Consider the following 113241-nt stretch of genomic DNA (forward strand, 5'->3'; position numbering starts at 1 on the left):
TGCGGCAGCCTTGGAGCCCCGCGCTATAACGCTGAACGCGGCCAGATTAGCCCTGCTCAACGACCGCTACGCCCCACAGCCACTGAGCCACGGCGCCCAGGTCGCGCAACGCTACGGCGCGCGCGGTGCCCGTGAAGAAGCGCAGCTTGGCTTCCCCTCGGTGATGCAGCGCGGCCTGCCGCAACTGCACAAAAGTCGCCGCCAAAACGCCGGCGAACAGAACGCACGCCTGGACGCCTTGCTCGCGATCATGACCGATCTGGCCGACACCTGCGTGCTCTATCGCGCCGGCCTGGAAGGCCTGCATGCCATGCAGCGCGGCGCTCAGGCCGTGCTCGATGCTGGCGGCAGCGCTAGCCTCGCCGGGCGCCGCCAACTGCATGAGCTGGACCACCAACTGCTGGCCCTGAATGCCTCCCCCGGTGGCGCCGCCGACCTGTTGGCCGCCTGCCTGTTTATCGACCGCCTCGACGGAGCGTTGTGATGGAAACCTTATCCTTTGAATTCCCCGCCGGGCAGCCGCCAAAAGGCCGTGCGCTGGTGGGTTGCGTCGGCTCGGGCGACCTGGAAGTGCTGCTGGAACCGGGTACGGCCGGCACGTTGACCATTCAGGTACAGACCTCGGTGAATGGCGCCGAACAACGCTGGCAGCACCTGTTCGAACGCATCTTCCAAGAACAGACACCACCCGCCCTGAACATTGATATCCACGACTTCGGCGCCACCCCCGGCGTGGTGCGTTTGCGCCTGGAGCAGGGTTTCGAGGAGATCGGCCATGACTGACTTGCTCGCTAAACACAGCTTCGTGGAACTGGGTGCGCGGCAGCGGGCCAAGGCCTTGTTGGATGCCGGCACCTTTCGCGAACTGATCGACCCGTTCCAGCGGGTCATGTCGCCCTGGCTCAGCCGTCAAGGTGTGGTACCCCAGGCCGATGACGGGGTGGTGATCGCCAAGGGCAGCATCGGCGACTTGCCTGTGGTGATTGCGGCCATTGAGGGCAACTTCCAGGGCGGCAGCCTCGGTGAAGTGGGCGGTGCGAAAATCGCTGGCGCCCTGGAGTTGGCAGCTGAGGACAACCGCAAGGGCATCCCGACCCGCGCGGTGCTGCTCTTGGAAACCGGCGGCGTGCGCTTGCAGGAAGCCAACCTCGGCCTGGCCGCAATTGCCGATATACACGCGGCGATTGTCGACCTGCGCCAGTACCAGCCGGTGATCGGCGTGGTGGCGGGCAGCGTTGGCTGTTTCGGCGGCATGTCCATCGCGGCCGGGCTGTGCAGCTACCTCGTCGTGACCCGCGAAGCGCGCCTGGGCCTCAATGGCCCGCAGGTGATCGAACAGGAAGCCGGGTTGGAAGAATACGACTCCCGCGACCGTCCCTTTATCTGGAGCCTCACGGGTGGCGAGCAGCGCTTTAACAGTGGCCTGGCCGACCGTTACGTGGCCGACGATGTGGCGCAGATCCAACAGACGGTCAGCGCGTTGCTGCAGCAAGGCGTGCCCGCCCAACAACGCAGTCGCCAGGCTGATTATTACCTCACACGCTTGGCCGAGCTGGACGCCGTACCGCAAATCGACCCGGAGACGGTGCGCGAGCTGTATCAAGGAGAACGCTCATGAGAGGTTTGCAGTGGTTCAACGCATTGAGCGCCGGCGCTCCACCTGTAGACGGTTTGCCCGCGTCGCTGAGGGTTGCCGACGGTGTATTGGGTGAGCAAAAGGTGCGCTTTGTCGCCGTGGTGACTGACGCGCAAAACCGCTTCCCTCGGGCGCGCAATGGCGAAGTCGGCCTGCTCGAAGGCTGGGGCCTGGCCAAGGCCGTCGATGAAGCCATCGCCCGCGGCGACAAGCGCCCGATCATCGCCATCGTCGATGTGCCCAGCCAAGCCTACGGCCGTCGCGAAGAGGCCCTCGGCATCCATCAGGCCCTGGCCGCTGCCGCCGACAGCTATGCCCGCGCTCGCCTCGCCGGCCACCCGGTGATTGCGCTGCTGGTGGGCAAGGCCATGTCCGGTGCGTTCCTGGCCCACGGTTACCAAGCCAACCGCCTGATCGCCTTGCGCGATCCCGGTGTGATGGTGCACGCCATGGGCAAGGCCTCGGCTGCGCGGGTGACCCTGCGCAGTGTCGAAGAGCTGGAAGCCCTGGCCGCCAGCGTGCCGCCCATGGCCTATGACATTGACAGCTATGCCAGCCTCGGATTGCTGTGGGAGACCTTGTCGGTGAGCCAGATTGAACAACCGACAGCGGACGATGTGGTGCGGGTCAGTGAATGTCTGGTGAGTGCAATCAAGGACATTGGCACACCCGATTTGAGCGGACGCCTCGGCGCCACTAATCGCTCCGCTTCCAGCCACGTGCGCGAGTTGTTGCGGGAGCAATGGTGAACGCGCACGACCTGCTCTGGGGCATGACCCCGGCGCATCTGCCCGTTGACGCACCGGCCTGGGCGGTGGACGCGATCAGCGCCGGTCACCCGGTAGTGGTGCGTCGCGCGCTCGCCGAGCCGGGCCAGGTGGCGGTCGGCGTGCGTGGACGTTTGCGCGAACAGCGTTTTGCCGCCGTGATGCCGATTGCAGCGGTGCGTCGGCGTGTGGTGCCGGAGGCGTTGCGCGCCGTGATCTCGACGCGGGATTTACCTGCGTTGCACGCATTGCAGCAGTTGCGCCCGGTGCTGGCCCAGACAAGCTGGGGCGTCAGCGGCAGTGCGGGTTTTGAGTTGGCGACCGGCATTGAGGCGCTGCATGCTGAGAGTGATCTGGATTTGATCCTGCGCGCGCCTGAGCCGCTGGATCGCAATGACGCTCGGGCTCTTCTGGAACGACTGGATAAGGCGGTGTGCAGCGTAGACCTGCAATTACAAACCCCGTTCGGCGCCGTCGCCTTGCGCGAGTGGGCCGGGCCATCCCGCCGCGTATTACTCAAAACCACCAGCGGTGCGCACCTTGTAATCGACCCCTGGCAGGATGTGGCATGAGCAGCCTGCTGGTGTTTCCGGGGCAGGGCGCCCAGCGCACGGGCATGCTCCAGGCGCTGCCTGCCGACATCCTGGCCGAAGCCAGCGATGCCCTGGGCGAAGACGCGCGCCTGCTCGATTCCGCGCAAGCCCTGGCCAGTACCCGCGCCGTGCAGCTGTGTCTGTTGATTGCCGGCGTAGCCCACGCCCGTCTGTTGGATCGCACCCCGCATTACGTGGCGGGCCTGTCCATCGGTGCCTATCCGGCTGCGGTCATCGCTGGTGCGCTGGATTTTCCCGATGCGGTAAAGCTTGTGAGCCTGCGCGGCCAACTGATGCAAAGCGCTTATCCACACGGCTACGGCATGACCGCGATCATCGGCGTGGAGTTATCCACCGTCGAAAACATCCTCGCCGACATCCACAGCCCCGAAACCCCGGTATACCTGGCCAATATCAACGCCGATAACCAGAGCGTGATCGCCGGCAGCGACGAGGCCATGAAGCGTGTTGCCGCGCGCATCAAGGGCAACGGCATCGCCAAACGCCTGGCCGTCAGTGTGCCGTCCCATTGCGCGCTGCTGGAGCAACCGGCCGAGGCCCTGGCCCAGGCTTTTGTCCCGCTCAATGCGCCGCGCATCACCTACCTGAGCAGCACCCGCGCGCGGCCGATCCACAACCCCGAACACCTTTGCGACGACCTGGCCTTCAACATGTGCCGCGTTGTCGACTGGCGCGGCACCGTGCAAAGCGCCTATGAGCGCGGCGTGCGCCTGCAAATCGAACTGCCCCCGGGCGCCGTGCTCACCGGCCTGTCACGCCGCGTGTTCGAACAAGGCACGGTGATCGCCTGTGAAGGCGCACGCCTGGATACCTTGCAGGCCCTGCTGGAAGAGGAGGAGCGCCGCCACCGATAAAGCACTACCCAAGGCTGTCGAATCACAAAAACAACAATTTCGATCGAGCACTTCGAGGACAACAACAATGATTATTTACGGTGTGGCATTGCTGGCGATCTGCACGCTTGCAGGTGTGATCATGGGCGACATGCTCGGCGTGTTGCTTGGCGTCAAATCCAACGTGGGCGGGGTGGGCATCGCCATGATCCTGCTGATCTGCGCCCGCCTGTGGATGCAAAAACGCGGCGGCATGACCAAGGAATGCGAGATGGGCGTCGGCTTTTGGGGCGCGATGTATATCCCCGTGGTGGTGGCGATGGCCGCGCAACAAAACGTCGTGACCGCCTTGCACGGCGGCCCGGTCGCGGTGCTGGCGGCCATTGGTTCGGTGGTGGTCTGTGGTTGCACCATTGCCTTGATCAGCCGTACCCACAAGGGCGAGCCTCTGCCCGCCGAAGAGCCGTTGATCGTGCCTGCGGGAGGTCGCTGATATGTGGGACCTCATCGAAAAAGGTTTGGAACATAACGGCCTGATCACCGCGTTTGCCTTTGTTGGCGTGGTGATGTGGATTTCTGTGGTGCTGTCCAAGCGCCTGACGTTCGGGCGTATCCATGGCTCGGCGATTGCCATCGTCATCGGCCTGATCCTGGCCTGGGTCGGCGGCACCATTACCGGCGGGCAAAAAGGCCTGGCGGACCTGGCGCTGTTCTCCGGTATCGGCCTCATGGGCGGCGCGATGCTGCGCGACTTCGCCATCGTTGCCACGGCGTTTGAGGTGCAAGCCACCGAAGCGCGCAAAGCCGGGATGATCGGTGTGATTGCGCTGCTGCTGGGCACGATCCTGCCGTTTATCGTCGGCGCCAGCATGGCCTGGGTGTTTGGCTATCGCGACGCGATCAGCATGACCACCATCGGCGCGGGTGCCGTGACCTACATCGTCGGCCCGGTGACCGGTGCAGCGATTGGCGCGACCTCGGATGTGATGGCGCTGTCCATCGCGACCGGGTTGATCAAGGCGATCCTGGTGATGGTCGGTACACCGGTGGCGGCGCGTTGGATGGGCTTGGATAACCCGCGTTCGGCGATGGTGTTTGGTGGCTTGGCCGGCACCGTCAGCGGCGTGACGGCTGGGCTGGCGGCAACGGACCGACGGTTGGTGCCTTATGGTGCATTGACGGCCACGTTCCACACCGGGCTTGGGTGTTTGCTTGGGCCTTCGCTGCTGTACTTCATTGTGCGTGGGTTGGTTGGCTAGCTTTGGAAGTTGTGTTGTCTGGTTTGGCCTCATCGGGGGCAAGCCCCCTCCCACATTTTGATTTGTGAATACATTCAAGTGTGGGAGGGGGCTTGCCCCCGATGGCTATCTCAAGCCTGCCGATTGGCATACATCCGACACTCCGCCAACAACGCCAGCAAATTTGGGTCACGTTCCTTGGCTTTCAGAAACACCACGCCGATCTGCTGCTGCAATCGATACCTGGCTTGCAGCGGTATCAGCTTCACGCGGTTTTCATACACCGCCGCAATCCGTCCCGGCAACAACGCATAGCCCACGCCTGAGCTGACCATACTCAACAGCGTGAAGATGTCATTGACCTGCATCGCCACCTTCGGCTCGAACCCCGCTTGCTTGAACACTCGGTTGCCATCCTGGTGGGTGGCGAAGCCTTGGGTGAGGGTGATGAAGGTCGCGTCGCGCACGTCGGCCAGGTCGATTTCGTGATCACGGTCGAAGGGTGAATCCGCCGGAGTGGCGAGGAAGATGTCGTCGGAGAACAGCGCGATCTGCTCGCAGTCGGGGTCGTTGGCCTGTTCATCGAGGGAGATCAGGATCGCGTCCACTTCCATGTTCTTGAGCTTGTAGAGCAGGTCGAAGTTGGAACCCAGGATCAGGTCGATATTGAGCTCGCTGCGACGAATCTTCAGGCCCATGATCAGTTGCGGCACGGTCTTGACCGTCAGCGAATACAGCGAGCCCAACTTGAAGCGCTCGGCCGAGAAGCCGGCGGCTTCGCGGGTCAGGCGCACGCTGTCGACCACATCGGCCACCAGTTTCTGTGCGCGTTCTTCGAGGACGTAGGCGCTTTCCAGCGGGGTGAGGTTGCGGCCCTCGTGTTTGAACAGCGGGCAGCGCAGTGCATTTTCCAGCGAGTGGATGGCGCGGTGCACGCTGACATTGCTGGTTTGCAGTTCGGCAGCGGCGCGGGCCAGGTTGCCGGTACGCATGAATGCCAGGAAGATTTCCAGCTTTTTGAGGGTGAACTCTTCGTCGATCAGCATGGCCGTGGGCTCTTGTTCGAATGCCGTCGATTGTGCCCGCAAAACCGCGCGGCGTCGCCGGAACGTCATGCGACGCTTGCACTCTTATGCCCAAGGCGGGAGGCTTGCCGCCAGCTGTTAACGGTTACAGGAGGTCGGTGACACATGTACCACGGGGAACGATTCAACGCCTGGAGCCATTTGCTCGGTGCAGTCGCGGCGTGTATTGGCGCTGTGTGGATGTTGGTGGTGGCGAGCCTGGACGGCAGCCCCTGGAAGATCGTCAGCGTGGCGATTTACGGCTTTACGTTGATGGTGCTGTACAGCGCGTCGACCGTGTACCACAGCGTGCAAGGTCGGCGAAAAGAGATCATGCAGAAGGTCGATCACTTTTCGATCTACCTGTTGATCGCCGGCAGCTACACGCCGTTTTGCCTGGTGACCCTGCGCGGCCCGTGGGGCTGGACGCTGTTCGGCATCGTGTGGGGGCTGGCGGTGATTGGCATCCTGCAAGAGATCAAGCCGCGCTCTGAGGCGCGCATCCTGTCCATTGTGATTTATGCGGTGATGGGTTGGATCGTGCTGGTGGCAGTCAAGCCGCTGATCGCCGCGCTGGGGACGGCGGGGTTTACCTGGCTGGCGGCGGGCGGGGTGTTGTACACCGTGGGCATCATTTTCTTTGCCCTGGAGGACCGCCTGCGGCATTCCCATGGGATCTGGCATCTGTTTGTGATCGGCGGCAGCCTGCTGCACTTTGTGGCGATCATGCATTACGTGCTTTGAATGAGAGGGGCGATGTCCTTAGAGGCGTCCCAACAACTCGCATGACCGCTTGCCCAAGATCTCCAGCAGATTGGCCAGCATATGCGGCGGCGGTCCGTCGGCGCGCGTCAGGGCATACAGGGTGATCGGCAGCGGCGGGGTGAGCGTGCGGATGCAAGTGGTGTCCGTCGAGGCGCCCAGCGCGGTGAACGGGTCGATCACCGTTAACCCCGCGCCGGACTCCACCATCGCGCGCGCCAGCGAATAGGTTTGCACCGAGATCGTCACCCGGGGCGCAGGGTCGACATTCTCCAGGTAGCTGTCGAGTTTTGCCGCCAGCGGGTCGGCGCTGGACAGGCCAATCAGCGGCGCGCCCGCCAAGTCGGCCAATGGCAGGGGCTGATGCAGCTCAGTCTCCGGCCAATAGCCTTTGGATGCCAACGCCACCAGCACACCGTTGGCCAACACCTGGGTGGTCAACCCTGGATGGCCGGAGAAGTTGAGCGTCAGCGCCAGATCAATCTCGCGCATCAACAACTTTTGCACCAGTTCGCGGCTGTGGTCGCTGGACAGTTCACAGGCCATGTCCGGGTAGTCTCGCTTCCATTCCAGAATCGCCGGCGGCAGCAGCGACAGCGCCAGCGCGGGGGTTGCGCCGATGCGCACACTTTGCCCCGGCGCACGACGCAAGCTCTTGGCCAGACGCCGCACCCCTTGCAGGCTCGCGGTGACTTTCTCCACTTCACTCTCCAGCGCCAGTGCTTCCGGCGTGGGCTGCAACTTGCCGCGTACGCGCAGGAACAGTGGGAAGCCCAGCTGCAGCTCTGCGTGCTGCAACACTTTGGTTACCGCCGGCTGCGACACGTGCAGCAATTGCGCGGCGGCGCTGACGGAGCCGGTCTGGCGGATTGCCTGGAAGATTTCGATATGACGCAGGCGCATGGCAAGTCCATAACCTTTGTTTATAGGTGAGCCATCTTTATTCATTGTCGGCGGCCTGTCACCTGCCCCTACGCTTGAGCCTACTTAATCGACGGCGAGGGGGCGGGGATGGCCAGGCAGGTTTGCATCATTGGCGGTGGAGTCATTGGCTTGGCGAGTGCGTATGCGCTGGTGCGTGCCGGCCATGAAGTGACGGTGATCGACGCTCGCGACCGACTGGGCAGCGAAACCAGTTTCGCCAACGGCGGGCAACTGTCCTACCGCTATGTCGCGCCGTTGGCTGATGCCGGAGTGCCGCTGCAAGCGCTTGGCTGGCTGGTGCGCGGTGACTCTCCGTTGAAATTGCGCCCACGCCTCGATCCCCAGCAATGGCGTTGGATGGCGGCGTTTATCGGCGCATGCCGAGGTTCGGTGAATAAGCGTAATGCGGAGCACCTGCTGCGCCTGGCCTCCTTGAGCCAACGCACGTTGCAGCAATGGCGCGAGGATGACCACCTGGACGGTTTCGACTGGCGGCGCAATGGCAAGCTGGTGACTTTCCGCGATAGCCGTTCATTCGCGCATGCGCGCAGCAAGGTCACGGATATTTTGCAGCAGCAGGTATGGTCCGCCGCCGATTGCGCGCGGCTGGAGCCTGCGCTGGCGGGCGATGGGTTTGTCGGCGGCATCTACACGCCGAACGAGGAAGTCGCGGACTGTCACGCGTTCTGCCAACGATTGGCGGCGCGGCTTGAGGCCTCTGGGCGCTGCCGATTTTTGCTGGGGCGCAAGGTGACCGGGATTCGTCACGCGGACGGCGCGGTACAAGCCATCGAATTGGCGGATGAAGTGATGCCGGTCCAGCACCTGGTATTGGCCGCGGGGTATCGCAGCGCCGAGTTGGGATTGCCGGGGCTTTCGCTGCCGCTGTATCCGCTGAAGGGCTACAGCCTGAGCGTACCGATTGGCCCGCAGCACCAGGCGCCGAATGTGAGCATCACCGACTACGACCGCAAGATCGTCTACGCGCGCATCGGTGAACAACTGCGGGTGGCGGCGATGGTGGATATCGTCGGTTTCGACGCGGGCCTGGAGCCCAAGCGTTTGGCCCTGATCAAGCGCCAGGCGGTCGAGACGTTCCCTCTGGGCGGCGACTATGCCCGTGCGGTCGAGTGGGCCGGCATGCGCCCGGCCACGCCTACCGGTGTGCCGCTGATTGGCGCCAGCGTTTATCGCAACCTGTGGCTGAACCTGGGCCACGGCGCCCTGGGGTTTACCCTGGCATGCGGCAGCGGCCAACTGTTGGCCGAGCTGATCGGTCGGCACGCCCTTTCCATTGATATGCAGGGCCTGACGCCCCGCGCCGCTTGAGGATGTAACCATGACCATCAATCGAATCAGCAGCAACGAGCGTCTTTCTGGTGCCGTGACTTTCAAGGACTTGGTGTTCTTGTCGGGTCAGGTACCGGGTGACGGTCAGGATGTCGCGACACAAACCCGCGAAGTGCTGGCCAAAATCGACGGGTTGCTGGCCCAGGCGGGCAGCGACAAGGACCATCTGCTCAATGCGACCATTTACCTCAAAGACATCGGCACCGGTTTTGCGCCGATGAACGAGGTGTGGTCGGCGTGGCTGTCGCCGGGGATGGCGCCCACGCGAACCACCCTGCAGGCGGAGCTGGCGCGACCGAGTGTGTTGGTGGAAATCAGTGTCATCGCTGTACGTAAATAACCAACGGAGTAGAACAATGAAAAAAATCCTGTTGACCGGTTGTACCGTGGGGCTGTTGTTTGGGGCTCAGGTTCAGGCAAATGAACCGGCGCTGAACGGCACGTTGAGCAAGATCGCCAACGCCAAGTCCATCACCCTGGGCTATCGCGATGCGTCGGTGCCGTTTTCCTATGTGGGGGATCACAGCGGCAAACCCATGGGTTATTCGGTGGACCTGTCGAGCAAGATTGTCGAGCGCATCCAGCAGAAAACCGGAGTGGCCGACCTCAAGGTGAAGTACAACCTCGTGACGTCCCAGACGCGAATTCCGCTGGTGCAGAACGGCACCGTTGACTTGGAATGCGGTTCCACCGGAGTGACCGCCGAGCGCCAGAAGCAGGTGGCATTTTCCTATGGGTTTATTTATGTGAAAGGCCAGTTGCTGACGGCTAAAGACAGCGGCATCAAAGGCTTCACCGACCTTGCCGGCAAGAACGTGGTGACCACCGCCGGCACCACCAACGAACGTTTTCTCAAGAGCTACAACGCCGAGCACAAAACCAATATGTTCGTGATCAGCGCAAAGGATCATGGCGAAGCGTTCAAGATGCTGGAGACGGGCCGCGCCGTGGCGTTTTATATGGACGACGCGCTCCTCTACGGCGAACGCGCCAAAGCCAAGGACCCGCACAAATGGGTGGTGGTGGGCGAGGAGCAGTCGCGGGAGATCTACAGCTGCATGGTGCGCAAGGACGATCCGCAGTTTCTTGCGGTGGTCAACGAGACCCTCGGCGACCTGTACCGCTCGGGGGAGATCAACGGGATTTACCAGCGCTGGTTTGAACAGCCGATTCCGCCCAAGGGCTTGAACCTGGAATTCCCGATGACCAGCGAGTTGAAGGCGATTATTGCCAAGCCGGTGAGTGATCCGGTGGAGTAAGAAGGGGTAACCGAATCTAAATGTGGGAGGGAGCAAGTCCCTCCCGCATTACGATCGTTTTTGCAGCTGTGGGCTAGAAGTCGCCCCAGAGTTGTTGGGCGACGGCCAGCGCTACCACTGGCGCGGTCTCGGTACGTAGCACCCGTGGGCCGAGACGGGCGGCATGGAAGCTGGCGGCTTGGGCGGTGTCGACTTCATTGTCAGTCAACCCGCCTTCCGGCCCGATCAGAAACGCCAGGCTCGCAGGCTTGGCATGGCTGACCATCGGCTCTGCCACCGGGTGCAGCACCAGCTTCAGATCCGCCTCGACCTGCTTCAGCCAGTCCGCCAGCAACAGCGGTGGGTGAATCACCGGCACCGTCGAACGCCCGCATTGCTCGCACGCACTGATCGCCACCTGGCGCCAGTGCAGCAGGCGTTTGTCAGCGCGCTCGTCCTTGAGTCGCACTTCGCAGCGGTCGCTGAAAATCGGGGTGATTTCGTTGACCCCCAGTTCAGTGGCTTTCTGGATTGCCCAATCCATGCGCTCGCCCCGGGAAAGGCCCTGGCCAAGGTGGATGTGCAGTGGCGATTCGGTCTGGCCCGTGAAGCTTTCGGTGAGTTGTACGGTGACGCGTTTTTTCCCGACCTCCAGCAATGTGCCGCGAAACTCCAGGCCGGAGCCGTCGAACAATTGCACGGCGTCGCCCTCGACCATGCGTAGCACGCGGCTGATGTAATGCGCCTGGGCTTCTGGCAGTTCATGGTCACCGAGGCTCAGCGGGGTGTCGGTGAAAAAGCGGGACAGTCTCATGTCTGTTCTCTGAAGAATTTAGGTAGGAACCATCAGCCCGGGTCGCGAAAGCCTGGGTGGAAGTCTTTTGGCACGGCGACGCTGACCTTGCTATTGGTCGCGATATCGATGCCTTCGCTGGCAACGGTGGCGAGGAAGTCGATCTGCTCCGGCGTAATCACATACGGCGGCAGGAAATACACCACGCTGCCCAATGGCCGCAGCAGCGCACCACGTTCCAGGGCATGCTCGAACACCTTCAAACCACGGCGCTCCTGCCACGGATAGGCGGTTTTGGTGGCCTTGTCCTGGACCATTTCGATGGCCAATACCATGCCGGTCTGGCGCACTTCCGACACATGGGGATGATCGACCAGGTGGGCAGTGGCGGTTGCCATACGCTGGGCCAGGGCCTTGTTGTTTTCGATGACGTTGTCTTCTTCGAATATATCCAGGGTCGCCAGGGCCGCCGCGCACGCCAGCGGGTTGCCGGTGTAGCTGTGGGAGTGCAGGAACGCGCGCAGGGTCGGGTAGTCGTCGTAGAAGGCGTCGTAGACATCATCTGTGGTGACCACCGCCGCCAACGGCAGGTAACCGCCGGTGAGGGCCTTGGACAAGCACAGGAAGTCCGGACGGATGCCGGCCTGTTCACAGGCGAACATCGTGCCGGTACGGCCGAAGCCCACGGCGATTTCGTCGTGGATCAGGTGCACGCCGTAGCGGTCGCAGGCTTCGCGCAGCAGCTTCAGATACACCGGGTGGTACATGCGCATGCCGCCTGCGCCCTGGATCAGTGGCTCGACGATCACGGCGGCGACGGTGTCATGGTTGTCGGCCAGGGTCTGTTCCATGGCCAGGAACATAGTGCGCGAGTGTTCTTCCCAGCTCATGCCCTCGGGGCGCAGGTAGCAGTCCGGGCTTGGCACCTTGATGGTGTCGAGCAGCAGCGCCTTGTAGGTTTCGGTAAACAGCGGCACGTCGCCCACTGACATCGCGGCGATGGTTTCGCCGTGGTAACTGTTGGTCAGGGTGACGAAGCGCTTTTTGTTCGGCAAACCGCGGTTGAGCCAATAGTGGAAGCTCATCTTCAGCGCGACTTCGATGCATGACGAACCGTTATCGGCATAGAAGCATCGGGTCAGGCCTTCAGGGGTCATCGCGACCAGGCGTTCGGACAGTTCGATCACCGGCTGGTGGCTGAAGCCGGCGAGGATCACGTGTTCCAGTTGGTCGACCTGGTCCTTGATGCGTTGGTTGATGCGTGGGTTGGCGTGGCCGAACACGTTGACCCACCAGGAGCTGACAGCGTCGAGGTAGCGCTTGCCTTCGAAGTCTTCCAGCCAGACGCCTTCCCCGCGCTTGATCGGGATCAGCGGCAGCTGCTGGTGGTCTTTCATCTGGGTGCAGGGATGCCACAGCACGGCGAGGTCGCGTTGCATCCACTGGTTGTTCAAGCCCATCGGTGATCTCCTCGAAGCGGTCCTGCGAACGGCGCAGGCGAAACAATCGCGCAAGCCTATGCAATGGAGGCCTGGGTCACAAGCCATTGTGGGGAATTCGGAGTAAACGCGGGACGGACTGTCACGTTTGTTAGGGATAGTCCTTAATCCTTGGTTAACTTATTGTGCATACGCTCTAGATCGTATTTCTCGATATTTCAAAGCAAAATTTTCCGCTTTAATTCGATAGGTAAATCGCTAGTCTTGGGCGCAGCTCTTACGGGATTAAGTACATGCAGCTACGTAACTCACCGGCCCGTTATGGCTGGGTCAGTATGATTTTGCACTGGGGTGTGGCCCTGGTTGTGTTCGGTCTGTTCGCCCTGGGTTTGTGGATGGTTGGGCTCGACTACTACAGCGCCTGGCGCAAAGACGCGCCGGACCTGCACAAGAGCATTGGCATCACGCTGTTCGCCATCATGCTGGTGCGTATCGTCTGGCGCCTGATCAGCCCGCCACCACCGCCGTTGGCCAGTTACAGCCGCTTGACCCGCATCGGTGCCGCGTTCGGCCACGCGTTCCTTTATCTCGGGCTGTTTGCCGTGATGATTGCCGGATACCTAATTTCCACCGCCGATGGTGTCGGTATCCCGGTGTTTGGCCTGTTTGAAATTCCTGCCGTGGTTTCCGGTCTACCGGACCAGGCAGACAACGCGGGCTTGGTGCATTTGTACCTGGCCTGGGTGCTCGTGGTTTTCGCCGGCTTGCACGGCGTGGCTGCGTTGAAACACCACTTTATCGATCGTGATGCGACCCTCACGCGAATGCTGGGGCGCAAAGCCTGATGTTCAACCTCGACTCACAAGGAATATAAAGCATGTTGAAGAAGACCCTCGCCGCTCTGGCAATCGGTACAGCGCTGCTGTCTGCAGGTCAGGTGATGGCCGCTGACTACAAAATCGACAAGGAAGGCCAACACGCCTTCATCGACTGGAAAATCAGCCACCTGGGCTACAGCTTCATCCACGGTACCTTCAAGGACTGGGATGGTACGTTCAGCTGGGATTCCGCCAAGCCTGAAGCCAGCAAAATCGCCGTCGACGTGAAAACCGCCAGCCTGTGGTCCAACCACGCTGAGCGTGACAAGCACATCGGCAGCAAGGACTTCCTGGACGTTGCCAAGTTTGCTGACGCCAAGTTTGTATCTACCGCTGTTAAATCCACCGGCGAAAAAACTGCTGACGTGACCGGCGACCTGACGTTCCACGGCGTGACCAAGCCTGTGACCTTCAAGGCTACCTTCAACGGTGAAGGCAAGGATCCATGGGGCGGCGAGCGTGCGGGCTTCAACGCCACCACTACGCTGGACCTGAACGACTTTGGCATCAAAGGCCCGGGCCCGTCTTCGCAGACTGTTAACCTGGACATCTCGCTGGAAGGTGTTAAGCAGAAGTAATTTCTGCCCACAGCAGGGCTCATTCTTTTTTGTTGAGTCCAAAAAAATGCCCCGTCTCGAAAGAGGCGGGGCATTTTTTATGGAGCTTTGAAACTCAGCGGTTGCGAGTCAGCAGCGCTGGTTTTTCACCACGAGGGCGGCCTGGCAGTTGATCCAACTGCTCAGGTGTCGGGAAGCGGTCAGCTTTCGACTCCTTGTGGATGATCTTCGGCGCTGGGCCACCGCGCGGGTTTTGCACGGCTGGCTCGGACGAACGAGGCTGGTCGTCACGGGCTGGGCGGCGGTTGTTGCTGCGCGAATCTTCGCGGCGGGCCTGGCCGTCACGCGGTGCACCGCTACGCGGGCCGCTGCGTTTGGCAGGCGGGGTGCCGGTGGTGCCGCCGCTGCTGTTGCGCGGACCGTTCTGGCGTGCGCCCTGTGGCTGGCCGCCGCGGGGTGCGCCAGTGCCTGCGCCGGCGCCCTGTGCTGGGGCACCTGGACGACGGCCACGGCCTTGGGCCGGTTTGGCCTGTGGCACGTAGTCGACGCGGTTACCGAAGTTATCCACGTCGTCGTCGAGGAATTCGTCCGGGGCACGGTCGGCTGCAGCGCGCGGCGGTTGGCTCGGCTGACGCTGTTCACGGGCCGGGGTACCTTCACGAGGCTTCTGCTCGCGGGCTGGGCGTTCGCCACGGCCGTTGGTTGGCGCTTTTTCCTTGCCGCCTTTGTCTTTGCCTTTGTCGCGACGACCACCGCCACCACCGCCGCCGTTCGGGCCATCGCCCTTCGGACCGCGTGGGTTGCGTGGGTTACGCACGTCAGGACGCTCGCGCACTTCAGGCTTTTCGGCCTCTACAGCGCTGGCATCAAAGCCCATCAGGTCGCCGTCGGCGATTTTCTGCTTGGTCATGCGTTCGATGCTTTTCAGCAGTTTTTCTTCGTCCGGTGCTACCAGGGAAATGGCTTCACCCGAACGACCGGCACGGCCAGTACGGCCGATACGGTGCACATAGTCTTCATCGACGTTTGGCAGCTCGAAGTTGACCACGTGTGGCAACTGGTCGATATCCAGTCCGCGTGCAGCGATATCGGTCGCTACCAGGATGCGTACGCTGCCGGCCTTGAAGTCAGCCAGGGCTTTGGTGCGCGCGTTCTGGCTCTTGTTCCCGTGGATGGCGACGGCGGTGAGGCCGTGCTTGTCCAGGTATTCAGCCAGGCGGTTGGCGCCGTGTTTGGTACGGGTGAACACCAGCACCTGCTCCCACGCACCGTGGGTGATCAGGTGGGCCAGCAGCGAGCGCTTGTGGCTGGCGGCCAAGCGGAAGACTCGTTGCTCGATACGCTCGACCGTGGTGTTCGGCGGCGTGACTTCGATGCGCTCCGGGTTGTGCAGCAGCTTGCCGGCCAGGGCGGTGATGTCTTGGGAGAACGTTGCCGAGAACAGCAGGTTCTGACGTTTGGCCGGTAGGCGGGCGAGGACTTTTTTCACGTCATGGACAAAGCCCATGTCGAGCATGCGGTCGGCTTCGTCCAGCACGAGGATTTCCACGTGGGACAAATCGACGCTGCCTTGGCCGCACAGGTCGAGCAAGCGACCAGGGCATGCCACCAGCACGTCAACACCACGGGACATGGCCTGAACCTGTGGGTTCATGCCGACGCCGCCGAAGATGCAGGCGCTGACGAACTTCAAGTCGCGGGCATACAGCTTGAAGCTGTCGTGCACTTGGGCGGCGAGTTCGCGGGTAGGGGTCAGAACCAGTACGCGTGGTTGGCGCGGGCCGTGACGCTGGGATTTGTCCGGGTGACCGTTGGGGAACAACCGCTCCAGAATCGGGAGGGCGAAGCCGCCGGTTTTACCAGTACCTGTCTGAGCCGCAACCATCAGGTCGCGACCTTGCAACACGGCGGGAATGGCCCGCTGTTGCACCGGAGTAGGCTCGGTATAGCCCGCTGCCTCGATGGCGCGGACTAAAGCCTCGGAGAGACCGAGGGAAGCAAAGGACATGAGTAATCCTGTTTTAGTTAGGGCTTGGCCCAAAGGGATAATCTTGCCGGGCGTGAATGGCGCTTAGGGGAGCGCAATCCCGTCCGGTCCTGCTGCGTCTGGCGGGCACTCCACCGGCTCGCGCGGGCTGAAAGCTGCGCAGTAGCGGGGTTGGGTGCCTTTTTCAAGACCTCAGCGGCCGGGCGTAAGCCTGGCGGGAAGGCCGGAGTATAGCAGAGCAATCACGGTGCGCCGCTTTCCTGCTGCTCAACGGTGTGTCCGGACGCCGTAATCGCTTCGAATCCACCATATTTGGCGCTCAATGCCGTGTAGGCCGGCTCCTGTTTGAAGCGTTTGAGCTCGGCGGCAAAGCGTTGCACCAGCAGGTCCATGCCTGCGCCACGACGTACGGCGAGGTACTGCTGCTGGCGGCTGACGACAACGGGGGCCTGGCTGACCTTGCCTTCCAGGCCCAGTGTCTTGATCACGTGCTGGCCAACCCGGCGGTCGGTGATCACAAGGTCGATGCGCCCCAGCAGTAATTTGCCGAAGTTGGCTTCATGGCTGGGGGCCGGCTCGCGGTTGAATAAGGTGGAGTCGCTGAAGGGTAATCCGTACAGGTAGCCTGGCGACGTGCCGACTGTGAGGCCACGCAAGTCGTCGAGGCTTTGGACCGGATGCGGACGGTCGTTGGCGTAGAACATTACGAACTCCACTTCCGACAGCGGTTCGCTGGGGTACAGCAGCAGGGCGTCGCGGTCGTGGCTGTGGAAAATATCCAGCGCGCCATCGGCATGGCCTTGATCAAGCATGGCCAGACAGCGCTTCCAGGGCAGGAACTGCCATTGCACTTCGACCCCCAGGCGCTGGAATACGATCACCGTCGTTTCGTAATCCAGCCCGTGCATGGCGCCGTCTTCTTCATACACATAAGGCGCCCAGGGCTCGGTGACAATGCGCAGTTTCTCGCCGTAAGCGGCCAGGCTCAGGCAAGTGAAAAACGCGGCGATCAACAGCTTCAGAATGACAGGCATGCCCTGAGGTTACGACGCCCGTGCGTTAAAGAGAAGCTCTGGCTTAAGCTTCTGCGGGCCGCCCTATTTTGTGGGCGAGGTCATCAGGTGTTCATAGATGGCTGCGCGTCGCTCCCCCAGAATCAGGCGCACCACGGGGTTGGCGAACCAGTGTTCGAGTTGGTGTGCGTCCACCGGGCATTTCTGGCGTTCTTCCTGGTTTTGAAGGGCTTTTTCCCACCAAACTGGGCCGCAGGCCTTGTCGAATTCATTTTCGTGCTCGTAGCAGCCGTAGAGAATCTCACGGATGAACTGCTGCTTGCGCTTGGGCAGCGCCAGGGTGATCAGTTTGTACATCAGGCGCTGCAAGCGTGGTGGGCGGGGCAGGTGGGCGGAGACCTTGCGTGTATCGGCCAGGGCCTGGGTGCAGAGAGGGTCGGCGGCATGCTTGGTTACCCACGCCTTGACCTTGGCCCGGAACAACTGCTTGCGGCTCCAATAGTGATGGATCAGGTCCGGGCACTGGCGCACGTTGAGCGTGCGGTACGCGGCTACTGACAGGCAGAACTCTTCGAGGGTGTAGGCGCCGTGGGCCATGGGGAACAGCTCATCCATCAACTCGATCGAACGGTCCAGAATGTGCGCGTCTTGCCGGGTCAAGCCCATCACGCCTGAGTTGAGCAGCCACATATCATCGTCGGCGAGGCCTTTGTCGGCCAGGTACTTGGCCAGGGCTTCATACAGTACGCTTTCGCGGTTGTCGCCATACTTGGCCTGGAAGGCGTTGCACAGCACGGTGCCCGGTGTTACGCGCTCGAACAATGCCATGGGCGAGTCGTGGAAAAATGTATCGGTGTCGATCAGCAGCGCCAGTTCCGCCGTTTCCAGCACCTGACGCAACAGCACATGTTTGGTACGGAAATGGTAGCCGTGGGGTTCGCTCCAGCGTTGTCGCGTGGCGCTGTCCAATGTGTGGACCTGTACTGGCAAGCCACGGTACGGGGCCGGGTTGTCGCTGAACACTTGGATGTCTAACGGCATGTCCTGAGGCCCGCCCAGTTGGGCAACGGCACTGGCGATGCTGAATACGGCTTCCTGATGGTAGGTCTCGGCGCCGAATACCAGGTAAATCAGCTGGGGGCGAGGAGTCGGGGACGCTGTATTCATTTACTGCTGGCTTCCTTTCCGGGGACATGTAGACGAAAAAAGCCCCCGTGATAACGAGGGCCGGGAACTGCTATTAAACCGGCTTAGCGTGGCAGTTTAAGGTTGTTCCAGATAGCGAGGCTCGGCTCAGCCTGGTTCAGGGTATAGAAGTGCAACCCTGGCGCGCCACCTTGTAACAAACGTTCACACATTTCGCTGATGACCTGTTCGCCGAACGCCTGAATGCTCTTGACGTCGTCGCCATAGGCTTCCAGTTGCTTGCGCACCCAGCGTGGGATTTCGGCACCGCAGGCGTCCGAGAAACGTGCCAGCTTGCTGTAGTTGGTGATCGGCATGATGCCCGGCACGATCGGGATGTTCACACCCATGGCCCGTACGCGCTCGACGAAATAGAAGTAGCTGTCGGCGTTGAAGAAGTACTGAGTGATCGCGCTGTCGGCGCCCGCGTTTGCCTTGCGTACGAAGTTCTGCAGATCGTCTTCGAAATTGCGCGCCTGAGGATGCATCTCCGGATAAGCCGCCACTTCGATATGGAAGTGATCGCCGCTTTCTTCACGGATGAAGCTCACCAGGTCATTGGCGTAGCGCAGCTCACCGCTGGCCATGCCCATGCCGGAGGGCAAGTCGCCGCGCAGGGCGACGATGCGCTGAATGCCGGCTTGTTTGTATTGGGTCAGCAGGCCGCGCAGGTCGTCCTTGCTGTCGCCCACGCACGACAAGTGCGGCGCGGCGGGAACTTTGACTTCGCTTTCCAGCTGCAACACGGTGTTGATCGTGCGATCACGGGTCGAGCCGCCAGCGCCGTAGGTGCAGGAGAAGAAGTCGGGGTTGTAGCTTGCCAACTGTTTGGCAGTCGCCATCAGTTTTTCATGCCCAGCATCGGTCTTGGTGGGAAAGAACTCGAAGCTGTAGCGACGGTCTTGGGACATGGTCATACCCTTTAAAACTCAGAAGCCGGAGTGTGTACACCGCCAATGTGGGAGCGGGCTTGCTCGCGAATGCGGTATGTCAGTGAAGAATAAGTTGACTGAAACACCGCATTCGCGAGCAAGCCCGCTCCCACATAAAGCCCGCTCCCCTTAAGATAGAGAGCGGGCACAGGCAAATCAGTAGCGGTAAGCGTGCGGCTTGAACGGGCCTTCGACGGTCACGCCGATGTAGTCGGCCTGGGTCTTGGTCAGTTGAGTCACTACGCCGCCGAAGCCGCGGACCATTTCCAGGGCCACTTCTTCGTCGAGTTTCTTCGGCAGTACTTCCACGGTCAGGCGCTCGGCTTTCTGGGCTGGCGACAGGTCGGCGTACTTCTGGCCGAACAGGAAGATCTGGGCCAGTACCTGGTTGGCGAATGAACCATCCATGATGCGGCTCGGGTGGCCGGTTGCGTTGCCCAGGTTAACCAGACGGCCTTCGGCCAGCAGGATCAGGTAGTCATCGTTCTGCGGGTCGAAATCGCCAGCGCCGGTACGGTGAACCTTGTGTACCTGCGGCTTCACTTCTTCCCATGCCCAGTTCTTGCGCATGAAAGCGGTGTCGATCTCGTTGTCGAAGTGACCGATGTTGCAGACAACGGCGCGCTTCTTCAGGGCTTTGAGCATGTTCGCGTCGCAAACATTCACGTTACCGGTGGTGGTCACGATCAGGTCGATCTTGCCCAGCAGGGCTTTGTCGATGCTCGCTTCGGTGCCGTCATTGACGCCGTCGATGAACGGCGAAACCACTTCGAAACCGTCCATGCAGGCTTGCATGGCGCAGATCGGGTCGACTTCGGAGACCTTAACGATCATGCCTTCCTGGCGCAGGGACTGGGACGAACCCTTACCCACGTCACCGTAGCCGATCACCAGGGCTTGCTTGCCCGACAGCAGGTGGTCGGTGCCGCGCTTGATGGCGTCGTTCAGGCTGTGACGGCAGCCGTACTTGTTGTCGTTCTTGCTCTTGGTCACCGAGTCGTTGACGTTGATGGCCGGGATCTTCAGCTCGCCCTTGGCCAGCATGTCCAGCAGGCGGTGTACGCCGGTGGTGGTTTCTTCGGTGACGCCGTGGACACGGTCCAGGATCGCCGGGTATTTCTTGTGCAGCAGCTCGGTCAGGTCGCCGCCGTCGTCGAGGATCATGTTGGCGTCCCAAGGCGCGCCATCTTTGAGGATGGTTTGTTCCAGGCACCACTCGTACTCTTCTTCGGTCTCGCCTTTCCAGGCATAAACCGCGATACCGGCAGCGGCGATAGCTGCGGCGGCCTGGTCTTGAGTCGAGAAGATATTGCAGGACGACCAGCGTACTTCGGCACCCAGGGCAACCAGGGTTTCGATCAGCACGGCAGTCTGGATGGTCATGTGGATGCAGCCGAGGATCTTCGCGCCTTTGAGTGGTTGCTCAGCGGCGTACTTGCGGCGCAGACCCATCAGGGCTGGCATTTCGGATTCGGCGATAAAGGTTTCGCGACGGCCCCAGGCAGCGAGGGACATGTCGGCGACTTTGTAGTCGGTGAAATCTGCAGGCGTGTTGACAGCGCTCATGAAGAGCCTCCATTCGTAGTGTGCGAATGGGCGCCGTTGTGCGTTTAGTATCAGGCCAGGGGAATCAGGCCGGACAACGCCCCATCCGAGCCTGACAGGCCTAGCCTGCTGCAGCGCCCCTCGGACAGGTGGCGGGAGAACGGTATCAATCGAAGATGACCGTTTTGAAACGGGGGCGATTATAGCCGTGTGCGCCAGACTTCCCAAGCCTTTCTGTCGGCGGCATGAAGATCGTTCATGGGCTTGATAGGCAATGGCTCATAGAGCTTGGGCCTGGGCTCTGCCATGATGTCGCCCATCATTCGGCAAGACGCTTTGGAGTGACCATGAACTTCCACACCCGCAAATGGGTAAAACCTGAAGACCTCAACCCCAACGGCACCCTGTTCGGTGGCAGCCTGCTGCGCTGGATCGACGAAGAAGCAGCCATCTACGCCATTGTTCAACTGGGCAACCAACGGGTGGTGACCAAGTACATCTCCGAAATCAACTTCGTCAGTGCCTCGCGCCAGGGCGACATCATCGAACTGGGCATCACCGCCACCGAGTTCGGCCGCACCTCCATCACCTTGACCTGTGAAGTGCGCAACAAGATCACCCGCAAGAGCATCCTCACGGTTGAGAAAATGGTCTTCGTCAACCTCGGCGAAGACGGATTGCCGGCGCCTCACGGGCGTACCGAGATCAAGTACGTCAAAGACCAGTTCCAGGACGACGGCGTCAGCGAATAATCCTGCGTCGGACCAGTGAACGCTATTGATCGGCCATAGGTCGTACCTGAACACCGCCCCCCCGTTCAGGTATCGCCATGGCCACGCAACAAGACGGCAAGACCCCCAACTTATCCCAGGAAGAGCAACAGGACGTTGACGACAACCAGCCGCCCCGCGCGGCGGTCCTGCATGAAATTATCCGCACCCAGGGAGATCAGGAGCTGGAGCGCAGTGTTGCCGCTTTGTGGTGGTCGGCACTGGCGGCCGGACTGACCATGGGCCTGTCGCTGATGGCCATGGGATTGCTCAATTCACGTCTTCCCGAGGGTGAAGCCTTCAAGGTGATTGCCAGCTTCGGTTACTGCGCGGGATTCCTCGCGGTAATCCTTGCGCGGCAGCAACTGTTCACCGAAAACACCCTGACCGCGGTGCTGCCGGTGATGAGCAAGCCGACCTTTGGTAATGCCGGGCGCCTGTTGCGGCTGTGGTCGGTGGTGCTGGTGGGTAATCTTTGCGGCACCCTGTTGGTGGCGTATGTGATGCTGCACTTGCCGATCTTCGACACAAAGACCGACCAGGCCTTCCTGGAAATCGGGCGCAAGATCATGGAGAACGACACCGGCCAGATGTTTGCCAAAGGCATCGTCTCCGGCTGGATGATCGCCACCATGGTGTGGATGATCCCGTCGATGGAAAGCGCCAAGATGTGGATCATTATCCTGATCACCTATCTGATGGCGCTGGGGGATTTCACCCATATCGTGGTGGGGTCTGCGGAAGTGTCTTATCTGGTATTCGCCGGCGAGTTGCCGTGGAAGGATTTCTGGCTGGTGTTTGCCGGCCCGACTCTGGCCGGCAATATCATCGGTGGCAGCTTTATCTTTGCCTTGATCAGCCATGCGCAGATTCGCAGTGAAGGCAGCTTGCCGGGTAAGAAGGCTGCGGACCCAAGGCATCCGCAACCTATCGACAAGGATCAGTGAGCGTCAGGCGTGGCCTGGGGGTCGTCCCGGGTCACGCGTTTGACCAGTTTGCCGATGCTCAAACCCTGCAGCAGGATCGACGACAGTACCACGATGTAGGTGATGCTCAGCAGCAGATCGCGCTCCGGCCCCAGTGGCAGGGCCAGAGCCAGTGCCACCGAAACCCCGCCGCGCAAGCCGCCCCAGGTGAGGATGCGGATGGTGCCGCGCGGCACGGTACGCCAGCGGCGCAGCAGCAGGATCGCCGGGGCCACAGTTAGCAGGCGTGAGAGCAGGATCGCCACTGCCAGCAAACTGGCCGCGAATACGTGCAGCCAATTGAACGGCAAGAGCAGCAATTCCATGCCGATCAGCGCAAACAGCAGAGCGTTGAGCATGTCGTCGAGCAATTCCCAGAAACCGTCCAGGTAGCGACGGGTCATGTCGTTCATCGCCAGCTTGCGCCCGAGGTTACCGATGATCAGCCCGGCCACCACCATCGCAATCGGGGCGGAGACGTGCAGCTCGGTGGCCATCGCTGAGCCGCCGATCACCAGGGCGAGGGTCAGCATGACTTCGATCTGGTGCTGTTCGATGCTCTTGATCATCAGGTAGACCAGATAACCGATCAGCCCCCCGAACGCCACGCCGCCAACGGCTTCATGGACAAACAACATGGCTGTGGCGCCCACGGTAGGCGTCTCGCCCAATTGTGCGATGCCCAGCAGCACGGTAAATACCACCACCGCTGTACCGTCGTTGAACAGCGACTCGCCGACGATGGTGGTTTTCAGCGGTTTCGACGCATTGGCGGTTCGCAATACACCGAGTACCGCAATCGGGTCCGTGGGCGAGATGAGTGCGCCGAACAGCAAGCAGTAGAGGAAGCTCACGTGCCAGCCGAACAGGGCAAAAATGTAGTACGCCAGACTGCCGATCACTACGGTAGCGATCAACACGCCGAAGGTTGCCAGCAGGCCGATGGGCCAGCGGTAGCTGCGCAGATCGTTGAGGTTGACGTGCAAAGCGCCGGCGAACAGCAGGAATGACAGCATCCAGTTCATCAGCAAGTCGCCGAAGTCGATCTGGCCGATCAGTTGCTGGATACGCTCCTCAAGGCCTGGGTAGCCGAGCACGCTCAAGCCTTGCAGGATCAGGGAAAACAGCAGGGCCGTGACCATCACACCGATGGTGGGCGGCAGTCCGATAAAACGGAAGTTCACATAGGTGAGCAGGGTGGTGAGGCAAATGAAGGCGGCGACAAGTTCAAGCATCCGGGGTCCTTGGAGTGGGAAAGATCAGTCATGAGTGGGTGGATGGACCGCCGCAGCGGCCTGAGGTTGCAGGCAGGGCGCAAAACACCGGTAGAACCTTTTGGCGTGTGGCGGCTCATAGCGGTGGGTGCGGCTTGCCAGAATTGGTGCTAAAACTCTAATTTCTGTTTCAAATTAAAAATAGAAAACTAAAAGGGAATCAGTGATGACGGTAGCTTTCTGGTGTGTGTTGATCGCAATTTTCTTGCCTTACCTGTGCACAGGGTTGGCCAAGTTCAGTCAGGGCAAGTTCGGGCCTCGGCAGAACCATGACCCTCGCGCTTTTCTGGAGACTCTCGATGGGTTCGCTCGGCGCGCCCACAACGCCCAGCTCAACAGCTTTGAAGTCACCCCGGCATTTGCGGCGGCGGTGATTATCGCGCACCTGGCGGGTACGGCCGAACTGGTGACCATCAATGTACTGGCCGTGCTGTTTATCACCAGCCGCCTCTTGTACATCATTTGCTACGTGGCCGACTGGGCGATCCTGCGTTCACTGGTGTGGTTCGTGGGCATGGCGTTGATTGCGAGTTTCTTCTTTGTCTCGATCTGAGCCGTGACGCAGATCCACTTGTGAGGGGCGGCAAGTCCAACCGCCCCCACAGTTGATCTAGAGTATCTCCGGCACCTGCGGCAACGCTGCGCCCTTGGGCCATAGCATCCAGATTTGCCCTTGCTGCTTCATGTTCCCCGCCAGCTCACCTGCCGCATCGCCGGTGCCCCAGAACAAATCCGCACGCACCTCACCGGTAATTGCACCGCCGGTGTCCTGGGCCGCGACCGGTCGAACGATCGGCGAACCATCGGGCTTTGTCGTCGACAGCCACAGCAGGCTGCCCAGCGGGATGACTTTGCGATCCACCGCCACGCTGTAGCCAGCGGTCAACGGCACGTTCAGCGAGCCACGTGGGCCTTCGTTGCTGTCGGGGCGAGCACTGAAGAACACGTAGCTGGGGTTGCTCGCCAGCAGTTCCGGGATTCGCTCCGGGTGCGCCTTCGCCCAGGCGCTGATGGCGCCCATGGTCACGTCTTCTTTTTTCAACTCGCCTTGCTCCACCAGCCAGCGGCCGATAGGGCGGTAGGGATAGCCGTTCTGGTCGCCGTAACCGACGCGCAGTTGGCGCCCGTCTTTCAATTGAATGCGGCCTGAACCCTGGATTTGCAGAAATTGCAGGTCCATCGGGTTGGTCAGCCAGGCGATCGGCTTAGCTGTGGAGCCTTGGCCGTTGATGGCGCTGGCATCGTCATAAGGCTTGAGCACGCGACCTTCAAGACGACCGCGCAGGCGCTTGCCTTTCAGTTCAGGATAAATGCTTTCCAGGTTGACGATGATCAGGTCATCCGGCACGCCATACACCGGCACGTGGGCGGTGGCAGTCTTGGTCAGGCTGCCGGGGTAGACCGGTTCGTAGTAGCCGGTGATCAAACCGTTAGGGGTGTTCTCGGACGAGCGCAAGCCGAACACATCCAGACGCTCCTTGAGAAAGCCTCGCACCGCCACAGCATTGCCCGGCACACTGGCCGCTGCCGCGCAGGTCGCGCCCCATACAGGGTCGGCCTTCAGGCGTTGGCAAGCACTGCGCCAGGACTCAAAGCCGGCCAGCAGGTCGCTGTCGGACACCGCCGGCAGTGCTTCCCAAGGTGCGTTTACATAGGTGGCGACGGCGTGGGGTTTGGCAACTTCATCTTTGGCCGTGTCTTTGCCGGTGTCCTTGCCCGCGTCGCAGCCGGCCAGCAGCGCAATCATCGGCAGAGCCCATGCCAGGCGGCGGCTCCAGGGTTTCAATGTGAGACTCATACATGTAATTCCTGAAACGGTTGCCCGCGCCGTAGCGCCGTTGGGCAACCCTTATTATTAATAGGGCTATTGGTCTTTGCGGGTGGGGCGAGGATACTGGCCGCCGTTTCCCGTGACCCTGAGCCACCATGACTTTTAAAAAATTGACGGTTGTATTGTTGGCCTGCCTGGCAGTGTCTGCCTGCGGCGGTGTTGATCCGAATTCGCCCTTGGGCCAGCGCAAGGCGATCTTCAAGCAGATGCTCAAGACCGGCGAAGACCTGGGCGGCATGTTGCGCGGACGCATTGCGTTCGACGGCGCGAAATTCGCTGAGGGCGCGGTCAAGCTCGATGCGTTGTCCCATGAACCTTGGAAACACTTTCCGAGCGTGCGCGAGGAAGATCACACCAGCGCCAAGGATGACGTGTGGCAAAAACAAGCGCAATTCCAGCAGTTGGCCCGCGACCTGGAGGCGGCCACCGGTGAATTGGTGATCGCCAGCCAAGTGCAGCCCTACAAGGCCAGTAACCTTTCCCCTGCCGTACAGAAAGTCGAAGATGCCTGCAGTGCCTGCCATAAACAGTTTCGGGACCACTGACCGGTTTTACTGGTCAAGTTCTTCCACGGCGTCCTGCAGTTCCTTGCGGGACTCGGCAAGTTTGTCCTTACGCTTGTTGATCTTCTCCGCGTCGCCCTTTTTCATTGCCTTGTCGAGGTCCGCCTGACGGCGGCTGACGTCGTGCTTGGCGTCGAGCACCTTGTTTTCCCGCTCCTTCCTCAGCGAGGCGTCGGTGCAATTGGCGGTGACTTCGCTCAGGGCTTTTTCCAGGCCGGCTTGTTGGTCGCTGTTGCCATGGGCCTTGGCTTGTTCGATCTGGGTGCTGATGGCTTGGCGCTTAGCGGCGCAGCCAGTGAGTTGGGGGGCTTCTTCGGCGGCCAGCAGCGGCGTGGCCATAAAGCTTGCGACGGTCAGCAGGGCAAAAGGGGCGAGGAATTTCATGTGGAGCTCCAGATTCGCAAAGGGCAGGGTGAATTCTGCGGTGGTTTAAAGGTGGCTGGGGGCGCGTTCAAAACCCGTCTATTCCGGCCACACGTAATGTTTCAGCTAAGGACTGTACCTGCGGGTCGCGAAAAAAAGCGCTCAGTTGCGCTGCACGAGCCGGACCTATGCCATCGATCTCCAACCAGGCCTGGGTGTCTCTGGCAACCAGTGTCTGCCAGTTTCCTTCCAGGTTGCTGCGGGCCGCAGGCGGCACACCCAAGGCTTTTAGCCATTGTGCAAAGGGTCGTTGCCGAGCGCTGTGAAGGCTGTCGAGCAGTCGGGTGCGGCTGCGCTCACCCAAGCCATCAATGTTAGCAAGCTCTGCCGCATCCAGGGTTAACCAATCGAGAAAGCATGCGATTAGACCGGCCTGGATCAATACGTTCCACGTCTCGCGCCCCATGTGCGGTAACGCCAGGCCCTGGTTGCTGCTCAGCCAGGTCAGGCGTGCGAGCAACTGTTCTTCGCAGCCTGGGTCCAGTTGCCAGCAACTCAGGGCGTGAAAGTCTCGCGGGTCGGGCACTGGCAGGTCGATCCGCGTGGGATTGCGCAGGATCACGTGGTCCAACCGAGGGATCACCTGGCCCGCCAGGCTGATGGATACTTGGTCGCCAGGGCGAATATCCAGCGCTTGCCAGTGTTTCAAGGAGCCGACGCTGACCCGGCGGATCTGCCGATCGTCCAGCCGCACCGGCTCCAACTCCAGAATGGGGGTGATGCGCCCCGTGCGGCCGATCTTGAACTGCACCTTGCGTACCAGAGCCAGCGCCTTGGAAGTCGGGTACTTCCAGGCGACCGCCCAATAGGGGGCGCTGACTTGCCAGCGCTTGCCGGGCGCTCGTGATGCTTGGTGCAGCACCACTCCATCACTGGCGAAGGGCAGTGAGTGGTTGTACCAATACATGCGCCAGTGCGCGGCTTCGGTGAGAGTTCGGATGGGCTGGCTGTAACGCAGGCTGTCGATGAAACCCCATCGTGCCAGGGTTGCCAGGCGCTCGGTAAATACGCTTGGGCCGTCCGGCCAGGCCCAGACAAACAGGCCTATACCAGCGGCGTCGGCGTCACTCAGCTGTCGACGGTTCATCAGGCCGGCCACCTTGCTGCGGGCATTGAGCCCACCAGTGGTCGATTGCACGTGGTCGTCCAAGCGCCAATAGAGCTCGCCTTGCAGTACCACGTCGATGGGCTCCGGCAACTGCTGGACAATGCCAGGGATCCTGCGGGCGGAAGCTGACCAGTCCTGACCAAGTGCGCCATCGCCGCGGCTGATCACTTGCTCCAACCGGCCCTGACGGTACACCAGCGTCACTGCAACCCCGTCGACCTTGGGTTGAATCCACACGTCTTGTCGGCTATCGAGCCAGGCACCGACGGCCTGTTCATCCAGCAGTTTTTCCAGGCCGGTATGAGCAACGGGATGCCGGAAGGTGCCCCGAGCGCCGGCCAGCGGGTTTTCAGGTTTTGCGAGGGTTTGAGGGAAGCACTGGCGCCAATGGGCCAGGCGCTGGCGGGCTTGGTCGTAGAGTTCATCGTGGACGGGTGATTGGCCGAGGCGGTGGTAGCTGTCGTCCCACAGACGGACCTGTTCGGCCAGGGTGTCGACCTGGGTTCTGGCCTCATCGGTACAGGCTTCGGCCCATGCCAAAAAGGGCAACGCGCTGAGTGACAGGGCAATCAGTAAACGCATCATGAGCATCCTTGCTCGGAAAGGGTGCCCAGCCTAAATGAACCTCCCGGCCACAAAAAAGCCCCGACAGTGCGGGGCTTTTTACCGGGTGTTTCTGCTTACTTGAACAGACCGCCCAAGGCTTTCACGGCATCCGGCTTGTCAGCCTTGGCTTCCTGGGTTTGCTGCTTGGCATCGGCTTTGGCCTGGGCTTCAGACAGTTTGTCACAACCTTTGTTGATCTGGTCTTGCGCCGCTTTGAAGGCCTTCACTTTGAAGGTGTCTTTGCTGGCTTCGGCCGCATCGATTTTGGTTTGCAGGTCTGCGGCTTGCTTCTGGCAGTCGCCGGAGTTACCGCCACCCAACTGGGAGCTCAGGGCGCCACTCAGTGCGCTCAGGTCGGCGGCGTGGGCCGGCAGGGCGAACAGGCTGAGCAGAAGGGCAGCAGGGGCGAGCGTGGAGATGCGCATGAAAAACCTCAATGTTCGATTGCCTGCGCGCGTGTCTATCCCGGGCTGACGCAGGGCAATATCCAAATAAGGTAGAGGGCCCGAGAGGGCGCGGATTCTAGAGGGCCATCATTGGGCCTGCAAGGTTTGGATCCAAAAAATGTGAAGGTGATCGCGCAGGCAATAAAAAACCCTGCCGGGCGAACCCGGCAGGGCTTTTGGGTGCAACGCGTACTTACAGGCCGGCGGCGGTGCGCAGGTCGTTGGCGCGGTCGGTTTTTTCCCACGTGAAGGTGGTGAAGGTGTCGTCGCCGACGGTCTTCTGCTCCGGGGTGCGGCCGAAGTGGCCGTAGGCTGCGGTTTCCTGGTACATCGGGTGCAGCAGGTCGAGCATGGTGGTGATCGCGTAAGGGCGCAGGTCGAAGATCTCACGCACCAGCTTAACGATCTTGTCGTCGCTGATCTTGCCGGTACCGAAGGTATTCAGCGAGATCGACGTAGGCTGGGCCACACCAATGGCGTAGGACACCTGGATCTCGCAACGCTCGGCCAAGCCGGCAGCAACGATGTTCTTGGCCACATAACGACCTGCGTAAGCGGCCGAACGGTCAACCTTGGACGGATCTTTACCGGAGAACGCGCCGCCGCCGTGACGAGCCATGCCGCCGTAGCTGTCGACGATGATCTTGCGACCGGTCAGGCCACAGTCGCCCACCGGGCCACCGATGATGAACTGGCCAGTCGGGTTGATGTGGAACTGGGTGTCTTTGCTCAGCAGCTCGGCCGGCAGTACGTGCTTGACGATCAGCTCCATCACGCCTTCACGCAGGTCGGCGTAGGACACGTCCGGGTTGTGCTGGGTCGACAATACAACAGCGTCGATACCGACGACTTTGCCGCCTTCATAGCGGCAGGTCACCTGGGACTTGGCATCCGGGCGCAGCCATGGCAGCAGGCCGGATTTGCGGGCTTCGGCCTGGCGCTGTACCAACTGGTGCGAGAAAGTGATCGGTGCAGGCATCAGCACGTCGGTTTCGTTGCTGGCATAGCCGAACATCAGGCCCTGGTCGCCGGCACCCTGGTCTTCCGGCTTGGCACGGTCGACACCCTGGTTGATGTCCGGGGACTGCTTGCCGATGATGTTCATCACGCCGCAGGTCGCGCCGTCGAAGCCGACGTCGGAGCTGGTGTAGCCGATGTCGGTGATCACGTCACGTACGATCTGCTCCAGGTCAACCCAGGCGGTGGTGGTCACTTCGCCAGCGATGATCGCTACACCGGTTTTCACCAGAGTCTCGCACGCCACACGGGCGAACTTGTCTTCAGCAATGATGGCGTCCAGCACCGCATCAGAAATCTGGTCGGCGATTTTGTCCGGATGCCCTTCAGACACGGACTCGGAGGTGAAAAGGGAGTATTCGCTCATCTCGATGTTTTCCTGATATTACCGATGGTGAGTGTCGCCAGCCGGTCGCTGAAAATGGCGAACCTGGATCTGGAAACCATTACGTAAGCCTACATAGAGGCTTTCCCCGGGAACGAGCCCCGCAGCGGTGGCCCAACGGGCCAGATCGTCCTGTTCAAAACCCAACCAGAGATCACCGCAGGCCTCCCTGGCCCAATTCTGGTTGTGGCTGCATAAATCCGTAACCAACAGGCTACCGCCGGGGTGCAGCAACCCGGCCATTTGCTTTAACGCGTCGGCGGGGGCGGCGAAATGGTGCAAGACCATGTTCAGCACCACGCAGTCGGCTTTGATCTGTGTGCCGCTCAAGGCGTCAGCCAGTTGCAGGGTCACATTGCGCAGCGATTCACGCTCGCACAACTGGCGCGCCAGTTCGAGCATCGCCGGGCTGTTGTCCAGCGCGGTTACCTGATGAAAGCGGCGCGCCAACTCCGGCAGAAAACCGCCGTCCCCAGGCCCGACTTCCAACGCGGTCGCCTCATCACTGAAGCTCAGCTTGTCCAATAGCGCCAGCACGCTGTCGCGGTACTGCGGCAGGCCGGCGATCAAGTCTTGCTGCGCGCGAAACTTCTCAGCCACCCGTGCGAAAAAATCCTGACTCGCCGCTGCGCGTTGCCCGTGAACCTGGCCGATACGCGACTGTACGTCGGTTGGCAGGCTCAGGTTGTCGACTTCTTCGAGCAGGGCGGCGTGCAGCTTGCCGCCGAGCAGGTCGGTGTGGGGCAGGGCGCGGCGGTAAAAAATTGCATTGCCTTCGCGGCGTGTGGCCACTAGGTCGGCCTGGGACAGCACCTTCAAATGGTGGCTCATGCCGGACTGGCCGATGGCGAAGATCTGCGCCAGTTCCAGTACGCCGAAGGAATCGTTTGCCAGTGCGCGCAAGACGTTCAGACGCAACGGGTCGCCAGCGGCCTTGCACAAGGCTGCCAGTTCATCGCCGTCGTCGGGACGCAGTGAGGGCACGGGTAGATTCATAAGGGCAGCAGTCTAGTGACGGGTGGATATCCTCGCAAGGTCAATATCAAAAAGTTTTGATATTGATCGATAAGTGGCGGTTATAAGCAGCCGCTATAACTTTTAGACGAACAAGTAGGCGGTCAATGCAGGCGATTGCCGCGCAAAGCACAGGAAAAACAGCCACAAGTGACTATCTGTCATTGCCCGCAGGCGGTGGCTGAGGGAAAATGCCGGTCCTTTTTTCCGTTTCTTTTAATCATTCACTCTTCAAAATCCTCAGGAGAACAGCGATGCCCAGCCGTCGTGAGCGTGCCAACGCCATTCGTGCCCTCAGCATGGATGCCGTGCAAAAAGCCAACAGCGGCCATCCCGGTGCCCCGATGGGCATGGCGGATATCGCCGAGGTACTTTGGCGTGATTACCTGAAACACAACCCGAGCAACCCGTCCTTCGCCGACCGTGACCGCTTCGTGCTGTCCAACGGCCACGGCTCGATGCTGATCTACTCGCTGCTGCACCTGACCGGCTACGACGTCACCATTGATGACCTCAAGAGCTTCCGCCAGCTGCATAGCCGCACTCCGGGTCACCCTGAGTTCGGCTACACCCCAGGCGTCGAGACCACCACCGGTCCCCTGGGCCAAGGCCTGGCCAACGCCGTAGGTTTCGCACTGGCTGAAAAAGTCCTGGGCGCGCAATTCAACCGCCCTGGCCACGACATCGTCGATCACCACACCTACGTGTTCCTGGGTGATGGCTGCATGATGGAAGGCATTTCCCACGAAGTCGCTTCGCTGGCCGGCACGCTGGGTCTGGGCAAGCTGATCGCCTTCTACGATGACAACGGCATCTCCATCGACGGCGAAGTCGAAGGCTGGTTCACCGACGACACCCCTAAGCGTTTCGAAGCCTACAACTGGCAGGTGATCCGCAATGTCGACGGCCACGATCCGGAAGAGATCAAGACTGCCATCGACACCGCTCGCAAGAGCGCGCAGCCGACCCTGATCTGCTGCAAGACCACCATCGGCTTCGGTTCGCCGAACAAGCAAGGTAAAGAAGACTGCCACGGCGCCCCACTGGGTGACGCGGAAATCGCCTTGACCCGTGAAGCGCTGAAGTGGAACCACGGCCCGTTCGAAATTCCGGCCGACATCTACGCCGAATGGAACGCCAAGGAAAAAGGCCTGGCGGCCGAAGCCGAGTGGGACCAGCGTTTTGCTGCCTACTCCGCCGAATTCCCAGAGCTGGCCAATGAGCTGGTTCGCCGCCTCGCTGGCGACCTGCCTGCCGACTTCTCGGAAAAAGCCTCGGCCTACATCGCCGAAGTCGCGGCCAAGGGCGAGACCATCGCCAGCCGTAAAGCCAGCCAGAACACCCTGAACGCCTTTGGCCCACTGCTGCCTGAGTTCCTCGGCGGTTCGGCTGACCTGGCCGGTTCCAACCTGACCCTGTGGAAAGGTTGCAAAGGTGTCTCGGCCGAAGACGCCAGCGGCAACTACATGTACTACGGCGTGCGCGAGTTCGGCATGAGCGCCATCATGAACGGCGTGTCCCTGCACGGCGGCCTGGTGCCTTACGGCGCGACCTTCCTGATGTTCATGGAATACGCGCGCAACGCGGTACGTATGGCTGCGCTGATGAAGAAGCGTGTGATCCATGTCTACACCCACGACTCCATCGGTCTGGGCGAAGACGGCCCGACGCACCAGCCGGTCGAGCAACTGACCAGCCTGCGCACCACGCCGAACCTGGATTGCTGGCGCCCAGCCGACGCGGTGGAATCCGCCGTGGCATGGAAGCACGCCATCGAGCGTAAAGACGGCCCTTCGGCGCTGATCTTCTCCCGTCAGAACCTGCAGCACCAAGTGCGTACCGACGCACAGATCGCCGACATCAGCCGTGGCGGCTACGTGCTCAAAGACTGCGTGGGTGAGCCGGAGCTGATCCTGATCTCCACCGGTTCCGAAGTGGGCCTGACCGTTCAGGCCTACGACAAGCTGACTGCCCAAGGCCGTAACGTGCGCGTTGTGTCCATGCCGTGCACCAGCGTGTTCGAAGCCCAGGATGCTGGCTACAAGCAATCGGTCCTGCCGTTGCAGGTCAGCGCGCGTATCGCCATCGAAGCGGCTCACGCCGACTACTGGTACAAGTACGTGGGCCTGGAAGGCCGCGTGATCGGCATGACCACCTACGGTGAGTCGGCGCCGGCTCCAGCCTTGTTCGAAGAGTTCGGTTTCACCCTGGAAAACATCCTGGGTCAGGCTGAAGAGCTGCTGGAAGACTAAGTCAGTCTGCGTTGTCTGAACTGGCGCTATCGCGGGCAAGCCCGCTCCCACATTTGGATCGCGGTCTAATGTGGGAGCGGGCTTGCCCGCGATGGCGATAGTGCATTCAGCACCGAACTAACCTTGATCGAGAACCCCATGCCCCAACCGCGTCCCTACAAAGTTGCACTCAACGGCTACGGCCGCATTGGTCGTTGCGTCTTGCGTGCTCTGTTCGAGCGAGGGGCGGCAGCCGGGTTTGAAATTGTCGCGATCAACGATTTGGCCGACATGGCCAGCATCGAATACCTGACACGCTTTGACTCCACCCACGGCCGCTTCCCCGGCGAAGTGCGGGTTGAGGGCGATTGTCTGCATATCAAAGGCGACTGCGTAAAAGTACTGCGCAGTGCCACCCCCGAGGGCATCGACTGGGCGGCGCTGGGCGTCGACCTGGTGTTGGAATGCTCCGGTGCCTATAACACCCGCGCCGATGGCCAGCGTTTTCTCGACGCCGGCGCGCCGCGTGTGCTGTTTTCCCAGCCAATGGCCAGCGAGGCGGATGTTGACGCCACCATCGTCTATGGCATCAACCAGGATTGCCTGACCGGCCACGAGCTGCTGGTGTCCAACGCCTCTTGCACCACCAACTGCAGCGTGCCGCTGTTACGCCTGTTGGATCAGGCGATTGGCATCGATTACGTATCGATCACCACCATCCACTCGGCGATGAACGACCAGCCAGTGATCGACGCCTATCACCACGAAGACCTGCGCCGTACGCGTTCGGCGTTCCAGTCAGTAATTCCGGTGTCCACCGGCCTGGCCCGTGGCATCGAACGCCTGCTGCCGGAACTTGCCGGGCGAATTCAGGCCAAAGCCGTACGGGTGCCGACGGTAAACGTGTCTTGTCTGGACATCACCATGCAAACCGTCAGCGACACCGATGCGGTGGAGGTCAACCGGATTCTGCGCGATGCCGCCACCAGCGGCCCGCTCAAAGGCTTACTGGCCTACACCGAGTTGCCCCACGCCAGTTGTGACTTCAACCATGACCCGCATTCGGCAATTGTCGATGCCAGCCAGACCCGCGTTTCCGGCCCGAGGCTGGTGAATATCCTGGCCTGGTTCGATAACGAATGGGGTTTTGCCAACCGCATGCTGGATGTTGCAGAACACTATCTGCACGTTGCCTCATCAAAACCTGCCCTTTAAATAAGTCAATTCAGGAACTGCGACCCATGACCGTGTTGAAGATGACCGACCTCGATCTGCAAGGTAAGCGCGTACTGATTCGCGAAGACCTCAACGTCCCAGTCAAGGACGGTGTTGTCACCAGCGATGCGCGAATCCGGGCTTCGCTGCCGACCATCAAGCTGGCCCTGGAAAAAGGCGCGGCCGTAATGGTCTGCTCCCACCTGGGTCGTCCGACCGAAGGTGAGTTCTCGGAAGAAAACAGCCTCAAGCCTGTGGCCGATTACCTGAGTGAGACCCTGGGCCGCACAGTGCCGTTGGTGTCTGACTACTTGGGTGGCGTTGACGTCAAGGCTGGCGACATCGTGCTGTTCGAAAACGTGCGCTTCAACAAAGGCGAGAAAAAGAACAGTGACGAACTGGCCCAGCAATACGCAGCCCTGTGCGACGTATTTGTGATGGATGCGTTCGGTACGGCTCACCGTGCTGAGGGTTCCACCCACGGCGTGGCCAAGTTCGCCAAGGTTGCGGCTGCTGGCCCGCTGCTGGCTGCTGAGCTGGATGCACTGGGCAAGGCCCTCGGCGCACCGGCACAGCCGATGGCTGCCATCGTGGCTGGCTCCAAGGTGTCCACCAAGCTGGACGTGCTCAACAGCCTCAGCCAGATCTGCAACCAATTGATCGTCGGTGGTGGCATCGCCAACACCTTCCTGGCCGCAGCCGGCCACCCGGTGGGCAAGTCCCTGTATGAACCGGACCTGCTGGATACCGCTCGCGCCATCGCTGCCAAGGTCAGTGTGCCGTTGCCGGTAGACGTGGTGGTTGCCAAGGAATTCGCTGAAAGCGCCGCCGCCACCGTCAAGCTCATCGCTGACGTGGCTGCCGACGACATGATCCTGGACATCGGGCCGCAAACCGCAGCCAACTTCGCCGAACTGCTGAAAGCTTCCCAGACCATTCTGTGGAACGGCCCGGTCGGCGTGTTCGAGTTTGACCAGTTCGGCAACGGCACCAAAGTGCTGGCCAATGCCATCGCTGAAAGCTCGGCGTTCTCCATCGCCGGCGGTGGCGACACCCTGGCGGCCATCGATAAATATGGTGTGGCTGACCGTATCTCCTACATTTCTACTGGTGGCGGCGCGTTCCTTGAATTCGTCGAAGGCAAAGTGCTGCCCGCCGTTGAAGTGTTGGAAGCCCGAGCCAAAGGCTAAGGCCCGTGATCAGGAAAAGGAGCATTCCCATGATCAAGTCGTTGGCACTGTTGATCGCAGCGGGCCTTCTGGCCGGCTGCGGCAGCACGCCAAGCGCGGCACAGGAGGCTGGAAAGCCGTTGCCTGTGCAGAAAAAGAGCTGCTACCAGGCTGACTGGCAAGCCGAGACCATGCCGGTGATCAACAAGCGCATCGGCAACGAACGGCTGGAGAAATACGACTCCGCGCCCAACGGTCAGGAACAGGGTTGCCCTTGACGGGTCTGATCAACTAACCGACAGCATCGGCGGCCTCTGGCGCCGCTGCGAGGATTGGCAATGAAAGGCGTTTTCGCCCTGGCAGCCCTGGCCCTACTGGCCGGTTGCAGCAGCATGAACATGTTCAACAAGGCAGAGCCTGCCGATAAGTGGACCACTTGGACCTGCGACAGCAAGGCCGAGGTCAACTGGCGATTTGCCAACCAGGCCCGTAGCGAGGTGGATGTACGCCTCGGCGGTTCGGACCAGGTTTACCGCCTTAAACAGGACGTTGCCGCTTCGGGCGTGCTGTACAGCAACGACCAGTTGGCGTTTCACACCAAGGGTGAGGAAGGCCTGGTTTACTGGGTTGCCACCGACGATTTGATCGGGCGGGGCTGCAAGGCCCAGTAAACAGAACACGGTCTCGAATGTATTGAGATCCAAATGTGGGAGGGGGCTTGCTCCCGATTGCGGTGGGTCAGTCACCGAAGTCAGCGACTGATAGATCGCTATCGGGAGCAAGCCCCCTCCCACATTGATTCGGTTCCAAATGGCGAGCCGGACACTGCAATAACGATTCAGCAGGCCAGGCATGCAAAACCTGACCGGCAATAACTTGAATAGCAGCCGCCGCTACGGCAGGCTTGCACGATTAACGACCCTCGACCGGGAGAGACAACACAATGGCACTTATCAGCATGCGTCAAATGCTGGACCACGCAGCCGAGTTCGGCTACGGCGTCCCAGCCTTTAACGTCAACAACCTTGAGCAGATGCGCGCCATCATGGAAGCCGCTGACAAGACCGACTCCCCAGTGATCGTCCAGGCTTCGGCCGGTGCCCGCAAATACGCCGGTGCTCCATTCCTGCGTCACCTGATCCTCGCCGCAATCGAAGAATTTCCGCACATCCCGGTGTGCATGCACCAGGACCACGGCACCAGCCCTGACGTGTGCCAGCGCTCCATCCAACTGGGCTTCAGCTCGGTGATGATGGACGGCTCCCTCGGCGAAGACGGCAAGACCCCAACCGACTACGAATACAACGTGCGCGTAACCCAGCAAACCGTAGCCCTGGCTCACGCCTGCGGCGTCTCGGTTGAAGGCGAACTGGGCTGCCTGGGTTCCCTGGAAACCGGCATGGCCGGCGAAGAAGACGGCATCGGCGCCGAAGGCGTGCTTGATCACAGCCAAATGCTGACCGATCCGGAAGAAGCCGCTGACTTCGTCAAGAAGACCCAGGTCGATGCCCTGGCCATCGCCATCGGCACCAGCCACGGCGCCTACAAGTTCACCAAGCCGCCTACCGGCGACGTGCTGGCCATCGACCGCATCAAGGAAATCCATAAGCGCATCCCTAACACCCACTTGGTGATGCACGGTTCTTCCTCGGTCCCGCAAGAGTGGCTGGCGATCATCAACCAGTACGGCGGCGACATCAAAGAAACCTACGGCGTACCGGTTGAAGAAATCGTTGAAGGCATCAAGCACGGCGTGCGCAAGGTCAACATCGACACCGACCTGCGCCTGGCGTCCACCGGCGCGATGCGTCGCCTGATGGCCACCAACCCGAGCGAATTCGACCCACGTAAATTCTTCGGCGCCACCGTGACCGCGATGCGTGATGTGTGTATCGCTCGCTACGAAGCCTTCGGCACTGCCGGCAACGGCTCGAAGATCAAGCCGATCTCGCTGGAAGCGATGTACCAGCGTTACCTGAAAGGTGAGTTGAACGCTAAGGTGAATTGAGCCTTGGTCGTTTAAAAGAAGCCCGCAGCGATGCGGGTTTCAGGCGGACGTAATGTTCGTTAGTTTATATAAAAACCCGTCGTGAGACGGGTTTTTAGTTTGAGCGGGTTTAGCGCGTTATACAGGGTCTAATTCAAATTTTCCCGCTACAAAATAGGCCGAACTCGTTGGCGTGGTCGTTACAAGGATATACGCCATGTTTGAGGTGGCGAAGGTGAACTTGTCTAAGCCCGTAGTTGCTTTTTTTATTGGCACAGTGCTTGTTCCATCAGACCATGAGAAGTACACGTCGCCAGCAGAGACGTATGAAAAACTCATTCTGTTAAATTTAATGTAAGTGTCATCTTTTCCGCGTAAAGAGATCTCAACTGATGTGTTCTTGGGGTCTGGTGATCTGAAAGAATAAACGATGTCTGGAAAATTTGCTTCGCGCGTAGCATCATCGATGAAGTTCGTTAGAAGGTTGGTCCTGCTCATGGCCTCTATGGATAACTTGAAAGACCTCCCAATGCCGCCATGAGGTCTGAATTTTAAAAAGTTTTTGGTTACGAACTCTTCATCGGTGGCATATCTAAGTTGTTCATGTTCAAAGTTTTCTATGATTGTTTTATCCACCTCAAGATTTATCGAAACCTCTTTTGGGTTTGCGTCCGTTTCCGTAAGCGTCAAAGTGACAGGGCCTGGGACGGGAGCCATTATGGTGGCGGAAAATCTCGCATCTGGCGCAATTGTTATTGTGTCCACGACCTTGCTGCCGGTAGCACCAAATCGAACCTGTAGTTGACCAGGAAAACCAGTGCCTGTGATTTTGAAAGAGCGTTTAGCGAAATTTCTACCGTTTAGCGACACTGCCGTGCCGTCTATGGTTTGGATCGTCGGAGGGATATTGCTCATTGGAGTGCTCCTTGATTTTTTGGATAACTGAGTTGTAGGTGTTGAAGTTTAAGTGACTGGCGCTGCTGTTAAAATGAGTTGAGTGCTTTACTAATTGCTTTTATCACGTCGTGGCAAGTAGTTTGGAGTAAGGGGTGGCTATTGAAACCTGTCAGGTTTAACAGTTTTTTATACGATTTTGCGATGCGCGAAATTTAATTTGCTTATAAGAAACGAACTCACGTGAACTGAGCGCTGATCTTCAAAGAAGAGCGAGTCTGCATGTCAGGGTTTATTGCTAAAAACTATAAGCGACTGTTAGTTCTAACAGTTGTTTCTGTCTGCTGGCGCGCGATTCTAAGGCTGTAAAAACCAATCACAGGAGTGCTATGCATGAGTACCCAAAAACCGGTTTCTCCAAAGGGGCCAGCGCCCGCTCGACTTCCGCCGGAAGACGCTCCCGAGCCAACGCCCGTAAAGCCCAAAGGTCCGGCACCTATTACCGTTCCGCTTGAAAAGCCAAGTGAATAATCGTTGCACCTGCCCCGCAGAGGCAATGCTGTCCAGTTAAGGAAGAACAGCATTGCTTCTCACAGAGGGAGGCGTTTACCAGGAAGTAGTCCTTATGCTGATCGGATGATGTCTCAGCGAAATTAGCCTGGCCTGGTTATTCGTGGTCTATATCCAACTTCGCAAAGGTCACCTTCGCGCCTTCCTTGCTGTCCCCACTGTTGTCCTGCACATACGCGCCGGCCTTGAAGTACAGCGGCTTGCTGCCCCACGCTGCGCCAATGCGCTCGTTCCATTCACTGTCGGCGGCGTACACGCTGAGCAGCCCGGCTTTGTTGAGGTTGATCACGTAGGTAAAGCTTTTCTCCAGCGGCACATTGGACGCGACGATAACCACGCGGCTTTCACCTTCATCCGGGCGCATGCGCACTTTGGCGACGATGTTGCCGGTCTGGGTCTTTTCCTTGAACTGGTATTCGAGCTTGATCAGCGGTTTTTGGCTGTCATAGGCGTGGATCTGGCCGATGACGATCTTGCCGCTGGACGGTACTTGGTTCACGGCCAAGGTGGCGCGCAGGAAGTTGTCGGCTTCGGGGTAGGTCCAGTTACGCAAGCGCCCGTCGGCGTAAGTTTCGCGCAGCTCACTGCGTGGGTAGATGGCGTTTTCGGTGCGGGTGCCGGTGACGGGTGTCCAGAACTGCACGTTGCTGCCTTCGGCCTGGAAGTACTGGTCGTTGAAGCCGCTGAGCAGCTTTGGGGTGTCGATAGTCGCGGGGGGCGAGCCGACCGGAATGCTCAGGTTCCAAGTGGAGAGGTCGATCATGGCGTTGGCCTTTTACAGGGGGTGAAGGCTTTGGCCCGTGGGCCTTACAGGTTCTTTATAGGCGGTGGCCGGCCTGTTGTTAAACATTTGCTGGCAATTTATTGGCGCCAAATGAATGCCAAAAAGCCATGTTTCCCATGAACCGTGGGCTGTAGAGGTTGACCGTTAGTCGGCTGAGTGAACTTTGGCGCAATGATGGCATCCACGTCACTTCTGATTTTCAGTATCCAGGGCTAGAGTGAGCCCTCAATGTTTATCCGCGTTTTCTCTCAGAAGTGACCGGAGTAGACCTAAGGAAGAGACCCAGCATGGAATGCGCTCCACCTCATGGCGATGGCAGTTCGGTTCTTCTGGTCGTCGATGACTACCCGGAAAACCTGATCAGCATGCGTGCGCTGCTACAACGTGATGACTGGCAGGTGGTCACCGCGGAATCCGGGTTGGAAGCTCTGGAGGTGCTGCTGCAGCATGAAGTGGACCTGGTATTGCTGGATGTAATGATGCCCGGCATGGACGGCTTTGAAGTCGCCCGCCTGATGCGTGGCAACCAGCGCACACGCATGACCCCTATTATCTTCCTGAGTGCCAACGCCCAGTCGCCCGCCGCCGTGCTGGAAGGCTATGCCAGTGGCGCCATCGACTACCTGTTCAAACCCTTCGACCCGCATATTCTCAAGCCCAAGGTCCAGGCGTTGCTGGAGCACCAGCGCATTCGCCGGGCCTTGCAGCGCCTGAGCCATGATCTGGAGTCAGCCCGGGCCTTTAATGCCTCGGTGTTGGATAACGCCGCCGAGGGCATCCTGGTGGTGAGTGAGGAGGGCGTGATCGAATACGCCAACCCGGCGATCTCGCGCCTGCTCAATGCCCCGATCCAAGAGTTGCAGGGCCAGGAATTCCTGAGTTTCATGCAAAAGCCCCATGTGCCCACGTGGCTGGATTCGCAGATGTACGCCGGTTACCGCAAGGGCGAAACCTGGCGCCTGCACGATGCGCTTCTGCGCACCGGCCGTGGCCAGCAGGTGCCGGCGGCGTTGTCCTGCGCGCCACTGCCCGCCGAACAGAAGGCCATGGTGGTGACGGTGCTGGATATGTCCGAAGTGCGCCACCTGCATCAGCAGTTGGAATTCCAAGCCGTTACCGACCCGCTGACCGGGCTGCTGAATCGACGCGGCTTCCACCAGGCTGTGGAGAACACGCTGTTGCGCAGTGAACGCACAGAGCAGTCCTTGGTGTTGCTGTACCTGGACCTCGACGGTTTCAAGCGCGTCAACGATTCTTTGGGCCATGATGCGGGCGACCGGGTTTTACGCTGGGTTTCGGAGCAATTGCAGGGCGGCTTGCGCTCCTACGACATTATCGGCCGCATGGGCGGTGATGAATTTACTGCGCTGCTGGAGTTGGAATTCCCAGAGCAGGCGGCAAAAATTTCGGAAAAACTGATCGAACGAGTCTCTGTTTGTCAGCAGGTTGACGGTTTGGATGTGATGCTCGGCGTGAGCATTGGCATTGCTACCTTCCCGGACTGCGGTTCGGACTTGAATGGTTTGCTGCGTGCGGCCGACATCGCCATGTACGAAGCCAAGCGCGCGGGCCGTCAGCAGTATCGCTATTACGACCAGGAAATGAACGGCCGCGCGCGCTCGCGGCTGATGCTCGAAGACAGCGTGCGTACGGCCATTCAAAACAAGGATTTCACCCTGGTCTACCAGCCTCAGGTCTCTCTGGCTGATGGGCGCCTGCGCGGTGTCGAGGCGTTATTGCGTTGGCAACACCCCAGCGTCGGCGATGTACCGCCTGGGCTGTTTTTACCGCTGCTGGAGGAAGCGCGACTGATCAGCCAACTGAGCGCGTGGATTTATCAACAGGTCGCTGCCCAGCGTCAGGTGTGGCAAAGCACCTTCGACGATGAATTGGTGCTGAGCGTCAGCCTGAGTAGCAGCCAGTTCAATATGCCCAACCTGGCTAACCAGTTGCAGCAGGTGATGGAGCGACATGGGCTTCAGGTTGGGCAGTTGGAGGTGGAAATCGGCGAGGATTGCCTGATGAGTAGCTTGGAAGAGGCCACCAAGCAGCTCAAGTTACTGCGCCGAATCGGGGTGCGCATCGCTTTGGATGACTTTGGTTCGGGACAATGCTCCCTGGCGCATCTGCGTGACTTGGAGTTCGACACCCTCAAACTCGATCCGCAATTAGTCGCGCGCCTGCCGGGGTCGGTGAGGGACGCAGCGATGGCACGCAGCATTATCGAACTGTGCGGGCATTTTGACGTGCTGGTGGTGGCCGAGGGTGTGGAAACCCGGGAGCAAGCTCAGTGGCTCAAAGCCCATGGCTGCCCATTTATCCAGGGACCGTGGGCGGCGCACCCCCTGATGGCCGACGAAGTGGTCGACTGGTCACGCGCCCGCCTGCGCTGAATTCGCTACACTGGCGCCCATTCGAACCCTGTTGCAGACCTCAATGACCGCGCTGAAATACCTCCAGGCTTACCCCGCAGCCCTCCAGGAGCAAGTACGTCAACTGATCGCCAAGGACCAGTTGGGCGCTTACCTGGAGCAGCGTTATCCCGAGCGTCATGCGGTGCAGAGCGACAAAGCCCTGTACGCCTACGCACTGGCGTTGAAGCAGGAACACCTGCGCAATGCGCCAGCGATCGACAAAGTGCTGTTCGATAACCGCCTGGATCTGACCCACCGCGCCCTCGGGCTGCACACCACGATTTCGCGGGTGCAGGGCGGCAACCTCAAATCCAAGAAAGAGATCCGCATTGCTTCGCTGTTCAAGGACGCCGCTCCGGAATTTCTGCGCATGATCGTGGTGCACGAGCTGGCGCACTTTAAGGAATCGGACCACAACAAGGCGTTCTATAAACTCTGCGATTACATGATGCCGGGCTACCACCAGGTGGAATTCGACCTGCGGGTGTACCTCACGTATCGCGACCTGCAGGGCAAGCCCTGACCGCACAAGGCGACTGACCATGGATGTGAGCAAGACCAAAAGCAGCTTCTACCGCCGCCTGTACGTGGCGTACCTGATCGACAGCGGGCTCGCCAGCAGTGTGCCGGCGCTGACCGACGTCACCGGTATGCCCCGGCGAACGGCGCAGGACACGATTGCGGCGTTGGCTGACCTGGATATCGTGTGTGAATTCGAACAGGAAGACGGCGCCCGCAACCATGCCGGGCACTATCGGATTCGCGACTGGGGCGCGATTGATCGGGGGTGGATCGAGGTGAATCTCGACCAGATCAAGCGGGTTCTGGGTTATCCCTGAGTTTGGCGGTGGCTGGTCTGGCGCCATCGGGGGCAAGCCCCCTCCCACATTTGAATGTATTCACACATTCAAACTGTGGGAGGGGGCTTGCCCCCGATGGCGGCCTTAAGCGCGCCGCATACCAATATGTGGAATGTCATCCTCCAGGTATTCCTCACCCGCCACCACAAACCCATACCGCCCGTAATAGCCCTGCAAATGCGCCTGGGCTGACAGGAATATCGGCGTCTCAGGCCAGATCTCCTCAATCTGCCTGAGGGTTTCCTCCATCATCTTGTGCCCCAGCCCGGTACCCCGTGCCGCCGGTGCGACGATCACCCGACCGATAACCACATCGCCACCTTGGGATTCCGGATCCAGCAGGCGCAGGTAGGCCATCAGTTCATCGTCTTTCCAAGCCATCAGGTGGTGGGTATCACCCGTCAGATCCTGCCCGTCGATGTCCTGATAAACGCACTTCTGCTCGACAACGAAAACCTCGCAGCGCAAGCGCAGGATGGCGTATAGCTGCTCCTTGCCCAGGTCGGTGTGATGTTTGCAGACCCAATCGACTGTCATGGTGTGTTCTCACGTAAATGTCTGTTCTGGATAGTAGGCGCGACGGGCTTCGGTGTCTAAATCAACTATTTTTGTGAATGAAATCAATTTGCCACTATTGAGTGCAGGCGGCGGCCGTTTCTTTGTGTAATCTGAGCTAATGTTAGAACCTCAGGCGCAGCCTGAGCTAAGGCCACCGCCTGTCCGCCAAGGATTTTGAGCATGCCGCGATTCTCTCGTGCCGTTGCTTTGATTGGAGTGTTGCTGCTGGCAACGCCTGCATGTGCACAGCGCCTGCGCCTGGTCGCGGATGCCTGGCCGCCCTTTACCGATGCCACGCTGATCAACGGGGGCTTGGCCACTGATATTGTCAGCACGGCCTTGGCGCGCGCGGGCTATGCCAGCGATTTCCAGCAGGTGCCCTGGGCTCGCGCGCTGATGGGCGTGGGTGACGGGCGCTATGACGTGCTGGTCAACGCCTGGTACGACGACGCGCGTACGCACTTGGGGCAATTCTCCGGCGAATACCTGCTCAACCGCGTGCGTTTTATCAAGCGCCGTGACGACCCCATCGAGTTTCAGAACCTGCAGCAACTGCACGACTATCCCATCGCGGTGGTACGTGGTTATGCGTATTCAGCGGCGTTCGATGGGGATGCGCAGTTGCAGAAAGTGCCTGTGCATAACTTCGCCATGGCCGTGCGCATGCTGGCGGCGCAGCGGGTGCGGCTGACGGTGGAGGATGAATATGTGGCGCGCTTTTACCTGGCACGGGAGTCGGCCCGGGTGCGTAATACGGTGGAGTTCCTGCCACAGCCGCTGAGTGAAAACAGCCTGCATATTCTGGTGAGCCTGAAGAACCCTGAGCACGCGCAGATCGTGGCGAGCTTTGACCGCGAGATTGCCAAGATGAAGGTCGATGGCAGTTATGCGCGGTTGATGAAGGCCCATGGCATGTAGTGCCTGTGCGGGCCTCATCGGGAGCAAGTCGAATCGTCGCACCGCCCCTCCCACATTTGGACCGTGTGAATCCAATCAAGTGTGGGAGGGGCTTGCCCCCGATAGCGGCCTAAGCCGCGCTGGTATCTTTGATCAGGTGCGCCGCCAAGGTGCGCAAAGGCCCCAACTGCCGGCAAATCAAGGCCAACTGTGTCTGCACCAATCGCTGCCCTTCATCAATCTCATCCGGCATCTGCTCCAAGTCCGCCGCCAGGGCTTCCTCGGCGTCGCTTTGGATCGCAATGGGTTGCTTGTTGGCCAAACCAGTCGCGATTTCATCGATGCTCGCAGCGAGGGTTTTACCCGCGCCGTCGATCAGATGCTCGCGCACCTCAGCCGGCAATGGCGTATCGCGGTGGGCTCCTAGGCCTGACAAGTAGCTGAGCAAGGTGTGGGACAACACCAGGAAACGGAAGCCCACATCCGCCTCCTTACGGAAATGCCCCGGCTCCATCAACATGTTCGCCAGCGTGGTGGACAGCGCCGCATCGGCGTTGTGCGCGTTGCGGCGGGCCAGGCGATAGGCCAGGTCGTCGCTTTTGCCGGCGGCGTATTGCTGCATGATCTGGCGCAGGTAGATGCTGTTGCAGGTCAGGGTGTTGGCCAGCACTTTGTTCAGGCGACGGCCTTGCCAGTCCGGCAGGAACAGGAACACGGCCAGGCCGGCGATCAAACTGCCGAGCAAAGTATCGAACAGCCGTGGCAAAAACAGCCCGTAGCCATCCCCCACCTGGTTAAAGCAGAACAGCACCATCAGGGTGATTGCTGCCGTGGCCAGGGTGTAGCGGGTGGTGCGGTTGATAAAGAACACCAGGCCGGCAGCGATGGCGAACATCGATTGCACCAAGGGGCTTGGGAACAGGTCGAACAGCGCCCAGGCCACGGTGAGGCCGATAGCGGTGCCGATGATCCGCTGGCCGAGCTTGCGCCGCGTCGCACCGTAGTTGGGCTGGCACACAAACAGGGTGGTGAGGATGATCCAATAACCTTGGGAGGCGTGGATGGCATGCAAGGTGCCGTAGCCGATGGTCAGCGCCAGTGACAGGCGCAACGCGTGTCGGAACAGCAGAGACGTCGGCGTGAGTTGGGTGCGCAGGCGCGTCCACATTTCTTTGAGGTTGCGCGGCGCGCGGTCCAACAGGTTGCTGTCGGTGGCGTCGGCCAGGGCGTCGGGGTTGCTCGCGTCGCCGAGCAGGCGGTCAAGGGTGGACAGGTTGGCCGCCAGGGCGCGCAACGAACGCAGCAGGCCGCGCCAGGCCGGGTTGCTCTGGATGCGCAAGTGTTCCAGGGAGGCGTTCAGGTCGCTCAGGGCTTCGGCGAAGCTGTCGTCATAGATGAACGGTTGGCGCAGTTGGATCGACTCGGCCAGGGCCTGGCAGGCCTTGCCTTGTTGGCGCAGTAGGCGCTGACAGCGGAACAGCACATCGCTGTGGAAGAACGCATCGGCCAGGGCGTTGTAAGGGTAGTGGGATGAGCTGGCGCGTTCGTGGATGTCCTGGGCCAGGAAATACAGCTTGAGGTAGCGACTGACCTTCGACCCCGGTCGGCCATTGCCGACGCGGTGCAGGATGATTTCTTTCGCGGCATTCAGCGCGGCCACCACCCGGCCATTTTGCTGGGCAAGTTCCAGGCGGCGCGCCTCCACATCCAACTGGCGGATTGGTTCAAACAGCGACGACTTGAGCTTGAGGTAGCGCCCCAACTCGCGGAACAGCCGCGCCAGGCTCTGCTGCACCGGCTGGTTGGAAAACAGCGCCTGCCACAGCACCGACAACGCGCCGTACCAGGCCGCGCCGGCCACCAGCAGCAACGGCTCATGCCAGAAATCACTGACGGCGCCGCCGCGCTGGTCCACGCCGATCATGGTGTAGACCGACAGAATCAAGGTGGCCGACGCAATCGCGCCATAGCGTTCGCCCAGCGCCCCGAGCATCGTCAGGCCGAACGTCGCCAGAGCCAGGGAGATGGCGAAAATCCAGGGGTAAGGGAACAGCAATTCCACCGACAGCGCGGCGATGCTGAAGCACACCAGCGTTACTGCCAGGGCATTGAGGCGGCCCTGCCAACTGTCGTCGGTCTCAGCCAGGGCGCTGGCGATAATCCCCAGGAACAGCGGGATCAGCAGCGTCATTTCATCCTGATACCAGCACAGCGCCATGCTGCCGGTGAGGGCGATGAATACCCGAATGCTGTAACTGAATTTATCCAGCGCCCACAGGCGCCGCATAGACTGCTTGAACGAGGTCGATGACATGAAGTCGTGAGTCTTCCGGGACGATGCCGTTAAATTGAGCCATCAGTGACGCCACGGCAAGGGTGGTGATCACATCTGACAACAAATTATTCGCAGGCACCCCTCAAATCAAAATGTGGGAGGGGACTTGCCCCCGATTGCAGTGTGTCAGCCAGAATATCGGTGACTGATACACCGCTATCGGGGGCAAGCCCCCTCCCATATTTTTTTCTGCGTCGCGTCAAACAAACTGCGCGGCCGCGTAACCGGAGGCCCACGCCCACTGGAAGTTAAATCCGCCCAGATGGCCGGTCACGTCCAGCACTTCCCCAATAAAGTACAAGCCAGGGCTTTTCAGCGATTCCATGGTTTTGGACGACACTTCCCGCGTGTCCACCCCACCCAACGTCACCTCGGCGGTGCGATAGCCCTCGGTGCCCGCCGGCACCAGCTGCCAGCTCCCCAGCTTCTGCGCGATGTCGGCAATTTCGGCGTGGGTGTACTGCTTCATCGGCTTGGACGCAAACCAGGTGTCCGCCAGCAGGTTGGCCATCTTCTTGGTGAAGATCTCACCCAGCAGGGTTTTCAGCTCGCTGTTGGGGCGCTCGACCTGTTGCTGTTGCAGCCAGGTGTGGGCGTCGTGGTCGGGCAGCAGGTTGATTTCCACGGTGTCGCCGGATTCCCAATAGGAGGAAATCTGCAAGATCGCCGGACCGCTCAGGCCACGGTGGGTAAACAGAATGTTCTCGCGAAAGCTCTGGTCGTTGCAGCTGACCAGGCAGTCCACGGAGGTGCCGGACAACTCGCCGCACAAGTCCTTGAGCTGATCAGTGATGGTGAACGGCACCAGCCCGGCGCGGGTTGGCAGCAGTTCGTGACCGAATTGCTTGGCCACTTGATAACCAAAACCGGTGGCGCCCAGGGTCGGAATCGACAAGCCGCCGGTGGCGATCACCAGGGATTCGCAGCGCAACTCACCCAGCGTGGTTTGCAACTGGTAGCCGCCGTCGACCTTGGCAATCTCCTGGATCGACGTGTCCAAGTGCATGCTCACGCCGGTCTGGATGCATTCGTCGAGCAGCATGCCGAGGATGTCGCTGGACTTGTTATCGCAGAACAACTGGCCCAGCTTCTTCTCGTGATACGGCACGCCGTGCTTGGCCACCAGCCCGATAAAGTCCCACTGGGTGTAGCGGGCCAGGGCGGATTTGCAGAAGTGCGCGTTATGCGAGAGGAAGTTGGCCGGCTCGGTGTACATATTGGTGAAATTGCAGCGGCCACCGCCGGACATCAGGATCTTCTTGCCGGCCTTGTTCGCATGGTCGATCAGCATCACCTTGCGCCCGCGCCCGGCGGCGGTCAGTGCGCACATCAAGCCTGCGGCGCCGGCGCCAATGATCACAACTTCGGTCGAGCGCAAAACGGTGTCCTCATACAAATTCTGATTTGGAATGCAATTAATGTAGGAGGGGGCTTGCCCCCGATAGCGGCGGTTCAGTCACATCTATATTGACTGACACTCCGCTATCGGGGGCAAGCCCCCTCCCACATTGGATCTCCATTGGTGCGGAGATCGTGTTACAGGATCCGAACGCGCAACGAACGGCCTTTGATCTTGCCGTCATTCAAACGCTGCAACGCTTGCTTGGCGATTCCGCGCTCAACAGCCACGAAAGCCTGGAAGTCAAAGATCGCGATCTTGCCGACCTGGGCGCCCGGGATGCCAGCTTCGCCGGTCAGTGCGCCGAGGATGTCGCCCGGACGTACTTTGTCTTTACGGCCTGCGGCGATGCACAGGGTGCTCATCACCGGCAGCAACGGACCGCCGCTTTGCGGCTTGAGGTTGTCCAGTTGGTCCCAGTTCAGCGGCGACTTCTGCAGTTGCTCGATGGCTTGGGCGCGGTGCGCTTCGGACGGCGCCACCAGGCTGATTGCGATGCCGGTCTCGCCCGCACGACCGGTACGGCCGACGCGATGGATATGGATTTCCGAATCGCGGGCCAGTTCGACGTTGATCACCATGTCCAGCGCGTCAATGTCCAGGCCACGGGCGGCGACGTCGGTGGCGACCAGCACCGAGGTGCTGCGGTTGGCGAACATCGCCAGCACCTGGTCACGGTCGCGCTGTTCCAGGTCGCCATGCAGGCCAACGGCGGAAATGCCCTTGGACGTCAGGTGGTCGACGGTTTCCTGTACTTGCTGCTTGGTGAAGCAGAACGCCACGCAGGAAGCCGGGCGGAAATGCGCCAGCACCTTGGTCACGGCGTCCATGCGTTCTTCCGGGGAGATCTCGTAGAAACGCTGCTCGATCTGGTCGTCGGAGTGGAACGCTTCGGCTTTCACTTGCTGCGGCGCGCGCATGAACTTCGAGGCCAGCTGCTTGATGCTCACCGGGTAGGTGGCCGAGAACAGGAGGGTTTGGCGGCGTGGTGGGGTCTTGCTGATGATGTCTTCGATCGCGTCGTAGAAGCCCATGTCGAGCATGCGGTCGGCTTCATCGAGGATCAGGGTGTTCAAGCCGTCCAGCACCAGCGAACCTTTGCGCAGGTGTTGCTGGATGCGGCCCGGGGTGCCGACGATCACGTGGGCGCCGTGCTCAAGGGAGGCGATCTGCGGACCGAGGGACACGCCGCCGCACAGGGTCAGGACCTTGATGTTGTCTTCGGCGCGGGCCAGGCGACGGATTTCTTTGGCGACCTGGTCGGCCAGTTCACGCGTCGGGCACATCACCAGCGCTTGGCAGCCGAAGTAGCGCGGGTTGATCGGGTTCAACAGGCCGATACCGAATGCAGCGGTCTTGCCGCTGCCGGTCTTGGCCTGGGCAATCAGGTCCAGCCCTTTGAGGATCACCGGCAAGCTTTGCGCCTGGATCTGCGTCATCTCGACATAACCCAGCGAGTCGAGGTTAGCCAGCATGGCGGCGGACAGGGGCAAAGTATTAAAAGCGGTGGCGATGGTAGTCACGGGACTGGCTCTGCAAAACAAAATGTCGCGCAGTGTACCAGCCCTGTGGGAATTTCCCCGCAAGTTCTAGACGAGACGCCGCTTAATGCTCGATATGTTGGTCTGGGTTGACCACCCGTTTGCCGTCTGTTGGCGACAGTTGCAGGAAGATCGCCGCCGCCAGCATCGCCATGATGCCCACGGTGAGGAAGGTCAACTGGAAGGCGCCCAGCACACTTTCCACGCCATCATTGCCCGATTCGGCAGTGAAGCCGCCGAGCAGCGCACCGGCGCAGGCCACGCCCAGGCTCAGAGACAGTTGCGCCACCACCGAAAGCAAACTGTTGCCGCTGCTGGCCTGAGCGTCGTCGAGGTCGATCAGGGTCACGGTGTTCATGGCGGTGAATTGCAGGGAGTTGATCGCCCCCAGCACCGCGAGCATGCCGAGCAGCAAAGGGTAGGGCGTCTGTTCCGTAACCAGGCCCATGCTGGCGAGCATCATCCCCAGCGCCAGGGTATTGCCGGTGAGCACGATGCGATAACCCAGGCGCTCGATCAACGGACGCGCCACGGACTTGGCAAACATCGCCGCCGCCGCCAGGGGCAGCATGCTCATACCGGCTTGCGATGGCGAATAACCCAGCGCTACCTGCAACAACAGCGGCACCAGGAACGGCAGCGCGCCGCTGCCCAAGCGGGCGAACAGGTTGCCCAGAATGCCCACCGCAAACGTGCGCGTCTTGAACAGCACCGGCGAGAACAGCGCATTGTCGATATGCCCGGCCCGCAGCCAATACGCCGCCAGGCACGCCAGCCCGCCGAACAGCAGCAACATCACCCGCAGGTGCGGCAAGTGCAGTTCGCCCAGGCCTTCCATCGCGATGGTGATCAACACCATCGCCGCGCCGAACAGCAAAAAGCCGAGGCCATCAAAGCGTGTGCGCTCGCTGCCGCGCAGGTCGGGGATGAATTTCCACACGGCGTAGCAGCCGATTATGCCCACCGGCAGGTTGATCAGGAAGATCCAGTGCCAGGTTAGGTATTGCACCATCCAGCCGCCCATGGTCGGGCCGAGCAATGGGCCGAGCAGGCCAGGAATGGTGATGAAGCCCATGATCCGCACCAGCTCGGAGCGCGGGTAAGCACGGAGAACGACCAGCCTTCCGACCGGCAGCATCAGCGCGCCGCCCAAGCCTTGGATCACCCGCGCACCCACCAGCATGGTCAGGCTGCTGGACAAGGCGCACAGCAAGGAGCCGATGCTGAACAGCATGATCGCGCCAAAGAAGATTTTCTTAGTGCCGAAGCGGTCGGCAATCCATCCGGACGCCGGGATCAGCAGGGCGACGGTGAGCATGTAGGCGATCACCACACCTTGCATACGCAGCGGGTTCTCGGCGAGGTCCCGCGCCATTGCCGGCAGCGCCGTATTCAGAATCGTCCCGTCCAGCGACTGCATGAAGAAGGCAATCGCCACCACCCAGGGGAGCCAGCGGGCGGTCTTGTCATCGAGCGGGACGCGATTCGGCATGGGAACCCTTTTGTTAGCAGGCTATGTGTTGGCGATTATGCGCCATTCGTCGCGCTTTTTCCCACTGGCGGTTCGTCTAAGTCCGACAACACCGCGTGCTCGCCCACCAAAAAATTCAGCAGCGCGCGGTGCACCGATAACGCGGCCTCGCGGGACTCCAGATCAAGCAAATGACCGGTGTGCTCGGCCACTGCAAAGCTGCTGCGGGCCACGTAATGCTTGAACAGCTGGGCTTCGGCGGCCGGGGTGTATTCGTCCAGGGCGCCGTTGAGGAAATGCACCGGCGTTTCAATCTGCCGCAGTGCTGGCAGGTAGTTGCCGTCACCCAGGCCGAGTACCTGATGGATATGGAAGCGCGCCTGGCGGTACTCGGTGGTGGCCATGGTCGACAGGTGACGGTGGTTATTTCGTTTGAGCCGGGGCGAGAGGTATTTGCCGACCGTCTCGTTGAGCAAGTGGCCGACAGCGGATTTGTCATCGGCCTCGATCAGCACACGCACGCGCTCCACGTAGTCGAGCATGGGTTGGTTGAGGTTGGGCGCCAGGGCCATCACCACCGAGCTTTCGATGGACGGCGGGTTGTGCGCGAGGGTCAGCAGCGTGGAGATGCCACCCCAGGAGGCCGATACCAGGTGGTTGACCTCGAAGCGTTCCACCAGTGCGCGCAGCATCTGCACTTCGTCGTCTTTGGTCACTAGGTCCAGCTCGGTGTTGTGCTCGCGGGAATAGCCGGAGAATGGCAAATCGAAGAGCAGCACATTGAAATGCTCGGCCAGGCATTTGCTGGTGCGGGCGAAGGAGCGGGTGGTGGAGAGCGCGCCATTGACCATCAGTACCGTTTTCTTTTGCGGGTCGTGACCCAGTTGCTCCATGTGAACGTTGTAGTGTTTGAACAGCTTTTGTATGACGAAACTTCCATGGTTCATCGCAGTACTTCCAGTATGTGGCGGTATGCCACTAGCTGTTATAGCGAGGTTTTTTGCAGGCGACAACAGGCCGCCCGTGCAAACGGACAGGAAGAGAATTTACGGTAGGAAGGGCCGAAACCGGGATGTCTGAAATCAGCACAAAACACTGTGGGAGGGGCTCCTCCCACAGGCATTTGATGTTTAGAGAGTCAGGGTCAGGCGTTTTACCAAGGCCCCCGGCAACAGGTTGGATGCAGTGTTGCGCTGTCCGTAGGTGCTGGCCGACAGCAGCAACTCGCGCTCAGCGGTGAGGGCTTCCAACTGCGAGCCGAGCAGGCTGTAGACGCTGTCATCAAACCGCATGGTGCTGACCGGCGCCTTGATCTCGCCGTCTTCCACCCAGAACGTGGCGAAGCGCGTCATGCCGGTGAGGCGGGCGGCGGCCAGTTCTGAATAGTTCAGGTACCACAGGTTGCTGATGTACAGCCCGGTGCCGAGTTGTTTGAGGATGTCAGCTTCGGCCAGGTTGCCCGCTGCCATCTGCAAGGCACTGGGGGATTCATCGCTGCTGGCGCCGTTGGTGCTGAGACCATATTCGGCGGCACTGCGCGAGTTCACCAGTTGGCCTTCGGCCTTGCCCGCGTTGATCAACGTGACATCGCCGCGCGGGTAGCCCTCGCTGGAAAACGCCTGGCTCAGGGAGCCGCTGACGTGTTCGTTCACTGTTACCAGCGGGCTGAGGTGTTGCTCGCCCGCGTACAGCTTTTGCAGTGAGCTGCCTTTGCTGGCGATGGCCTGTGCGGAGAAACCACCCCAAGTGATGATGCTGATGATTTCTTCCAGCGCCGCCGGGGCGAGGTAGGCGCGATACTGCCCGGGCGCCAGGGTGTGCAACGGTCGACCGAGGAACTCAAGCTGGTTGCGGGCCTGTTGCAAGCGGCGGGCGAACTCGGCGCTGTCCCAAGTGTGCCCGGCATAGTTGGCCTTTACCGCTTCGCCGTTGGCATGGAACAGGCTGAAGTCGAAGTTGAAGCTATTGGCCTGGTGCCAGCCGAATGCCCCATCGGAACTGGCAAAGCCACGGCTGATCGGCCCGGCGGCGTAGATGCCAACCAAGTCCACGCCGTCAGCGGCCTGGCTGATGTCCTCCAGCACGAGGGCCAGGTCGGGCAGCGGCTGGGCCTGTTCGTTGTGGCTGTGCCAGGCATCGTGGTTGAGCAACAGATACGGGTCATGGGGCAGCAACGGTAAGGTTTCGCGCAGTTGTTGCAGGCCATCGGCGAGGCGCTGGCGGTCCAGCTCAGGCGTGCCGGCCAGGGTGATAGCGAGGTCGGCGTGGCGGCCATCGTTGATCAGTTTCAGGTTGAGGCTGGCCTGTTGCACTTGTCCGGCCTGGCGCACCTTGGCGTGGTTGAACCGCACGAACTCGGACGCCTCGGCCGCATAGCTCAGGTGAAATTGTTCCTTTTCGGTGATGGCCTGCTTGAGCCACTCCACCAATGCCTTGAAGGTATTCATCAGGCATCTCCCCCAAATACGTCAATGTTGCTGAACACACACGCGGGTGAGGCGTGGCCGACACGGATCACCTGGTTGGGTTCGCCCTTGCCGCAGTTCGGCGTGCCCAGCACCTTGGTGGTGCTGGCGTCACCCACGGCGCTGAGCTTGCGCCAGAACTGCGCGGAAATAGCTCGGTAGTTGGGGTTCTTCACCACGCCCTTGAGCTCTCCGTTTTCAATCAACTGGCCCCATTCGCAGCCGAACTGGAATTTGTTGCGCGCATCGTCGATGGACCATGAACGGTTCGTCGACATCAGGATGCCGTTTTCGATGCCGCCAATCAGTTGCGCCAGGCTCTTGTCGCCGGCTTCGATATTCAGGTTGGCCATGCGGTCGATCGGCGCGCGGTTCCAACTGCTGGCGCGGCTGTTGGCCACGCCGCTCATGCCGGATCGAAATTGCGACAGCGCCCCACCCAGCGGCTTGATCAACAGCCCTTCGCGTATCAGGAATTGCTTGCTGGCGGCGGTGCCGTCGTCGTCATGGCTGTAGCTGGCGAGCTGTTCGGGAATGTTCGGGTCGAACGTCACATTGAGCAGCTTGGAGCCGTATTGCAGGTGGCCAAAGTCGCTGGCCTTCACAAAACTGGTGCCGGCGTAGTTGCGCTCGTCGCCGAGAATACGGTCCAGTTCCAGCGGGTGGCCGATGGACTCGTGGATCTGCAGGATCATCTGGTCAGGCATCAGCAGCAGGTCGCGCGGGCCTTGGGGCGTGTTCGGCGCCAGCAGCAGTTGCAGGGCTTCGTCGGCAATGCGCGGGGCCGCGCCGACCAGGCCGAAACGGTTGATCACCTCAAACCCGCCTTGCTGGCCAAAGTTGCTGCCGCCGAGGGTGCGGGTCTGGCTGTCGTTGCCGTCAAAGGCTGTAACGTTGACGCCAGGGAACACAAAACGCTGGGCCTGGCGCAGCTCGGCGCCGGCAGTATTGAGGTAGATCTGCTCGACGTGGGTCAGACCCAGGCTGACGTCCCAACTGACCAGGCGCTCGTCCTTGGGCACGGCGGCCGATTCGTCGCCAAGCAGGTGATAGCAGTCACTTAGGGATGGGAAGGCTTGGTCGAGGTCAGGCGACAGATAGTCGGCGATGTCGCTGGAGATGTGTTGGTCGCGCACATCCAGCAGGGCGTGAGGCTTGATTTGCCGGGCTTGCTGTTCGGCGCGCTCAAGGGCGGCTTGCAGGCCGGCAAGGGAAATGTCGTTGGTCGCGGCGTAGGCTTCGACACCGTTGAGACGCACGGTGAGCATGGCGCCTTCGTCGTTGCTCAAGTGTGGCGGTTCGGCGACGTTCTTGCGCACCGACAGGTACTGGCCGGATTCGCGAACGTAGCGTAGGGAGAAGAAATCGGCGGTAGTGCGCAGGGCACTGAAATGCCGTTTGAGTGTGGCGTGGTGTTCGAACATGGGGCCTTCCTTGTGGGCAGCTCAGCGCGGGCAGGCAAACAGAGTAGGCCTGGGCTGGGGGCTGATCAAGGAAAGTGTACAGGTAAGGTTTGCAGTGCCTGATCGGGCCCTATCGGGGGCAAGCCCTCTCCCACACTTGATTTGTGAATACATTCAAATGTGGGAGAGGGCTTGCCCCCGATGAAGGCACCGCAGTGAATCAGTTACTGCGCAGTCGGCCCCACTTCACGCAACGGCTTGCCACGCACCGGCGCATCGCCTGCCACGTAGTAATCCGCCGTGCTGCGGGGCAGCGGCTGGCGACCACGGATCTTGTCGGCGATTTTCTCGGCGATCATGATCGTCGGCGCGTTCAGGTTACCGGTGGTGATGATCGGCATGATCGAGGCATCGACCACACGCAGACCTTGCATGCCATGCACGCGACCTTCGCCATCCACGACGGCCATCTCGTCGGTGCCCATCTTGCACGAGCAGGACGGGTGGAACGCGGTTTCGGCGTGCTCGCGGATGAACTTGTCCAACTGCTCATCGGTTTGCACATCGATGCCCGGGCTGATTTCGCGGCCACGGTATTGATCGAGGGCCGGCTGCTGCATGATTTCACGGGTCAGGCGAATGCCATCGCGGAATTCCTGCCAGTCCTGCTCGGTGGCCATGTAGTTGAAGAGGATGCTCGGGTAGTCCCGTGGGTTCTTCGACTTCAGTTGTACGCGGCCACGGCTCGGCGAGCGCATGGAGCCCATGTGTGCCTGGAAACCGTGCTCTTTCACACCGTTGCTGCCGTTGTAGTTAATCGCTACCGGCAGGAAGTGGTACTGGATGTTCGGCCATTCGAATTCTTCACGGGTACGGATAAAACCGCCCGCTTCGAACTGGTTGCTGGCGCCGATGCCGGTGCCGTTGAACAGCCATTCGGCACCGATGGCCGGCTGGTTGTACCAGAGCAGCGACGGGTACAGCGACACCGGCTGAGTGCACGCATATTGCAGGTACAGCTCAAGGTGGTCCTGCAGGTTTTCGCCGACGCCAGGCAGGTCATGGACCACCGGGATGTCGAGGCTTTCCAGCAATTTGGCCGGGCCCACGCCGGAGCGTTGCAGCAGTTGCGGCGAAGCGATTGCGCCGCTGCACACCAGCACTTCTTTACGCGCACGGGCTTCAACGCGCTCTTCGGCGGCACCGATCAGGTAACGCACGCCAACGGCACGCTTGCCTTCGAACAAGACTTTGTCGGTGAGGGCGTGGGTGACGATGGTCAGGGTCGAACGCTTCTTGGCCGTGTCCAGGTAACCGCGCGCTGTGCTGGCGCGACGGCCGTTAGGCGTGACGGTACGGTCCATCGGGCCGAAGCCTTCCTGCTGGTAGCCGTTCAAGTCTTCGGTACGCGGGTAACCGGCCTGCACGCCCGCTTCAACCATGGCGTGGAACAGCGGGTTATTGCCGGCTTTAGGCGTGGTCACGCTGACCGGGCCATCGCCGCCATGCCAGTCGTTCGGGCCGATGTCGCGGGTTTCAGCCTTGCGGAAATACGGCAGGCAATCGAGGTAGCTCCAGTCTTCCAGACCTGGCAGCTTCGACCAGTTGTCGTAGTCCATGGCGTTGCCGCGGATGTAGCACATGCCGTTGATCAGCGAAGAGCCACCCAGGCCCTTGCCGCGACCGCATTCCATCCGACGGCCGTCCATGTGTGGCTCTGGATCGGTCTCGTAGGCCCAGTTGTAGCGGCGGCCTTGCAGTGGGAACGCCAGGGCGGCGGGCATTTGGGTACGGAAGTCGAGGCGGTAGTCGGGGCCGCCGGCTTCCAGCAGCAGGACGGTGACGCCTTCGTCTTCGGTCAGACGGGTCGCCAGGGTATTACCGGCGGAGCCGGCACCCACAATGATGTAGTCGTATTCTTGGGACATTGAATGCACCCTCTTTGATGTGTGGTCAGGTCGGGCCTCATCGGGGGCAAGCCCCCTCCCACATGTGATCGGGTTCACACCGTCAAAGGTGGGAGGGGGCTCGACCCTGATGGCGGCCTCAAAGGCAACGCAAGGCTCGGGTCTTAGAACACCGAGGCGTAATCGCCCAGCTCAACCTGTACCGATTTGATGCGGGTGAAGTTATTCAGCGAGCTGATGCCGTTCTCACGGCCAACACCCGATTGCTTGTAGCCGCCGACCGGCATTTTTGCGTCGGACTCGCCCCAAGCGTTGATCCAGCAGATACCCGCTTCCAGTTGATGAATCACGCGGTGAGCGCGGTTCAGGTCTTTGGTGACCAGGCCGGCGGCCAGACCGAAGTCGGTGTCGTTGGCGCGGCGGATCACTTCTTCTTCGGTTTCGTAGGTGAGGATGCTCATCACCGGGCCGAAGATTTCTTCACGCACGATCACCATGTCGTCGGTGCAGTCGGTGAAGACAGTCGGTGCCACGAACGCGCCTTTGGCGAAGTCGCCGTCGGTCAGGCGGTCGCCGCCGCACAGCAGGCGGGCGCCTTGCTCTTTGCCTTTGGCGATGTAGCCCAGCACGCTTTCCATGTGGGCGAAGCTGACCAGCGGACCGAAGTTGGTGTTGTCGTCTTGCGGGTCGCCAACGCGGATGCGCGCAACACGCTCAACGATCTTGGCTTCGAACGCCGCTTGCAGGTGCTTAGGCACGAACACACGAGTGCCGTTGGTGCAGACCTGACCGGAGCTGTAGAAGTTGGCCATCATCGCGATGTCGGCCGCACGATCCAGGTCGGCGTCTTCGAACACGATCAGCGGCGACTTGCCGCCCAGTTCCATGGTCACTTCTTTGAGCGAAGAGCTCGACGCGCTGGCCATGACTTTCTTGCCGGTGTCGGTGCCGCCGGTGAACGAGACTTTCTCGATGCGTGGGTGCTCGGTCAGCCAGGTGCCGACTTCACGGCCGCTGCCGGTCAGTACGTTGAACACGCCGGCTGGAACGCCAGCCTCGGTGTAGATCTCAGCCAGTTTCAAGGTGGTCAGCGAAGTGACTTCGCTTGGCTTGAAGATCATCGCGTTACCGGCAGCCAGGGCCGGTGCGGATTTCCACAGGGCGATCTGGATCGGATAGTTCCACGCGCCGATACCGGCGACCACACCCAGCGGCTCGCGGCGGGTGTAGACAAACGAGGTGTCGCGCAGTGGGATCTGCTCGCCTTCGATGGCAGGCACCAGGCCTGCGTAGTATTCCAATACGTCAGCGCCGGTGACGATGTCGACGTACTTGGTTTCGGAGAAGGATTTGCCGGTGTCTAGAGTTTCCAGGGCGGCCAGCTCGTCATTGCGCTCGCGCAGGATGTCGACGGCACGACGCAGGATGCGCGAACGCTCCATGGCGGTCATGGCGGCCCAGATTTTCTGGCCTTTTTCAGCGCTGACCACGGCACGTTCAACGTCTTCTTTCGTTGCGCGTTGCACTTGGGCGAGAACTTCACCGTTAGCCGGGTTGATGGCTTCGAAGGTGGCATCGCTGCCAGCGTCGCTGTAGCCGCCGTCAATGTAGAGTTTTTGCAGGTCGAAACGGGCCATAAAGTCCTCGCAAGTGCATAAGTGGTTGGCGTTACCCGCCGCTAAGTGGGCCATAAGGGTGTGGCAACACTGAGCGGCAGACGTTCAGGGGTTGAGCGTTTATAAGGGCTCTAACTCACCTGCTTGGCCAATTGGAAATCCATGTATTCGTAAGCGATCCGTTGCGCTTGCGCCGTGTCGAAAGCGTCTCCCGACAGGGCGCCGCGCAACCACAAACCGTCGATCAACGCCGCCAGGCCTCGGGCTGCTTTGCGTGCATGCGGCAGCGGCAGCGTTCGGCGGAACTGGCAGCACAGGTTGGAATACAGACGTTGATCGTTGATCCGTTGCAACCTGTGCAATGACGGGTGGTGCATGCTGGTGGCCCAGAAGGCCAGCCAGGTTTTCATTGCCGGGCCGTTGACCTGGCTGGCATCGAAGTTGCCCTCGATGATCACCTGAAGGTGTGCCCGTGGGCTGTCGTCCGTGAGCGCAAGCCTGCGTTCGTGGACGTTCTCAATCAGCGCGTTCATCAAGTAGCGCATCGTCGCTGCAATAAGGCCGTTCTTGTCCTTGAAATAGTGACTGATGATGCCGTTCGAAACGCCGGCCAAACGGGCGATCAGCGCAATGCTGGCATCTCCCATTCCGACCTGATCGATGGCCGTCAACGTGGCTTCGATCAACTGTTGGCGGCGTATGGGTTGCATACCGACCTTGGGCATGTAGCACCTCTCCTTAGGCCTGCCGACGGGCGATGAACGTTCGTCGACTTGAAGGCCAGTCTATTTTGTTTTGATTGAACGTTCAATCAACAAAGAATAAGCTCTGCGACAAATGGTCGCTGCCTACAGGTATTTCCTACGTGAGGGCGGCGACATCTGACACCTGGGAAACCCTTGAAACAGGCCGCATAAGCGCCTGGCACCGCATCGACGGGGCGCAAGAATTTTCGGGGTGTCTTTATAACACCCGTCCGTCGACTGCCGAAAAATCGATGGCCTGGGATAACCGTTGCCTTGTGTTTCTCTCTCGCACTGCCCGGAGCATCTGCGCCATGAGTTCTGCCTCTCTTATAAAGACCCCGCCGGAAAAGGTGCGGGTCAACGGTTGGGTGTTCTACACCTCCACCGCGCTGATTCTGTTGTTGACTGCCATTCTGATCATCGCCCCGCAGGAGGCCGGGCGCATGCTCGGCGTAGCCCAGGCGTGGCTTTCCAAAAGCTTCGGCTGGTACTACATGGTGGTCATCGCCGCCTATCTCGTATTCGTAGTCGGCCTGGCGTTTTCGTCCTACGGCAAGTTGAAACTGGGCAGCAAGGACGACACCCCGGATTTCAGCTACGGCGCCTGGGCCGGCATGTTGTTCTCGTCGGGCATCGGCATCTCGCTGCTGTACTTCGGCGCCTCGGAGCCGTTGGATCACTACTTCAACCCGCCTGAAGGCGCGGCCGCCAGCAATGGCGCCGCTCGCCAGGCGTTGCAACTGACCTTCCTGCATTGGGGCCTGCATGGCTGGGCGATCTACGCCTTGGTCGGCCTGGCCGTGGCGTACTTTGCGTACCGCCATAACCAGCCGCTGGCGTTGCGTTCGGCGTTGTACCCGCTGATGGGCGAGCGTTGGGTCAAAGGCGCGGCGGGCCACGCGGTGGACGGTTTCGGCATGTTCGTGACCCTGCTGGGCCTGGTAACCAACCTGGGGATCGGTTCGTTGCAGGTGTCGTCCGGGTTGGAAAACCTGTTCGGCATGGAACACAGCAACACCAACCTGCTCATCGTGATCATCGTGATGAGCACCGTCGCCACCATCGCTGCCGTGTCGGGTGTGGAGAATGGCATTCGTCGCCTGTCCAACCTCAACATCGTGCTGTTCAGCGGTTTGCTGATCTTCGTGCTGCTGTTCGGCCCGACCCTGCACCTGCTCAATGGCCTGGTGCAGAACACCGGTGATTACCTCAACGGCATCGTGCTGAAGACGTTTGACCTGTATGTGTATGAAGGCGACGGTGAAAAAACCGAGCGCTGGATGGGCCTGTGGACTCTGTTCTACTGGGCCTGGTGGATTTCCTGGGCGCCATTTGTAGGTATGTTCATCGCGCGTATTTCCCGTGGTCGCACGGTGCGTGAACTGGTGGCCGGCGTGCTGCTGATCCCGCTGGGCTTTACCCTGGCGTGGCTGTCGATCTTTGGTAACTCGGCGCTGGACCTGGTGCTGAACCAAGGGGCGGTGGAGTTGGGCAAGACGGCGCTGGAACAACCGTCCATGGCCATCTACCAACTGCTGGAGCACTACCCAGCGTCGAAAATCGTCATTGGTGTGTCGATCTTCGTAGGCTTTGTGCTGTTCCTGACCCCGGCGGATTCCGGCGCAGTGATGATGGCCAACCTTTCCTGCAAAGGCGGCAACGTGGATGAAGATGCGCCGCACTGGCTGCGGATCTTCTGGTCGGTGGTGATCACTCTGGTGACCATCGGTTTGCTGTTTGCCGGCAACTTCGAAGCCATGCAAACCATGGTGGTGTTGGCGGGGCTGCCGTTCTCGGTGGTGCTGATTTTCTTCATGTTTGGTCTGCACAAGGCCATGCGCCAGGACGCGGCGATCGAACAGGAGCAGGCGCAACTGGCTGAACGCGGGCGTCGTGGTTTCAGCGAGCGTTTGACGGCACTCGACCTGCAACCGAGCCAGGGCACTGTGCAGCGCTTCATGGACAAGCACGTCACGCCAGCGCTGGAAGAGGCGGCGGTCGCGTTGCGTGAGCAAGGGTTGGAAGTGCAGACGCTGTTGGGCAAGTCCAAGCGTTGCATCGGTGTGCGGATCGAGATGGAAGAGGGCAACCCGTTCGTTTATGAAGTGAGCCTGGATGCTTACTCGTCGGCGCCGAGCGACCTGCCTGAAGAAGAGCGCACCCGCTATTACCGTGCCGAGGTGTACCTGCACAACGGGCCTCAGGAATACGACCTGATGGGCTTCGCCCAGGAACAGATCACCCGGGACGTGCTCGATCAGTTTGAAAGCCATCGGCAGCTCCTTGGCCGTGTCTATAGCTGATGCTTTGAAAGCCCGGTGGTGTTGTCACTGAAACCACTGGGGCAAAAAATGTGGGAGGGGGCTTGCCCCCGATTGCAGTGTGTCAGTCAGTTCATCTGTTACTGATCCACCGCTATCGGGGGCAAGCCCCCTCCCACATGTTTGACCCAGTTTCTCCAATGGCGTTTGCGGTGTTTGCTAGCCCAGGTTTTTGCCCAGCAGGGCGTGGTAGAGCTCACTGTCGCCCAGGATCCCCACCACCTGGTTGTTGTCATGCAACACCAGCTTGTTCCCTGTCTGGTAACGAATCTGCAGCGCATCACGCATGCCGATATTCGAATCCACCAGCGTCGGTACCCGGCCCAGGCCTTCTACTGCTTGCCCCGGTGCCCAGTTCTGCAGGTTCATCACCACGCCATTCTGACGGGCGCCCTGGATGGTGTTGCCCTCAGCCAGGTCCAGCCACGAGTCGCCGCCCGGATCGAGGCACACCGAGCCGTTCACCCGCGTGCAGTTGTCCAGCGTGCGCATCAGGCTGCGGCCGCACAGCACGTTCAGCGGGTTGGTGTGGGCGACGAAGGTACGCACATAGTCGTCCGCGGGGTTGAGTACGATCTCTTCCGGCACGCTGTACTGAATGATCTTGCCGTCTTTCATGATCGCGATGCGGCTGCCCAACTTGAGCGCCTCGTCGAGGTCGTGACTCACGAACACGATGGTCTTGCTCAGCTTGCGTTGCAGTTCCAGCAACTCGTCCTGCAAGCCCTGGCGGATCAGCGGGTCGAGGGCGGAGAAGGGTTCGTCCATCAGCAGAATATCGGCGTCCATCGCCAACGCACGGGCCAGGCCAACACGCTGCTGCATACCGCCGGAGAGTTCGTCCGGCTTCTTGTTGCGCCACTGGGTCAGGCCCACCAGCTCAAGTTTCTCGTCCACCAGCTTGCGCCGTTCTTTCTCCGGACGGCCCTGCATTTCCAGGCCGAAACTGATGTTTTCACGCACCGTCAGCCAAGGCATCAGGGCAAACTTCTGGAACACCATGGCGATGCGCTTGGTGCGCATCATTTTCAGCTCGGCAGGGGTGCAGGAGGCGATGTCGATCTGGCGACCTTCATGCTCCACAAACAGCTGGCCACGGCTCACGGTGTTAAGGCCGTTGATGCAACGCAGCAAGCTCGATTTGCCGGAGCCCGACAGGCCCATCAGTACACAGATTTCACCTTTCTCGATATCCAGGCTGGCTTTTTCAACGCCGACAATCTGCCCGGTCTTTTTCAGGATCTCGTTGCGATGCATGCCCTGGTCGAGCAGCTTGAGTGCTTCGCGTGGGTCTTTGGAGAAGATCACGTCGACATTGTCGAATCGGATAATGCTCATGCATCACCCCCTACTTTGGCGTCGGGTTGTTTGCAGATGCGGTCGAGCATGATGGCCAGCAACACGATTGCCAGGCCCGCTTCAAAGCCCAGGGCGATGTCGGCGGTGTTCAGCGCGTTGACCACTGGCTTGCCGAGGCCATCGGCGCCTACCAGCGCGGCGATCACCACCATCGACAGCGACAGCATGATGCATTGGGTAATGCCGGCGGCAATGCTCGGCATGGCGTGGGGCAGTTCAATGCGCGAGAGCAACTGACGGCGCGAGCAGCCAAAGGCCTTGCCGGCGTCCATCAACTCTTGCGGTACATCGCGGATACCCAGGTAGGTCAGGCGGATCGGCGCGGCAATGGCGAATACCACCGTGGAGATCAACCCAGGCACCACACCCAGCCCGAAGAGGGTCAGGGTAGGGATGAGGTAGACGAAGGTCGGTACGGTCTGCATCAGATCGAGCACCGGCCGCATCATGGTGTAGAACATCGGTTTGTGCGCGGCAACAATGCCCAGCGGCACACCGATGACCACGCAGACCAGGGTGGCAAACAGCACCTGCGCCAGGGTCTCCATGGTTTCCTGCCAGTACCCCAGGTTGAGGATCAGCAGGAAGGAGGCGATGACAAAAACCGTCAGTCCCCATTTACGTTGAATAAAGTGAGCCAGCAGCGCAATCAGACCGATCAATGCCAGCGGATTGAACCAGGTCAGCGCAAACGTCACGCCGTGGATCATCGTTTCCAGTGTCGATGCGATTGCGTCGAAGTAGTTGGCACCGTGTTGGGTCAACCAATCGACGAAGGCAGCGATGTACTGGCCTAGTGGGATTTTCTGTTCAGTCAGCATGGTAGTGAATGTCCACATGCGAAGAGGGAATACATCCCGGGGCAGCGTACCGCCCCGGGGTCAGCAGTATTACTTGGCGAGATACGCTTTGACGGCCTCCAGACCTGGTTTGCCATCGACGGTGGTGACCCCTGCAAGCCAGGTGTCGAGTACTTCTGGGTTCTTTTTCAGCCAGGCCTTGGCGGCGGCGTCGGGCTTCATCTTGTCGTCAAGGACGTTACCCATCAGGGTGCTTTCCATGTTCAAGGTGAACGACAGGTTTTTCAGCAGTTGGCCAACGTTGCTGCATTCCTGGGTATAGCCCTTGCGGACGTTGGTGTAGATGGTGGCCTGGCCGTAGTTGGGGCCGAACGAATCGTCACCCCCGGTCAGGTACTTCATCTTGAAACGGGTGTTCATCGGGTGCGGTTCCCAGCCGAGGAACACGATGGCCTGGTCGCGCTTGGAGGCGCGTTCCACCTGCGAGAGCATTCCGGCTTCGCTGGATTCGACCACTTTGAAGCCGGCGGTTTTCAGGCCGAAGGCGTCTTTATCGATCAGCGTCTGGATGGTGCGGTTGCCGTCGTTGCCCGGCTCGATGCCGTAGATCTTGCCGCCCAACTCATCCTTGAATTTGGCGATATCGGCGAAGTCTTTCAGACCTTTGTTGTACAGCGCCTCGGGGACCGCCAGGGTGTATTTGGCGTTCTCCAGGTTGGCGCGCACGGTTTCCACGGTGCCGGCATCACGGTACTGCTTGATGTCGTTTTCCATGGTCGGCATCCAGTTGCCGAGGAAAATATCCATATTCTTGCCGTCGGCCAGGGACTTGTAAGTCACCGGTACCGAAATCATCGTGGTGCGCGGCTTGTAGCCCAGGCCCTTGAGGATTTCGCTGGTGGTCGCGGTAGTGACGGTAATGTCGGTCCAGCCGACATCGGAGAAGTTGACGGTCTTGCACTGTTCCGGTTCTGCAGCGTGCGCCATGACGGGAAGACTCAGCATGGCGGCCAACAACAACGAGGGTGAACCTTTCATCTGGGTAGACTCCTGTGTTTTTTCTGGCGGCCTTCGCCGCGCTTTATAAGTGTTGCGGTTGGAGCGTGCGACAACAGCTCTGCCACGGTGCCTTGCAAACGAGTCGAGACTGATCATGTACCAGTGAAAATCTGACGCCTACAGGGGGCGTCGTATCCAGTACAGGGAGGGTCGCATCCAGTGTCGGTGACGTCGCTTACAGGTTTTTCCCAAGGCAAAACCGCAGTTTTTGCCCATCTGCGCCGCTGAAAACGGCCAAAACAGGCGATCGCACGCGAGCGACGCTGGTGAGCATGGGTGCGTCGGTGTGAGACGCCGTGACGGCAGATAAAACCTTGATGATGCCGCCATCTGGGCGATCTGAGCGTAGCAGCTTGTTCAAGTCCGGCCCGTGCTTATCGAGGAGTTCCACGTTAATGGCTATCAGCGTTTTCGACCTGTTCAAGATCGGCATCGGGCCTTCTAGTTCTCACACCGTCGGCCCCATGCGCGCCGCGGCGTTGTTCGTCCAAGCACTGCGTGAACGTGAATTGTTGGAACAAGTACGGCGCGTCGAAGTTCAGCTGTACGGCTCGTTGTCGGCCACCGGCATCGGCCACGGCAGCGACACCGCAACCATCATGGGCCTGATGGGCGAGTGGCCGGATGCAATTGATCCGTCGCAGATCGGCCTGCGCATCCACACCCTGCGCGAGACCGACACACTGCTGCTGGACGGGCGTTTGCCGGTGCCGTTTGTATGGGCACGGGACATGCGTCTGCTCGATGAGAACCTGCCGTTCCACCCCAACGCCATGACCTTGGTGGTAGTTGGTGATGATGGCGAGCTGCACCGCGACACCTACTACTCAGTGGGCGGTGGTTTCGTGGTGGATGAAGCCCAGGCCCGAAGCGGCGTGGCGGATATGGACCGCACCGAGTTGCCCTATGACTTTTCCAGCGCGGTGGAGTTGTTGCAGTTGTGCAAGACCCACAACCTGCGCGTTGCCGAGTTGATGCTGGCCAACGAAAAGGTCTGGCGCTCCGAAGAAGAAATCCGCAGCGGCCTGATGAAGCTTTGGCGCGCCATGCAAGCGTGCGTGGAGCAGGGCCTCAAGCACGAAGGCATCCTGCCTGGCGGCCTTAACGTGCGTCGCCGCGCGGCCAAGTTGCACCGCAGCCTGCAGGAGTTGAACAAGCCTAATGTGATTGGCTCGACGTTGAGCGCCATGGAGTGGGTCAACCTGTTCGCCCTCGCGGTCAACGAAGAAAACGCCGCCGGTGGGCGCATGGTCACCGCGCCCACCAATGGCGCGGCGGGGATTATTCCGGCGGTACTGCACTACTTCATGAAGTTCAGCGACGAAGTCACCGAAGCCAACGTGGTCGACTACCTGCTCAGTGCTGCGGCGGTAGGGATTCTGTGCAAGAAGAACGCCTCAATCTCGGGTGCCGAAGTCGGTTGCCAGGGGGAAGTGGGTTCTGCGTGTGCCATGGCCGCGGCCGGGCTGGCCGAGATTCTTGGCGCTACGCCGGAGCAACTGTGCAACGCCGCCGAAATTGGCCTGGAACACAACCTCGGCCTGACCTGCGACCCCGTGGGTGGGTTGGTGCAAGTGCCGTGCATCGAGCGCAATGCGATTGCGGCGGTGAAAGCGATCAACGCGGCGCAAATGGCCTTGCGTGGCGACGGTCAGCACTTTATTTCCCTGGACCGGGTAATCCGCACCATGCGCGATACCGGGGCAGATATGCATGACAAGTACAAAGAGACATCGCGGGGTGGGTTGGCGGTCAGTGCGGTGGAGTGCTGATGAGCTTGTTGTGATGAACAGGGCCTTAGTGATGAACAGGGCTTTTGTGGTGAGCCGGGTTTTTGAGGTGAGCGTGCTTTTGTGGTGAGCGGGCTTGCCCCGCGCTGGGTGGCGAAGCCGCCCCAATCAATAAAGGCACCACATAGTTTCAGATAAAACCCGGTCGCCTGATTTTGGGGCGGCTTCGCCACCCAGCGCGGAGCAAGCCCGCTCACTACAAGTGAACACTCCAACCAAAATCGCCACCTTTTAGCGCGTCGCAAACAGATAAGTAGCTCCCGAACGATTTTCCCTCCGACCACCCGTCACCTGTGCATGGGGTGACAGACTTCTCCTACGCCCGCAAAGCGCCTTCCCACAAGTGCTACCGATCTGCTCACACCCCTTAGCAGTGCTGCTCCTACGTCCCTTTTCGACCGTATCCCGCACTTCCTGCGCGGGCTTATATAGACACGTCATAAGGTCGTTTTCAGGAGTTATTGAATAGCCATTCAATTTTAGGCATGGCATTTGCTCTATCTATTTAAAGCGTCGCCTTCCTGAGGCCGACCGCCATAACAAGAGCCTCGCCTGAGGCCAACACCCGCTTAGTGTGAGGAGATACCGCGATGACGTCGTTCAACTCAGGGGCCCAACCCCAGAACCGTGCGCCTCAATCCATCGGCTTTTTGCTGTTGGACAATTTCACGCTGATTTCCCTGGCGTCAGCCGTGGAACCGCTGCGCATGGCCAACCAATTGTCCGGCCGCGAGTTGTATCGCTGGACAACCCTGAGTGTCGACGGCAACCAGGTCTGGGCCAGCGACGGTCTGCAAATCACCCCCGATGCCTCCATGCACAAAGCTCCGGCCCTGGACACCGTCATCGTGTGCGGCGGCGTGGGTATTCAGCGCACCGTTACCCGTGAACACGTGTCGTGGCTGCAAAGCCAGGCGCGCCAGTCCCGCCGTCTTGGCGCCGTCTGCACCGGCAGTTGGGCCCTGGCTTGCGCCGGCCTGCTTGATGGGTTTGATTGCAGCGTGCACTGGGAATGCCTGGCGTCGATGCAGGAAGCCTTCCCGCGCGTGGCCATGAGCACACGCCTGTTCACCCTCGACCGCAATCGCTTCACCAGCTCCGGCGGCACCGCGCCGCTGGACATGATGCTGCACCTGATCAGCCGCGATCATGGCCGCGAACTGTCGGCAGCGATCTCCGAGATGTTTGTGTACGAGCGCATCCGCAACGAACAGGATCACCAGCGTGTGCCGCTCAAGCACATGCTGGGCACCAACCAGCCGAAGCTGCAGGAAATTGTGGCGTTGATGGAAGCCAACCTGGAAGAGCCTATCGACCTGGACGAACTGGCGGTGTACGTCGCCGTGTCGCGGCGCCAGCTGGAGCGCCTGTTCCAGAAATACCTGCACTGCTCGCCGTCGCGCTACTACCTCAAACTGCGCCTGATCCGTGCACGGCAGTTGCTCAAGCAAACGCCGATGTCGATCATCGAAGTGGCCTCGGTGTGCGGGTTTGTGTCTACGCCGCACTTCTCCAAGTGCTACCGCGAATACTTCGGCATTCCGCCACGGGATGAGCGCGTCGGTTCCAACACCACCCAGCAGGTGGCGATGATGCCGATTCCGCAGGCGTTGGTGTTGTCACCGTTGGCCGGGCCGATGTCGGCGTTGAGTCAGGCGCGCAATGAGTCGACTTTTGCGAGCGTGCGGCTTTAGACCGAGTTGACTGCATCGGGAGCAAGCCCCCTCCCACATGGGAATGGATTCCAAGTGTGGGAGGGGCGGTGCGACGATTCGACTTGCTCTCGATAGCGTTCTATCAGACACCAGAGTTCTGCTTGAACTGCACCAAAGCCGGCAACAGCTGCTTATCAATCGCCTGACGCACTGCCGGCAGGATCGTCGCGCTGCCGCTGTACATCTGTTCCACCATGCCCTTGAGCGCTTTAGCCCGTGCTTCGCTCAAACCGCGCACGGCGCACTCGCAGGCCTGCTCAGCGGTGGCGCCGCTGGACACGTCGAAACCCAGTGAGCGCAGTTGGCCCAGCAGGTCATCCTGGTCAATCAAATCCGCATGCATCATGACGTTTATCCTGGTGAGGGGAGCGAGGTCTGACTGGGATTCTGGTAGCCGCCCATGCGGTCGGCAAGGGCAGAATGCGCGAATGCCTCAGATGGCTATGAGCGTGTCGTTTTCGGGCCATTTGCCAACCGCACTTATCGGCACACTGAACCCAGGCACACAGCTTGACGGTTTGGTCACCCTCGGGATGTACGGCTCACACAAGGCACTCTGCCCCGATCCACTCCACATTGGATCGGGGTTTTTTTTGCTTATTGTCTGACCGGCAAACCGATGACACGGCCAAGCAGGGCAGGCTTGGGCAGGTCAGCCTGTGCAGCGCTGACAGCGATGATTTTTTCCAGCGTCGCCTCGGTAAACGGCGCCGAATGCGGGCCGGCCAGATCGACGTGCAAGAGCATCTGTTCGTTACCCGCCAGCGCCCGCTCTTTGCCCACAAGATGCAGGCTGTGATAGAGGTGCAGCCGCTTGGCGTCATGGGCGATCAGTTGGGTATGCACCTCAACCTCGGCGCCGAGTTTCACCTCATGCAGGTAGTTCAGGTGCAGTTCCAGGGTGAACAGCGAGTGGCCGCTGGCGTCGCGGTTTTCGCTGTCCAGGCCCAACGTGTCCATCAGCGCGTCGGTCGCGTAGCTGAAGATCAGCAGGTAGAACGCGTCGCGCAGGTGGCCGTTGTAGTCGACCCACTCGGGGAGGATTGCTGTGGTGTAGGTCGTCAGTGCAGGCATGGAAAACTCCCGGATCAGTACTCGGTCAAAATGTGGGAGGAGCTTGCCCCCGATAGCGGTGTGTCAGTTGCCAGATTTCTTGACTGATCCACTGCTATCGGGGGCAAGTCGATTCGTCGCACCGCCCCTCCCACATGGGTTATTCGGCGAAAGCCATACCGTGCTTGGCTTTGGTGGTTTTTACCGCTTCCAGCACCGCCAACAGGCAATCATCACGATAGCGTTCCAGTGCCGAAATGCTGTGTGTACCCAACTGATCGCTAGTGCCATCCACCACATCATCAATCAGTTTGTCAGTCAGCTCGGGCGCTGGCAGATACGTCCACGGCAACTGCAGTGCCGGACCAAACTGCGCCATGAAATGCCGCATCCCCGCATCGCCGCCCGCCAGGGTGTAGGTCAGGAAGGTGCCCATGAACGACCAGCGCAACCCTGCGCCAAAGCGGATGGCATCGTCGATTTCGCCGGTGGTCGCCACGCCGTCATTCACCAGGTGCAACGCTTCACGCCAGAGCGCTTCGAGCAGGCGATCGGCAATGAAGCCGGGGACTTCCTTACGCACATGCAACGGGCGCATGCCGAGGGATTCGTACACCTTGATCGCGGCTTGAATAGCGTCGGGCGCGGTGTTTTTGCCGCCGACCACTTCCACCAATGGCAGCAGGTAAACCGGGTTGAACGGGTGGCCGACCACGCAGCGCTCAGGGTGGGTCGAGCCCTCGTAAAACTCGCTCGGCAACAGGCCTGAGGTGCTGGAGCCGATCAATGCATTGGGCTTGGCTGCTGCGCTGATCTTGCTGTGCAGTTCCAGCTTCAGCTCCAGGCGTTCTGGGGCACTTTCCTGGATGAAGTCAGCGTCTTTTACGCACTCTTCAATGGTGGCGACAAAGCGCAGGCGGTCTTGGGATGCGCCGGGTGCGAGGCCTTGTTTCTCAAGCGCACCCCATGCGTTGGCAACGCGTTTGCGCAGGGCGGCTTCGGCGCCGGGGGCCGGATCCCAGGCGATTACATCAAGGCCGTGGGCGAGGGCGCGGGATACCCAGCCACTGCCGATGACACCGCTGCCGAGCGCGGCGAAGGTTTTGATTTCGGTGATAAAGCTCATGGCACATTCCTAAAGAGGTTGGTAATCCCCTGTGGGAGGGGGCTTGCCCCCCTATAGCGGTGTGTCAGTCAATACAGCTGGTGCTGATCCTCCGCCATCGGGGGCAAGCCCCCTCACACATGTTGATCAGCGGCGTTTGGTGAGGCCCATCTTTGCCCGGCCCTCTGCGGGGGTCATGACTCGCGCGCCCAAGCGGCTGAGGATCTCACTGGCTCGTTCCACCAACTGCCCATTGGTCGCCAGCACGCCCTTGTCCAGCCACAGATTGTCTTCCAGGCCTACCCGCACATTGCCGCCCAGCAGTACCGCTTGCGCCGCCATCGGCATTTGCATGCGGCCGATGCCGAAGCCCGCCCACACTGCGTCGGCGGGCAGGTTGTCGACCATGGCTTTCATGGTGGTGGTGTCGGCCGGCGCACCCCATGGGATGCCCAGGCACAGTTGGAACAGTGGGTTGTCGAGCAGGCCTTCCTTGATCATCTGCTTGGCGAACCACAGGTGGCCGGTGTCGAAAATTTCCAGCTCAGGCTTAACGCCCAGCTCTTGAATACGTTTGGCGCCCGCCCGCAGCTGTGCCGGGGTGGAGACGTAAATGGTGTCGCCATCGCCGAAGTTCAGCGTGCCGCAGTCCAGTGTGCAGATTTCCGGCAGCAGTTCTTCCACATGGGCCAAGCGCGTCAGCGGGCCGACCAGGTCGGTATTGGGGCCGAACTCCATCGGGTTCTCGCCGCCGCCGATCTCCAGGTCGCCGCCCATGCCGGCGGTGAGGTTGACGATGATGTCGATGTCCGCCTCGCGGATGCGCTCCATCACTTCGCGATACAGCGCCACGTCGCGGCTGAACTTGCCGGTTTCGGGGTCACGCACATGGCAGTGCACCACGGTGGCGCCGGCCTTGGCGGCTTCAACCGCTGCGGCTGCGATTTGTTTGGGGGTGACCGGCACGTGTGGGCTTCTGGCGGTCGTGTCGCCAGCACCGGTAAGTGCGCAGGTGATGATGACGTCGTGATTCATGAGACGGTTCCTTACAGGCGTGGTGATGCCGTTCGCAGCCGTGTCTGGCTGCGAAGCAGTGGTTGAAAGTGTGTTACTTGCCGGTCAATTGCAGGTTGGCGGCGGCCGGTTTGCCATCGAAGGTGGTCACGCCTTCCAGCCAGCGAGCCTGGTCTTGAGGGTGATCCTTGAGCCACTGCTTGGCCGACTCGATAGCGTCCTTGTGATCCAGCAACGGCTGCATCATTCGGCTCTCGTCGGCCGCGGTGAAGGTCAGGTTGGTCAGCAGTTTGTGCACATTGGGGCACTGTTCGGCGTAGGTCGGCGAAGTGACGGTCCAGACGGTTGCCATGCCTTCGTTCGGGCCCAGGGCGTCGTCGCTGCCGGTGAGGTAAGTCATCGCCACGTTGACGTTCATCGGGTGCGGCGCCCAGCCAAAAAACACCACGGCTTCCTTGCGGCGAACGGCGCGGTCGACGGCGGCGAGCATGCCGGCTTCGCTGGATTCCACCAGTTGGAATTTGCCCAGGCCGAACTGGTTCTTGGCGATCATCGCCTTGATCTGGGTGTTAGCCCCCGAGCCCGGCTCGATGCCGTAGATCTTGCCACCCAGTTCTTTTTCGAATTTGGCGATATCGGCGAAGGTTTTCAGGCCCTTGTCCGCCAGGTAAGTCGGCACGGCGAGGGTGGCGCGGGCGTCTTCCAGGCTTGGCTTGTTGAGGACTTTGACTTGTTTGGCGTCGACAAATGGCGTGATGGTCTGGGTCATCAGCGGGTTCCAGTACCCCAGGAACAAGTCCAGGCGCTGGTCGCGGATACCGGCGAAGATGATTTGCTGGGAGGCGCTGGTTTGTTTGGTCTTGTAGCCGAGGCCGTCGAGCAGTACTTGGGTCATGGCGCTGGTGGCGATGACGTCGGTCCAGTTCACCACGCCCATGCGCACGTTCTGGCATGAAGCGGCATCCGCTGCCATCACATTAGTGCTCAAAATAGCGCTGGCACTGAGTGCAAGCACGCAGCGGCTGATCAGTCGATTCATGGTGGATCCCTCGGCAGGTCGTTATTGTGGGGTCCGGCGTCTTTGTGCGCCGTGCAGCCAAGTTACGCAAGCCAGGGGCCAGCAAAACGCACGGCGGCGACCACCTCTTGCACTGCAGCGACCTGCCCCCTTGAATCCGCCCCTGAACGGGAGTATCACAGTGCCACGCTGCCCGTCCGACGAGAGCGCCACCATGTCCCAGGATTTCTACTTTCTGCTGATGCCGGGGTTTTCGGCCATTGGTTTTATCTCCGCGCTGGAACCGCTACGGGTGGCCAACCGCTTTCGTGGCGAGCTGTACCGCTGGCATGTGCTGAGTGCCGATGGCGGCGCGGTGTTGGCGAGCAATGGCATGTCGGTCAACGCGGACGCCGGGCTGGAACCGCTGAAAAAAGGGGCGACCTTGCTGGTGGTGGCCGGCTTTGAACCGCTGCAGTTCGCCACCCCCGCCCTGGAACACTGGCTGCGTCGCCTCGACCACGACGGCGTGACCCTTGGCGCCATTGATACCGGCGCCTGCGTCCTCGCCGAAGCCGGCCTGCTTGACGGCCATCGCCTGACCCTGCACTGGGAAGCCATCGACGCGTTCAAGGAGTCCTATCCTCACCTGACCGTCACCCAGGAGCTGTTCGAGATCGACCGCCGCCGCATCACCTGCGCCGGCGGCACCGCGTCCATCGACCTGATGCTCGACCTGATCGCCCAGGCCCACGGCCCGGAACTGGCGATTCAAGTCTCCGAACAATTCGTACTCGGCCGCATCCGCCCACGCAAAGACCACCAGCGCATGCAGATCGCTACGCGCTACGGCATCAACAACAAAAAATTGGTGCAAGTGATCGGCGAAATGGAGCAACACACCGAACCGCCCTTGAGCACCTTGGCCCTGGCCGAAGCGATCAAGGTGACTCGGCGCCAGTTGGAGCGGCTGTTTCGCCTGCATCTGAATGACACGCCCAGCAACTTCTACCTCGGCCTGCGTCTGGAAAAGGCCCGGCAACTGCTGCGCCAGAGCGATTTAAGCGTGCTGGAAGTCAGCATTGCCTGTGGGTTTGAGTCGCCGTCGTATTTCACGCGCAGCTATCGCGCGAGGTTTGCGAAGTGCCCGAGGGAGGATCGGCGACGGGAGGTGGTTTGACGGGCAATTATAGTCAATTATACTCGTAGCTATAATTTATAGTCCTTTCAATAATTGAGTATAAAACCATGTCCAAGAACAGCGGTTTCGTGTTCCGCCGCCCAGTCCTGGCGCGCAGCATTGCCGATGGTCTTGTGGGGGCCGGTATTCAGGATTTCACTTCCGGCCTGTTTCTCGCAGCGCCGCGCCGCACCGGTAAGAGTACTTTTTTACGCGAAGACCTGATCCCGGAGTGTCAGCTTCGGGGATGGCTGACCGTGTACGTGGATTTGTGGGCCGACAAGGAAAAGGACCCCGCCGAGTTGATCGCCAGCGCCATAGCCGCTGCGCTGGTTCCCTATGAAAAGGGCATTCGTAAGCTGGCCAAGAATATCGGGATCGAGAAGCTCAGCTTTCTGCGTACCCTGTCTTGGGATTTCAGCAAGCCGCAATTGCCGGTCGGCGCCACGTTGACCCAAGCCTTGGAGTTGCTCCACAGCGTTGCGCAAAAAACCGTCGTGCTGGTGATAGACGAAGCGCAGCACGCATTGACCAGCGATTCGGGTATCAACGCGATGTTCGCGCTCAAAGCTGCCCGGGACCAACTCAACCAGGGCCGTGACGAGGAGGGCAGCGGATTGCATCTCGTGTTCACGGGCTCCAATCGCGACAAACTGGCCCATTTGGTGCTGGGCAAAAGCCAACCGTTTTTCGGCTCCAGCATTACGCCGTTTCCGTTGCTGGGCAAAGAGTTCACCCAGGCCTACACCGTGCACCTCAATGCGCACTTGGCCCAAGACAATCAATTCAACGCTGCGGATATCGACGAAGCCTTCGAGTTGGTCGGTCGTCGTCCCGAAATGCTGCGCACGATCATCGGCGAAGTGGCGTTGGAGTTGGGCGAGGCCAGCAATCTGGGCGAACTGCTGCACAGCCGCGCCGAACTGCTGCGCGCGGGTGTATGGACCGAGTTCGAAAGCGCCTGGAACGCCCTGACGATCCCGCAGCGTGCGGTGTTGGAGGTGATGGTGGAGCGCTCACACAACAACGAACCTTTTGCGCCGTTTACCGACAGCACACTGATAGCGGTCAGCAAGGCGCTGGAGGACATGGGCAGCGACGTGGTGCCGGGCACCCAGACCATTCAGGCCTGTATCGATGCGTTGCGCGATAAGGAGCTGGTGTGGAAGTCGAGCCGGGGAGGTTATGCCCTGGAGGACAAAACGTTCGGCGACTGGCTGCGGCACAAGCGCCATACACCCCACTGAAAACACCACAGACCCAGTGTGGGAGGGGGCTTGCTCCCGATAGCGGTAGGTCAGCCAATGCATGAGCAAGCTGATCCACCACCATCGGGAGCAAGCCCCCTCCCACAGTGGATTTCGGCGTGGCTTATTTCTTCAGCAGGGCGGAGCACGCGGTCTTGAAGGCCTCATGCTGATACTTGTTCAACGTCGCCGGCAGTTCAAAGGTGTGCTTCTTGTTCTGCGCATTGATGGTCTGCGGCGACAGCAACGTCACCTCAACCCCCTCCAGCAGTTGAAACACCCCTTCAATCTTGAACGTGGTCGGGCCACCGGCGAATTCGCCTTTTTTGCTGCGTTTCTTGATCGCGATGTGAGTGACGGCGTTGGCCTGCACGAAGGCCTTCACCTGGGCGGCAAAGGCTTTGACGTTGGCCGCTTCATCATCGTCTTCAAGGGCGATTTTCTTGGTAGCCAGGGCGACGTGGCTCAGCGCCTGGTTGTCCAGGGAGGCGACAGCGATGATGGCTTCGCTGCCTTTGATTTCGATGCCGCAAATTGTCATTCAATAGCCTATTTAGAAGAGGAGGACTGGGTAGCCGGTATCAGTAATGCCTGTCTTCCTCTTTATGCTGATAAATCTGGTGGATCGTCCAGAACATCAGGATAAGGCACACAATCATCAAGCCGGCGCTGACGCTCATGATGTAGAAGTTAGGTGAGCTCGATTTCAGGTTCGCCTTAATGCTATGCACCGTCGGGAACCATTTTGAATACACCACCTCGACCGGACCGCCAACCTTGTAGCCACGGTCTTCGACGTAGCTGCTGTTGTTCACCATGCCTTCTACGCGCTGGCCTTCATGATCGAACGCATAGTACACATTGGTGCTTGAGTCCCGTGGGCCGATGCTTTCAAGTTGAATGATTTGCCCGATGGTCTCTACGGGCGCCGCTTTGATCAGCGCATAGGGTGCGCCCCGGTCTTTGGACAAAAACAGCATCAGCGCCAATGCCAGCATGGCGAAAAACAGCAACGTGGCGCGCGTGAACAGGAAGTCTCGTTGCGCTTCGCGTGGGTAGTACATGTGACGTCCTTTTCAATTGTTTTTAACGATTCAGACCTACTCATTCCTGCCCAATCGACTCCAAAAACTCCGACCGCTCATCACTCATCCGCGCCAGGCAGTCATTTTGCGCAATCGCATAGGCTTTGGTGCCGGTCACTGCCGGGAAGGTGTCCACCGCGCAATCGGCGTCACGTAGTTTTTCCCACTTCTGCTGGGCGTCCTTCAGACGAGCGGTAATGTCGGCGAGCTTGGTCTTGTCGCTGCCATAGGTAGAACCCATGCGTTCCAGCAGGCCCTGATAGTTGTCTTTCAACAATTGTTCGGCGGTGGTTTTGTTGTAAGTGGCGCATTCCAGGGTTTGCTTGTCGTTTTCGATGCCATCGCACGGCGTGCTGTCGGTGTCTTCAGCCGCGTGGACGCCGGTTGCGATGAGTGCCAAAGCCAGGAAAATCGATTTCATTGCGCCGTCTCATATCAGGTGATGCGGGAATTCTGGCTCAAGCGTAAGACAAAGAACAGTCGCCAGTCAGAGCTGTCATGTAGGCCTTTGTCGCGGATTGACGCTTTCGGCAATTCCCCTGTCGTTTTTGCACCCGGCTCAGGTTGCCCCTGGGCATATGCTGGCCCCAAAGCGCCGGCAGACGATTCGGCGCATGAATCGCCAATAAGGGGACGCCTGATGAGCCCAGCCGAATTGCACGCCGACAGCATCGTTATCGACGGGCTGATTATTGCCAAGTGGAACCGCGACCTGTTCGAGGACATGCGCAAAGGTGGCCTCACCGCCGCCAACTGCACCGTGTCGGTGTGGGAAGGGTTTCAGGCCACCATCAATAACATCGTCGCGAGCCAGACCCTGATCCGCGAGAACAGTGACCTGGTGATCCCGGTGAAAACCACCGCCGACATCCGTCGCGCCAAGGAACTGGGTAAGACCGGCATCATTTTCGGCTTCCAGAATGCCCACGCGTTTGAAGACCAACTCGGCTACGTCGAGATCTTCAAGCAGCTCGGCGTTGGTGTGGTGCAGATGTGCTACAACACCCAGAACCTGGTCGGCACCGGTTGCTACGAGCGTGACGGCGGCCTGTCGGGCTTCGGGCGCGAGATCGTCGGCGAGATGAACCGCGTCGGCATCATGTGCGACCTGTCCCACGTCGGCTCCAAAACCTCCGAAGAAGTCATCCTCGAATCGAAAAAGCCGGTGTGCTACTCCCACTGCTTGCCTTCCGGCCTTAAAGAGCACCCGCGCAACAAGTCCGATGCAGAGCTGAAGTTCATCGCCGACCACGGCGGCTTTGTCGGCGTGACCATGTTCGCGCCGTTCCTCGCCAAGGGCATCGATTCGACCATCGACGACTACGCCGAAGCCATCGAATACACCATGAACATCGTCGGCGAAGACGCCATTGGCATCGGCACCGACTTCACCCAGGGCCATGGCCAGGATTTCTTCGAAATGCTGACCCATGACAAGGGTTACGCCCGCCGCCTGACCAGCTTCGGCAAGATCATCAACCCGCTGGGCATCCGCACCGTGGGCGAGTTCCCCAACCTCACCGAAACCCTGCTCAAGCGCGGCCACAGCGAGCGCGTGGTGCGCAAGATCATGGGCGAGAACTGGGTCAACGTGCTCAAGGACGTCTGGGGCGAATAAGCCACCGCTGACACTTCTTTACCCTCGGCCATCCGGCGCCGAGGGCATCCAAACGAATTTTCTGGAGTTAAGTTTCCATGGCCAAGATCGCCCCTCAATTGCCTATCGAAGTCGACAGCGAAACCGGTGTATGGACCTCCGACGCCCTGCCGATGCTATACGTGCCGCGCCATTTCTTCGTCAACAACCACATGGGCATCGAAGAAGTCCTGGGCGCTGACGCCTACGCCGAAATCCTCTACAAGGCCGGCTACAAATCCGCCTGGCACTGGTGTGAGAAAGAAGCTGAATGCCACGGCCTGGAAGGCGTCGCGGTGTTTGAACACTACATGAAGCGCCTGTCGCAACGCGGCTGGGGCCTGTTCAAAATCCAGGACATCGACCTGGATAAAGGCACCGCCAGCGTCAAGCTCGAACATTCGGCGTTTGTCTACGTGTACGGCAAGGTCGGGCGCAAAGTGGACTACATGTTCACCGGCTGGTTTGCCGGCGCGATGGACCAGATTCTTGAGGCCCGTGGCAGCAAGATCCGCACTGTGGCCGAACAAGTCTACGGAGGCTCCGAAGAGGGCCACGATGACGGCTTGTTCACCGTCAAGCCGTTGTAAGCCGAGGACCGTGCCATGGCTTTCGAAGCAATGTTCCAGCCGATCCAGATCGGCAAACTGACCATCCGCAACCGCGTGCTCAGTACCGCCCACGCCGAGGTGTATGCCACCGACGGCGGCATGACCACCGATCGCTATGTGAAGTACTACGAAGAGAAAGCCAAGGGCGGTATTGGCCTGGCGATCTGCGGCGGTTCCTCGGTGGTCGCCATCGACAGCCCCCAGGAATGGTGGAGTTCGGTGAACCTGTCCACCGACCGCATCATCCCGCACTTCCAGAACCTGGCGGACGCCATGCACAAGCATGGCGCCAAAATCATGATCCAGATTACCCACATGGGCCGTCGCTCGCGTTGGGACGGCTTTAACTGGCCGACCCTGATGTCGCCGTCCGGTGTACGTGAGCCGGTGCACCGCGCGACCTGCAAGACCATCGAGCCGGAAGAGATCTGGCGCGTGATCGGCAACTACGCCAGTGCTGCCAAGCGTGCCAAGGCCGGTGGCCTCGACGGTGTGGAACTGTCGGCAGTGCACCAGCACATGATCGACCAGTTCTGGAGCCCGCGGGTCAACAAGCGTACCGACGAATGGGGCGGCACCTTCGAAGGCCGCATGAAGTTCGGCCTGGAAGTGTTGAAAGCCGTGCGCGCGGAAGTCGGTGATGACTTCTGCGTGGGCATGCGCCTGTGCGGTGACGAGTTCCACCCGGACGGCCTGTCCCACGAGGACATGAAGCAGATCGCCAAGTATTACGACGACACCGGCATGCTCGATTTCATCGGCGTCGTCGGCTCGGGTTGCGACACCCACAACACCCTGGCCAACGTAATCCCGAACATGAGCTACCCGCCGGAGCCGTTCCTGCACCTGGCGGCCGGTATCAAGGAAGTGGTCAAGGTTCCAGTGCTGCACGCGCAGAACATCAAGGACCCGAACCAGGCCACGCGCATCCTTGAAGGCGGCTATGTGGACATGGTCGGCATGACCCGTGCACACATCGCTGACCCGCACTTGATCGCCAAGATCAAGATGGGCCAGATCGACCAGATCAAACAGTGCGTCGGCGCCAACTATTGCATCGACCGCCAGTACCAGGGCCTGGATGTGCTGTGCATCCAGAACGCCGCGACGTCCCGTGAATACATGGGCGTGCCGCACATCATCGAGAAATCCACCGGACCGAAACGCAAGGTCGTCGTAGTCGGCGCCGGCCCGGCCGGGATGGAAGCTGCGCGTGTTGCAGCCGAACGTGGCCACGAGGTAACCCTGTTCGAGAAGAAAGAATTTATTGGCGGGCAAATCACCACTGCTTCCAAGGCTCCGCAACGCGACCAGATCGCGGGGATCACGCGCTGGTTCCAACTGGAACTGGCGCGCTTGAAAGTCGACCTGCGCCTGGGCGTGGCGGCCGATGCCGAGACCATCCTGGACCTGCGTCCAGACGTGGTGGTGCTGGCGGTCGGCGGGCATCCGAACATCGAGCAGAACGAACATTGGGGCGCGGCCGAAGGCCTGGTGGTGAGCAGCTGGGACGTGCTCGACGGCAAAGTCGCGCCGGGCAAGAACGTGCTGGTCTACGACACCATCTGCGAATTCACCGGCATGTCGGTGGCGGACTTCCTGGCGGACAAAGGCAGCCAGGTGGAAATCGTCACCGACGACATCAAGCCGGGCGTGGCGATTGGCGGTACGTCGTTCCCGACCTACTACCGCAGCATGTACCCGAAAGAAGTGATCATGACCGGCGACATGATGCTGGAAAAGGTCTACCGCGAAGGCGACAAGCTGGTGGCGGTGCTGGAGAACGAATACACCGGCGCCAAAGAAGAGCGGGTGGTGGACCAGGTGGTGGTCGAGAACGGCGTGCGTCCGGACGAAGCCATCTACTACGGGCTCAAGGAAGGTTCGCGCAACAAGGGTCAGATTGACGTTGAAGCCCTGTTCGCGATCAAGCCGCAGCCTTGCCTGAGCGAGACGGGCGAGGGGTACTTGCTGTTCCGCATCGGTGACTGTGTGGCACAGCGAAATACCCACGCTGCCATCTATGACGCCCTGCGCCTGTGCAAGGATTTCTGAAACCACAGGGCCAAAAATGTGGGAGGGGGCTTGCCCCCGATAGCGGTGGGTCAGCGACAACTGTACCGACTGACAGTCCGCCATCGGGGGCAAGCCCCCTCCCACATTCGGGTCAGTTTCGCATTAGATTTGTGTGGTCTGTGGGAGCTTCACCATGTTGAACACCTTGCTGCCTATTCTCTTGTTCGCCGCCTTGGGCCTTGCCGTCCTCGGCGCCCTGCGCCGGGTGAACATGTGGCGCCGTGGCCGCGCGTCCAAAGTCGACCTGCTGGGCGGCCTGCTGGCCATGCCCAAGCGCTACATGGTCGACTTGCACCACGTGGTCGCCCGCGACAAATACATCGCCAACACCCACGTCGCCACGGCCCTGGGCTTTGTGCTGTCGGCACTGCTGGCGATTCTGGTGCATGGCTTCGGCCTGCAAAACCGTATCCTCGGCTACGCCTTGCTGCTGGCCTCGGTGTTGATGTTTGTCGGCGCCACCTTCGTTTACCTGCGTCGGCGCAACCCGCCGGCACGCCTGTCCAAAGGCCCATGGATGCGCCTGCCGAAAAGCCTGATGGCGTTCTCGGTGAGCTTTTTCCTGGTGACCTTGCCCGTGGCCGGGATTCTGCCGGCGGACTTCGGCGGTTGGTTGCTGGCTGCGCTCTTGAGTGTGGGTGTGCTGTGGGGCGTGTCCGAAATGTTCTTTGGCATGACCTGGGGCGGCCCGATGAAACACGCCTTCGCCGGTGCCCTGCACCTGGCCTGGCACCGTCGCGCCGAACGCTTTGGCGGTGGTCGTTCCACCGGTTTGAAGCCGCTGGACCTCAGTGATAAATCCGCGCCGTTGGGCGTGGAGAAACCCAAGGATTTCACCTGGAACCAACTGCTCGGCTTCGACGCCTGCGTGCAGTGCGGCAAGTGCGAAGCGGCGTGCCCGGCCTTTGCCGCCGGCCAGCCGTTGAACCCGAAAAAGCTGATTCAGGACATGGTGGTCGGCCTGGCCGGCGGCACCGATGCCAAATTCGCCGGCAGCCCATACCCAGGCAAAGCCATTGGCGAACACAGCGGCAATCCGCATCAACCGATCGTCAACGGCCTGGTGGACGCCGAAACCCTGTGGTCCTGCACCACCTGCCGCGCCTGCGTGGAAGAGTGCCCGATGATGATCGAGCACGTGGACGCCATCGTCGACATGCGCCGCCACCTCACCCTGGAAAAAGGCGCCACGCCGAACAAAGGCGCCGAAGTCCTGGAAAACCTGATCGCCACCGACAACCCCGGCGGTTTCGCACCGGGCGGTCGCCTGAACTGGGCGGCGGATTTGAACCTGCCGTTGCTCAGCGACAAAAGCAGCGTTGACGTGCTGTTCTGGGTCGGTGATGGCGCCTTCGACATGCGCAACCAACGCACCTTGCGTGCGTTCGTCAAAGTGCTTAAAGCCGCCAAGGTCGACTTCGCCGTGCTCGGCCTGGAAGAGCGCGACAGTGGCGACGTTGCCCGTCGCCTGGGCGATGAAGCGACGTTCCAACTGCTGGCTACGCGCAATATCCAGACCCTGGCCAAGTACAGCTTCAAGCGTATCGTCACCTGCGATCCGCACAGTTTCCATGTGCTGAAAAACGAGTACGGCGCCTTCAACGGCAACTACCGCGTACAGCACCACAGCACTTTCATGGCCGAGCTGATCGGCGAGGGCGCGCTGAACCTGGGCCAGCACAAAGGCAACAGCGTGACCTACCACGACCCTTGTTACCTGGGCCGCTATAACGGCGAATACGAGGCGCCGCGCGAGGTGCTGCGGGCGCTGGGGATTGAGGTCAAGGAGATGCAACGTTCGGGCTTCCGCTCGCGTTGCTGCGGCGGTGGCGGCGGCGCGCCGATCACCGACATCCCCGGCAAGCAACGTATCCCCGACATGCGCATGGACGACATCCGCGAAACCGGCGCCGAGCTGGTGGCGGTGGGCTGTCCACAATGCACTGCGATGCTTGAAGGTGTGGTCGAGCCGCGTCCGTTGATCAAGGATATCGCCGAGCTGGTGGCCGATGCGTTGCTTGACGAGGCATCGCCAGCCAAAGCTCCCATCAAACGTGAACCTGCGGAGGTGCACTGATGAGCGACATTATCCGCCGCGACCCACGGGCCGAATGGATCGCCCGTAACCGCCTGCACCCGTTGCATGCGGCGATGCAGCCGGTACAACACAGCTGGATGGGGCCGAACGGCGTTATCCGCAAAAACGTACATGGCGTCGGTTTTATCGGCCCTAACGGCATCAAGCGCATCGACCGCAGCGGCGCCCAGCAGGGTGGCGTGACCAAGCGTACGGCGGCGATTGAAGTGCAGTTGCCGCTGCATCAGGTGCCTGCGCCGGCGTTCTATATCAACGTGGTGCCGGACATGGTCGGCGGCCGCTTGAGCAGCCACGACCGCGACCTGCTCGGCCTGGCTCGGCAACTTGCCGGCAGCGACGGTGCGGTGTTGGCGGTGGTGTTTGGCGAGCATAAGGAAAACGCGTTCGCCACGGCCGGTGTCGACCGTCTGCTGGTGCTGGACGGCCACGAATTCGACGGTTATTCACCAGAACAACGCGTGCAGGGTTTGCGGGCTGTGGATAACCAGTTCAACCCACGCCATTGGTTGCTGCCCGACAGCCGCAGCGGCGGTGGTGAGCTGGGTCGGCGGTTTGCCGCGAGCCTCAAGGAGCGCCCGGCCACGCGGGTGTGGCAGATCAAGGGCGACGAGTGCATCGGCCGCGCCGGCGCTGGCCAGGAAGACCTGGCGCGGCCACTGCCGCGCCTGATCCTCGCCGCCGTCGAATGTGCCGATCCGGTCAGCGACACACGTCATGAAGTCTTGCCCGTGGAGTTATCCACAACCCTGGCACGCAGCCTGCCGCGCATCGAAGACCTCGGCGCGGTGGCAGTGGACCCGGCGGCGATCCCCATGGCCGAGGCCGAGTTTATTTTCTCTGGCGGCAACGGCGTGAAGGATTGGAACCTGTTCCACCAGACCGCTGCTGCCCTGGGCGCCACCGAAGGCGCGTCGCGTGTGGCCGTGGACGACGGCTTTATGGCCCGCGATCGCCAGGTCGGCGCCAGCGGCACCTGGGTCACCGCACGGGTGTATGTGGCCGTGGGGATTTCCGGGGCGATCCAGCACCTGCAAGGCATCGGTGCCTGCGACAAGGTGGTGGCGATCAACCTCGATCCGGGTTGCGACATGATCAAGCGTGCCGACCTGTCGGTGATCGGCGAAAGCGCCGCGATACTGCAAGCCTTGATCGATGCGGTCGAGGCCTACCGCAACGGCGCCAAGCGCGATGCGGCTTGAGGACATGACTATGACCACGAATGTAATCAGCCTGGTGTCCATCGGCGCACACCCCACCTCCGGGCGCCCGCGCCGGGCAGAGCAGGATGCGCGAGCCGTTGAACTCGGCCTGCAAATGGCTGGGGATAAGTTGCAGGTGCTGCACGCGGGCAATATCGCCGAACCCACCTTGCGCAGCTACTTGGGCATGGGCTTGCCGCAACTGCATGTACTCGAACAACCGGAGGGTGCCGATGCCTTGCCGGTACTCAGTGATTATCTGCGCGAGGCAGGCGCCCAGGTGGTACTCACCGGCAGCCAGGCCGAAACCGGTGAAGGCTCGGGCATGCTGCCGTTTCTGCTGGCCGAGCAATTGGGCTGGCCGCTGGTTGTCGGGTTGGCTCAGGTGGAGTCCATCGAAGGCGGCGTTGCTCATGTGCTGCAAGCCTTGCCGCGTGGGCAGCGGCGGCGCTTGAAGGTGCGCTTGCCGTTTTTGGCGACTGTGGATAACGCCGCGCCCAAGCCTCGGCAGAGCGCCTATGGCCCGGCACAACGCGGTGAGTTGGCAGCCCATGAGGTTGAAGTTGAAGCCGATGAGTTATTCACAAGCGCGGTGCTGCAACCAGCCAAGCCTCGTCCCAAACGCCTCAAGGTGATCAAAGCCAAAAGCGGCGCCGACCGCATGAAAGCCGCTACGGCCAAGGCCAGTGGTGGCGGTGGGCAAGTGCTCAAAGGTGTCAGCGCCGAGGAAGGCGCCCAAGCCATTCTCAAGTTGCTCATAGAAGAAGGCGTCGTGCGCTAACCCACCAACACTGCAAGACCAATGTGGGAGGGGGCTTGCCCCCGATAGCGCTGTGTCAGTCACAGATGTACTGAACTGATCCACCGCCATCGGGGGCAAGCCCCCTCCCACATTTTTATCTCCATTAGGGTCTGAGGTTAAGGGGCGGCTGGCGCGGGTTTCGGCACCAGCTCCGGCAGCGGTGGCGGCAGCGGCTGCCAGGTGGCATCCGGCTGTTGCATCGGCGGTGGCAGGGCCTGTGTAGGGTCGCCGCCCATCGGCTTGAGGATCATTTTGTCGGTGGTGTCGCGCAGGATCATGCCCTGGGTTGAGCTGCGCGCTTCGGTGCCGCTGTGAAAGGTGCTGATCTGGGAAATCGGCAGGTCGAGGTTGCGTTCGATCCTCGGCGTCAGCAGCAGGATGATCTCGGTTTTCTGCTGCGTGTTCTGGTTAGTGCCGAACAGCTTCTTGCCGATCCACGGGATCTGGCTCAACCACGGCAGCCCCGAGCCTTCGTCGATATCCGAGGTGCGTATCAGCCCCGAGACGATCTGGGTTTCGTTGTTGCGCGCGGTCAGCAGGGTCTTGGTGGAACGTGAACCCAGTTCGAAGGTGGCTGGCACGTTTTCCGAGCCGGGAATGCGCTTGGTGATGTGGCTCATTTCCACGTTCAGCTCCAGGTTCACCTCATCGCTCAGGCTGATATTGGGCTTGACGGTGATCTGCAGCCCCACGTCCTGATAAGACACCGATGAGGTGGTGATCTGGTTGGCGGTGGTGGTGGTCACCACCGGGATCTTGTCGCCGATATTCACCTGGGCTTCTTCACGATTGCGCACCCGCACCCTGGGGTTGGCCAGGGTCACGGTGTTGCCGCTGCGCTGCAGCATATTGATACGCGCCGATGTGCTGCCCGAATCCAGCAGGATGTTGTCACCGTTGATGCCGCGAAGCGCGCTGATGGGGATACCTGCGAGCCCGGCGGGCACGTTGGCCAGGTTGCCTACCGACAAGCCGATACCTTCCGGGTACTGGATGCCCAGGTTCAATTCGTCGGTCAGGCTGACCTCCAGCACCTGGATATCGATGGTCACTTCCGACTGCGCAATGTCGATGGCCTCCACCAGTTTTTCCACGGCGCTGAGGGTGTCCAGCCCATCGCGCACAATCACCGCATTCAGGCGCTCGTCTACCAACACCTCCTTGGGCTTGAGCACCTGCTTGATCTCGGCGGCGATGACCTTGGGGTCGCCATGGCTGAGGTAGAAGGTGCGGACGGCCAACTCACGGTATTCACGTTCTTTGTCCGGGCGGCGGGGGTAAACCAGGATGGTGTTGGCGTTGAGGATTTTCTTGTCCAGCCCTTGGGTGGTCAGCAGCAGGTTCAGCGCATCTTCGGCGGTGGTTCTGCTGGCGGTCATGCTTGCCGAGGCGCTGGGATTGACGTCTTTGTCGATGACGAAGTTGACCCCCGAGAGTCGCGCGATAGTCTCGAAAATCGTGGTCAGGCTCTGGGCGCTGAACTCCAGGCTCAGGGGTTTGCGCATGGCCTCGGAAAGGTCGGCGCTGAGGTAGTCGGCGCTGACCAGCTCGCGGGTCAGGGCATTGCGAAAGTCCAGGGCCTCTCGGTAGTTGGGCTTTTGCGCGATGATCCGGCGCACCAGGTTGAGCGCCTCCACTGGGTTTGCGCGTTTCATTTCGTAGGCCTGCGCCAGTTGTGGGCGCAGTTGTTTCATCGCCTGGATGCTCTGGATTTCCTGGCGTGCGCCGAGGTTGCTGGGGTCGTATTTGAGGATGGTTTCCAGGGCGCGGATGGCGGCCGCGTCGTCACCACGCATCAGTGCGGTACTGGCCTCGCGGCTGTACTGGGCCACCAGCAACTCCAGTTTGCTGAAATTGGCGGTGCGCAGTTGCACGTCGTCCGGGTCTTGTTTGGCTTCGGCTTGCAGCACTTCCACCGAGCGGATGATGTCGCCCTTTTGGCGCAACTCATCGCTCTCTTTGATTGCGCGTTGGGTCTGGCACGCGCTGAGCAGAGCCAGGGTCAGGCTCAAGTAAATCCATGTACGTATCGCCATGATCGTGTCCCGTCCTGGTCAGTGAGTGTCAAGCCGCAAGGTGCTGACATGCTTGAGCGGCATGTAGGTCAGCACCACGGTCGTGTCGGTCAGCTTGTCCAGTCGGTAGTGCGAGTCGAGCATCTTGCCGGGCACGATGCGCCCCGGCACCGAGCAGCGGTTGCACAGCGTGTATTGGCGATCGTTACCGCGCAGCACGACGATTTTCGATTGGTTCTCATAACGCCACTGCGCGCTCACGCTGAAGGGCAGCGCAGGTGGTTTGGGCGGTGCGGTGTCGACTGGAATGGGTGGCGGCGCAGGTGTCCAGGTTTGGGTGGGGAACAGGTCGACCGTCTCAGCCAAGGCTGGCGCGGAGGGTGACGCTGGCGCTGTGGGTTTGATCTGCGGCGTGGTCGTCACGGGTGACGATGCAGGGGCAGGGCTGTCCACCGTGTCCTGCCAGAACAGCCAGCCACAGCTGATCAGGGTCAATAACAGGAGCACGCGCAAATACAGTGGCAGCTTCATTCCACCACCCCCAGCACACTGACCTTGAGGTTGATGTCCAGCATGCCGCTGCTGATGTCTTTGCGTTCCAGGGTCACGCGCTCGATGCGCACGGCGGGCTCGTTCGAGAGGTCGACCAGGGCATTGCGCAATAAGGCGTAGGGGCCGGAGAGCGGGATCTCCACGTCCAGCCGTTGCAGCCCTGTGTCGCCGGGCGCGGAGTAGGCCAGCGTGGTCTGTTCGATGGCAAAGCCGTAGCGGCTGAGCACACCCAGCAGCGTTTCCAGGCGGGGGGCAAAGTCCTGCGCGCTGGGTAGGCGCTCGACCACCGCCGGTTCGGTGACTTGCACATCCTGAGGCTGTTCATCGATGCCGGCCTGCAGTTCCTGGCGGCGCAGGTTGTCGCTGATGCCTGCCGGGTAGATCACCGTCACTTCGATCACCAGCGCCGCCATCATGGCCCCCACCGCCAGCAGGCCCCAAAATCCCAGGCGCTGTTGCCACTGGGTCAGTTGCCAGCGCAGGCGCGGCAGGTGGCGAGTAAGGGCATGCATGGGCATTACCCCGCGCCAACGGTGAGTTTGACCTGCACCGGGTGTTGCGGGTCGTTGGCCTTGCGGGCGCTTTGTTGCAGGTTCACCTGTACACCGGGTTGCGCCTTGAGTCGCTCGGCAAATCGAAAGGCGTCGCCCAGCACTTTGGCTTCCAGGTCCAGATGAATCAGTTGGGCCTGTGTGTTGATCTCGACGCGGGTCAAGGCGATGTCTCGGGACCAGGCCTGAGCCACGGCATCCATCAGTGCGAAGGGGGTGGCCTTTTGTTGGGCGAAGGTGGACAGCTGCTGTTTTTGCGTGGGCGACAGGCGAATGGCGGCCTGGATCAACTGCTCCTGACGGCGAGTCAGCTGGATGAAGTGCTGCTCCAATGCGTCGGTCTGTTGTTGCTGTTGCTCCATGCGTTGCCAGTGCTGCCAGGTGTTGAACAGCAGGGCGGCCGCGCCCAGCCATAGGACAGTCACCCACGGCCGGCGGGTGGCGCTGGCGCGTAGGAAATCCACGTGTGGCCCTTGAGGCGTACGCAGGTGCTGCCAGACAGTCGCGAGCCTGGATTTCATACAGACGACTCCTCCAGCCAGGGGTGCACCGGACCCAACCGGTTTTCCGCCGGAGTGTTGGTGACTACCAAGGTGGCAGCGGCATGCCGCTCCACCAGCAGGTCGGCGGTGAACAGGTTGTCGCTCAAGGTGCTGCCGCGTGGGGTGGGTATGACGCAGACCTGATCGATCACACCCTGTTGTCGATAGAGGCAACTGAGGCTTTCGGTTTCGGGCACCACCAGCACACAGTCGGCCGGTAAGTGCCGCCAATACCGCTGCGCCACCGCTGTCAGCAATGGCATACACGTCACCAGCGGCAGGCGACGCAGCTTGAATAGCTCACGCAGGTCGTGCAGCAGCTCCCGATGCATCGCGACCGCCAGGCGTTCATGGCCGAAGGCGCTGTCCGCCACGTGTATCTGCCACTGCTCAGGGTCGATGCCGGCTTGTTGGCTGAACGTGGCCTCGGCGAATCCTTGCCAATCGTCTGCGCTGTACAACCCGGTTTGCCACCCCAGCATCAGGTAATGCACATGGGGAAATCCCAGCAGCACCGTGGCGCGGTCCAGGAACCCTACGCGGCCGCGCGGCGCCTGTTCCAACAGCTCGGCGCAGGCGGCCAAGGGCACGCCTTCATGTTGCGCGCGCCACACCGGCGCACCGCGCCAGCGCGGGCGCGCGGCCCACTCGGCACCGGTGCTGTGCAGCCACACCACGTGCTCAATAAAGGGAAATGACACGGTGGATCTCCTTGAGCGTGGTATCGCCCTGGGCGGCATGGGCCAGGGCGATATCGCGGATAAATACGTGGCCGGCTTCACGCGCCAGTTCACGCAGGCTGGAGGCCGAATTGCGGTTGAGCAGGCCCTCCTTGATGCTGTCGGTCAGCGTCAGCACTTCGGCCAGGGCGAGCCGGCCGCGATAGCCGGTGTGGCGGCAGGTCTCGCAGCCTGTGCCCACACGGTAGTGGCCCTGTCTGAGTTGGGCGTCAGGCAGTTGGGCGAGGCGGACAATATCGGGGTCGGGCTCGGCGTCGACGCCGCAGTCCGGGCAGATGCGCCGCACCAGGCGCTGGGCGACCACGCCGTTGAGGGCTTCGACAAAACTGGCCGGGTCCACGTCCATATAGGTAAAGCGCTCCAGCACACTGAACGCGCTGTTGGCGTGCACCGACGACAGCACCAGGTGCCCGGTCAGCGCCGCCTGCACCGCGATGCCGGCGGTTTCGCCGTCGCGGATTTCCCCCACCAGAATCGTGTCCGGGTCGTGGCGCAGGATCGAGCGCAGGCCACGGGCGAAGGTCAGGCCCTTCTTGTCGTTGACCGGAATTTGCAGCACGCCGGGCAGTTCGTATTCCACCGGGTCTTCGATGGTGATGATCTTTTTCTCGCCGGTATTGGTCTCCGACAGGGCGGCGTACAGCGTGGTGGATTTGCCGCTGCCGGTGGGGCCGGTCACCAGCAACATGCCATAGGGTTCGCTGGCCAATACGCGGATGCGCGCGATGGTGTCGGCGCTCAGGCCAAGGGTTTCCAGGCTCAGGGATTCGCCGCGCTGGGACTTGTCGAGAATCCGCAGCACCGCATCTTCGCCGTGGATGCTGGGCATGATCGACACACGAAAATCCACCTCGCGGCCCTGGATCTTCATCTTGAAGCGTCCGTCCTGGGGCACCCGCCGCTCGCCGATATCCAGCTCCGACAGCACCTTGATCCGCGACAGTGCCTGCTCGGCCATGTCCAGGCCGCTGGCCTGGCCCATCTGCTGCAACACGCCGTCGATACGGTATTTGATCACCAGGCCCTGGGGCGTGGTTTCCACATGGATGTCACTGGCGCGGCTTTGCAGCGCATCGAACAACATGGAGTTGACCAGGCGCACCACTGGGTTGTCGTCGCGGGCGATGCTGCTCAGGGAAATTTCCTGGGCGGTCTGGCTGACACGGGCGCTTTCATCGTCGCTGCCGAAGGGTTGCATGACCCGTTGGCTGGCTTCGGCCAGGGTCAATTGAGCTTTCACCGCGCCGGGCAGGCTCATGGCGAGGGGTAATTGGCGCAAGGTTTTGGAGGACTGCAACCAGTGTCGGCTGGCCAGGGTGAACGGGTCGCCCAGTACCAGGCAGGGCTCACCGTGGTTATCCACAGGCAGCGCGTTATGGATCAGTGCCTGAGGCAATGCCAGCAGATCAAAACGCCAGTTCTCGCTGAGGGTTTGCGGGGCGATGGCAAGCAGGCCGAGGGGCTGGGCGATAGTGCTTAATTGGTCGGGTGCTTTTTCCAGGACCTCCCGCAGGTAATCGGACAAGGGGATGCCTCGTTGTGCCGCAAGCGCTTGCCATTGCAGTGTCTGCTCACTCATCGCGTTACCCCTGAATGGAACCCGCCAGTTCGAAAATCGGCATGTACAGCATGAACACGATCAAGCCGATCAGCCCGCCCACCACCAGCATCAACAGTGGCTCGAACACCTTGCTGAACAGCTCAATGGCGCGCTCCAGTGCCTCATCGTGAAATTGCGCGATGCGCTCACACATGGCCGCCAATTCGCCGCTTTGCTCGCCCACCCGCAATAGGCGTTCGGCGACGGCGGTGGTCAGTTGATGGCGGGCGAGGGCGGTAGAGAGGGGTTGTCCGGCCTGGATATCGGTCATGGCTTGGCGCAAGGCGCCTTGGCGTTCCACGGGCAGTAGCGCGCCGGACAATTCCACCGCCGTGACCACCGGCATTCCGCCCATCAGCAACATGCCTGCGGTGCGATAAAACCGCGCGAGCACAAACAGCGTGCGCTGGGCTCCCAGGCTGGGGATTTTCCAGAACAGGCCCGCTGCGCGACGCTTGAACCCGGCGCTGCGAAACATCAGCACCAGTGCGGCGATGACCAGTACCAGGCCGACCAGCATCTCCAGGCTATGGGCGTCCACCAGCGCGCCCCACCACACCATGAAGCGCGCGGTGGCTGGCAGGTCGGTGACCGCATCGAATACCGAGGCGAAGCGCGGGATCACGAAAAACAGCAGAAACAGCAGGATCAACGCGCCCACGCTGAGCACCACCAAGGGGTACATCAGGGCGCCGCTGACGCGCTTTTTGACGGTTTCCAAATGCGCTTCGAAATGATGGTAGCGGCGCAGAGCCACGGCCAATTGGCCGCTGTGCTCGGAGGACGCCACGGTGGCGATCAACAGCGAAGGAAACGTCTGTGGCTTGAGCTGCATCGCCTTGGACAGTGAGTTGCCTTCATACATGGAGGCGAGCAGATCGCTCATGACCTGTCGGTTGACGCCCGGCGGCGCCTTGTCGCGCAGGGTTTCCACCGCTTCCACCAGCACCAGTCCGGCGTCCAGCAGCACCACCAGTTCCTGGATAAACAGGCCAAGGGCGAACGTGTTGCGGCGACTCGGCAGTTTGAGTTGGCGGCGGGCTTTGAGCGAGATGACTTGCACACCCTCGGCCTGCAGTTGCCGGCGCGCCTGGGAGAGGTCCACGGCGTGCAGTTGCAGGGACTGCAAATGGCCGTCGCGGATGATGCGTGCGTCGACGTCGATCATGGTGCCTGCCTCGCCAGTTGTTGGCGTTGTTGCAGTAACTCACCGTAGTAGCGCCACACCGCCCGGGCGTAGCGCGAGCGCTGCGCCTGGCGATCCGACTTGGCCCCGGCGTTGTAGGCGCCGACTGCCTGCCAGCCATAGCCCTGTTCGCGGATAAACCCGGCGAGGATCCACGCGCCGACCATCACGCTGGTGCAGGGCTGGGTAATCAGGTGTTGTTCGGTGATGCCCCATTGCGCGAGCGCAGGCAAGTGACGGCTGTTGATTTGCATCAGGCCGATGTCCTGGCTGCCGTCACTGTTGACGTTACGCGCGTGTGGGTTGAGGCCGGACTCGACCTTGGCGATGGCGTACAGCAGAAGCGGGTCAACGTGGTAACGGCTCGCCGCCAACTGCCAGCAGTTGGCCTGGGCGACGCCCATGCAGCACAACAGGGTTAAGGCAAGCGGCAGGCGGCGCATGGTGGGTCACAGCCCGTAGACGATGTCGGCGTAGGTGTTCTCACCGCCGGCTTTGCCGTCTCGGCCCAGGCAGATGATCTCTGCGTCGTTGGGCGCAGTGCCGGGGTTCTTGAAGAGGTAAGGGTTGCCCCATGGGTCTGGCGGCAGTGACTTGAGGTACGGCCCCTGCCAATTGTTCGCGTTGGCGGGGCGCGTCGTGAGCGCATTCAGGCCGAGTGTTTCGTCGGGGTAGGTGCCATTGTCCAAGCGGTACTGATGCAAGGCATCGGCAAGGGACTTCATCTGCCCCTGGGCTGTTTGCACCTTGGCCAGTTCCAATCGATCAAACATCTTCGGCCCGACGTAGCTGGCGAGCAGGGCGATGATCAGCAGGACTACCAGCAGCTCAAGCAAGGTGAAACCGCAGGAGCGGGTGCGGAAAAAGGCGCGACTGTACATGGAGATACCCTGTGGGAGTGCCAAGGCACGGCGGTTGTGTAGCCATCTCCCGGCCCGCGTTTGAGCGGGCACCGCCGGTAGTACTGCATCGCTATTCGAATTACACCTCTACAACTGTAGCGTTCGTCGATATAAGGCGCCGTGAGGCGCCCTATAACGTTTGGCTCTTGGGGTTATCGAGTTAATGAATATGCGCGTCGGCTTATTCCACCTTTTCCCAAGCGTCGCGCCATGCTTCGCCGGTTTCCGGTGCATAAGCCCATGCGGCACCAGCGCACCAGCCGCTGTTCGGAAACGGTCTGCAGCGGTAGTTACCGCCAGCGTTGCTCACGATGTCCCCGGCTTTGTACGGTGTGCCCTCTACGTAGGCCGGATACTCTCCGCCGCCGCTGTCCGGAGTCACCGTGAAGTCGAACTCCGCCTGGCTGGTCTTGCCGTTTTGCTGGTCGCGCACATTCAGGCGTGCCTTGAACGGGGTCGCCTCTGTGACGGTGTAGGCAGTACCGCTGACGTTGGCGGCGTTCTGCGCCCCGGTCATCCCAGGCACCGCCCATTGGTAGAGCAGTTGCCCGTTGCTACCGGTCGAGCCCGTGCCACTGAAGGTAAATGCCTGTCCGGACTTCAACGAAGTGGGGCCGGTAATACGGGCAACCGGTGGCGCTGGGTTAACAGGCGTTTCCCCACCCGGAATGATGGACATCGCCTTGGAGTAACCCTCGTTCTGGACGAACACTGAGTTGGCGCTTGGGTCGGCTGAGTTGAACGCAATGTCGTTACCGTGCTTTTCCCCGACTTTGGCGATGCTCGCATTGATCTGACTGGCCAGTTGTTGGCCCCAGATTTTCGCGTCCAGATTGGCTGCCGTGATGGGCAGGGTTATATCGACGACCTCCTGGGCTCGCGGGGTGTTGTCGAGGATGCGGAAGCGCACGGCGTCACCGGGTTTGAGGGCGCCCATGACGGCGTCGATGAACTGGCCAAGCTCGCGCCAGCGCTCCGGAATACCGCCCCCGACGATGTTAATGTCGCTGCAGTTGTAGAACCCTTCCCCGGCCGGATCTATGCGCTGCCATTGCACGAAGAGCGTCGCCTTGCCGGACTGCTGTGCCGGAACCGGAACTGACATTTTGAAGTATCCCGAGGCCGAAATAGCCGGTGGCTTGTTGCCCCAGTTGGTTTGCGCGACCGTGAATTGCTCGGTGTGGATAAGGGTCAAGTCATTCCAGGTCAAGGGGGCGCGGGTTGGGTCAACGCCTGGTTTGGTCAGGAACACCCGCGCAAAGCTGGGCACGTGGGGCGCCGTGCCGATGATGCGCACGTCCATTTTGCCGTTTTCGGGCGTCACGTCGGTGCGGTGCCAATCCCATTTCGCCTTCGGCGGCGAGTCGTTCCCCACCAGGTTCAGGCCGTCTTTTTCGCTGTCGGCTGCCGAGCACAGTTTGCCGTCCGGCACTTCTCGCTTGACGGTCTCCAGGTCCTCATAACCGGGCGCCCGGATCAAATGCGCGACTTCATTCCATTGTTGACCTGGATACCTCCCACTTATTTCGTCCAGTGCTGCGCACCCCGCGTCACTTTTGCTACCTGACCAAAAGTCCGGAAGCATTCTGCAGTGGATCTGTCGTGCGATGGGGGTATCCACGCCGCCATGGGCTATCGCCAGCGCCGGCATCAGAATTGCCAGTGCGAGCACCCAGTTAATCAAGTTCCTTGTGTAGCGCTGTAGGTTATTCATGTTGTAGTCCGCCTCAATTCAGATAGAAAAGTTCCGAACGGCTGGAACGATCAGTGTGTGTGCAAGGGCATCATTGGTTGGGCTGGTCTCCACGGGGAGCGCTGGGGATTGGAGGGTTACTCTGTCCAGGGCCGTACAGAAACACCCACCCTTGATAACTGCCTTGCCCTGTAAAACTCTGATTGATCACCGCAAAGTTGCTTTGCTTGAACGGCGTGCCGCTGGCGTTGCTGAACACGCCCATGATCGTTTCACCCGGCCCCGGGACCACGCCCCAATCGGCGGTGCCGGTCAGCGGGTCGTCATAGACCCGGCGCAGGTAGCGCTTGATGGTCGGTTGGCGGCGGTCCAGCACCAAATCTTCGAGGGACTTGGGGAACGTATTACCGGCGGCGTAGTACAGGCCGATCGCCCGCCGAATTTCATTGCCTCGCGCCAGCAGTTCCAACTCACGCTCGCGCTGCAACACGCTGGACCACAGCGTGCCTGTTTCCATCAACATCACGGCCACCACGGCCACTGTCACCAACATGCCCATGAACACCGAGCCGTCCTGGCTGTGTTTACCAGTCTGCATAGGCGCTCCCGTCGTGGGCGCTGCCGGGCGCACCGCTGCGCACGTCGCCCAGGCCTTGTTCGTCGGAGGGTTGCAGTTGCCAGGTGTCGCGCTTGCCGGTGAGCGGGTCCATGGGGATTTCGCGCAAATAGCGCCGGTCGACCAGGGCTTGCAGGGACTCGGGATTGTTGCCGTGGTCTTCACGGTATTGGTCCAGGGCCTGGCGGATGGAGGACAGGTTATGGCGCAGCACGGTTTCCTGGGCCTTGGCGTGCTGGCGAAAATACTGGGGCGTCACGAGGGTCATGAGGGTGGCGATGATAGCCATCACCACCAGCAACTCGATCAGGGTAAAACCCCGATTACCACTGGCTGTATGACGTTCCATTCAAACTCTCCCGAGTGCTGCGGGACGAAACGTCGAATACATCTTCCCCCTCTTGTGGGTTATCAGCGGTGCTCTTGTAACTGCGCAGTTGCCAGGTTTGCGCGGGCAACAGTTCCGGACACTCGCAGACGGGGTCGCGGGGGATGCGGCGCAGGAAGAAGAGTTTTTTGCCTTTGAGATCGGTCTTGTCCGTGACCCCCTCGACTAATGCTTGGAGGGAGGGTGGATAACCGCTGTCGCTGATACTTTTTTCAATACGTCCGTCGTCGCTGGCCTCTTTGTAGGCGTCGATCCCACGGCGTATTTCCCGCAACGAGCGTTGCAGGTCAAGTTCCCTGTCGCGTTTACCCATCAACGCCGTCAGCGGATAAGCCACTGTCGAAAGCGTGGCCAGGAGGGCCAGCGTCAGTAGTAATTCAATCAGCGTAAAACCTTTGGCGCAGTGATGGCTGGAATGACCCCGCCCTATCACTGATCTATCTCCCTCTATCGCGCCAAGGACTTCTGCATTAACCCAGGCCAATGGATATAACTGCAAAAGTGAGTGTAGATGAACTTTGAATCTGAGTATTTTTTGTACAGTTGGCCGATAAGCGGTGGTTACCCACAATCACTGTGCACGTGCCTGTGGATAAGGTGTTTGTGGTTGTCCACAGAGCATGTAAATCAAGGCCTACAGCGCGCTGTACGAAAAACAACCAGGCTAAGTGGCGGTTTTTACAGGCGTTTTGATGTGGATAAGGACGCTGCCCATTCTCGACTTGCCCCCAAACTCTGTTGGCGGTTCTGTGGATAAGATGTTCGCTATCAGCTACAGGCCATATAAACAGTGGCTCTCAGTGAGTTGGTTGTATTTTGATCAATTCGGCCTTTTTGTTCCGCTAAACCGGTAGATGCCCCGGTTTATGAAGGTTTGAGGCGGTTTTCCACAGCGTCGCCAGAGTTGCCCCCAAAGTCTGTTGGCGGATCTGTGGATAAGGTGTTTGCGTACCGCTGTGGGCTTTGTATTACGTGGCTTGCAGACTATTGATCATAAATTGATCAAAGTAGGGTGAAACCCGTGGAGTTGAATAAGTCACGGATTTTCTTCAGTTAATTTTGGACAAGTAAGCCAGTTGCCCACAATTACTGTGGGTGGCTTTGTGGATAAGTTGTTGGGTAAAGGCTGGAGGGCGCGCTGGCAGAGGCTTGCGAGAGATTTGATCAAATATTGAGCAGTGGCAGGTTCAAGTGCGGGAGGGGGCTTGTCCCCCTCCCACCTTGTTGAGCTGCGGGTATCGGTTATTCGTGTGCAGCCACGCCTTTGAGGTAAGGCGCCGGTGCAGCGCCCAGATTGCTCAGCAGGCGCTCGCTGTACCAGTCCACAAAGTTCACCACGCCGAACTCATAGGTCTTGGAGTACGGCCCTGGCTGGTAAGCGGTGGAGTTGATCCCGCGCTGGTTCTCTTCGGCCAAGCGACGGTCCTGGTCGTTGGTGGCGTCCCACACTTGGCGCATGCGCTCCACGTCGTAGTCCACGCCTTCGACGGCGTCCTTGTGCACGATCCACTTGGTGGTGACCATGGTTTCCTGGGCGCTGATTGGCCACACGGTGAACACGATGATGTGATCGCCCATGCAGTGGTTCCAGGAATGCGGCAGGTGCAGGATGCGCATCGAGCCCAGATCGGGGTTTTTGATGCGGCCCATCAGTTTGGCGCAGCCTTGCTTGCCGTCCAGCGTCATCGACACAGTGCCCTTGAGCAGCGGCATGCGCACGATGCGGTTGCGCAGGCCGAAGCTGGCGTGGGCGTAAGGAATTTTTTCCGCGTCCCAAGCGGCTGCGGAGGCGGCCACGTGGTCCTTGAACGCCTGGTCGGCGCGCGGGTCGGTGACATCGTCCCATTCCAGCAGGGTCTTGAGCAGTTCCGGGTGCGAGGCGTTGCAGTGGTAGCACTCGCGGTTGTTTTCCAGCACCAGCTTCCAGTTGGCTTTTTCCATCAAGGTGGTTTGCACCGCCACCTTGGTGTTCTCCATGTCGTACGGTTCCATGTAGTGGTTCAGGGTCGACAGGAAGTCATCAATGGCCGGCGGGTTCTCGGCCAGGCTGATGAAGATGTAGCCACCGGCGGTCTTCACGTTCACCGGCTTCAAACCGTACTGCTTCATGTCGAAGTCGGCGCCCATTTCGGTACCGGCAAACAGCAGGCGGCCGTCCAGCTCATAAGTCCACTGGTGGTAGTGACACACCAGTTTGGCGACCTTGCCCTTGTCACTGGTGCACAGGCGCGAACCACGATGGCGGCAGACGTTGTGGAACGCATGCACCACGCCTTCGGCGCCACGAATCACGATGATCGGGTTCTTGCCGATTTGCAGGGTCAGGTAGTTACCCTTGGCGGGAATTTCGCAGGTCATGCCAGCGATCAACCACTCTTTCTGGAAAATCTCCTGCATGTCGATATCAAACAGCCGGTCATCAGAGTAGAACGGCTGCGGCAGCGAAAACGTGCGCTCGCGCTCTTGCAGCATTTGCGCGGTGGCCTTGCGTGCGGGTTCCAGCGGATCGCCCAAGCTTAAGGTTGCGGTGACGTCCATCGTGTGTGTCCTCATGGCCATTCTGTGTGGCCGGCGAATAGTGGCTACGGTTGATGCTATGCAAGGCGTAAAGAAAGCGTAGTTGTTGGGTGCGAGTGTGGGGCCGGCGTTGCGACGATCCTTATCCATGGGCGACATGGCCCAATCTGATCCCGACGCGCAACCCCCTGTCGTTGGGGGCTGGTCGCGATAAGTATGTGAATGTCGCAGATAGGTAAATGGGTGGTTCTCGCGTTACGCAGAATCGCCACCATAAAGCCGAATATCGGCAGTGGAGAATCAGCATGTCCAACAGTTTCCTGAATCCAGTAACTACCCAGACCTGGGCCAATGGTCGGCACATCGTCCGTTGCGTCAAAGTCATCCAGGAAACCTGGGACGTGCGCACCTTTTGCTTCATGGCCGACCAGCCGATCCTGTTCTTTTTCAAGCCGGGGCAATTTGTCACCCTGGAGCTGGAAATCGAAGGCCAGCCGATCATGCGCTCGTACACGATTTCGAGCTCGCCCTCGGTGCCTTACAGCTTCTCGGTGACCATCAAGCGTGTGCCGGGCGGCAAGGTGTCCAACTGGCTGCACGACACGCTGCACGAAGGTCAGGAGCTGGCGGTACACGGACCGGTGGGGTTGTTCAACGCCATCGACTTCCCAAGCCCCAAAGTCTTGTACCTCAGCGGCGGTGTGGGGATTACTCCCGTGATGTCCATGGCGCGTTGGTTCTACGACACCAACGCCAATGTCGACATGACCTTTATCCACAGCGCGCGCTCGCCCAAAGACATCATTTACCACCGCGAGCTGGAGCACATGGCGTCGCGGATCGATAACTTCAGCCTGCACCTGATTTGTGAGAAGCACGGTCTGGGCGAGCCTTGGGCCGGTTATCGGGGCTACCTGAACCACAAGATGCTCGAACTGATGGTGCCCGACTTCCTGGAGCGCGAAGTGTTCTGCTGCGGCCCGACGCCGTACATGAACGCGGTCAAGCGCCTGCTGGAAGTGGCCGGGTTCGACATGGCGCGCTATCACGAGGAATCCTTCGGTGCGACGCCGCCGGAAGCTCGTGCCGATGCGGTGGAACAAGCCGAACAAGCGGCCGACGCGCCGGAAATCGATTTGGCAGACCTGCATCAGGTGGAATTCATTTCGTCAGGCAAGAGCATCCGCGTGGCGCCGGGCGAAACCGTGCACGCAGCGGCGGCCAAGCTTGGGCTGTTGATCCCGAAAGCTTGCGGCATGGGCATTTGCGGAACGTGCAAGGTGATGAAGCTGGGCGGGGAGGTCGAGATGGACCACAACGGCGGGATCACCGAGGAAGACGAAGCCGACGGTTACATCCTGTCGTGCTGCAGCGTGCCGAAAGGGGATGTGCGTATCGAGTTCTGATTGCTCAAACAGGCACAACACAGTCCAAATGTGGGAGGGGGCTTGCTCCCGATAGCAGAGTGTCAGTCACTGCATGTGCAGGCTGACCCACCGCCATCGGGAGCAAGCCCCCTCCCACATTTTTTATGTACATCAGTGAGTGATTGTCAGGCGCCCATGACTTCGCGGATGTCTGCGGCCAGTTCGCGCACGCTCTTCCTCCAGGCACAACACAGTCCACATGTGGGAGGGGGCTTGGTCCCGATAGCAGAGTGTCAGCCACTGCATGTGCAAGCTGACCCACCGCCATCGGGAGCAAGCCCCCTCCCACATTTTTTATGCATATCAGTGAGTCATTGTCAGGCGCCCATGACTTCGCGGATGTCTGCGGCCAGTTCGCGCACGCGCTCTTCCTCGGTATCCCACGCGCACATGAATCGCGCGCCGCCTTTACCGATGAAGGTGTAGAAGCGCCAGCCCTTGGCGGTCAACGCGGCAATGGCTGGTTCCGAGAGTTGCAGGAATACGCCGTTGGCCTGTACCGGGAACATCAATTCCACGCCCGGAATATCCGCCACCAGGCTGCTCAGCAGTTGTGCGCAGTGGTTGGCGTGGCGTGCATGTTTGAGCCAGGCGTCGTTTTCCAGCAGCCCCACCCATGGCGCCGACAGGAAGCGCATTTTCGACGCGAGCTGGCCGGCCTGTTTGCAGCGGTAGTCGAAGTCTTCGGCCAGCTTGTGGTTGAAGAACAGGATCGCTTCCCCCACGGCCATGCCGTTCTTTGTGCCGCCAAAGCACAGTACGTCCACACCGGCTTTCCAAGTCAGGTCTGCTGGCGAGCAGCCGAGGAAGGCGCAGGCGTTGGAAAAGCGCGCGCCGTCCATGTGCAGGTTCAGGCCCAGTTCTTTGCAAGTGGCGCTGATGGCGCGGATTTCTTCCGGGGTGTACACGCTGCCGACTTCAGTGGCTTGGGTCAGGGTGACTACGCGGGGTTTGGGGTAATGGATGTCTTGGCGTTTGAGCGCGATCTCGCGGATCGATTCCGGGGTCAGCTTGCCGTTTTCGGTGCGGGCTACGAGCAGTTTGGAGCCGTTGGAGAAAAACTCTGGCGCGCCGCATTCGTCGGTTTCGACGTGGGCCGTTTCCGAGCAAATCACGCTATGGTAGCTCTGGCACAAGGAGGACAGCGCCAGTGAATTGGCGGCGGTGCCGTTGAAGGCGAAGAACACTTCGCAGTCGGTTTCGAACAGGTTGCGGAAACCGTCGGCGGCGCGGTGGGTCCATTCATCATCGCCATAGGCGCGTTGATGGCCTTGGTTGGCTTGTTCCATGGCGGCCCAGGCTTCCGGGCAAATGCCCGAATAGTTGTCACTGGCGAATTGTTGGCTCTTGTCGGTCATGGCCCATTCCTGTGGTCGATGTTGGTGCGCACTTTAACCAAGATTGTCGGGCGTACGCACGCTCTGTAAATGCAAAGTCACTGGGGAATTATGCACGGTACTGAAACGATACCTGTCGGACGTGTCCGTGATGGCGCTTTGGATTTGCTCAAGTGGCTGGCGCTGCTGAGCATGGTGCTCGACCACCTGCGTTATGTCGGCTTGAGCCTCGATGGCCTCTACGTACCGGGGCGCTTGGCGTTCCCGTGGTTTTGCCTGGCGATTGCGGCGAACCTGCACCGCGTCGCAAACGAACCGGTGACTGGGCATTGGCGTTACCTGGGCTGGCTGCTGCTGTTCAGTGTGATCAGCGAAGTGCCGTACCGGATGTTTATCGACGATGCCGATACGTTGAATGTGCTGCCGACCTTGGCCTTGGGCTTGCTGGTTGCCCGAGGATGGCAGCAGAAGGCGCTTATTGATCGAGGATTGGCGTTGATCGCCGCCATGATAGCGGCCGTATTTTCATCCCACTTAATGTTCGGTTTCTTTGGTGTATTGCTGCCATTGGCGATGCTGCTGGTGTTTAGTCGGCCTTGGTATTTCAGTGTGTTGCCGGGCCTGGTCTGCGTCGCGGCCAACCAGTGGCAGATCCTGCTCAATAGCGGCACGCCGGTGGCGCTGTTGGGGTTGGCTGCATGCCTGATTGCGCCATTGGCCGGATTGGTCTTATTGCGACATGCCAAAAGCGCCGGGCCCCCGGCCATGCGTCGTTGGGCGTATGTGCTCTATCCCGCGCACTTCCTGCTGCTGCTACTCCTTCGCAAGTTCATCACCTGACCCATTGTGGGAGGGGGCTTGCTCCCGATAGCGGTGGATCAGCTTGCACATGCTGTGGCTGACACACCGCTATCGGGAGCAAGCCCTCTCCCACATTTGTTCTGTGTTGTTCCGGCAATGTCGTAAACGCACCTTTGCGTGGCGTCCGTAGGCATTTGGCCTGTCTGCGCCAGCCCTACCATCGCATCAAAGGGCCCTGCGACGGGCCTCAACAATACGAAAGGCTGGGAGAGACGCGATGTTCAGCAAACAAGACCAGATCCAGGGATATGACGACGCACTGCTGGCGGCCATGAATGCCGAAGAGCAGCGTCAGGAAGATCATATCGAGCTGATCGCGTCGGAGAACTACACCAGCAAGCGTGTGATGGAAGCTCAAGGCAGCGGCCTCACCAACAAATACGCCGAAGGCTACCCAGGCAAGCGCTACTACGGCGGCTGCGAGCACGTGGACAAGGTTGAAGCCCTGGCCATCGAGCGCGCCAAGCAACTGTTCGGCGCCGATTACGCCAACGTGCAGCCACACTCCGGTTCGTCTGCCAACAGCGCTGTGTACCTGGCGTTGATCAATGCCGGCGACACCATCCTGGGCATGAGCCTGGCCCACGGCGGTCACCTGACCCACGGCGCCAAAGTGTCGTCCTCGGGCAAGCTCTACAACGCGGTGCAATACGGCATCAACACCGACACCGGCCTGATCGACTACGACGAAGTCGAGCGCCTGGCCGTCGAGCACAAGCCGAAAATGGTGGTGGCCGGTTTCTCTGCCTACTCCAAGACCCTGGATTTCCCACGCTTTCGCGCCATCGCTGACAAAGTCGGCGCGCTGCTGTTCGTCGACATGGCCCACGTCGCCGGCCTGGTTGCCGCCGGTCTGTACCCGAACCCGCTGCCCTACGCAGACGTGGTCACCACCACTACCCACAAGACCCTGCGCGGTCCACGTGGCGGTTTGATCCTGGCCAAGGCCAACGAAGAAATTGAAAAGAAACTCAACGCCGCCGTGTTCCCTGGCGCCCAGGGCGGCCCGCTGATGCATGTGATCGCCGGCAAGGCCGTGTGCTTCAAGGAAGCCCAGGAGCCAGGCTTCAAGGTCTACCAGCAGCAGGTGATCGACAACGCCCAGGCCATGGCCGGCGTGTTTATCAAACGCGGCTACGATGTAGTGTCCGGCGGCACCGATAACCACTTGTTCCTGGTCAGCCTGATCCGTCAGGGCCTCACCGGCAAAGAGGCGGATGCCGCCCTCGGTCGCGCCCACATCACCGTCAACAAAAACGCCGTGCCGAATGACCCGCAGTCGCCGTTCGTGACCTCGGGCCTGCGCATTGGCACCCCGGCGGTGACCACGCGCGGTTTCAAAGTGGCGCAGTGTGTTGAGTTGGCCGGCTGGATCTGCGACATCCTCGACAACCTCGGCGATGCCGACGTCGAGGCCAACGTGGCCAAGCACGTGTCTGCCCTGTGCGCTGATTTCCCGGTTTATCGCTGAGCGCGGTTTTGGAGTAATGACTATGCAACGCTACTCGGGCTTCGGCCTCTTCAAGCACTCCCTCAGCCACCACGAAAACTGGCAGAAGATGTGGCGCACGCCGACTCCTAAGAAGGTCTACGACGTGGTTATCGTCGGCGGCGGCGGGCATGGTCTGGCGACCGCCTACTACTTGGCGAAAGAGCACGGCATCACCAACGTGGCCGTGGTCGAGAAAGGTTGGTTGGGCGGCGGTAACACCGCGCGCAACACCACCATCGTGCGTTCCAACTACCTGTGGGATGAGTCGGCGCACCTGTACGAACACGCGATGAAACTGTGGGAAGGCCTGTCCCAGGACCTGAACTACAACGTGATGTTCTCCCAGCGTGGCGTCTACAACCTGTGCCACACCCTGCAGGACATCCGTGATTCCGAGCGGCGTGTGAGCGCCAACCGCCTCAACGGCGTGGACGGCGAACTGCTCAGTGCCAAGCAAGTGGCTGACGAGATCCCGTACCTGGATTGCTCCAAGAACACCCGCTACCCGGTGCTTGGCGCCACCGTACAACGTCGCGGCGGCGTTGCCCGTCACGATGCCGTGGCCTGGGGCTTTGCCCGCGCCGCTGACGCACTCGGCGTGGACCTGATCCAGCAGACCGAAGTGATCGGTTTCCGCAAGGAAAACGGCGTGTGCATCGGTGTGGAAACCAACAAGGGCTTTATCGGCGCCAAGCGCGTCGGTGTGGTGACGGCCGGTAACTCCGGCCACATGGCTTCGCTCGCCGGTTTCCGCCTGCCGATCGAATCCCACCCGCTGCAAGCGTTGGTGTCGGAGCCGATCAAGCCGATTATCGACAGCGTGATCATGTCCAACGCCGTGCACGGTTACATCAGCCAGTCCGACAAGGGCGACCTGGTGATCGGCGCCGGTATCGACGGCTACAACGGCTACGGCCAGCGCGGCTCGTACCCGGTGATCGAACACACCATCCAGGCCATTGTCGAGATGTTCCCGGTGCTGTCGCGCGTGCGCATGAACCGTCAGTGGGGCGGCATCGTCGACACCACGCCGGACGCCTGCCCGATCATCTCCAAGACCCCAGTGCCGAACATGTTCTTCAACTGCGGTTGGGGCACCGGTGGCTTCAAGGCTACGCCGGGCTCAGGCAACGTGTTTGCCGCGAGTCTCGCCAAGGGTGAAATGCACCCATTGGCTGCACCTTTCTCCATCGACCGTTTCCACAACGGTGCGTTGATCGACGAACACGGCGCTGCGGCCGTCGCCCACTAACAGGAGAAATTTCCTATGTTGCATATCTTCTGTCCTCACTGTGGCGAACTGCGCTCCGAAGAGGAATTCCACGCGTCCGGCCAAGCGCACATCCCGCGCCCGCTGGACCCTAATGCCTGCACCGACGAGCAGTGGGGCGACTACATGTTCTTCCGCGACAACCCGCGCGGCCTGCATCACGAACTGTGGATCCATGCCGCCGGTTGCCGCCAATATTTCAACGCGACCCGCGACACCGTGACCTACGAAATTCTTGAAACCTACAAGATCGGTGAGAAGCCGCAATTCACCGCCAAGGCCTCTGGAGAGAAGGTATGAGCCAGATCAATCGCCTGTCCAACGGTGGCCGGATCGACCGGAATAAAGTCCTGACCTTCAGCTTCAACGGCCAGAGCTACAAAGGCTTTGAAGGCGATACCCTGGCCGCTGCATTGCTGGCCAACGGCGTCGACATCATTGGCCGCAGCTTCAAGTACTCGCGTCCACGGGGCATCTTTGCTGCCGGCGCTGAAGAGCCAAACGCGGTGCTGCAGATCGGCGCCACCGAAGCCACGCAAATCCCTAACGTGCGCGCCACGCAACAGGCGCTGTACCAAGGCCTGGTCGCCACCAGCACCAACGGCTGGCCGAGCGTCAACAACGACATGATGGGCATTCTCGGCAAGGTCGGCGGCAAGCTGATGCCGCCGGGTTTCTACTACAAAACCTTCATGTACCCGCAATCGTTCTGGATGACCTACGAGAAGTACATCCGTAAGGCCGCAGGGCTGGGTCGCTCGCCGACCGAGAACGACCCGGACACCTACGACAACTTCAACCGTCACTGCGACGTGCTGGTGGTCGGCGCAGGCCCCGCCGGTCTCGCTGCTGCACTGGCTGCTGCGCGCAGCGGTGCCCGCGTGATCATCGCCGATGAGCAGGAAGAGTTCGGCGGTTCGCTGCTCGATTCCCGCGAAAGCCTCGACGGCAAGCCGGCCACTGAATGGGTCGCGAGTGTCATCGCCGAACTGAAATCCCTGCCGGACGTGGTGCTGCTGCCCCGCGCCACCGTCAACGGTTACCACGACCATAACTTCCTGACCATTCACGAGCGCCTCACCGATCACTTGGGTGACCGTGCGCCGATTGGTGTGGTGCGCCAGCGCATCCACCGCGTGCGTGCCAAGCGTGTGGTCCTGGCGACCGGTGCTTGCGAGCGTCCGCTGGTGTACGGCAACAACGACGTGCCGGGCAATATGCTCGCGGGTGCGGTTTCCACCTACGTGCGTCGCTATGGCGTAGCGCCGGGTAAAAAGCTGGTGCTGTCGACCAACAACGACCACGCTTACCGCGTTGCGCTGGACTGGCTCGATGCCGGTCTGCAAGTGGTGGCGTTGGCTGATGTGCGCCACAACCCACGCGGCGCGCTGGTTGAAGAAGCTCGCGCCAAAGGTATTCGTATCCTCACCGGCAGCGCCGTGATCGAGGCTCGTGGCACCAAGCGCGTGACCGCTGCGCGTATCGCCGCGATCGACGTCAAGGCGCATAAAGTCACCAGCCCCGGCGAGTGGCTGGACTGCGACCTGGTGGCCAGCTCCGGCGGCTACAGCCCAGTGGTCCACTTGGCCTCGCACCTGGGTGGCAAGCCGACCTGGCGCGAAGACATCCTCGGTTTTGTACCGGGCGAAGCACCGCAGAAACGTGTGTGCGTCGGTGGCATCAACGGCGTCTACGGCCTTGGCGATTCCCTGGCGGATGGTTTTGAAGGCGGCGTACGCGCGGCCAGCGAAGCCGGTTTTGCCCCGGTGGAAGGTACGCTGCCAAAAGCCTTGAGCCGTCTGGAAGAGCCAACCCTGGCGCTGTTCCAAGTGCCTCACGAGAAAGCTACCGCACGGGCGCCGAAGCAATTTGTCGACCTGCAGAACGACGTCACCGCCGCCGCCATCGAACTCGCCACCCGCGAAGGTTTCGAGTCGGTGGAACACGTCAAACGCTACACCGCGTTGGGCTTCGGCACCGACCAGGGCAAGCTCGGCAACGTCAACGGCCTGGCGATTGCCGCGCGTTCGCTGAACGTGACCATTCCGCAGATGGGCACCACCATGTTCCGCCCCAACTACACGCCGGTGACCTTCGGCGCGGTAGCGGGCCGGCACTGTGGGCACATCTTCGAACCCGTGCGCTACACCGCGCTGCAAGCCTGGCACGTGAAAAACGGCGCCGAGTTTGAAGACGTCGGTCAGTGGAAACGCCCGTGGTACTTCCCGCGCAACGGTGAAGACCTGCACGCCGCCGTGAAACGCGAATGCCTGGCCGTGCGCGACAGCGTCGGCCTGCTGGATGCGTCCACCCTCGGCAAGATCGACATCCAGGGCCCGGATGCGCGCGAGTTCCTCAACCGCATCTACAGCAACGCCTGGACCAAGCTCGATGTGGGCAAGGCGCGTTACGGCCTGATGTGCAAGGAAGACGGCATGGTCTTCGACGACGGCGTCACCGCCTGTCTCGCCGACAACCACTTCCTGATGACCACCACCACCGGCGGCGCCGCCCGTGTGCTGCAGTGGCTGGAAATCTACCAACAGACCGAATGGCCGGACCTCAAGGTGTACTTCACCTCGGTCACCGACCATTGGGCGACCATGACCCTGTCCGGTCCTAACAGCCGCAAGCTGCTGGCCGAAGTCACCGACATCGACCTGGACAAGGACGGTTTCCCGTTCATGACTTGGAAAGAAGGCCTGGTGGGCGGTGTGCCGGCGCGGGTGTTCCGTATCTCGTTTACCGGTGAGCTGTCGTACGAAGTCAACGTGCAGGCCGACTACGCCATGGGCGTGCTGGAACAGATCGTCGCGGCCGGCAAAAAGTACAACCTGACCCCGTACGGCACCGAGACCATGCACGTACTGCGGGCCGAGAAGGGCTTCATCATCGTCGGCCAGGACACCGACGGCTCGATGACCCCGGACGACCTGAACATGGGCTGGTGCGTTGGCCGCACCAAACCGTTCTCGTGGATCGGCTGGCGTGGGATGAACCGTGAAGACTGCGTGCGCGAAGAGCGTAAGCAACTGGTGGGCTTAAAGCCGATCGACCCGACTGTGTGGCTGCCGGAAGGCGCGCAACTGGTGTTCGATCCGAAGCAGACGATCCCGATGAAGATGGTCGGTCACGTCACCTCCAGCTACGCGCATAACTCCCTGGGTTATTCGTTTGCCATGGGCGTGGTCAAGGGCGGCTTGAAGCGCATCGGTGAGCGGGTGTTCTCGCCCCAGGCGGATGGCAGCGTGATCGAAGCGGAGATTGTGTCTTCGGTGTTCTTTGATCCTAAGGGTGATCGGCAGAACATCTGACAGACCGCGGCGCGGCCATCGGGAGCAAGCCCCCTCCCACATTTTGATGTGTGAATACTTTCAAATGTGGGAGGGGGCTTGCCCCCGATGAGGCCATCAGTCTCACAACAGAATTCAGGAAAGGTGCTCCATGACAGCAGCCAATGTTTACCAACAACGCCCCACCTCCGGCGCCAAGGCCGAGTCGTCGCTGCACCATGCCGACCTCGCCAGCCTGGTCGGTAAGGGCCGCAAGAACGCCGGCGTGACCGTGCGTGAAAAGAAACTCCTCGGCCACCTGACCCTTCGTGGTGACGGCCATGACGCAGCCTTCGCCGCCGGCGTGCACAAGGCCCTGGGCATCGAACTGCCCGGCGCCCTGCAGGTCATCGTCAAAGGCGAAACCAGCCTGCAATGGCTCGGCCCGGATGAGTGGTTGCTGATCGTGCCAAGTGGTGAGGAATTCGCCGCCGAACAAAACCTGCGCGCCGCTCTGGGTGATTTGCATATCCAGGTCGTCAACGTCAGCGGCGGTCAGCAGATCCTCGAACTGAGCGGCCCGAACGTGCGTGATGTGCTGATGAAATCCACCAGCTACGACGTGCACCCCAACAACTTCCCGGTGGGCAAGGCAGTGGGCACGGTGTTCGCCAAGTCGCAATTGGTGATCCGCCACACGGCTGAAGACACCTGGGAACTGGTGATTCGTCGCAGCTTCTCGGATTACTGGTGGTTGTGGTTGCAGGACGCCTCGGCCGAATTCGGCCTGAGCGTTCAAGCCTGATCGAGTGGGCGCTTTTGTGGCGAGGGGGCTTGCCCCCCGTTGGAGCGCGCAGCGGTCCCACTAAGGTCAGCGCATTTTTTCTGCAATAACCGAGTGGCGGGTTTTGGAGCTGCTTCGCAGCTCAACGGGGGACAAGCCCCCTCGCCACAAGGGCCTGAGGATTCCAGTATGAGCCGCGCACCCGATACATGGATTTTGACCGCCGACTGCCCCAGCGTGCTCGGCACGGTGGACGCGGTCACCCGCTATCTGTTCGAACAGGGCTGCTACGTCACCGAGCACCATTCGTTCGATGACCGTCTCTCGGGTCGGTTTTTTATTCGCGTCGAATTCCGCCAGCCGGATGGCTTCGACGAGCAGGCTTTCCGCGATGGCCTGGCCACGCGCGGTGAAGCCTTTGGCATGATCTTCGAGCTGACGGCGCCGAACTACCGGCCAAAAGTGGTGATCATGGTCTCCAAGGCCGATCACTGCCTTAACGACCTGCTGTACCGCCAGCGTATCGGTCAGCTGTCCATGGATGTGGTCGCAGTGGTGTCCAACCATCCCGATCTCAAACCTTTGGCCGACTGGCATCAAATTCCCTACTACCATTTCCCCCTCGACCCCAACGACAAACCGTCCCAGGAGCGTCAGGTGTGGCAGGTGATTGAAGAGACGGGCGCCGAACTGGTGATCCTTGCGCGCTACATGCAAGTGCTGTCGCCGGAGCTGTGCCGCAAGCTGGACGGCAAGGCTATCAATATTCACCACTCGTTGCTGCCGGGGTTCAAGGGCGCCAAGCCTTATCACCAGGCGTACAACAAGGGCGTGAAACTCGTCGGCGCTACGGCGCATTACATCAACAACGATCTGGACGAAGGTCCGATCATCGCCCAAGGCGTGGAGGTCGTGGATCACAGCCACTATCCCGAGGATTTGATTGCCAAGGGGCGGGACATCGAAGGGCTGACATTGGCGCGGGCGGTGGGGTATCACATTGAGCGGCGGGTGTTCTTGAATGCCAATCGGACGGTGGTGCTCTGACTGCCGCCATCGGGAGCAAGCCCCCTCCCACATTCGACCGCATTCCAAAGGTAGAACTCGGTCAACTGTGGGAGGGGGCTTGCCCCCGATGAGGCCCTCACAAACAACGCAATAACAGCATCTGTACCCGAGCACTTAAACGCGCTGCCCACCCAACGGGCAACGCAGTTCCATAAAAACAACAGCGAGGTGAAAGCATGTCTGGTAATCGTGGTGTCGTGTATCTCGGCAACGGCAAGGTCGAAGTACAGAAAATCGACTATCCCAAAATGCAGGACCCCCGTGGCAGGAAGATTGAACACGGCGTCATCCTGCGCGTGGTCTCCACCAACATCTGCGGCTCCGACCAACACATGGTGCGCGGCCGCACCACCGCCCAGACCGGCCTGGTGCTCGGTCACGAGATCACTGGTGAAGTGATCGAGAAGGGCAGCGACGTCGAAAACCTGAAGATCGGCGACCTGGTTTCCGTCCCCTTCAACGTCGCCTGCGGCCGCTGCCGCTCCTGCAAAGAACAGCACACCGGCGTGTGCCTGACCGTCAACCCGGCCCGTGCCGGTGGTGCTTATGGCTACGTCGATATGGGCGACTGGACCGGTGGCCAGGCCGAATACGTGCTGGTGCCATACGCCGACTTCAACCTGCTGAAACTGCCCGACCGTGACAAGGCCATGGAGAAAATCCGTGACCTGACCTGCCTCTCCGACATTCTCCCCACCGGCTACCACGGCGCGGTGACTGCTGGCGTTGGCCCTGGCAGCACCGTCTACATCGCCGGCGCCGGTCCCGTCGGCCTGGCAGCTGCTGCGTCTGCACGCCTGTTGGGCGCGGCGGTGGTGATCATCGGCGACGTCAACTCCATCCGCCTGGCCCACGCCAAGGCCCAGGGTTTTGAAATCGTCGACCTCTCCACCGACACCCCATTGCACGAACAAATCGCCGCGCTCCTCGGCGAGCCCGAAGTGGACTGCGCGGTTGACTGCGTAGGCTTTGAAGCACGCGGTCACGGTCACGACGGCGTCAAGGCCGAAGCTCCGGCCACGGTGCTCAACTCACTGATGGGCGTGGTGCGCGTGGCGGGCAAGATTGGTATCCCTGGCCTGTACGTCACCGAAGATCCAGGTGCTGTGGATGCCGCCGCGAAAATGGGCAGCCTGAGCATCCGCTTCGGCCTGGGCTGGGCCAAATCCCACAGCTTCCACACTGGCCAGACGCCAGTGATGAAGTACAACCGCCAACTGATGCAGGCGATCATGTGGGACCGTATCAACATTGCCGAAATCGTCGGTGTGCAGGTGATCAGCCTGGATGACGCACCACGTGGGTATGGCGAGTTCGATGCGGGCGTGCCGAAGAAGTTTGTGATTGATCCGCATAAGTTGTTTAGTGCGGCGTAAATCCCAGGCATACGAAAACCCAAATGTGGGAGGGGGCTTGCTCCCGATAGCGTTCAGTCAGTTACCTATTTACTGACTGACTCAACGCCATCGGGAGCAAGCCCCCTCCCACAGTGGGTTGTGGTGTTTGGAACATCAGCGGTTGGCCAAAGCCCCCTGATAGACCGTCGGCCCCGTCGGTTGCTTGCTCACTGAGCCGCCTTTGCTCTCCGCACTCACCATCAATTCCACCGGTTTGCTGATCGAGGCCTGCTGCCTCGGGTTTAAGCCGATGATGCCTTCGCCATCCTCCGGTATCAGTCCAAGTGACACGGGCTTGCCGCCGTCGGGTATCGCCCACAGTTCCAGGCTCTGGTCCGGCGCGGGTGCGGTGATGGCGATGGGTTGCACTTCCAGGTAATCCTTGTGAGCCATGACCTGCGCCGCCGGCTGTTGGGTGGTGGTGATCAGGGTGGCGGCGGACTTGACGTTGTCCTGAGTGTAGAACGCGCCGCCGAGGCCGGCGATCACGGCCACGCAGACGCCGATAAACAGGCGTGGACGGCTCCAGAAAGGCGGCTTGGGCTCAATGATTGTGGGGCGTGTCGCGCTCATAACGTTGTTCCTGACAGGGCTTTCAGTGCTGTCATGGACTCTGGTTTGCGCGATGGGTTCCTGGCCCCCTTGCAGGTCAAAGTGATGCCAATTGGCCCTGATACAGCACTGGTCCGGTGGGCTGGCCGGTGGGCGAGCCGCCTTGTGGTTCCAGGCTCACGGCCAAGGTCAGCGGTGCGGTCAGCAAGGCTCGCTGCGCTTCGCTCAGTTGGATTCGGCCTTTGCCCACTGCGGGCACCAAGCCCAGGGAGATCGGTTTGCCTCCGGGCTTGATGGCCCACAATTCCAGGTCCTGTGCCGACGTCACGGCGGCCAGTGACAAGGGTTCCACTTGCAGGTGGTCGGCAAAGGCCTTGATCTGCAACGCGGGTTGTTGGTTGGCGGCGACCAGTGTGGCGTTGTACTCCACACCCAGGTCGCGCTGGTACAACACGCCCACCAGCACTGCGATAACAATCCCGAACGCCGCCGCCCACAGTCGCAGGTTCGTCCACAACGGTTTCTTGGCCGGCATGTGCAGCACCTGCGGCTCGATCCGTGACTTGATGCCCGCCCACACATGCTCGGGCACCGGCCGCTCGGGCAATGCGCCGGTCAGGCTGGCAAGCGCTTCCTGCCAATGGCCCAGTTCAACGCGCAGCGCGGCGTCTTCCAATAACAGCGCATCAAAACGCCGACGGGCGGTGGCGGGCATCAGTCCGATGGCGTAGTCGGCGGCCAGGGCGCGGCGCAGGGCTGTGGTTTTGTAGTTCATGATTCAAGGCACCTGCGCAGGCGCTCCATGCCGCGGCGAATCCAGGATTTGACCGAGCCCAGCGGCGCGGCCAAGTGTTCGGCCAACTCCGAACACGACAGGCCCTGGAAGTAAGCCACAGTGATCGATTGACGCTGCATGCCGTCGAGGGTGTCGAGGCAGCGGTTGAGCGCGCGGGCTTCGCGTTCGCTGTCGAGCCGTTCGTAGGCGCTGGGGCCTTCGTCGAGCAAGGCGTCCTGTTGACCGTCGGCCAAAGGCTGTTCGCGGCGTTTACGCAGTTGGTCGATGGCCAGGTTGCGGGTGATGTTGATCATCCAGGTCATCGGCGCCGCCAGGTGGGCTTCGTAGCGCGAGGCGTTGTACCAGATGCGTACGAAGGCTTCCTGCAGCACCTCTTCAGCCAGGTCCTGGCGTCCCATAAACACCATGGCGACCCCGTGCAGACGCGGCGAAACACTGCGATAGAGCGTTTCAAACGCTTGGCGATTGCCCAAGGCGCATTGGGCCAGCAGGGGCCGCAACGTGTCAGCATCAGTGAGCGTAATAGGGCTTCTCCAGGCTCTCGTTTGAGGGCGACGGGACTGCGCACGGTAGGCAGAGGTTAGTTCAGCTTGGGCATTCATTCCATCCAGCTCCGGGCAGCGTATAAAGCCTATACGTAGGGCAGGGCGATTCGGATGCGTGTGTGGGAACAATCCCCCGGAATGCCCAGTCAAACGCCTGCTTTCGCACCTATATCCAGAGGTTGTTTCAATGAAGATTTCACGCGGTTTCGCCCTTTCCTGCCTGATGACTCTGGCGGCCGGCCCCGTACTCGCCGCGGGCTTCAGCCTTGGTGATGCGGCCAATGCCATTTCCGGCATGCAGGGCGGTAGCAACAAAGCCGCTGCCGCCGCACCGTCGTCCGAGACGGCCGGTTTGCTGAGCGCGCTGACCTC

Annotated in this window: 107 protein-coding genes and 1 riboswitch (2 of these 108 only partly in view); of the genes, 49 read left to right on the forward strand and 58 right to left on the reverse strand. The window is 60.7% G+C overall.

The window, feature by feature from the left end; genetic code table 11:
* The 8 genes from ACKZ62_RS01345 to madM all read left to right on the forward strand — a co-directional run.
* Positions 1–484 carry the 3' portion of a triphosphoribosyl-dephospho-CoA synthase gene (locus tag ACKZ62_RS01345; protein WP_122681978.1) on the forward strand. It extends 350 nt beyond the left edge of the window, so 484 of the gene's 834 nt are visible here — the last part of the coding sequence; its start codon lies beyond the left edge, outside the window; it ends in the stop codon at positions 482–484.
* Positions 484–783, forward strand: coding sequence for a malonate decarboxylase subunit delta (locus ACKZ62_RS01350; RefSeq protein ID WP_032884109.1), 300 nt, complete (start codon positions 484–486; stop codon positions 781–783). Before ACKZ62_RS01345 ends, ACKZ62_RS01350 begins: the two co-directional genes overlap by 1 nt.
* Positions 776–1618 (forward strand): biotin-independent malonate decarboxylase subunit beta, encoded by an 843-nt coding sequence (locus tag ACKZ62_RS01355; protein ID WP_447096238.1) that lies wholly within the window; start codon positions 776–778, stop codon positions 1616–1618. The genes ACKZ62_RS01350 and ACKZ62_RS01355 overlap by 8 nt, the downstream gene beginning before the upstream one ends.
* Complete coding sequence (gene mdcE, locus ACKZ62_RS01360; protein ID WP_447096239.1) at positions 1615–2385, forward strand: biotin-independent malonate decarboxylase subunit gamma; 771 nt, start codon at positions 1615–1617, stop codon at positions 2383–2385. Before ACKZ62_RS01355 ends, mdcE begins: the two co-directional genes overlap by 4 nt.
* The gene (locus ACKZ62_RS01365) at positions 2379–2975 is read left to right on the forward strand and encodes a malonate decarboxylase holo-ACP synthase (protein WP_181642955.1); all 597 of its coding nucleotides are present in this window, start codon (positions 2379–2381) and stop codon (positions 2973–2975) included. Before mdcE ends, ACKZ62_RS01365 begins: the two co-directional genes overlap by 7 nt.
* Positions 2972–3871, forward strand: a complete 900-nt coding sequence (gene mdcH, locus ACKZ62_RS01370) for a malonate decarboxylase subunit epsilon (protein WP_447096240.1) — start codon at positions 2972–2974, stop codon at positions 3869–3871. Before ACKZ62_RS01365 ends, mdcH begins: the two co-directional genes overlap by 4 nt.
* Before the next feature lie 67 nt (positions 3872–3938).
* A complete protein-coding gene (gene madL / locus ACKZ62_RS01375) occupies positions 3939–4343 on the forward strand; it encodes a malonate transporter subunit MadL (RefSeq protein ID WP_027606068.1) in 405 nt (134 codons plus the stop codon).
* 1 nt (position 4344) lies between these two features.
* A complete protein-coding gene (madM, locus tag ACKZ62_RS01380; protein WP_032884101.1) occupies positions 4345–5109 on the forward strand; it encodes a malonate transporter subunit MadM in 765 nt (254 codons plus the stop codon).
* A 110-nt stretch (positions 5110–5219) separates the two neighbouring features.
* Here the strand turns inward: madM and ACKZ62_RS01385 are convergent, their stop codons facing one another.
* Positions 5220–6134, reverse strand: coding sequence for a LysR family transcriptional regulator (locus ACKZ62_RS01385; protein ID WP_032884099.1), 915 nt, complete (start codon positions 6132–6134; stop codon positions 5220–5222).
* 144 nt (positions 6135–6278) lie between these two features.
* On the opposite strand from ACKZ62_RS01385, the gene trhA reads away from it, so the two are divergent.
* On the forward strand, positions 6279–6896 hold the full coding sequence (trhA, locus tag ACKZ62_RS01390; RefSeq protein WP_032884097.1) for a PAQR family membrane homeostasis protein TrhA: 618 nt from the start codon (positions 6279–6281) through the stop codon (positions 6894–6896).
* An 18-nt stretch (positions 6897–6914) separates the two neighbouring features.
* Here the strand turns inward: trhA and ACKZ62_RS01395 are convergent, their stop codons facing one another.
* Positions 6915–7817 carry a LysR family transcriptional regulator gene (locus ACKZ62_RS01395; protein ID WP_032884095.1) on the reverse strand — a complete coding sequence of 301 codons (903 nt, stop codon included), beginning with the start codon at positions 7815–7817 and terminating at the stop codon, positions 6915–6917.
* Positions 7818–7925: 108 nt separating this feature from the next.
* Here ACKZ62_RS01395 and ACKZ62_RS01400 point away from each other — a divergent pair, with 108 nt between their 5' ends.
* Genes ACKZ62_RS01400 through ACKZ62_RS01410 form a run of 3 tightly spaced genes read left to right on the forward strand, consistent with a single transcriptional unit; the run spans position 7926 to position 10447 of the window.
* The gene (locus tag ACKZ62_RS01400) at positions 7926–9167 is read left to right on the forward strand and encodes a D-amino acid dehydrogenase (protein WP_095185116.1); all 1242 of its coding nucleotides are present in this window, start codon (positions 7926–7928) and stop codon (positions 9165–9167) included.
* A gap of 10 nt (positions 9168–9177) precedes the next feature.
* Positions 9178–9528, forward strand: coding sequence for a RidA family protein (locus ACKZ62_RS01405; RefSeq protein ID WP_032884091.1), 351 nt, complete (start codon positions 9178–9180; stop codon positions 9526–9528).
* 16 nt (positions 9529–9544) lie between these two features.
* Positions 9545–10447: a transporter substrate-binding domain-containing protein gene (locus tag ACKZ62_RS01410; RefSeq protein WP_095185115.1), complete on the forward strand. Its 903-nt coding sequence runs from the start codon at positions 9545–9547 to the stop codon at positions 10445–10447.
* Between the two features lie 73 nt (positions 10448–10520).
* Here ACKZ62_RS01410 and ACKZ62_RS01415 read toward each other — a convergent pair whose 3' ends face one another.
* Both ACKZ62_RS01415 and ACKZ62_RS01420 read right to left on the reverse strand, forming a co-directional pair.
* Positions 10521–11240 (reverse strand): 16S rRNA (uracil(1498)-N(3))-methyltransferase, encoded by a 720-nt coding sequence (locus ACKZ62_RS01415; protein WP_447096241.1) that lies wholly within the window; start codon positions 11238–11240, stop codon positions 10521–10523.
* A gap of 32 nt (positions 11241–11272) precedes the next feature.
* Complete coding sequence (locus tag ACKZ62_RS01420) at positions 11273–12679, reverse strand: adenosylmethionine--8-amino-7-oxononanoate transaminase (RefSeq protein WP_032884084.1); 1407 nt, start codon at positions 12677–12679, stop codon at positions 11273–11275.
* A gap of 272 nt (positions 12680–12951) precedes the next feature.
* On the opposite strand from ACKZ62_RS01420, the gene ACKZ62_RS01425 reads away from it, so the two are divergent.
* Positions 12952–13503, forward strand: coding sequence for a cytochrome b (locus tag ACKZ62_RS01425; RefSeq protein ID WP_032884081.1), 552 nt, complete (start codon positions 12952–12954; stop codon positions 13501–13503).
* 32 nt (positions 13504–13535) lie between these two features.
* On the forward strand, positions 13536–14114 hold the full coding sequence (locus ACKZ62_RS01430; RefSeq protein ID WP_095185113.1) for a YceI family protein: 579 nt from the start codon (positions 13536–13538) through the stop codon (positions 14112–14114).
* 94 nt (positions 14115–14208) lie between these two features.
* On the opposite strand, the gene ACKZ62_RS01435 is transcribed toward ACKZ62_RS01430, so the two are convergent.
* From ACKZ62_RS01435 to ahcY, 5 genes are all read right to left on the reverse strand, one after another.
* Positions 14209–16101: an RNA helicase RhlE2 gene (locus tag ACKZ62_RS01435; protein ID WP_032884076.1), complete on the reverse strand. Its 1893-nt coding sequence runs from the start codon at positions 16099–16101 to the stop codon at positions 14209–14211.
* Positions 16102–16322: 221 nt separating this feature from the next.
* A complete protein-coding gene (locus ACKZ62_RS01440) occupies positions 16323–17114 on the reverse strand; it encodes a substrate-binding periplasmic protein (RefSeq protein ID WP_032884074.1) in 792 nt (263 codons plus the stop codon).
* Between the two features lie 63 nt (positions 17115–17177).
* Positions 17178–18260 carry a hypothetical protein gene (locus ACKZ62_RS01445; protein WP_032884073.1) on the reverse strand — a complete coding sequence of 361 codons (1083 nt, stop codon included), beginning with the start codon at positions 18258–18260 and terminating at the stop codon, positions 17178–17180.
* A gap of 83 nt (positions 18261–18343) precedes the next feature.
* Entirely contained in the window at positions 18344–19189 is an 846-nt protein-coding gene (gene metF, locus ACKZ62_RS01450; RefSeq protein WP_032884515.1) for a methylenetetrahydrofolate reductase [NAD(P)H], read from the reverse strand.
* Positions 19190–19366: 177 nt separating this feature from the next.
* Positions 19367–20776 (reverse strand): adenosylhomocysteinase, encoded by a 1410-nt coding sequence (gene ahcY / locus ACKZ62_RS01455; protein WP_032884071.1) that lies wholly within the window; start codon positions 20774–20776, stop codon positions 19367–19369.
* A 21-nt stretch (positions 20777–20797) separates the two neighbouring features.
* A riboswitch (S-adenosyl-L-homocysteine riboswitch) is annotated at positions 20798–20904 on the reverse strand.
* A gap of 198 nt (positions 20905–21102) precedes the next feature.
* Between ahcY and ACKZ62_RS01460 the strand changes: the two genes are divergently transcribed.
* Positions 21103–21507, forward strand: coding sequence for an acyl-CoA thioesterase (locus ACKZ62_RS01460; protein WP_032884068.1), 405 nt, complete (start codon positions 21103–21105; stop codon positions 21505–21507).
* 77 nt (positions 21508–21584) lie between these two features.
* A complete protein-coding gene (locus ACKZ62_RS01465; RefSeq protein WP_032884067.1) occupies positions 21585–22472 on the forward strand; it encodes a formate/nitrite transporter family protein in 888 nt (295 codons plus the stop codon).
* Here ACKZ62_RS01465 and ACKZ62_RS01470 read toward each other — a convergent pair.
* Complete coding sequence (locus ACKZ62_RS01470) at positions 22466–23725, reverse strand: cation:proton antiporter (protein WP_032884066.1); 1260 nt, start codon at positions 23723–23725, stop codon at positions 22466–22468. The genes ACKZ62_RS01465 and ACKZ62_RS01470 overlap by 7 nt on opposite strands.
* A gap of 205 nt (positions 23726–23930) precedes the next feature.
* On the opposite strand from ACKZ62_RS01470, the gene ACKZ62_RS01475 reads away from it, so the two are divergent.
* Positions 23931–24317, forward strand: a complete 387-nt coding sequence (locus ACKZ62_RS01475; RefSeq protein WP_032884065.1) for an MAPEG family protein — start codon at positions 23931–23933, stop codon at positions 24315–24317.
* 57 nt (positions 24318–24374) lie between these two features.
* On the opposite strand, the gene mltA is transcribed toward ACKZ62_RS01475, so the two are convergent.
* The gene (gene mltA, locus ACKZ62_RS01480; protein WP_099601680.1) at positions 24375–25562 is read right to left on the reverse strand and encodes a murein transglycosylase A; all 1188 of its coding nucleotides are present in this window, start codon (positions 25560–25562) and stop codon (positions 24375–24377) included.
* A gap of 128 nt (positions 25563–25690) precedes the next feature.
* Here mltA and ACKZ62_RS01485 point away from each other — a divergent pair, with 128 nt between their 5' ends.
* Positions 25691–26140 (forward strand): c-type cytochrome, encoded by a 450-nt coding sequence (locus tag ACKZ62_RS01485; protein WP_032884063.1) that lies wholly within the window; start codon positions 25691–25693, stop codon positions 26138–26140.
* Between the two features lie 6 nt (positions 26141–26146).
* Here ACKZ62_RS01485 and ACKZ62_RS01490 read toward each other — a convergent pair whose 3' ends face one another.
* The 5 genes from ACKZ62_RS01490 to ACKZ62_RS01510 all read right to left on the reverse strand — a co-directional run bounded on the left by ACKZ62_RS01490 (position 26147) and on the right by ACKZ62_RS01510 (position 31139).
* The gene (locus ACKZ62_RS01490) at positions 26147–26542 is read right to left on the reverse strand and encodes a DUF1090 domain-containing protein (protein ID WP_032884062.1); all 396 of its coding nucleotides are present in this window, start codon (positions 26540–26542) and stop codon (positions 26147–26149) included.
* 67 nt (positions 26543–26609) lie between these two features.
* Complete coding sequence (gene ligB, locus ACKZ62_RS01495; protein WP_447096242.1) at positions 26610–28274, reverse strand: NAD-dependent DNA ligase LigB; 1665 nt, start codon at positions 28272–28274, stop codon at positions 26610–26612.
* Between the two features lie 95 nt (positions 28275–28369).
* Positions 28370–28720, reverse strand: a complete 351-nt coding sequence (locus tag ACKZ62_RS01500; RefSeq protein WP_032884059.1) for a DUF1090 family protein — start codon at positions 28718–28720, stop codon at positions 28370–28372.
* 214 nt (positions 28721–28934) lie between these two features.
* Positions 28935–30125, reverse strand: a complete 1191-nt coding sequence (metK, locus tag ACKZ62_RS01505; protein ID WP_032884058.1) for a methionine adenosyltransferase — start codon at positions 30123–30125, stop codon at positions 28935–28937.
* Between the two features lie 18 nt (positions 30126–30143).
* On the reverse strand, positions 30144–31139 hold the full coding sequence (locus ACKZ62_RS01510; RefSeq protein ID WP_095185106.1) for an ArsR/SmtB family transcription factor: 996 nt from the start codon (positions 31137–31139) through the stop codon (positions 30144–30146).
* A gap of 272 nt (positions 31140–31411) precedes the next feature.
* Here ACKZ62_RS01510 and tkt point away from each other — a divergent pair, with 272 nt between their 5' ends.
* The 6 genes from tkt (at position 31412) to fba (ending at position 37780) form a co-directional block, all read left to right on the forward strand.
* Positions 31412–33409 (forward strand): transketolase, encoded by a 1998-nt coding sequence (gene tkt, locus ACKZ62_RS01515; RefSeq protein WP_095185105.1) that lies wholly within the window; start codon positions 31412–31414, stop codon positions 33407–33409.
* A gap of 138 nt (positions 33410–33547) precedes the next feature.
* Positions 33548–34603, forward strand: coding sequence for an erythrose-4-phosphate dehydrogenase (epd, locus tag ACKZ62_RS01520; RefSeq protein WP_032884053.1), 1056 nt, complete (start codon positions 33548–33550; stop codon positions 34601–34603).
* Between the two features lie 26 nt (positions 34604–34629).
* Positions 34630–35793 (forward strand): phosphoglycerate kinase, encoded by a 1164-nt coding sequence (locus tag ACKZ62_RS01525; protein ID WP_447096243.1) that lies wholly within the window; start codon positions 34630–34632, stop codon positions 35791–35793.
* A gap of 29 nt (positions 35794–35822) precedes the next feature.
* Positions 35823–36050 carry a hypothetical protein gene (locus ACKZ62_RS01530; protein ID WP_032884051.1) on the forward strand — a complete coding sequence of 76 codons (228 nt, stop codon included), beginning with the start codon at positions 35823–35825 and terminating at the stop codon, positions 36048–36050.
* A gap of 60 nt (positions 36051–36110) precedes the next feature.
* The gene (locus ACKZ62_RS01535) at positions 36111–36443 is read left to right on the forward strand and encodes an MliC family protein (RefSeq protein WP_017531025.1); all 333 of its coding nucleotides are present in this window, start codon (positions 36111–36113) and stop codon (positions 36441–36443) included.
* Between the two features lie 272 nt (positions 36444–36715).
* Positions 36716–37780 carry a class II fructose-bisphosphate aldolase gene (fba, locus tag ACKZ62_RS01540; protein WP_032884050.1) on the forward strand — a complete coding sequence of 355 codons (1065 nt, stop codon included), beginning with the start codon at positions 36716–36718 and terminating at the stop codon, positions 37778–37780.
* Positions 37781–37897: 117 nt separating this feature from the next.
* On the opposite strand, the gene ACKZ62_RS01545 is transcribed toward fba, so the two are convergent.
* A complete protein-coding gene (locus ACKZ62_RS01545; RefSeq protein WP_447096244.1) occupies positions 37898–38674 on the reverse strand; it encodes a hypothetical protein in 777 nt (258 codons plus the stop codon).
* 646 nt (positions 38675–39320) lie between these two features.
* Complete coding sequence (locus ACKZ62_RS01550) at positions 39321–39986, reverse strand: polysaccharide lyase family 7 protein (protein ID WP_032884045.1); 666 nt, start codon at positions 39984–39986, stop codon at positions 39321–39323.
* Between the two features lie 308 nt (positions 39987–40294).
* On the opposite strand from ACKZ62_RS01550, the gene ACKZ62_RS01555 reads away from it, so the two are divergent.
* From ACKZ62_RS01555 to ACKZ62_RS01565, 3 genes are read left to right on the forward strand one after another with little or no spacing between them, the layout of a single operon-like run.
* Positions 40295–42400, forward strand: coding sequence for a putative bifunctional diguanylate cyclase/phosphodiesterase (locus ACKZ62_RS01555; RefSeq protein ID WP_447096245.1), 2106 nt, complete (start codon positions 40295–40297; stop codon positions 42398–42400).
* 43 nt (positions 42401–42443) lie between these two features.
* Complete coding sequence (locus ACKZ62_RS01560) at positions 42444–42944, forward strand: M48 metallopeptidase family protein (RefSeq protein WP_032884043.1); 501 nt, start codon at positions 42444–42446, stop codon at positions 42942–42944.
* A gap of 19 nt (positions 42945–42963) precedes the next feature.
* The gene (locus ACKZ62_RS01565) at positions 42964–43260 is read left to right on the forward strand and encodes a winged helix-turn-helix domain-containing protein (RefSeq protein ID WP_032884042.1); all 297 of its coding nucleotides are present in this window, start codon (positions 42964–42966) and stop codon (positions 43258–43260) included.
* 105 nt (positions 43261–43365) lie between these two features.
* Here ACKZ62_RS01565 and ACKZ62_RS01570 read toward each other — a convergent pair whose 3' ends face one another.
* The gene (locus ACKZ62_RS01570; RefSeq protein ID WP_032884041.1) at positions 43366–43818 is read right to left on the reverse strand and encodes a GNAT family N-acetyltransferase; all 453 of its coding nucleotides are present in this window, start codon (positions 43816–43818) and stop codon (positions 43366–43368) included.
* Positions 43819–44019: 201 nt separating this feature from the next.
* Between ACKZ62_RS01570 and ACKZ62_RS01575 the strand changes: the two genes are divergently transcribed.
* Complete coding sequence (locus ACKZ62_RS01575; protein WP_179179793.1) at positions 44020–44757, forward strand: substrate-binding periplasmic protein; 738 nt, start codon at positions 44020–44022, stop codon at positions 44755–44757.
* Positions 44758–44866: 109 nt separating this feature from the next.
* Here the strand turns inward: ACKZ62_RS01575 and yccS are convergent, their stop codons facing one another.
* The 10 genes from yccS to betI form a co-directional block, all read right to left on the reverse strand.
* The gene (gene yccS / locus ACKZ62_RS01580) at positions 44867–47050 is read right to left on the reverse strand and encodes a YccS family putative transporter (RefSeq protein ID WP_032884039.1); all 2184 of its coding nucleotides are present in this window, start codon (positions 47048–47050) and stop codon (positions 44867–44869) included.
* A 220-nt stretch (positions 47051–47270) separates the two neighbouring features.
* Complete coding sequence (locus ACKZ62_RS01585; protein ID WP_032884038.1) at positions 47271–48449, reverse strand: BaiN/RdsA family NAD(P)/FAD-dependent oxidoreductase; 1179 nt, start codon at positions 48447–48449, stop codon at positions 47271–47273.
* A gap of 158 nt (positions 48450–48607) precedes the next feature.
* Positions 48608–49945: an ATP-dependent RNA helicase DbpA gene (gene dbpA / locus ACKZ62_RS01590; RefSeq protein ID WP_233897098.1), complete on the reverse strand. Its 1338-nt coding sequence runs from the start codon at positions 49943–49945 to the stop codon at positions 48608–48610.
* Between the two features lie 130 nt (positions 49946–50075).
* Complete coding sequence (gene mdtD, locus ACKZ62_RS01595; protein WP_447096246.1) at positions 50076–51503, reverse strand: multidrug transporter subunit MdtD; 1428 nt, start codon at positions 51501–51503, stop codon at positions 50076–50078.
* A 35-nt stretch (positions 51504–51538) separates the two neighbouring features.
* Positions 51539–52429, reverse strand: coding sequence for an alpha/beta fold hydrolase (locus ACKZ62_RS01600; protein WP_447096247.1), 891 nt, complete (start codon positions 52427–52429; stop codon positions 51539–51541).
* A gap of 183 nt (positions 52430–52612) precedes the next feature.
* Entirely contained in the window at positions 52613–53929 is a 1317-nt protein-coding gene (locus tag ACKZ62_RS01605; protein ID WP_447096248.1) for a TldD/PmbA family protein, read from the reverse strand.
* The gene (locus ACKZ62_RS01610) at positions 53929–55371 is read right to left on the reverse strand and encodes a TldD/PmbA family protein (RefSeq protein ID WP_447096249.1); all 1443 of its coding nucleotides are present in this window, start codon (positions 55369–55371) and stop codon (positions 53929–53931) included. Before ACKZ62_RS01610 ends, ACKZ62_RS01605 begins: the two co-directional genes overlap by 1 nt.
* Before the next feature lie 203 nt (positions 55372–55574).
* Complete coding sequence (gene betA / locus ACKZ62_RS01615) at positions 55575–57278, reverse strand: choline dehydrogenase (RefSeq protein WP_032884032.1); 1704 nt, start codon at positions 57276–57278, stop codon at positions 55575–55577.
* A gap of 143 nt (positions 57279–57421) precedes the next feature.
* The gene (gene betB / locus ACKZ62_RS01620) at positions 57422–58894 is read right to left on the reverse strand and encodes a betaine-aldehyde dehydrogenase (RefSeq protein WP_032884031.1); all 1473 of its coding nucleotides are present in this window, start codon (positions 58892–58894) and stop codon (positions 57422–57424) included.
* Positions 58895–59004: 110 nt separating this feature from the next.
* Positions 59005–59598 carry a transcriptional regulator BetI gene (gene betI / locus ACKZ62_RS01625; RefSeq protein ID WP_032884029.1) on the reverse strand — a complete coding sequence of 198 codons (594 nt, stop codon included), beginning with the start codon at positions 59596–59598 and terminating at the stop codon, positions 59005–59007.
* Positions 59599–59987: 389 nt separating this feature from the next.
* Here betI and ACKZ62_RS01630 point away from each other — a divergent pair, with 389 nt between their 5' ends.
* Positions 59988–61922, forward strand: a complete 1935-nt coding sequence (locus ACKZ62_RS01630; RefSeq protein WP_233897097.1) for a BCCT family transporter — start codon at positions 59988–59990, stop codon at positions 61920–61922.
* A gap of 177 nt (positions 61923–62099) precedes the next feature.
* On the opposite strand, the gene choV is transcribed toward ACKZ62_RS01630, so the two are convergent.
* The 3 genes from choV to ACKZ62_RS01645 all read right to left on the reverse strand — a co-directional run bounded on the left by choV (position 62100) and on the right by ACKZ62_RS01645 (position 65137).
* Positions 62100–63278, reverse strand: a complete 1179-nt coding sequence (choV, locus tag ACKZ62_RS01635) for a choline ABC transporter ATP-binding protein (protein WP_032884027.1) — start codon at positions 63276–63278, stop codon at positions 62100–62102.
* Positions 63275–64120 carry a choline ABC transporter permease subunit gene (gene choW / locus ACKZ62_RS01640; protein WP_003194913.1) on the reverse strand — a complete coding sequence of 282 codons (846 nt, stop codon included), beginning with the start codon at positions 64118–64120 and terminating at the stop codon, positions 63275–63277. The genes choV and choW overlap by 4 nt, the downstream gene beginning before the upstream one ends.
* Positions 64121–64189: 69 nt before the next feature.
* Complete coding sequence (locus ACKZ62_RS01645; RefSeq protein ID WP_032884025.1) at positions 64190–65137, reverse strand: choline ABC transporter substrate-binding protein; 948 nt, start codon at positions 65135–65137, stop codon at positions 64190–64192.
* Positions 65138–65553: 416 nt separating this feature from the next.
* Between ACKZ62_RS01645 and ACKZ62_RS01650 the strand changes: the two genes are divergently transcribed.
* Together ACKZ62_RS01650 and gbdR are read left to right on the forward strand one after the other, a co-directional pair.
* Positions 65554–66930 carry an L-serine ammonia-lyase gene (locus ACKZ62_RS01650; RefSeq protein WP_032884024.1) on the forward strand — a complete coding sequence of 459 codons (1377 nt, stop codon included), beginning with the start codon at positions 65554–65556 and terminating at the stop codon, positions 66928–66930.
* Positions 66931–67538: 608 nt separating this feature from the next.
* Positions 67539–68642, forward strand: coding sequence for a choline metabolism transcriptional regulator GbdR (gene gbdR, locus ACKZ62_RS01655; RefSeq protein WP_032884022.1), 1104 nt, complete (start codon positions 67539–67541; stop codon positions 68640–68642).
* A gap of 103 nt (positions 68643–68745) precedes the next feature.
* On the opposite strand, the gene ACKZ62_RS01660 is transcribed toward gbdR, so the two are convergent.
* The 5 genes from ACKZ62_RS01660 to ACKZ62_RS01680 all read right to left on the reverse strand — a co-directional run bounded on the left by ACKZ62_RS01660 (position 68746) and on the right by ACKZ62_RS01680 (position 72874).
* Positions 68746–69009, reverse strand: coding sequence for a hypothetical protein (locus tag ACKZ62_RS01660; protein ID WP_032884020.1), 264 nt, complete (start codon positions 69007–69009; stop codon positions 68746–68748).
* 251 nt (positions 69010–69260) lie between these two features.
* Entirely contained in the window at positions 69261–69737 is a 477-nt protein-coding gene (locus ACKZ62_RS01665) for a thioesterase family protein (protein WP_447096250.1), read from the reverse strand.
* Positions 69738–69876: 139 nt separating this feature from the next.
* Complete coding sequence (locus tag ACKZ62_RS01670) at positions 69877–70842, reverse strand: L-carnitine dehydrogenase (protein WP_447096251.1); 966 nt, start codon at positions 70840–70842, stop codon at positions 69877–69879.
* A gap of 126 nt (positions 70843–70968) precedes the next feature.
* Positions 70969–71856, reverse strand: a complete 888-nt coding sequence (locus ACKZ62_RS01675) for a 3-dehydrocarnitine:acetyl-CoA trimethylamine transferase CdhC (RefSeq protein ID WP_122682001.1) — start codon at positions 71854–71856, stop codon at positions 70969–70971.
* 73 nt (positions 71857–71929) lie between these two features.
* Positions 71930–72874 carry a choline ABC transporter substrate-binding protein gene (locus ACKZ62_RS01680; RefSeq protein WP_447096252.1) on the reverse strand — a complete coding sequence of 315 codons (945 nt, stop codon included), beginning with the start codon at positions 72872–72874 and terminating at the stop codon, positions 71930–71932.
* Positions 72875–73067: 193 nt separating this feature from the next.
* On the opposite strand from ACKZ62_RS01680, the gene ACKZ62_RS01685 reads away from it, so the two are divergent.
* Both ACKZ62_RS01685 and ACKZ62_RS01690 read left to right on the forward strand, forming a co-directional pair.
* Entirely contained in the window at positions 73068–74012 is a 945-nt protein-coding gene (locus ACKZ62_RS01685) for a GlxA family transcriptional regulator (RefSeq protein WP_032884013.1), read from the forward strand.
* A 68-nt stretch (positions 74013–74080) separates the two neighbouring features.
* On the forward strand, positions 74081–75259 hold the full coding sequence (locus ACKZ62_RS01690) for an AAA family ATPase (RefSeq protein ID WP_447096253.1): 1179 nt from the start codon (positions 74081–74083) through the stop codon (positions 75257–75259).
* 124 nt (positions 75260–75383) lie between these two features.
* Here the strand turns inward: ACKZ62_RS01690 and ACKZ62_RS01695 are convergent, their stop codons facing one another.
* The 3 genes from ACKZ62_RS01695 to ACKZ62_RS01705 are packed head-to-tail and all read right to left on the reverse strand — an operon-like array spanning position 75384 to position 76765.
* Complete coding sequence (locus ACKZ62_RS01695) at positions 75384–75800, reverse strand: DUF3010 family protein (protein ID WP_447096254.1); 417 nt, start codon at positions 75798–75800, stop codon at positions 75384–75386.
* Between the two features lie 40 nt (positions 75801–75840).
* Positions 75841–76323, reverse strand: a complete 483-nt coding sequence (locus tag ACKZ62_RS01700) for a hypothetical protein (protein WP_122754262.1) — start codon at positions 76321–76323, stop codon at positions 75841–75843.
* Between the two features lie 40 nt (positions 76324–76363).
* Positions 76364–76765 carry a lysozyme inhibitor LprI family protein gene (locus ACKZ62_RS01705; protein ID WP_032884009.1) on the reverse strand — a complete coding sequence of 134 codons (402 nt, stop codon included), beginning with the start codon at positions 76763–76765 and terminating at the stop codon, positions 76364–76366.
* Positions 76766–76984: 219 nt separating this feature from the next.
* Between ACKZ62_RS01705 and ACKZ62_RS01710 the strand changes: the two genes are divergently transcribed.
* From ACKZ62_RS01710 to etfB, 6 genes are all read left to right on the forward strand, one after another.
* Entirely contained in the window at positions 76985–77962 is a 978-nt protein-coding gene (locus ACKZ62_RS01710; RefSeq protein WP_032884008.1) for a dipeptidase, read from the forward strand.
* Positions 77963–78039: 77 nt separating this feature from the next.
* Positions 78040–78570, forward strand: a complete 531-nt coding sequence (locus ACKZ62_RS01715) for a DUF5943 domain-containing protein (RefSeq protein WP_005792152.1) — start codon at positions 78040–78042, stop codon at positions 78568–78570.
* A 15-nt stretch (positions 78571–78585) separates the two neighbouring features.
* A complete protein-coding gene (gene dgcA / locus ACKZ62_RS01720; protein WP_447096255.1) occupies positions 78586–80646 on the forward strand; it encodes a dimethylglycine demethylation protein DgcA in 2061 nt (686 codons plus the stop codon).
* A gap of 154 nt (positions 80647–80800) precedes the next feature.
* Positions 80801–82744 carry a dimethylglycine demethylation protein DgcB gene (dgcB, locus tag ACKZ62_RS01725; protein ID WP_447096256.1) on the forward strand — a complete coding sequence of 648 codons (1944 nt, stop codon included), beginning with the start codon at positions 80801–80803 and terminating at the stop codon, positions 82742–82744.
* Positions 82744–83964, forward strand: a complete 1221-nt coding sequence (etfA, locus tag ACKZ62_RS01730) for an electron transfer flavoprotein subunit alpha (RefSeq protein ID WP_095185087.1) — start codon at positions 82744–82746, stop codon at positions 83962–83964. Before dgcB ends, etfA begins: the two co-directional genes overlap by 1 nt.
* A gap of 10 nt (positions 83965–83974) precedes the next feature.
* Positions 83975–84745, forward strand: coding sequence for an electron transfer flavoprotein subunit beta (gene etfB, locus ACKZ62_RS01735; RefSeq protein WP_447096257.1), 771 nt, complete (start codon positions 83975–83977; stop codon positions 84743–84745).
* Between the two features lie 137 nt (positions 84746–84882).
* On the opposite strand, the gene ACKZ62_RS01740 is transcribed toward etfB, so the two are convergent.
* The 14 genes from ACKZ62_RS01740 to gbcA form a co-directional block, all read right to left on the reverse strand.
* Complete coding sequence (locus tag ACKZ62_RS01740) at positions 84883–86802, reverse strand: secretin GspD/PilQ domain-containing protein (RefSeq protein WP_447096258.1); 1920 nt, start codon at positions 86800–86802, stop codon at positions 84883–84885.
* Between the two features lie 18 nt (positions 86803–86820).
* Entirely contained in the window at positions 86821–87312 is a 492-nt protein-coding gene (locus tag ACKZ62_RS01745) for a hypothetical protein (RefSeq protein ID WP_122754264.1), read from the reverse strand.
* Positions 87309–87845, reverse strand: a complete 537-nt coding sequence (locus tag ACKZ62_RS01750) for a hypothetical protein (RefSeq protein WP_032884514.1) — start codon at positions 87843–87845, stop codon at positions 87309–87311. The genes ACKZ62_RS01745 and ACKZ62_RS01750 overlap by 4 nt, the downstream gene beginning before the upstream one ends.
* Positions 87846–87850: 5 nt before the next feature.
* Positions 87851–88405: a hypothetical protein gene (locus ACKZ62_RS01755; protein ID WP_095185084.1), complete on the reverse strand. Its 555-nt coding sequence runs from the start codon at positions 88403–88405 to the stop codon at positions 87851–87853.
* Positions 88402–89127, reverse strand: coding sequence for a hypothetical protein (locus ACKZ62_RS01760; protein WP_050442788.1), 726 nt, complete (start codon positions 89125–89127; stop codon positions 88402–88404). The genes ACKZ62_RS01755 and ACKZ62_RS01760 overlap by 4 nt, the downstream gene beginning before the upstream one ends.
* The gene (locus ACKZ62_RS01765; protein ID WP_447096259.1) at positions 89108–90745 is read right to left on the reverse strand and encodes a GspE/PulE family protein; all 1638 of its coding nucleotides are present in this window, start codon (positions 90743–90745) and stop codon (positions 89108–89110) included. Before ACKZ62_RS01765 ends, ACKZ62_RS01760 begins: the two co-directional genes overlap by 20 nt.
* Positions 90746–90749: 4 nt before the next feature.
* Positions 90750–91934 (reverse strand): type II secretion system F family protein, encoded by a 1185-nt coding sequence (locus ACKZ62_RS01770; protein WP_447096260.1) that lies wholly within the window; start codon positions 91932–91934, stop codon positions 90750–90752.
* The gene (locus ACKZ62_RS01775) at positions 91931–92395 is read right to left on the reverse strand and encodes a transglycosylase SLT domain-containing protein (protein ID WP_032883995.1); all 465 of its coding nucleotides are present in this window, start codon (positions 92393–92395) and stop codon (positions 91931–91933) included. Before ACKZ62_RS01775 ends, ACKZ62_RS01770 begins: the two co-directional genes overlap by 4 nt.
* Positions 92396–92401: 6 nt before the next feature.
* Positions 92402–92833, reverse strand: coding sequence for a type II secretion system major pseudopilin GspG (gspG, locus tag ACKZ62_RS01780; RefSeq protein WP_095185080.1), 432 nt, complete (start codon positions 92831–92833; stop codon positions 92402–92404).
* Positions 92834–93035: 202 nt separating this feature from the next.
* Complete coding sequence (locus tag ACKZ62_RS01785) at positions 93036–94568, reverse strand: lytic polysaccharide monooxygenase (RefSeq protein WP_447096261.1); 1533 nt, start codon at positions 94566–94568, stop codon at positions 93036–93038.
* A gap of 70 nt (positions 94569–94638) precedes the next feature.
* The gene (locus ACKZ62_RS01790; protein WP_178075193.1) at positions 94639–95145 is read right to left on the reverse strand and encodes a type II secretion system protein; all 507 of its coding nucleotides are present in this window, start codon (positions 95143–95145) and stop codon (positions 94639–94641) included.
* Positions 95132–95512 (reverse strand): type II secretion system protein, encoded by a 381-nt coding sequence (locus tag ACKZ62_RS01795; RefSeq protein WP_032883989.1) that lies wholly within the window; start codon positions 95510–95512, stop codon positions 95132–95134. The genes ACKZ62_RS01790 and ACKZ62_RS01795 overlap by 14 nt, the downstream gene beginning before the upstream one ends.
* On the reverse strand, positions 95487–95981 hold the full coding sequence (locus tag ACKZ62_RS01800) for a prepilin-type N-terminal cleavage/methylation domain-containing protein (RefSeq protein WP_032884512.1): 495 nt from the start codon (positions 95979–95981) through the stop codon (positions 95487–95489). Before ACKZ62_RS01800 ends, ACKZ62_RS01795 begins: the two co-directional genes overlap by 26 nt.
* 812 nt (positions 95982–96793) lie before the next feature.
* Positions 96794–98089: a glycine betaine monooxygenase oxygenase subunit gene (gene gbcA, locus ACKZ62_RS01805; protein ID WP_032883986.1), complete on the reverse strand. Its 1296-nt coding sequence runs from the start codon at positions 98087–98089 to the stop codon at positions 96794–96796.
* Between the two features lie 284 nt (positions 98090–98373).
* On the opposite strand from gbcA, the gene gbcB reads away from it, so the two are divergent.
* The gene (gene gbcB, locus ACKZ62_RS01810; protein ID WP_032883983.1) at positions 98374–99474 is read left to right on the forward strand and encodes a glycine betaine monooxygenase reductase subunit; all 1101 of its coding nucleotides are present in this window, start codon (positions 98374–98376) and stop codon (positions 99472–99474) included.
* Between the two features lie 338 nt (positions 99475–99812).
* On the opposite strand, the gene ACKZ62_RS01815 is transcribed toward gbcB, so the two are convergent.
* A complete protein-coding gene (locus tag ACKZ62_RS01815; protein WP_032883981.1) occupies positions 99813–100853 on the reverse strand; it encodes a threonine aldolase family protein in 1041 nt (346 codons plus the stop codon).
* 90 nt (positions 100854–100943) lie between these two features.
* Between ACKZ62_RS01815 and ACKZ62_RS01820 the strand changes: the two genes are divergently transcribed.
* The 8 genes from ACKZ62_RS01820 to fdhA all read left to right on the forward strand — a co-directional run bounded on the left by ACKZ62_RS01820 (position 100944) and on the right by fdhA (position 110955).
* The gene (locus ACKZ62_RS01820) at positions 100944–101672 is read left to right on the forward strand and encodes a TraX family protein (RefSeq protein WP_447096262.1); all 729 of its coding nucleotides are present in this window, start codon (positions 100944–100946) and stop codon (positions 101670–101672) included.
* Positions 101673–101910: 238 nt separating this feature from the next.
* Entirely contained in the window at positions 101911–103164 is a 1254-nt protein-coding gene (gene glyA / locus ACKZ62_RS01825; RefSeq protein WP_032883977.1) for a serine hydroxymethyltransferase, read from the forward strand.
* A 22-nt stretch (positions 103165–103186) separates the two neighbouring features.
* The gene (locus ACKZ62_RS01830; RefSeq protein WP_447096263.1) at positions 103187–104437 is read left to right on the forward strand and encodes a sarcosine oxidase subunit beta; all 1251 of its coding nucleotides are present in this window, start codon (positions 103187–103189) and stop codon (positions 104435–104437) included.
* Between the two features lie 15 nt (positions 104438–104452).
* Positions 104453–104755, forward strand: coding sequence for a sarcosine oxidase subunit delta (locus ACKZ62_RS01835; RefSeq protein WP_003194855.1), 303 nt, complete (start codon positions 104453–104455; stop codon positions 104753–104755).
* Positions 104752–107769 (forward strand): sarcosine oxidase subunit alpha, encoded by a 3018-nt coding sequence (locus ACKZ62_RS01840; protein ID WP_447096264.1) that lies wholly within the window; start codon positions 104752–104754, stop codon positions 107767–107769. Before ACKZ62_RS01835 ends, ACKZ62_RS01840 begins: the two co-directional genes overlap by 4 nt.
* A 130-nt stretch (positions 107770–107899) precedes the next feature.
* Entirely contained in the window at positions 107900–108532 is a 633-nt protein-coding gene (locus tag ACKZ62_RS01845; RefSeq protein ID WP_032883974.1) for a sarcosine oxidase subunit gamma, read from the forward strand.
* 168 nt (positions 108533–108700) lie between these two features.
* Positions 108701–109558, forward strand: coding sequence for a formyltetrahydrofolate deformylase (gene purU, locus ACKZ62_RS01850; RefSeq protein WP_032883972.1), 858 nt, complete (start codon positions 108701–108703; stop codon positions 109556–109558).
* 197 nt (positions 109559–109755) lie between these two features.
* Entirely contained in the window at positions 109756–110955 is a 1200-nt protein-coding gene (gene fdhA / locus ACKZ62_RS01855) for a formaldehyde dehydrogenase, glutathione-independent (RefSeq protein WP_005792122.1), read from the forward strand.
* Between the two features lie 135 nt (positions 110956–111090).
* On the opposite strand, the gene ACKZ62_RS01860 is transcribed toward fdhA, so the two are convergent.
* From ACKZ62_RS01860 to ACKZ62_RS01870, 3 genes are all read right to left on the reverse strand, one after another.
* Positions 111091–111549: an anti-sigma factor gene (locus ACKZ62_RS01860; RefSeq protein ID WP_401382799.1), complete on the reverse strand. Its 459-nt coding sequence runs from the start codon at positions 111547–111549 to the stop codon at positions 111091–111093.
* A gap of 76 nt (positions 111550–111625) precedes the next feature.
* A complete protein-coding gene (locus ACKZ62_RS01865; RefSeq protein ID WP_122754274.1) occupies positions 111626–112303 on the reverse strand; it encodes an anti-sigma factor in 678 nt (225 codons plus the stop codon).
* Positions 112300–112926, reverse strand: a complete 627-nt coding sequence (locus ACKZ62_RS01870; RefSeq protein WP_122754275.1) for a sigma-70 family RNA polymerase sigma factor — start codon at positions 112924–112926, stop codon at positions 112300–112302. Before ACKZ62_RS01870 ends, ACKZ62_RS01865 begins: the two co-directional genes overlap by 4 nt.
* A gap of 130 nt (positions 112927–113056) precedes the next feature.
* Here ACKZ62_RS01870 and ACKZ62_RS01875 point away from each other — a divergent pair, with 130 nt between their 5' ends.
* Positions 113057–113241, forward strand: partial view of a DUF2780 domain-containing protein gene (locus ACKZ62_RS01875; RefSeq protein ID WP_032883963.1) — the 5' end (the start) only. 388 nt of this gene lie beyond the right edge of the window; only the first 185 of its 573 coding nucleotides appear in the window; it begins with the start codon at positions 113057–113059; the stop codon falls past the right edge of the window.

It is taken from the genome of Pseudomonas sivasensis (assembly GCF_052938085.1).

Coding starts and splice junctions, on each gene's coding strand:
- ACKZ62_RS01715 (WP_005792152.1), top strand. CDS start 78,040: ATGGCCAAGATCGCCCCTCAATTGCCTATCGAAGTCGACAGCGAAACC.
- ACKZ62_RS01430 (WP_095185113.1), top strand. CDS start 13,536: ATGTTGAAGAAGACCCTCGCCGCTCTGGCAATCGGTACAGCGCTGCTG.
- dbpA (WP_233897098.1), bottom strand. CDS start 49,945: ATGCTGGCTAACCTCGACTCGCTGGGTTATGTCGAGATGACGCAGATC.
- ACKZ62_RS01705 (WP_032884009.1), bottom strand. CDS start 76,765: ATGAAATCGATTTTCCTGGCTTTGGCACTCATCGCAACCGGCGTCCAC.
- ACKZ62_RS01410 (WP_095185115.1), top strand. CDS start 9,545: ATGAAAAAAATCCTGTTGACCGGTTGTACCGTGGGGCTGTTGTTTGGG.
- mdtD (WP_447096246.1), bottom strand. CDS start 51,503: ATGCCGAATCGCGTCCCGCTCGATGACAAGACCGCCCGCTGGCTCCCC.
- yccS (WP_032884039.1), bottom strand. CDS start 47,050: ATGTCATCGACCTCGTTCAAGCAGTCTATGCGGCGCCTGTGGGCGCTG.
- ACKZ62_RS01835 (WP_003194855.1), top strand. CDS start 104,453: ATGTTGCATATCTTCTGTCCTCACTGTGGCGAACTGCGCTCCGAAGAG.
- ACKZ62_RS01510 (WP_095185106.1), bottom strand. CDS start 31,139: ATGAATCTACCCGTGCCCTCACTGCGTCCCGACGACGGCGATGAACTG.
- ACKZ62_RS01665 (WP_447096250.1), bottom strand. CDS start 69,737: ATGCCTGCACTGACGACCTACACCACAGCAATCCTCCCCGAGTGGGTC.
- dgcB (WP_447096256.1), top strand. CDS start 80,801: ATGTTGAACACCTTGCTGCCTATTCTCTTGTTCGCCGCCTTGGGCCTT.
- ACKZ62_RS01490 (WP_032884062.1), bottom strand. CDS start 26,542: ATGAAATTCCTCGCCCCTTTTGCCCTGCTGACCGTCGCAAGCTTTATG.
- ACKZ62_RS01660 (WP_032884020.1), bottom strand. CDS start 69,009: ATGATGCATGCGGATTTGATTGACCAGGATGACCTGCTGGGCCAACTG.
- ACKZ62_RS01395 (WP_032884095.1), bottom strand. CDS start 7,817: ATGCGCCTGCGTCATATCGAAATCTTCCAGGCAATCCGCCAGACCGGC.
- gbcB (WP_032883983.1), top strand. CDS start 98,374: ATGTCCAACAGTTTCCTGAATCCAGTAACTACCCAGACCTGGGCCAAT.
- madL (WP_027606068.1), top strand. CDS start 3,939: ATGATTATTTACGGTGTGGCATTGCTGGCGATCTGCACGCTTGCAGGT.
- mltA (WP_099601680.1), bottom strand. CDS start 25,562: ATGAGTCTCACATTGAAACCCTGGAGCCGCCGCCTGGCATGGGCTCTG.
- ACKZ62_RS01650 (WP_032884024.1), top strand. CDS start 65,554: ATGGCTATCAGCGTTTTCGACCTGTTCAAGATCGGCATCGGGCCTTCT.
- ACKZ62_RS01865 (WP_122754274.1), bottom strand. CDS start 112,303: ATGAACTACAAAACCACAGCCCTGCGCCGCGCCCTGGCCGCCGACTAC.
- ACKZ62_RS01405 (WP_032884091.1), top strand. CDS start 9,178: ATGACCATCAATCGAATCAGCAGCAACGAGCGTCTTTCTGGTGCCGTG.
- ACKZ62_RS01400 (WP_095185116.1), top strand. CDS start 7,926: ATGGCCAGGCAGGTTTGCATCATTGGCGGTGGAGTCATTGGCTTGGCG.
- metK (WP_032884058.1), bottom strand. CDS start 30,125: ATGAGCGAATACTCCCTTTTCACCTCCGAGTCCGTGTCTGAAGGGCAT.
- ACKZ62_RS01570 (WP_032884041.1), bottom strand. CDS start 43,818: ATGACAGTCGATTGGGTCTGCAAACATCACACCGACCTGGGCAAGGAG.
- gspG (WP_095185080.1), bottom strand. CDS start 92,833: ATGTACAGTCGCGCCTTTTTCCGCACCCGCTCCTGCGGTTTCACCTTG.
- ACKZ62_RS01745 (WP_122754264.1), bottom strand. CDS start 87,312: ATGAAGCTGCCACTGTATTTGCGCGTGCTCCTGTTATTGACCCTGATC.
- ACKZ62_RS01785 (WP_447096261.1), bottom strand. CDS start 94,568: ATGAATAACCTACAGCGCTACACAAGGAACTTGATTAACTGGGTGCTC.
- ACKZ62_RS01690 (WP_447096253.1), top strand. CDS start 74,081: ATGTCCAAGAACAGCGGTTTCGTGTTCCGCCGCCCAGTCCTGGCGCGC.
- ACKZ62_RS01470 (WP_032884066.1), bottom strand. CDS start 23,725: ATGCTTGAACTTGTCGCCGCCTTCATTTGCCTCACCACCCTGCTCACC.
- ACKZ62_RS01830 (WP_447096263.1), top strand. CDS start 103,187: ATGCAACGCTACTCGGGCTTCGGCCTCTTCAAGCACTCCCTCAGCCAC.
- ACKZ62_RS01365 (WP_181642955.1), top strand. CDS start 2,379: ATGGTGAACGCGCACGACCTGCTCTGGGGCATGACCCCGGCGCATCTG.
- ACKZ62_RS01530 (WP_032884051.1), top strand. CDS start 35,823: ATGATCAAGTCGTTGGCACTGTTGATCGCAGCGGGCCTTCTGGCCGGC.
- mdcE (WP_447096239.1), top strand. CDS start 1,615: ATGAGAGGTTTGCAGTGGTTCAACGCATTGAGCGCCGGCGCTCCACCT.
- ACKZ62_RS01535 (WP_017531025.1), top strand. CDS start 36,111: ATGAAAGGCGTTTTCGCCCTGGCAGCCCTGGCCCTACTGGCCGGTTGC.
- ahcY (WP_032884071.1), bottom strand. CDS start 20,776: ATGAGCGCTGTCAACACGCCTGCAGATTTCACCGACTACAAAGTCGCC.
- ACKZ62_RS01565 (WP_032884042.1), top strand. CDS start 42,964: ATGGATGTGAGCAAGACCAAAAGCAGCTTCTACCGCCGCCTGTACGTG.
- ACKZ62_RS01485 (WP_032884063.1), top strand. CDS start 25,691: ATGACTTTTAAAAAATTGACGGTTGTATTGTTGGCCTGCCTGGCAGTG.
- ACKZ62_RS01350 (WP_032884109.1), top strand. CDS start 484: ATGGAAACCTTATCCTTTGAATTCCCCGCCGGGCAGCCGCCAAAAGGC.
- madM (WP_032884101.1), top strand. CDS start 4,345: ATGTGGGACCTCATCGAAAAAGGTTTGGAACATAACGGCCTGATCACC.
- ACKZ62_RS01605 (WP_447096248.1), bottom strand. CDS start 53,929: ATGAATACCTTCAAGGCATTGGTGGAGTGGCTCAAGCAGGCCATCACC.
- ACKZ62_RS01560 (WP_032884043.1), top strand. CDS start 42,444: ATGACCGCGCTGAAATACCTCCAGGCTTACCCCGCAGCCCTCCAGGAG.
- ACKZ62_RS01575 (WP_179179793.1), top strand. CDS start 44,020: ATGCCGCGATTCTCTCGTGCCGTTGCTTTGATTGGAGTGTTGCTGCTG.
- gbdR (WP_032884022.1), top strand. CDS start 67,539: ATGACGTCGTTCAACTCAGGGGCCCAACCCCAGAACCGTGCGCCTCAA.
- ACKZ62_RS01460 (WP_032884068.1), top strand. CDS start 21,103: ATGAACTTCCACACCCGCAAATGGGTAAAACCTGAAGACCTCAACCCC.
- ACKZ62_RS01790 (WP_178075193.1), bottom strand. CDS start 95,145: ATGCAGACTGGTAAACACAGCCAGGACGGCTCGGTGTTCATGGGCATG.
- fdhA (WP_005792122.1), top strand. CDS start 109,756: ATGTCTGGTAATCGTGGTGTCGTGTATCTCGGCAACGGCAAGGTCGAA.
- ACKZ62_RS01795 (WP_032883989.1), bottom strand. CDS start 95,512: ATGGAACGTCATACAGCCAGTGGTAATCGGGGTTTTACCCTGATCGAG.
- ACKZ62_RS01740 (WP_447096258.1), bottom strand. CDS start 86,802: ATGGCGATACGTACATGGATTTACTTGAGCCTGACCCTGGCTCTGCTC.
- ACKZ62_RS01820 (WP_447096262.1), top strand. CDS start 100,944: ATGCACGGTACTGAAACGATACCTGTCGGACGTGTCCGTGATGGCGCT.
- ACKZ62_RS01645 (WP_032884025.1), bottom strand. CDS start 65,137: ATGAAAGGTTCACCCTCGTTGTTGTTGGCCGCCATGCTGAGTCTTCCC.
- ACKZ62_RS01680 (WP_447096252.1), bottom strand. CDS start 72,874: ATGAATCGACTGATCAGCCGCTGCGTGCTTGCACTCAGTGCCAGCGCT.
- ACKZ62_RS01445 (WP_032884073.1), bottom strand. CDS start 18,260: ATGAATACAGCGTCCCCGACTCCTCGCCCCCAGCTGATTTACCTGGTA.
- glyA (WP_032883977.1), top strand. CDS start 101,911: ATGTTCAGCAAACAAGACCAGATCCAGGGATATGACGACGCACTGCTG.
- gbcA (WP_032883986.1), bottom strand. CDS start 98,089: ATGGACGTCACCGCAACCTTAAGCTTGGGCGATCCGCTGGAACCCGCA.
- ACKZ62_RS01425 (WP_032884081.1), top strand. CDS start 12,952: ATGCAGCTACGTAACTCACCGGCCCGTTATGGCTGGGTCAGTATGATT.
- ACKZ62_RS01600 (WP_447096247.1), bottom strand. CDS start 52,429: ATGAACCATGGAAGTTTCGTCATACAAAAGCTGTTCAAACACTACAAC.
- ACKZ62_RS01815 (WP_032883981.1), bottom strand. CDS start 100,853: ATGACCGACAAGAGCCAACAATTCGCCAGTGACAACTATTCGGGCATT.
- trhA (WP_032884097.1), top strand. CDS start 6,279: ATGTACCACGGGGAACGATTCAACGCCTGGAGCCATTTGCTCGGTGCA.
- ACKZ62_RS01755 (WP_095185084.1), bottom strand. CDS start 88,405: ATGAAATCCAGGCTCGCGACTGTCTGGCAGCACCTGCGTACGCCTCAA.
- fba (WP_032884050.1), top strand. CDS start 36,716: ATGGCACTTATCAGCATGCGTCAAATGCTGGACCACGCAGCCGAGTTC.
- etfA (WP_095185087.1), top strand. CDS start 82,744: ATGAGCGACATTATCCGCCGCGACCCACGGGCCGAATGGATCGCCCGT.
- ACKZ62_RS01845 (WP_032883974.1), top strand. CDS start 107,900: ATGACAGCAGCCAATGTTTACCAACAACGCCCCACCTCCGGCGCCAAG.
- ACKZ62_RS01675 (WP_122682001.1), bottom strand. CDS start 71,856: ATGAATCACGACGTCATCATCACCTGCGCACTTACCGGTGCTGGCGAC.
- ACKZ62_RS01465 (WP_032884067.1), top strand. CDS start 21,585: ATGGCCACGCAACAAGACGGCAAGACCCCCAACTTATCCCAGGAAGAG.
- ACKZ62_RS01750 (WP_032884514.1), bottom strand. CDS start 87,845: ATGCATGCCCTTACTCGCCACCTGCCGCGCCTGCGCTGGCAACTGACC.
- ACKZ62_RS01670 (WP_447096251.1), bottom strand. CDS start 70,842: ATGAGCTTTATCACCGAAATCAAAACCTTCGCCGCGCTCGGCAGCGGT.
- ACKZ62_RS01870 (WP_122754275.1), bottom strand. CDS start 112,926: ATGAATGCCCAAGCTGAACTAACCTCTGCCTACCGTGCGCAGTCCCGT.
- ACKZ62_RS01525 (WP_447096243.1), top strand. CDS start 34,630: ATGACCGTGTTGAAGATGACCGACCTCGATCTGCAAGGTAAGCGCGTA.
- ACKZ62_RS01840 (WP_447096264.1), top strand. CDS start 104,752: ATGAGCCAGATCAATCGCCTGTCCAACGGTGGCCGGATCGACCGGAAT.
- ACKZ62_RS01440 (WP_032884074.1), bottom strand. CDS start 17,114: ATGCCTGTCATTCTGAAGCTGTTGATCGCCGCGTTTTTCACTTGCCTG.
- ACKZ62_RS01475 (WP_032884065.1), top strand. CDS start 23,931: ATGACGGTAGCTTTCTGGTGTGTGTTGATCGCAATTTTCTTGCCTTAC.
- ACKZ62_RS01710 (WP_032884008.1), top strand. CDS start 76,985: ATGAGCCCAGCCGAATTGCACGCCGACAGCATCGTTATCGACGGGCTG.
- ACKZ62_RS01435 (WP_032884076.1), bottom strand. CDS start 16,101: ATGTCCTTTGCTTCCCTCGGTCTCTCCGAGGCTTTAGTCCGCGCCATC.
- ACKZ62_RS01500 (WP_032884059.1), bottom strand. CDS start 28,720: ATGCGCATCTCCACGCTCGCCCCTGCTGCCCTTCTGCTCAGCCTGTTC.
- ACKZ62_RS01770 (WP_447096260.1), bottom strand. CDS start 91,934: ATGATCGACGTCGACGCACGCATCATCCGCGACGGCCATTTGCAGTCC.
- epd (WP_032884053.1), top strand. CDS start 33,548: ATGCCCCAACCGCGTCCCTACAAAGTTGCACTCAACGGCTACGGCCGC.
- choV (WP_032884027.1), bottom strand. CDS start 63,278: ATGAGCATTATCCGATTCGACAATGTCGACGTGATCTTCTCCAAAGAC.
- ACKZ62_RS01700 (WP_122754262.1), bottom strand. CDS start 76,323: ATGTACTACCCACGCGAAGCGCAACGAGACTTCCTGTTCACGCGCGCC.
- ligB (WP_447096242.1), bottom strand. CDS start 28,274: ATGATGCGTTTACTGATTGCCCTGTCACTCAGCGCGTTGCCCTTTTTG.
- betB (WP_032884031.1), bottom strand. CDS start 58,894: ATGGCCCGTTTCGACCTGCAAAAACTCTACATTGACGGCGGCTACAGC.
- ACKZ62_RS01765 (WP_447096259.1), bottom strand. CDS start 90,745: ATGAGTGAGCAGACACTGCAATGGCAAGCGCTTGCGGCACAACGAGGC.
- ACKZ62_RS01695 (WP_447096254.1), bottom strand. CDS start 75,800: ATGACAATTTGCGGCATCGAAATCAAAGGCAGCGAAGCCATCATCGCT.
- ACKZ62_RS01685 (WP_032884013.1), top strand. CDS start 73,068: ATGTCCCAGGATTTCTACTTTCTGCTGATGCCGGGGTTTTCGGCCATT.
- etfB (WP_447096257.1), top strand. CDS start 83,975: ATGACCACGAATGTAATCAGCCTGGTGTCCATCGGCGCACACCCCACC.
- ACKZ62_RS01545 (WP_447096244.1), bottom strand. CDS start 38,674: ATGAGCAATATCCCTCCGACGATCCAAACCATAGACGGCACGGCAGTG.
- ACKZ62_RS01355 (WP_447096238.1), top strand. CDS start 776: ATGACTGACTTGCTCGCTAAACACAGCTTCGTGGAACTGGGTGCGCGG.
- ACKZ62_RS01860 (WP_401382799.1), bottom strand. CDS start 111,549: ATGAGCGCGACACGCCCCACAATCATTGAGCCCAAGCCGCCTTTCTGG.
- ACKZ62_RS01555 (WP_447096245.1), top strand. CDS start 40,295: ATGGAATGCGCTCCACCTCATGGCGATGGCAGTTCGGTTCTTCTGGTC.
- betI (WP_032884029.1), bottom strand. CDS start 59,598: ATGCCCAAGGTCGGTATGCAACCCATACGCCGCCAACAGTTGATCGAA.
- ACKZ62_RS01610 (WP_447096249.1), bottom strand. CDS start 55,371: ATGTTCGAACACCACGCCACACTCAAACGGCATTTCAGTGCCCTGCGC.
- metF (WP_032884515.1), bottom strand. CDS start 19,189: ATGTCCCAAGACCGTCGCTACAGCTTCGAGTTCTTTCCCACCAAGACC.
- ACKZ62_RS01415 (WP_447096241.1), bottom strand. CDS start 11,240: ATGAGACTGTCCCGCTTTTTCACCGACACCCCGCTGAGCCTCGGTGAC.
- ACKZ62_RS01385 (WP_032884099.1), bottom strand. CDS start 6,134: ATGCTGATCGACGAAGAGTTCACCCTCAAAAAGCTGGAAATCTTCCTG.
- choW (WP_003194913.1), bottom strand. CDS start 64,120: ATGCTGACTGAACAGAAAATCCCACTAGGCCAGTACATCGCTGCCTTC.
- betA (WP_032884032.1), bottom strand. CDS start 57,278: ATGTCCCAAGAATACGACTACATCATTGTGGGTGCCGGCTCCGCCGGT.
- ACKZ62_RS01550 (WP_032884045.1), bottom strand. CDS start 39,986: ATGATCGACCTCTCCACTTGGAACCTGAGCATTCCGGTCGGCTCGCCC.
- ACKZ62_RS01420 (WP_032884084.1), bottom strand. CDS start 12,679: ATGGGCTTGAACAACCAGTGGATGCAACGCGACCTCGCCGTGCTGTGG.
- ACKZ62_RS01775 (WP_032883995.1), bottom strand. CDS start 92,395: ATGCGCCGCCTGCCGCTTGCCTTAACCCTGTTGTGCTGCATGGGCGTC.
- tkt (WP_095185105.1), top strand. CDS start 31,412: ATGCCCAGCCGTCGTGAGCGTGCCAACGCCATTCGTGCCCTCAGCATG.
- mdcH (WP_447096240.1), top strand. CDS start 2,972: ATGAGCAGCCTGCTGGTGTTTCCGGGGCAGGGCGCCCAGCGCACGGGC.
- purU (WP_032883972.1), top strand. CDS start 108,701: ATGAGCCGCGCACCCGATACATGGATTTTGACCGCCGACTGCCCCAGC.
- dgcA (WP_447096255.1), top strand. CDS start 78,586: ATGGCTTTCGAAGCAATGTTCCAGCCGATCCAGATCGGCAAACTGACC.